Origin of the sequence: Phytohabitans houttuyneae (assembly GCF_011764425.1) — a bacterium.
GTDB lineage: Bacteria > Actinomycetota > Actinomycetes > Mycobacteriales > Micromonosporaceae > Phytohabitans > Phytohabitans houttuyneae.
Window position 1 is genome coordinate 800,687 of the sequence record NZ_BLPF01000004.1, and the last position, 115,343, is coordinate 916,029.

General features: G+C 71.7%; 74 protein-coding genes and 4 pseudogenes (2 of these 78 running past the window's edge). 60 read left to right on the plus strand and 18 right to left on the minus strand.

Annotation, left to right across the window (positions count from 1 at the left end; translation table 11 throughout):
• The 4 genes and pseudogenes from Phou_RS54100 to Phou_RS45930 all read left to right on the plus strand — a co-directional run.
• A pseudogene (locus Phou_RS54100) lies at window positions 1-17,547 on the plus strand (SDR family NAD(P)-dependent oxidoreductase); its annotated part reaches 1,311 nt to the left of the window's first position; the annotation flags it as partial.
• Window positions 17,548-17,867: 320 nt separating this feature from the next.
• Window positions 17,868-23,252: an SDR family NAD(P)-dependent oxidoreductase gene (locus tag Phou_RS51915; protein ID WP_371872272.1), complete on the plus strand. Its 5,385-nt coding sequence runs from the start codon at window positions 17,868-17,870 to the stop codon at window positions 23,250-23,252.
• Window positions 23,253-23,486: 234 nt separating this feature from the next.
• Window positions 23,487-23,756, plus strand: a complete 270-nt coding sequence (locus Phou_RS51920) for a PH domain-containing protein (RefSeq protein ID WP_218579607.1) — start codon at window positions 23,487-23,489, stop codon at window positions 23,754-23,756.
• Window positions 23,753-25,282: a PH domain-containing protein gene (locus Phou_RS45930; RefSeq protein ID WP_173070410.1), complete on the plus strand. Its 1,530-nt coding sequence runs from the start codon at window positions 23,753-23,755 to the stop codon at window positions 25,280-25,282. The genes Phou_RS51920 and Phou_RS45930 overlap by 4 nt, the downstream gene beginning before the upstream one ends.
• 28 nt (window positions 25,283-25,310) lie before the next feature.
• Here the strand turns inward: Phou_RS45930 and Phou_RS54110 are convergent, their stop codons facing one another.
• Both Phou_RS54110 and Phou_RS45940 read right to left on the minus strand, forming a co-directional pair.
• On the minus strand, window positions 25,311-26,000 hold the full coding sequence (locus tag Phou_RS54110) for a helix-turn-helix transcriptional regulator (protein WP_173070412.1): 690 nt from the start codon (window positions 25,998-26,000) through the stop codon (window positions 25,311-25,313).
• Window positions 26,001-26,287: 287 nt separating this feature from the next.
• A complete protein-coding gene (locus Phou_RS45940; RefSeq protein ID WP_173070414.1) occupies window positions 26,288-30,292 on the minus strand; it encodes a galactose-binding domain-containing protein in 4,005 nt (1,334 codons plus the stop codon).
• 522 nt (window positions 30,293-30,814) lie between these two features.
• Between Phou_RS45940 and Phou_RS45945 the strand changes: the two genes are divergently transcribed.
• From Phou_RS45945 to Phou_RS45975, 7 genes are all read left to right on the plus strand, one after another.
• Window positions 30,815-32,449 carry a substrate-binding domain-containing protein gene (locus tag Phou_RS45945; RefSeq protein WP_173070416.1) on the plus strand — a complete coding sequence of 545 codons (1,635 nt, stop codon included), beginning with the start codon at window positions 30,815-30,817 and terminating at the stop codon, window positions 32,447-32,449.
• Between the two features lie 93 nt (window positions 32,450-32,542).
• A complete protein-coding gene (locus Phou_RS45950; RefSeq protein WP_218579608.1) occupies window positions 32,543-33,100 on the plus strand; it encodes a PadR family transcriptional regulator in 558 nt (185 codons plus the stop codon).
• Window positions 33,093-33,830 carry an ABC transporter ATP-binding protein gene (locus tag Phou_RS45955; protein WP_173070419.1) on the plus strand — a complete coding sequence of 246 codons (738 nt, stop codon included), beginning with the start codon at window positions 33,093-33,095 and terminating at the stop codon, window positions 33,828-33,830. The genes Phou_RS45950 and Phou_RS45955 overlap by 8 nt, the downstream gene beginning before the upstream one ends.
• 3 nt (window positions 33,831-33,833) lie before the next feature.
• A complete protein-coding gene (locus Phou_RS45960) occupies window positions 33,834-36,095 on the plus strand; it encodes an ABC transporter permease (RefSeq protein WP_173070421.1) in 2,262 nt (753 codons plus the stop codon).
• A gap of 72 nt (window positions 36,096-36,167) precedes the next feature.
• Window positions 36,168-36,587, plus strand: a complete 420-nt coding sequence (locus Phou_RS45965; RefSeq protein WP_173070423.1) for a hypothetical protein — start codon at window positions 36,168-36,170, stop codon at window positions 36,585-36,587.
• A 17-nt stretch (window positions 36,588-36,604) separates the two neighbouring features.
• Complete coding sequence (gene secD / locus Phou_RS45970; protein ID WP_173070425.1) at window positions 36,605-38,803, plus strand: protein translocase subunit SecD; 2,199 nt, start codon at window positions 36,605-36,607, stop codon at window positions 38,801-38,803.
• A gap of 127 nt (window positions 38,804-38,930) precedes the next feature.
• The gene (locus Phou_RS45975; RefSeq protein WP_173070427.1) at window positions 38,931-39,422 is read left to right on the plus strand and encodes a hypothetical protein; all 492 of its coding nucleotides are present in this window, start codon (window positions 38,931-38,933) and stop codon (window positions 39,420-39,422) included.
• A 9-nt stretch (window positions 39,423-39,431) separates the two neighbouring features.
• On the opposite strand, the gene Phou_RS45980 is transcribed toward Phou_RS45975, so the two are convergent.
• Together Phou_RS45980 and Phou_RS45985 are read right to left on the minus strand one after the other, a co-directional pair.
• Complete coding sequence (locus Phou_RS45980; protein ID WP_173070429.1) at window positions 39,432-40,097, minus strand: hypothetical protein; 666 nt, start codon at window positions 40,095-40,097, stop codon at window positions 39,432-39,434.
• A 26-nt stretch (window positions 40,098-40,123) separates the two neighbouring features.
• Complete coding sequence (locus Phou_RS45985) at window positions 40,124-40,594, minus strand: GNAT family N-acetyltransferase (RefSeq protein WP_173070431.1); 471 nt, start codon at window positions 40,592-40,594, stop codon at window positions 40,124-40,126.
• A 145-nt stretch (window positions 40,595-40,739) separates the two neighbouring features.
• On the opposite strand from Phou_RS45985, the gene Phou_RS45990 reads away from it, so the two are divergent.
• The 5 genes from Phou_RS45990 to Phou_RS46010 all read left to right on the plus strand — a co-directional run bounded on the left by Phou_RS45990 (window position 40,740) and on the right by Phou_RS46010 (window position 45,909).
• On the plus strand, window positions 40,740-41,093 hold the full coding sequence (locus Phou_RS45990) for a YciI family protein (RefSeq protein ID WP_246274814.1): 354 nt from the start codon (window positions 40,740-40,742) through the stop codon (window positions 41,091-41,093).
• A gap of 225 nt (window positions 41,094-41,318) precedes the next feature.
• Complete coding sequence (locus tag Phou_RS45995; protein WP_173070435.1) at window positions 41,319-41,573, plus strand: acyl carrier protein; 255 nt, start codon at window positions 41,319-41,321, stop codon at window positions 41,571-41,573.
• Window positions 41,563-42,771: a beta-ketoacyl synthase N-terminal-like domain-containing protein gene (locus Phou_RS46000; RefSeq protein WP_173070437.1), complete on the plus strand. Its 1,209-nt coding sequence runs from the start codon at window positions 41,563-41,565 to the stop codon at window positions 42,769-42,771. Before Phou_RS45995 ends, Phou_RS46000 begins: the two co-directional genes overlap by 11 nt.
• On the plus strand, window positions 42,761-43,756 hold the full coding sequence (locus Phou_RS46005; protein WP_173070439.1) for a beta-ketoacyl synthase N-terminal-like domain-containing protein: 996 nt from the start codon (window positions 42,761-42,763) through the stop codon (window positions 43,754-43,756). Before Phou_RS46000 ends, Phou_RS46005 begins: the two co-directional genes overlap by 11 nt.
• On the plus strand, window positions 43,753-45,909 hold the full coding sequence (locus tag Phou_RS46010; RefSeq protein WP_173070441.1) for an AMP-binding protein: 2,157 nt from the start codon (window positions 43,753-43,755) through the stop codon (window positions 45,907-45,909). The genes Phou_RS46005 and Phou_RS46010 overlap by 4 nt, the downstream gene beginning before the upstream one ends.
• Before the next feature lie 280 nt (window positions 45,910-46,189).
• On the opposite strand, the gene Phou_RS46015 is transcribed toward Phou_RS46010, so the two are convergent.
• Entirely contained in the window at window positions 46,190-48,295 is a 2,106-nt protein-coding gene (locus tag Phou_RS46015) for an MMPL family transporter (RefSeq protein ID WP_173070443.1), read from the minus strand.
• Between the two features lie 135 nt (window positions 48,296-48,430).
• On the opposite strand from Phou_RS46015, the gene Phou_RS46020 reads away from it, so the two are divergent.
• Both Phou_RS46020 and Phou_RS46025 read left to right on the plus strand, forming a co-directional pair.
• The gene (locus Phou_RS46020; protein WP_246274663.1) at window positions 48,431-49,732 is read left to right on the plus strand and encodes a sensor histidine kinase; all 1,302 of its coding nucleotides are present in this window, start codon (window positions 48,431-48,433) and stop codon (window positions 49,730-49,732) included.
• A pseudogene (locus tag Phou_RS46025) lies at window positions 49,684-50,327 on the plus strand (response regulator). Before Phou_RS46020 ends, Phou_RS46025 begins: the two are co-directional and overlap by 49 nt.
• On the opposite strand, the gene Phou_RS56125 reads toward Phou_RS46025, so the two are convergent.
• From Phou_RS56125 to Phou_RS46040, 4 genes and pseudogenes are all read right to left on the minus strand, one after another.
• Window positions 50,312-50,524, minus strand: a complete 213-nt coding sequence (locus Phou_RS56125; protein WP_443094379.1) for a wHTH domain-containing protein — start codon at window positions 50,522-50,524, stop codon at window positions 50,312-50,314. The pseudogene Phou_RS46025 and the gene Phou_RS56125 overlap by 16 nt on opposite strands.
• A gap of 74 nt (window positions 50,525-50,598) precedes the next feature.
• Window positions 50,599-55,143: pseudogene (locus tag Phou_RS46030) on the minus strand (wHTH domain-containing protein); the annotation flags it as partial.
• Between the two features lie 5 nt (window positions 55,144-55,148).
• A complete protein-coding gene (locus tag Phou_RS46035) occupies window positions 55,149-55,433 on the minus strand; it encodes a Pepco domain-containing protein (protein ID WP_173070449.1) in 285 nt (94 codons plus the stop codon).
• Window positions 55,434-55,603: 170 nt separating this feature from the next.
• Window positions 55,604-56,077, minus strand: coding sequence for a hypothetical protein (locus Phou_RS46040; RefSeq protein ID WP_173070451.1), 474 nt, complete (start codon window positions 56,075-56,077; stop codon window positions 55,604-55,606).
• Between the two features lie 248 nt (window positions 56,078-56,325).
• On the opposite strand from Phou_RS46040, the gene Phou_RS46045 reads away from it, so the two are divergent.
• From Phou_RS46045 to Phou_RS46060, 4 genes are all read left to right on the plus strand, one after another.
• Window positions 56,326-57,996: a purple acid phosphatase family protein gene (locus Phou_RS46045; RefSeq protein WP_173070453.1), complete on the plus strand. Its 1,671-nt coding sequence runs from the start codon at window positions 56,326-56,328 to the stop codon at window positions 57,994-57,996.
• A gap of 66 nt (window positions 57,997-58,062) precedes the next feature.
• The gene (locus tag Phou_RS46050; protein WP_173070455.1) at window positions 58,063-58,692 is read left to right on the plus strand and encodes a hypothetical protein; all 630 of its coding nucleotides are present in this window, start codon (window positions 58,063-58,065) and stop codon (window positions 58,690-58,692) included.
• The gene (locus Phou_RS46055) at window positions 58,689-59,408 is read left to right on the plus strand and encodes a nickel/cobalt transporter (RefSeq protein WP_173070457.1); all 720 of its coding nucleotides are present in this window, start codon (window positions 58,689-58,691) and stop codon (window positions 59,406-59,408) included. The genes Phou_RS46050 and Phou_RS46055 overlap by 4 nt, the downstream gene beginning before the upstream one ends.
• Before the next feature lie 59 nt (window positions 59,409-59,467).
• Window positions 59,468-59,983, plus strand: a complete 516-nt coding sequence (locus Phou_RS46060) for an FHA domain-containing protein (RefSeq protein ID WP_173070459.1) — start codon at window positions 59,468-59,470, stop codon at window positions 59,981-59,983.
• Window positions 59,984-60,841: 858 nt separating this feature from the next.
• Here Phou_RS46060 and Phou_RS54115 read toward each other — a convergent pair.
• The 4 genes from Phou_RS54115 to Phou_RS54820 form a co-directional block, all read right to left on the minus strand.
• Entirely contained in the window at window positions 60,842-61,783 is a 942-nt protein-coding gene (locus Phou_RS54115; RefSeq protein WP_246274665.1) for an esterase-like activity of phytase family protein, read from the minus strand.
• A 74-nt stretch (window positions 61,784-61,857) separates the two neighbouring features.
• Window positions 61,858-63,117, minus strand: a complete 1,260-nt coding sequence (locus tag Phou_RS54120) for an esterase-like activity of phytase family protein (protein WP_246274669.1) — start codon at window positions 63,115-63,117, stop codon at window positions 61,858-61,860.
• 86 nt (window positions 63,118-63,203) lie between these two features.
• Entirely contained in the window at window positions 63,204-64,823 is a 1,620-nt protein-coding gene (locus Phou_RS46070) for a VWA domain-containing protein (RefSeq protein WP_173070461.1), read from the minus strand.
• An 11-nt stretch (window positions 64,824-64,834) separates the two neighbouring features.
• Window positions 64,835-64,960 carry a hypothetical protein gene (locus Phou_RS54820; protein WP_281365192.1) on the minus strand — a complete coding sequence of 42 codons (126 nt, stop codon included), beginning with the start codon at window positions 64,958-64,960 and terminating at the stop codon, window positions 64,835-64,837.
• A 582-nt stretch (window positions 64,961-65,542) separates the two neighbouring features.
• Here Phou_RS54820 and Phou_RS46075 point away from each other — a divergent pair.
• The 17 genes from Phou_RS46075 to Phou_RS46155 all read left to right on the plus strand — a co-directional run bounded on the left by Phou_RS46075 (window position 65,543) and on the right by Phou_RS46155 (window position 86,980).
• On the plus strand, window positions 65,543-65,893 hold the full coding sequence (locus Phou_RS46075; protein ID WP_173070463.1) for a hypothetical protein: 351 nt from the start codon (window positions 65,543-65,545) through the stop codon (window positions 65,891-65,893).
• A 112-nt stretch (window positions 65,894-66,005) separates the two neighbouring features.
• Complete coding sequence (locus Phou_RS46080; protein ID WP_173070465.1) at window positions 66,006-67,589, plus strand: alkaline phosphatase D family protein; 1,584 nt, start codon at window positions 66,006-66,008, stop codon at window positions 67,587-67,589.
• The gene (locus tag Phou_RS46085; protein WP_173070467.1) at window positions 67,586-68,500 is read left to right on the plus strand and encodes a CHAD domain-containing protein; all 915 of its coding nucleotides are present in this window, start codon (window positions 67,586-67,588) and stop codon (window positions 68,498-68,500) included. Before Phou_RS46080 ends, Phou_RS46085 begins: the two co-directional genes overlap by 4 nt.
• 80 nt (window positions 68,501-68,580) lie before the next feature.
• Complete coding sequence (locus tag Phou_RS46090) at window positions 68,581-69,303, plus strand: hypothetical protein (protein WP_173070469.1); 723 nt, start codon at window positions 68,581-68,583, stop codon at window positions 69,301-69,303.
• Between the two features lie 188 nt (window positions 69,304-69,491).
• The gene (locus Phou_RS46095; RefSeq protein WP_173070471.1) at window positions 69,492-69,920 is read left to right on the plus strand and encodes a hypothetical protein; all 429 of its coding nucleotides are present in this window, start codon (window positions 69,492-69,494) and stop codon (window positions 69,918-69,920) included.
• Window positions 69,920-70,978: a phosphate ABC transporter permease subunit PstC gene (pstC, locus tag Phou_RS46100; protein ID WP_173070473.1), complete on the plus strand. Its 1,059-nt coding sequence runs from the start codon at window positions 69,920-69,922 to the stop codon at window positions 70,976-70,978. Before Phou_RS46095 ends, pstC begins: the two co-directional genes overlap by 1 nt.
• 4 nt (window positions 70,979-70,982) lie before the next feature.
• Window positions 70,983-72,230, plus strand: a complete 1,248-nt coding sequence (gene pstA / locus Phou_RS46105) for a phosphate ABC transporter permease PstA (protein WP_173070475.1) — start codon at window positions 70,983-70,985, stop codon at window positions 72,228-72,230.
• A gap of 4 nt (window positions 72,231-72,234) precedes the next feature.
• Window positions 72,235-73,911 (plus strand): phosphate ABC transporter substrate-binding protein PstS, encoded by a 1,677-nt coding sequence (locus Phou_RS46110; RefSeq protein ID WP_173070477.1) that lies wholly within the window; start codon window positions 72,235-72,237, stop codon window positions 73,909-73,911.
• On the plus strand, window positions 73,908-76,508 hold the full coding sequence (locus Phou_RS46115) for a hypothetical protein (RefSeq protein ID WP_173070479.1): 2,601 nt from the start codon (window positions 73,908-73,910) through the stop codon (window positions 76,506-76,508). Before Phou_RS46110 ends, Phou_RS46115 begins: the two co-directional genes overlap by 4 nt.
• Window positions 76,509-76,744: 236 nt before the next feature.
• Window positions 76,745-77,953 carry a hypothetical protein gene (locus tag Phou_RS46120; protein WP_173070481.1) on the plus strand — a complete coding sequence of 403 codons (1,209 nt, stop codon included), beginning with the start codon at window positions 76,745-76,747 and terminating at the stop codon, window positions 77,951-77,953.
• 81 nt (window positions 77,954-78,034) lie between these two features.
• Window positions 78,035-79,732, plus strand: coding sequence for an Ig-like domain-containing protein (locus tag Phou_RS46125; protein WP_173070483.1), 1,698 nt, complete (start codon window positions 78,035-78,037; stop codon window positions 79,730-79,732).
• On the plus strand, window positions 79,729-80,739 hold the full coding sequence (locus Phou_RS46130; RefSeq protein ID WP_178135023.1) for a sortase: 1,011 nt from the start codon (window positions 79,729-79,731) through the stop codon (window positions 80,737-80,739). The genes Phou_RS46125 and Phou_RS46130 overlap by 4 nt, the downstream gene beginning before the upstream one ends.
• A gap of 21 nt (window positions 80,740-80,760) precedes the next feature.
• The gene (locus tag Phou_RS46135; RefSeq protein ID WP_371872273.1) at window positions 80,761-81,621 is read left to right on the plus strand and encodes a phosphate ABC transporter ATP-binding protein; all 861 of its coding nucleotides are present in this window, start codon (window positions 80,761-80,763) and stop codon (window positions 81,619-81,621) included.
• A gap of 206 nt (window positions 81,622-81,827) precedes the next feature.
• Window positions 81,828-83,036 carry an Ig-like domain repeat protein gene (locus Phou_RS46140; RefSeq protein WP_173070485.1) on the plus strand — a complete coding sequence of 403 codons (1,209 nt, stop codon included), beginning with the start codon at window positions 81,828-81,830 and terminating at the stop codon, window positions 83,034-83,036.
• Between the two features lie 111 nt (window positions 83,037-83,147).
• Entirely contained in the window at window positions 83,148-84,548 is a 1,401-nt protein-coding gene (locus Phou_RS46145; protein ID WP_173070487.1) for a WxL protein peptidoglycan domain-containing protein, read from the plus strand.
• A gap of 68 nt (window positions 84,549-84,616) precedes the next feature.
• Window positions 84,617-86,467, plus strand: a complete 1,851-nt coding sequence (gene dnaG / locus Phou_RS46150) for a DNA primase (protein ID WP_173070489.1) — start codon at window positions 84,617-84,619, stop codon at window positions 86,465-86,467.
• A gap of 3 nt (window positions 86,468-86,470) precedes the next feature.
• A complete protein-coding gene (locus tag Phou_RS46155) occupies window positions 86,471-86,980 on the plus strand; it encodes a hypothetical protein (RefSeq protein WP_173070491.1) in 510 nt (169 codons plus the stop codon).
• A gap of 125 nt (window positions 86,981-87,105) precedes the next feature.
• Here Phou_RS46155 and Phou_RS46160 read toward each other — a convergent pair whose 3' ends face one another.
• Window positions 87,106-88,314, minus strand: a complete 1,209-nt coding sequence (locus Phou_RS46160) for an ROK family transcriptional regulator (protein ID WP_173070493.1) — start codon at window positions 88,312-88,314, stop codon at window positions 87,106-87,108.
• 114 nt (window positions 88,315-88,428) lie between these two features.
• On the opposite strand from Phou_RS46160, the gene Phou_RS46165 reads away from it, so the two are divergent.
• The 19 genes and pseudogenes from Phou_RS46165 (at window position 88,429) to Phou_RS46255 (ending at window position 111,257) form a co-directional block, all read left to right on the plus strand.
• Window positions 88,429-89,361: an ABC transporter ATP-binding protein gene (locus Phou_RS46165; protein WP_173070495.1), complete on the plus strand. Its 933-nt coding sequence runs from the start codon at window positions 88,429-88,431 to the stop codon at window positions 89,359-89,361.
• Window positions 89,361-90,110 (plus strand): ABC transporter permease, encoded by a 750-nt coding sequence (locus Phou_RS46170; RefSeq protein ID WP_173070497.1) that lies wholly within the window; start codon window positions 89,361-89,363, stop codon window positions 90,108-90,110. Before Phou_RS46165 ends, Phou_RS46170 begins: the two co-directional genes overlap by 1 nt.
• A 2-nt stretch (window positions 90,111-90,112) precedes the next feature.
• The gene (locus Phou_RS46175; protein WP_173070499.1) at window positions 90,113-90,922 is read left to right on the plus strand and encodes an ABC transporter permease; all 810 of its coding nucleotides are present in this window, start codon (window positions 90,113-90,115) and stop codon (window positions 90,920-90,922) included.
• Between the two features lie 284 nt (window positions 90,923-91,206).
• Complete coding sequence (locus tag Phou_RS46180; protein WP_218579609.1) at window positions 91,207-92,274, plus strand: sugar phosphate isomerase/epimerase family protein; 1,068 nt, start codon at window positions 91,207-91,209, stop codon at window positions 92,272-92,274.
• A 197-nt stretch (window positions 92,275-92,471) separates the two neighbouring features.
• Entirely contained in the window at window positions 92,472-93,650 is a 1,179-nt protein-coding gene (locus Phou_RS46185) for an ROK family transcriptional regulator (protein WP_173070501.1), read from the plus strand.
• Window positions 93,647-95,193, plus strand: a pseudogene (locus tag Phou_RS46190) (sugar ABC transporter ATP-binding protein). The gene Phou_RS46185 and the pseudogene Phou_RS46190 overlap by 4 nt, the downstream one beginning before the upstream one ends.
• A complete protein-coding gene (locus Phou_RS46195; RefSeq protein WP_173070503.1) occupies window positions 95,190-96,257 on the plus strand; it encodes an ABC transporter permease in 1,068 nt (355 codons plus the stop codon). The pseudogene Phou_RS46190 and the gene Phou_RS46195 overlap by 4 nt, the downstream one beginning before the upstream one ends.
• Window positions 96,258-96,354: 97 nt before the next feature.
• On the plus strand, window positions 96,355-97,413 hold the full coding sequence (locus tag Phou_RS46200) for a substrate-binding domain-containing protein (protein WP_173070505.1): 1,059 nt from the start codon (window positions 96,355-96,357) through the stop codon (window positions 97,411-97,413).
• Between the two features lie 30 nt (window positions 97,414-97,443).
• A complete protein-coding gene (locus Phou_RS46205; RefSeq protein WP_173070507.1) occupies window positions 97,444-98,637 on the plus strand; it encodes a Gfo/Idh/MocA family protein in 1,194 nt (397 codons plus the stop codon).
• A gap of 269 nt (window positions 98,638-98,906) precedes the next feature.
• On the plus strand, window positions 98,907-102,194 hold the full coding sequence (locus tag Phou_RS46210) for a ThuA domain-containing protein (protein WP_173070509.1): 3,288 nt from the start codon (window positions 98,907-98,909) through the stop codon (window positions 102,192-102,194).
• A gap of 204 nt (window positions 102,195-102,398) precedes the next feature.
• On the plus strand, window positions 102,399-103,538 hold the full coding sequence (locus Phou_RS46215; protein WP_173070511.1) for an inositol-3-phosphate synthase: 1,140 nt from the start codon (window positions 102,399-102,401) through the stop codon (window positions 103,536-103,538).
• Window positions 103,531-104,397, plus strand: coding sequence for an SCO3242 family prenyltransferase (locus Phou_RS46220; protein WP_173070513.1), 867 nt, complete (start codon window positions 103,531-103,533; stop codon window positions 104,395-104,397). Before Phou_RS46215 ends, Phou_RS46220 begins: the two co-directional genes overlap by 8 nt.
• Entirely contained in the window at window positions 104,394-105,233 is an 840-nt protein-coding gene (locus Phou_RS46225; RefSeq protein ID WP_173070515.1) for a sugar phosphate isomerase/epimerase family protein, read from the plus strand. The genes Phou_RS46220 and Phou_RS46225 overlap by 4 nt, the downstream gene beginning before the upstream one ends.
• Window positions 105,230-105,820 carry an EboA domain-containing protein gene (locus tag Phou_RS46230; RefSeq protein WP_173070517.1) on the plus strand — a complete coding sequence of 197 codons (591 nt, stop codon included), beginning with the start codon at window positions 105,230-105,232 and terminating at the stop codon, window positions 105,818-105,820. Before Phou_RS46225 ends, Phou_RS46230 begins: the two co-directional genes overlap by 4 nt.
• On the plus strand, window positions 105,820-106,671 hold the full coding sequence (locus tag Phou_RS46235) for a TatD family hydrolase (RefSeq protein WP_173070519.1): 852 nt from the start codon (window positions 105,820-105,822) through the stop codon (window positions 106,669-106,671). Before Phou_RS46230 ends, Phou_RS46235 begins: the two co-directional genes overlap by 1 nt.
• A complete protein-coding gene (gene eboE, locus Phou_RS46240) occupies window positions 106,671-107,780 on the plus strand; it encodes a metabolite traffic protein EboE (RefSeq protein WP_173070521.1) in 1,110 nt (369 codons plus the stop codon). Before Phou_RS46235 ends, eboE begins: the two co-directional genes overlap by 1 nt.
• Window positions 107,777-109,159: an alkaline phosphatase family protein gene (locus tag Phou_RS46245; protein WP_173070523.1), complete on the plus strand. Its 1,383-nt coding sequence runs from the start codon at window positions 107,777-107,779 to the stop codon at window positions 109,157-109,159. Before eboE ends, Phou_RS46245 begins: the two co-directional genes overlap by 4 nt.
• 81 nt (window positions 109,160-109,240) lie before the next feature.
• On the plus strand, window positions 109,241-110,317 hold the full coding sequence (locus tag Phou_RS46250; RefSeq protein WP_173070525.1) for a polyprenyl synthetase family protein: 1,077 nt from the start codon (window positions 109,241-109,243) through the stop codon (window positions 110,315-110,317).
• A 103-nt stretch (window positions 110,318-110,420) separates the two neighbouring features.
• Complete coding sequence (locus Phou_RS46255; RefSeq protein WP_173070527.1) at window positions 110,421-111,257, plus strand: sulfotransferase family protein; 837 nt, start codon at window positions 110,421-110,423, stop codon at window positions 111,255-111,257.
• A 36-nt stretch (window positions 111,258-111,293) separates the two neighbouring features.
• Here Phou_RS46255 and Phou_RS46260 read toward each other — a convergent pair whose 3' ends face one another.
• Entirely contained in the window at window positions 111,294-112,172 is an 879-nt protein-coding gene (locus Phou_RS46260) for a hypothetical protein (RefSeq protein WP_173070529.1), read from the minus strand.
• Between the two features lie 55 nt (window positions 112,173-112,227).
• Here Phou_RS46260 and Phou_RS46265 point away from each other — a divergent pair, with 55 nt between their 5' ends.
• Both Phou_RS46265 and Phou_RS46270 read left to right on the plus strand, forming a co-directional pair.
• Window positions 112,228-112,557, plus strand: coding sequence for a hypothetical protein (locus Phou_RS46265; RefSeq protein WP_173070531.1), 330 nt, complete (start codon window positions 112,228-112,230; stop codon window positions 112,555-112,557).
• Between the two features lie 55 nt (window positions 112,558-112,612).
• Window positions 112,613-113,404: a hypothetical protein gene (locus Phou_RS46270; RefSeq protein ID WP_246274671.1), complete on the plus strand. Its 792-nt coding sequence runs from the start codon at window positions 112,613-112,615 to the stop codon at window positions 113,402-113,404.
• A 30-nt stretch (window positions 113,405-113,434) separates the two neighbouring features.
• On the opposite strand, the gene Phou_RS46275 is transcribed toward Phou_RS46270, so the two are convergent.
• The 3 genes from Phou_RS46275 to Phou_RS46285 all read right to left on the minus strand — a co-directional run.
• The gene (locus Phou_RS46275) at window positions 113,435-113,659 is read right to left on the minus strand and encodes a hypothetical protein (RefSeq protein ID WP_173070533.1); all 225 of its coding nucleotides are present in this window, start codon (window positions 113,657-113,659) and stop codon (window positions 113,435-113,437) included.
• Window positions 113,660-113,781: 122 nt separating this feature from the next.
• A complete protein-coding gene (locus tag Phou_RS46280; protein ID WP_173070535.1) occupies window positions 113,782-114,129 on the minus strand; it encodes a hypothetical protein in 348 nt (115 codons plus the stop codon).
• Between the two features lie 574 nt (window positions 114,130-114,703).
• On the minus strand, window positions 114,704-115,343 hold the 3' portion of the coding sequence (locus Phou_RS46285) for a 5'-3' exonuclease (protein ID WP_246274673.1). 380 nt of this gene lie beyond the right edge of the window; only the last 640 of its 1,020 coding nucleotides appear in the window; its start codon lies beyond the right edge, outside the window; its stop codon occupies window positions 114,704-114,706.

The following is a 115,343-nucleotide window of genomic DNA, read 5'->3' on the forward strand; positions in this document are numbered from 1 at the left end:
CCCTGGCCGGTGTCGGCGCGGTCGGCGGCCGCACTCGACGCCCAGATCGACCAGCTCCGCGCCCTCGACATCCCGCCCGCCGACGTGGGCATCTCACTGACCGGCCGGTCGGTCTTCGAGCATCGCGCCGTGCTGGTGGCCGCCGGCGACAGCGTGATCGAGGCCGCGCGTGGCGTGGCGGTCACCGCGCCGCTCGCAATGCTCTTCTCCGGTCAGGGTTCGCAGCGGCTGGGTATGGGTCGTGAGCTGTACGCGCGTTTCCCGGTCTTCGCGTCTGCTCTGGACGAGGTGCTGTCGCAGCTGGATCCGGGTGTGCGGGATGTGATGTGGGGTGTCGACGGTGAGCTGTTGGAGCGGACGGGTTGGGCGCAGCCGGCGTTGTTCGCGGTTGAGGTGGCGCTGTTCCGGCTGATGTCGTCGTTTGGTGTCTCGCCCGATCAGGTGGCTGGTCATTCGATCGGTGAGGTGGCGGCGGCGCATGTCGCGGGTGTGCTTACGCTGGAGGACGGCTGCCGTCTGGTGTCGGCGCGTGCGTCGTTGATGCAGGCGTTGCCGGCTGGTGGGGCGATGGTGGCGTTGCGTGCCGCCGAGGCCGATGTGCTGCCGCTGCTGACCGAAGACGTGTCGATCGCCGCCGTGAACGGCCCTTCCAACGTCGTGATTGCCGGTGACGAGGGCGCCGTCACGGCGGTGGCTTCGCGGTTTGAGAAGGCGACGCGGTTGCGGGTGTCGCACGCGTTCCACTCACCGTTGATGGAGCCGATGCTCGACGATTTCCGGGCTGTGGTGTCGGGCTTGACGTTCGCGCAGCCGCGCATGCCGGTGGTGGCAGGCGGTGATGTGACTGATCCTGAGTACTGGGTCAGGCATGTGCGGGACACGGTCCGTTTCGCCGACGCGGTGGCGTCGCTGGAGGGCTCGGTCTTCCTGGAGATCGGCCCGGACGGCGTGCTGTCCGCGCTCGTCGGCGACGGCATCCCGGCTCTGCGCAAGGACCGGCCCGAAGAGGCGGCACTGCTCGCTGCCCTCGCCCAGCTCTACGTCTCCGGAGCCGGCATCGACTGGCCGGCCTACTTCGCCGGCACCGGCGCCCGCCGCGTCGACCTGCCCACGTACCCGTTCCAGCGCGAGTGGTTCTGGCCGTCCAGCCTCGCCAGCCTCGGCGATGCGGCCGCTTTCGGCCTCACGCCGGCCGGGCATCCCATGCTCGGCGGCACCGCCGAGCTCGCCGGTGGCGAGGGCGTGCTCTTCACCAGCCGGCTGTCGCTCCGCTCCCATCCGTGGCTCGCCGACCACGCGATCCTCGGTGCGGCGCTCGTGCCCGGGACAGCCCTGCTCGAACTCGCCCTCCGCGCCGGCGACGAGGTCGGCTGCGAACGGGTGGAGGAGCTGGCGCTCGCCGCGCCCCTCGTGCTGCCCGAGGCCGGTGCCGTTCAGGTACAGGTGCGGGTCGGCGGGGCCGACGCGTCCGGACGCCGGCCGCTCTCCGTCCACTCCCGACCAGACAGCGCCGAGGGCGCACCGTGGACCGCCCATGCCACCGGCTTCCTCGGCGACGGAGGCCGCCCGGTGGTGTTCGACACCGCCACGTGGCCGCCCGCCGGGGCGTCCCCGGTGCCGGTGGACGGCCTCTACGAGCGGCTCGCCGACGGTGGATTCGTGTACGGGCCGGTGTTTCAAGGGCTGCGCGCGGCATGGCAGCGCGGCGACGAGGTCTACGCCGAGGTCGCCCTCCCCGAGCGGGTACCGGACGCCACCGCGTACGGCATCCACCCGGCTCTCCTGGACGCCGCGCTGCACGCACTCGGCGCCTCGGACGTGGGGATGCCGCCCGGTGGTGTGCCGTTCGCCTGGGAGGGCGCGTCCCTCCATGCGGCAGGCTCAACCGCCCTGCGGGTCCGCCTGACGCGTACCTCCGAGGACACGGTGGCGATCGCCGCGGCAGATCCTGCCGGTGGGCTCGTCGTCTCGGTGGACGGTCTCGTGGTGCGCTCGGCCACCGCGCCGGCGGCCGGTGACGAAGCGCTGTTCCGTCCGGAGTGGACGCCCTTGGCGCTGGCGGAGGCACAGCCGCCGACAGGCGTCGAGCTTGTCGAGGTGGAGGCGCCCACCGGGCTTGACGTACCGACCGCCGTGCGCGAGCTGACCACGCGGGTGCTGCGGCTCGTCCAGGAGTTCACCGGCGCCCGGTTGGTGTTCGTGACCCGGCCGGGCGATCTGGCGGCCGCCGCCGTCTGGGGCCTGGTGCGGTCGGTGGCCGCGGAAAACCCTGGCCGGTTCGGCCTTGTCGAGCTCGACAGTGACCCGGCCTCGGCGGCGCTGCTCCCCGCGGCCGCCGCGTCCGACGAGCTGGAGCTGTCGATCCGCGCGGGCCAGGTGTACGCCAAGCGGCTGTCGCGGGTGCCTGCCTCGTCGCCGGACGCACCCGTGTGGGGTCCGGACAGCGCGGTGCTCATCACCGGCGGCACCGGCGGGTTGGGCGCGATTGTGGCGCGGCACCTCGTCAGCCACCACGGGGTGCGGCGGCTGGTGCTGGCCAGCCGTCGCGGTGGCGGCGACGACCTGGTGGCGGAGCTGGACGCCGAGGTGACCGTAGTGGCGTGCGACGTCGCGGACCGGGAGGCGCTGGCCGAGCTGCTGGCGCGGCACCCGGTGACCGCCGTCGTGCACGCGGCCGGGGTGCTCGACGACGGTGTTGTCGAGTCGTTGACGCCGGAACGCTTCGACACCGTGCTGCGGCCGAAGGTGGACGCCGCCTGGTACCTGCACGAGCTGGCACGTGACGTGGAGACGTTCGTGCTGTTTTCGTCCGCGGCCGGTGTCTTCGGCGGTGCGGGTCAGGCCAACTACGCGGCTGGCAACGCGTTCCTTGACGCGCTGGCGGCACACCGCAGAGCGGAAGGGCTCCCGGCGGCGTCGCTGGCGTGGGGCCCGTGGACCGAAGGCATGGCCGTCGACGCCGAACTGGCGGCCCGCGCGGGAATGCCACCGCTCACCGCCGAGCAGGGCGTGGCGCTCCTCGACGCGGCGCTGGCGACCGGTGAGCCCGTCGTCGCGCCGATCCGGCTGGATCTGCCGGCGATCCGTGCGGCCGGTGAGATCCCGCCGATCCTGCGCGGCCTCATCCGCACGCCGGTCCGCCGGGCCAGGGCCTCGGAGGCTTCGCGCGGCCTGGCACAGCGCCTCGCCGGGCTGGACGAGGCCGAGCGGCGTGACACCGTACTCGAACTTGTGCGCGGGCAGGTCGCCGCCGTCCTCGGTCACGCCGGCGCGGAGCGGGTCGATCCGGCGAAGGCGTTCCAGGAGCTGGGCTTCGACTCGCTCACCTCCGTGGAGTTGCGCAACCGCCTCGGCACTGCAACGGGACTGCGGCTGCCCGCCACGCTCGTCTTCGACTACCCGACGCCGCGCTCGCTCGCCGGGTACCTGCTGGAGGAGCTTTTCGGGACGGAGGACGCGGAGCCGGCGGCAGCCCGTACCGCTCTCGCCCTCACCGACGACCCGATCGTGATCGTTGGCATGGCCTGCCGCTACCCGGGTGGCGTCGCCTCGCCCGACGACCTCTGGCAGCTGGTGAGCGAGGGTGCCGACGCCATCACCGAGTTTCCGACCAACCGTGGCTGGGACGTCGACGGCCTGTACGCGGCCGACCCCGACCAGGCCGGCACCACCTACACCCGCTCGGGCGGCTTCCTGCACGACGCGGGAAAGTTCGACGCCGGATTCTTCGGGATGTCCCCGCGGGAGGCGCTCGCGACGGACTCGCAGCAGCGGCTGCTGCTGGAGGTCTCGTGGGAGGCGGTCGAGCGGGCGGGCATCGACCCGACGTCGCTGCGCGGCAGCCAGACCGGGGTATTCGCCGGCGTCATGTACAACGACTACAGCGCGCTCCTCGACGGCGGCGAGCACGAGGGGTACCAGGGGCAGGGGAGCGCGGGCAGCATCGCCTCCGGCCGCGTGGCGTACACGCTCGGGCTCGAAGGGCCGGCGGTCACTGTGGACACCGCCTGCTCCTCGTCGCTCGTCGCCATGCACTGGGCGATGCAGGCGCTGCGCTCCGGGGAGTGCTCACTCGCGCTGGCCGGCGGCGTCACTGTCATTTCGACGCCGCACACGTTCGTGGAGTTTTCCCGGCAGCGGGGCCTGTCGCCGGACGGCCGGTGCCGCGCCTTCGCGGACAGCGCCGACGGGGTCGGCTGGTCCGAGGGCGTGGGCATGCTGGTGCTGGAGCGGCAGTCGGACGCGGTGCGCAACGGTCACCCGATCCTGGCGGTGGTGCGTGGCAGTGCGGTCAATCAGGATGGTGCCTCCAACGGCCTGACGGCGCCGAACGGTCCGTCGCAGCAGCGGGTGATCCGCCAGGCGTTGGCCAGTGGTGGCCTGTCGCCGGCCGATGTGGATGTCGTGGAGGGGCACGGTACGGGCACGACGCTGGGTGATCCGATCGAGGCGCAGGCGCTGCTGGCCACGTATGGCCGGGATCGTGAGCGTCCGCTGTTGCTTGGCTCGGTCAAGTCGAACCTTGGCCACACCCAGGCGGCCGCGGGTGTGGCGGGTGTGATCAAGATGGTGCAGGCGATGCGGCACGGCGTGGTGCCGAAGACGCTGCATGTGGATGCGCCGTCGTCGCATGTGGACTGGACTGAGGGTGCGGTCGAGCTGCTGACTGAGCAGGCAGTGTGGCCGGAGGTGGACCGTCCGCGTCGGGCGGCGGTGTCGTCGTTCGGGATCAGCGGCACCAACGCCCACGTCATCCTCGAACACGTCCCGGCCGCCCAGCCGCGGGACGAGTCTTCCGAACCCGTCACCGTCCCCTGGGCCGTCTCCGCGAGGTCGGCTGCCGCGCTGGACGCCCAGATCGAGCAGCTGCGCAGCCTTAATCATTTGCCTGCCGACGTGGCGCACTCCCTGAGCAGCCGGTCAGTCTTCGAGCATCGCGCGGTCCTACTCGCTGGTGCCGATGGCGACGCCGTCGAGGTCGCCCGTGGTGTCGCCCAGCCGGGCAGCCTGGCAGTGTTGTTCTCCGGGCAGGGGTCGCAGCGGCTAGGCATGGGCCGTGACCTGTATGCCCGGTTCCCGGTGTTCGCGGACGTATTGGACGCGGTGCTGGCGCATCTGGACCCGAGCTTGCGGGATGTGATGTGGGGTGAGGACGCCGAGACGCTCGATCTGACCGGGTGGGCGCAGCCGGCGCTGTTTGCGGTGGAGGTCGCGCTCTACCGGCTTGTCGAGTCCTTCGGTGTGAAACCGGATCGCCTGGCCGGTCATTCGATTGGTGAGATCGCGGCCGCGCACGTGGCCGGGGTGCTGTCGCTGGAAGACGCCTGCCGGCTGGTGTCGGCGCGGGCGAGCCTGATGCAGGCCCTGCCCGCCGGTGGGGCGATGGTCGCGCTCCAGGCCAGCGAGGCTGAGGTCGCGCCTTTGTTGACGGCGGGTGTGTCGATCGCCGCCGTGAATGGCCCTTCCAGCGTGGTGGTCGCCGGTGTCGAGGACGAGGTAGCAGCGGTGGCGGCCCGGTTTGCGAAGGTGACCCGGTTGCGGGTGTCGCATGCGTTCCATTCGCCGTTGATGGAGCCGATGCTGGATGGCTTCCGTGCTGTGGTCACCGGGCTCGCTTTCAGCCCACCGCGGATCCCGATCGCGACCACCGGAGATGTGACCGATCCTGAGTATTGGGTCAGGCACGTGCGGGAGACCGTCCGGTTCGCCGACAACATCGCCAGCCTGGACGGGGCCACATTGCTGGAGCTGGGACCCGACGGGGTGCTGTCGGCGATGACCGGCACCGGCATCCCCACCCTGCGCAAAGACCGGGACGAGCCCACCACCCTGCTGACCGCGCTGGCCCGGCTGCACACCACCGGCACCACCATCGACTGGGCGCCTGCCCTCACCGGCGGCAAGCGGGTCGACCTTCCCACCTACCCCTTCCAGCACGAATGGTTCTGGCCAGCCACCGTCCCGAACCGACCCGGTGACATGCGCGCCGCGGGCCTGGGCGCCGCCGACCACCCCTTGCTGGGCGCCGCCGTCGAGCTCGCGGACGGCGACGGACTGATCCTGACCGGCCGGCTCTCGCTCGCCTCCCACCCGTGGCTCGCCGACCACACCGTCATGGGCTCTGTTCTCGTGCCCGGCACCGCGTTCGTCGAGCTCGCGATCCGGGCCGGCGACGAGGTGGGCTGCGACCGGATCGAAGAGCTGACGATCGCCGCGCCGATGGCGCTTCCCGAGGAGGGTGCGCTCCGGGTGCAGGTCCGCGCCGGCGTGGCCGACGAGGCGGCACGGCGAACCGTCACCATTCACAGCCGCCCGGACGGTGACGACGACGCGCCCTGGGTGGAAAACGCCTCCGGCGTCATCGCGCCCGGTGCGGTGGAGTCCACATTCGACGCGAGCGCATGGCCGCCGGCCGGCGCCGAGCCGCTCGACGTGACCGGCTTCTACGACGAGCGCGCCGCCGAAGGTTTCGTCTACGGGCCGGTGTTTCAGGGCCTGCGGGCCGCCTGGCGCCACGGCGAGGAAACCTACGCCGAGGTCGAGCTGCCGGACGGGAGCGGCGGTGGCTTCGGCATCCACCCGGCGCTGCTCGACGCCAGCCTGCACGCCGCCGGCTTCGCCGGGCCCGCCGAGGAGCGGGCGGTGCCGTTTTCGTGGACCGACGTCTCGCTGCACGCGGCCGGCGCCACCGCCGTGCGCGTACGGCTGACCCGCGACTCAGCGGGCGCGCTCGCCGTCGACCTGGCCGACGCCGGCGGCGCGCCGGTCGCGACAGTGCGCTCCCTCGTCGTCCGCCCGCTCGCCGAGCGGGAACAGCCGGCCCACAGGGACGCGCTCTTCGGGCTCGGCTGGACTCCGGTGCCGGCCGGCACGCCGGTCGACCCCGCCCGGCTCGCGATCCTCGGACCCGACCCGCTCGGACTGGCCGATGCGCTGCCGGTCAAGGCATACCCGGACCTCGCCGCCATCGCCGAGCCACCCGCCGTGGTACTCGTCCCGACCGCCACGGCACCTGGTGCCGATCCGGTGCTTGGCGCGCACGAGCTGGCCACCCGGGTGCTCCGGCTCCTGCAGGAGTGGCTGGCGGAGGAGCGCTTCGCCGGCTCGCGCCTCGCGATCGTCACCCGCGGCGCCGTGGACGGCGAGGACGTGGCGGCCTCCGCCGTCTGGGGCCTGGTGCGCTCGGCGCAGTCCGAGCACCCCGACCGGTTCGTCCTCATCGACCTCGACGCCACGGCGGCCGCCGTGCTGCCGGCGGCGATTGGCGTGGACGAGCCCCAGTTGGCCATCCGCGACGGCGTACCGCGCGCCGCACGGCTGGCACGCGTACAGTCCGAGCAGCCGCCGATCGCGTGGCGTCCAGAAGGGACGGTGCTCGTCACCGGCGGCACCGGCGGCCTCGGCGCGGTCATCGCGCGGCATCTCGTGGTGACGCACGGCGTACGCCACCTGGTCCTCGCCAGCCGCCGCGGCGGCGCCGCCGATCTTGTCGCCGAGCTGGCGGAGCTGGGAGCCGACGCCACCGTCGCCGCCTGCGACGTCGCGGACCGGGCCGCGCTGGCGACCCTGCTGGAGCAGCACCCCATCACCGCCGTGGTGCACGCGGCCGGCGTGCTCGACGACGGCGTCATCGGCTCGCTCACCCCGGAACGCCTCGCGGCGGTGCTGTGGCCCAAGGTGGACGCCGCCTGGCACCTGCACGACCTGACCCGCGACCGCGACCTTGACGCGTTCGTTCTCTTCTCATCAGCGGCCGGCGTCTTCGGCGGCGCGGGGCAGGCCAACTACGCCGCTGGCAACGCCTTCCTCGACGCGCTGGCCCAACACCGCCGCGCCGAAGGGCTCCCGGCCGCGTCGCTCGCGTGGGGTCCGTGGACCCAGGGCATGGTGACCGACACTGAACGGATGGCGCGCGCCGGCATGCCGCCGCTCACGATCGAGCAGGGCGTGGCCCTCTTCGACGCCGCGCTGGCGGCGGGCGAGGCGGCGGTGGTACCGGTCCGGCTCGACCTGGCCGCGATCCGCGCCGCCGGCGAGGTGGCACCGCTCCTGCGTGGACTTGTCCGCGGTCGCTCCCGCCGGTCGGCCGCCGCCCGTTCCGAAAAGGCCGCCGGCCTCGTCGCCCGCCTGGCCGGCCTCGGCGAGGCCGAGCGCCGCGTCGAGCTTGTCGATCTGGTACGCGGCCAGGTCGCCACGGTGCTCGGGCACGCCGGCGCCGAGCACGTGGACCCGGCGCGCGCGTTCCAGGAGCTGGGCTTCGACTCCCTCACCGCCGTCGAGCTGCGCAACCGCCTCAACGCCGGCACCGGGCTGCGACTGCCCGCGACGGCCGTCTTCGACTACCCGACGGTGACGGCGCTGGCCGGCTACGTGTACGACGAGCTGTTCGATGTGGACGGTGCGGCAGCCGTGCCCGCCTCCACTCTGCCCAAGGTGGACGACGACCCGATCGTCATCGTCGGGATGGCCTGCCGCTACCCGGGCGGGGTCGCGTCACCCGACGACCTGTGGCGTCTGGTCAGCGACGGGGTCGACGCCACCACCGAGTTTCCGGACTATCGTGGCTGGGACCTCGACGCCCTCTACGACGCCGACCCGGACCACCCGGGCACCTCGTACACGCGGTACGGCGGGTTCCTGCGCGAGGCGGCCGAGTTCGATCCGGCGTTCTTCGGCATGAGCCCGCGCGAAGCGCTCACGACCGACTCGCAGCAGCGGCTGCTGCTGGAGGTGACGTGGGAGGCGGTCGAGCGCGCCGGCATCGACCCCGTTTCACTGCGAGGCAGCCGGACCGGCGTCTACGCCGGCGTCATGTACAGCGACTACAGCGCGCTCCTCGACGGCGCCGAGCACGAGGGGTACCAGGGACACGGCAGCTCCGGAAGCATCGCCTCGGGGCGGGTGTCGTACACGTTCGGGTTTGAAGGGCCGGCGGTCACCGTCGACACCGCCTGCTCGTCGTCGCTCGTCGCGCTGCACCTGGCGGCCCAGGCGCTGCGCAGTGGGGAGTGCAGCCTGGCGCTCGCCGGCGGTGTGGCCGTGATGTCCACGCCGGGCGCGTTCGTGGAGTTTTCCCGGCAGCGCGGCCTGTCGCCGGACGGGCGGTGCAAGGCATTCAGCGACACGGCGGACGGGGTGGGCTGGTCCGAGGGCGTCGGGATGCTCGTGCTGGAGCGGCTCTCGGACGCGCGGCGGCACGGCCACGAGGTACTCGCCGTCGTGCGGGGCAGCGCGATCAACCAGGACGGCGCGTCCAACGGCCTCACCGCACCCAACGGCCCGTCGCAGCAGCGGGTGATCCGCCAGGCGTTGGCTAGTGGTGGCCTCTCGCTATCTGACGTAGACGTCGTCGAGGGGCACGGCACCGGCACGACGCTGGGTGACCCGATCGAGGCGCAGGCCCTGCTGGCCACCTACGGGCAGGATCGGGAGCGGCCTCTTCTGCTCGGCTCGGTGAAGTCGAACCTCGGTCACACCCAGGCGGCCGCGGGTGTGGCGGGTGTGATCAAGATGGTGCAGGCGATGCGGCATGGTGTGGTGCCGAAGACGCTGCATGTGGATGTGCCGTCGTCGCATGTGGACTGGACTGAGGGTGCGGTCGAGCTGCTGACTGAGCAGACAGTGTGGCCGGAGGTGGACCGTCCGCGTCGGGCGGCGGTGTCGTCGTTCGGGATCAGCGGCACCAACGCCCACGTCATCCTCGAACACGTCCCGGCCGCCCAGCCGCGGGACGAGTCTTCCGAACCCGTCACCGTCCCCTGGGCCGTCTCCGCGAGGTCGGCTGCCGCGCTGGACGCCCAGATCGAGCAGCTGCGCGGCCTTAATCATTTGCCTGCCGACGTGGCGCACTCCCTGAGCAGCCGGTCAGTCTTTGACCAGCGTGCGGTGCTGTTGGCCGGTGATGGCGATCCCGTCGAGGTGGCCAGGGGTGTCGCCCGTCCAGGAAGCCTCGCAGTCCTCTTCTCCGGGCAGGGGTCGCAGCGTCTGGGCATGGGCCGTGACCTGTATGCCCGGTTCCCGGTCTTCGCGGACGTGCTGGACGCGGTGCTGGCGCATCTGGACCCCGGGTTGCGGGACGTGATGTGGGGTGAGGACGCCGAGAGGCTCGATCAGACGGGGTGGGCGCAGCCGGCGCTGTTTGCGGTGGAGGTAGCGCTCTACCGGCTTGTCGAGTCGTTCGGTGTGAAACCGGATCGTCTGGCCGGTCATTCGATTGGTGAGATCGCGGCCGCGCATGTGGCCGGGGTGTTGTCGCTGGATGACGTCTGCCGTCTGGTGTCGGCGCGGGCGAGCCTGATGCAGGCCCTGCCCGCTGGTGGGGCGATGGTCGCGCTCCGGGCCAGCGAGGCTGAGGTTGCGCCTTTGTTGACGGCGGGTGTGTCGATCGCCGCGGTCAACGGTCCGGACGCCGTCGTGATTGCGGGTGTCGAGGACGAGGTAGCAGCGGTGGCGGGCCGGTTTGCGAAGGCGACCCGGTTGCGGGTGTCGCATGCGTTCCATTCGCCGTTGATGGAGCCGATGCTGGATGGCTTCCGTGCTGTGGTCACCGGGCTCGCTTTCAGCCCACCGCGGATCCCGATCGCGACCGGTGGGGATGTGACCGATCCTGAGTATTGGGTCAGGCACGTGCGGGAGACCGTCCGGTTCGCCGACAACATCGCCGGTCTGGACGGGGCCACGTTGCTGGAAGTCGGGCCCGACGGGGTGCTGTCCGCGTTGACCGGTACCGGCATCCCCACGCTGCGCAAAGACCGGGACGAGCCCACCAGCCTGCTGACCGCGCTGGCCCGGCTGCACACCACCGGCACCACCATCGACTGGCGGCCCGCCCTCACCGGCGGCAAGCGGGTCGACCTGCCCACCTACCCCTTCCAGCACGGCTGGTTCTGGCCCGCGGCATCCGCGTTCACGGGCGACGCCGCGGGGCTCGGGCAGGCGCCCGCCGGGCACCCGCTGCTCGGTGCGGCCGTAGAACTCGCTGGCGGTGAGGAGGTCGTGTTCACCGGCCGCCTCGCATTGACCACCCACCCGTGGCTTGCCGACCACCGCGTCGGCGGGCTGGTGCTTTTCCCCGGCACCGGCCTCCTGGAGCTGGCGATCCGGGCCGGCGACGAAGTCGGCTGCGACCGCGTAGAAGAGCTGACGCTGGCCGCCCCGCTCGTGCTGCCCGAGCGGGGTGCGACCCACGTGCAGGTCCGGGTCGCCGCTCCAGACACGAACGGCCGGCGGCCGATCACCGTCCACTCCCGACCGGCGGGTGCGGACGAGCCCTGGGTCGAGCACGCGAGCGGGCTGCTCGGTGCCGGCGCGCGGCCGACCGGGTTCGATGTGGACACCTGGCCGCCGGCGGGAGCCGAGCCGATCGACATCACCGGCTGCTACGACGGCTTCGCCGAGGCCGGGCTCGCGTACGGGCCGGTGTTTCAGGGCCTGCGGGCCGCCTGGCGCCACGGCGAGGAAACCTACGCCGAGGTCGAGCTGCCGGACGGGAGCGGCAGCGGCTTCGGCATCCACCCGGCGCTGCTCGACGCCGCGCTGCACGCCGCAATGGCCGCCATCGAAGGATCCACCGGCCCGGCCGGCCTGCCCTTCGCGTGGGAAGGTGCCGCGCTGCACGCGTCCGGCGCGACCGCCGTGCGGGTACGCCTCACGCCTGCGCCCGGCGGCGCGCTCGCCATCGCCGCCGTCGCGCCGGACGGTACGCCGGTCGCCACGGTGGAGCGTCTCGTCACCCGCCCCGTCGCCGTCGACAAGCCCGGCATCGAACGGGAGGCGCTCTTCGCGCTCGACTGGGTCACCGTTGCCATGGACGCCGCCGTCGAAGGACCGATCGCTGTCCTCGGCCCCAACCCCTTCGGGGTGGCCGCGCCCGAAGTGGACACCCCGCCGGACAGCGGCATCGCCGTCGTCTCGCTCACCGGAGCGGGCGGCGCCGGCACACTCACCGCGGTCCACGAGCTGACCAACCGGACCCTTGCGCTCCTCCAGCAGTGGCTCGCCGAGGACCGCGAGTCGCGGCTGGTGATCCTGACTCGCGGCGCGGTCTCCGGCGACGACCTCGCCGCCGCGGCGGTGTGGGGTCTGGTCCGCTCGGCCCAGGCGGAAAACCCCGGGCGTTTCGTCCTCGTCGACGCGGACGAGGCGTCGATCAGCCTGCTTCCACGGGCCGTCGCGACCGGTGAACCCCAGCTGTTGCTCCGCGATGGCGAGACGCTCGCCGGCCGCCTCGGCCGCCTCGCGGCGCCCGACGGCCGGATCGGCTGGGACCCCGACGGGCTCGTGCTCATCACCGGAGGGACCGGCGGCCTCGGCGCCGTCGTGGCCAAACACCTCGCCGGACAAGGGGTACGCCGCCTGCTGCTCACCAGCCGGCGCGGCGCCAAGAGCGAAGGTGTGGCGGCGCTGCGTGCCGAACTCACCGCGCTGGGCGCCAAGGCGACCGTGGCCGCCTGCGACGTCGCCGACCGCGACGCGCTCGCCAAGCTGCTCTCCCGGCATCGCGTGTCGGCGGTCGTACACGCGGCCGGCCTCCTCGACGACGGGGTCGTCGCCTCCCTCACGCCCGAGCGCGTCGACGCCGTCCTGCGGCCCAAGGTGGACGGCGCGTGGCACCTGCACGAGCTCGCCGGCGACGTGCGGGCGTTCGTGCTGTTCTCTTCCGCCGCCGGGACGTTCGGCGGTGCGGGGCAGGCCAACTACGCGGCCGGCAACGCTTTCCTCGACGCCCTGGCCGCCCGCCGCCGCGCTCAGGGGCTCACAGCTGTGTCGCTGGCGTGGGGACCGTGGACTCAGGGGATGGCCTCCGATTCCGAGCGCATGACCCGTTCCGGCATGCCGCCGCTGGCGGCCGAGGAAGGGCTGGCGCTCTTCGACGCCGCGCTCGCCACCGGCCGTGGCACGGTCGTCCCGGTCCGGCTGGACCTGGGCGCGCTGCGCCGCCTGGACGAGGTGCCCGCGCTACTGCGCGGCCTGGTCCGCGGACGGCCGCGACGGGCATCGGCCGCCGCGTCCGCGGTCGCCGCCGATCTGGTACGGAGCCTGGACGGGCTGGACGAGGCCGGCCGCCGGGACGCGCTGCTCGACCTCGTCCGCGCGCAGGCCGCACAGGTGCTCGGCCACGCCAGCGAGTCCGATGTAGACGCCGATCGGGCGTTCCGCGATCTGGGCTTCGACTCGCTGACCTCGGTCGAGCTGCGCAACCGCCTGAACACCGCGACCGGGCTTCGGCTGCCCGCCACGCTCGCGTTCGACTATCCGACACCGGTCGCCCTTGCCGCGCACGTACACGACGAGCTGTTTGGTGTGGACGCCGAAAATGCCGTGCCGGCGCGAGCCCTGCCAGCGGTGAGCGACGATCCGATCGTGGTCGTCGGCATGGCCTGCCGCTACCCCGGCGGCGTAGCGTCACCCGAAGACCTGTGGCGCCTCGTCGCCGGGGGAGTGGACGCGATCACGCCGTTCCCAGCCGACCGTGGCTGGGACGTCGACGCGCTCTACCATCCCGACCCCGACCACCCGGGCACCTCGTACACCCGAGAGGGTGGCTTCCTGCACGACGCGGGCGACTTCGACCCGGCCTTCTTCGGGATGAGCCCGCGGGAGGCGCTGGCCACCGACTCGCAGCAGCGACTGCTGCTGGAGGTGACGTGGGAGGCGGTCGAGCGGGCCGGGATCGACCCCACCTCGCTGCGCGGAAGCCAGACGGGTGTCTTCGCCGGCGCGATGTACAACGACTACAGCGCACTCCTCAGCGGTGGTGACTACGAGGGCCATCAGGGCAGCGGCACGTCGCTGAGCGTCGCGTCCGGCCGCGTGGCGTACACGTTCGGCTTCGAAGGGCCGGCGGTCACCGTGGACACGGCCTGCTCCTCGTCGCTCGTCGCCATGCACTGGGCGATGCAGGCGCTGCGCAGTGGTGAGTGCACCCTCGCCGTGGCCGGTGGCGTGACGGTGATGTCGACACCCGGCGCGTTCGTCGACTTCTCACGGCAGCGCGGGTTGGCGGCGGATGGCCGGTGCAAGGCGTTCGCGGACGCGGCGGACGGGGTGGCCTGGTCCGAGGGCGTGGGCATGCTGGTGCTGGAGCGGCAGTCGGACGCGGTGCGCAACGGTCACCCGATCCTGGCGGTGGTGCGTGGCTCTGCGGTCAACCAGGACGGTGCCTCCAACGGCCTCACCGCACCCAACGGCCCGTCGCAGCAGCGGGTGATCCGGCAGGCCCTGGCCAGCGGCGGGCTGCGACCGTCCGATGTGGATGTAGTTGAGGGGCATGGCACCGGCACGACGCTGGGTGACCCGATCGAGGCGCAGGCCCTGCTGGCCACCTACGGGCAGGATCGGGAGCGGCCTCTTCTGCTCGGCTCGGTCAAGTCGAACCTCGGTCACACCCAGGCGGCCGCCGGTGTGGCGGGTGTGATCAAGATGGTGCAGGCGATGCGGCACGGTGTGGTGCCGAAGACGCTGCATGTGGATGCGCCGTCGTCGCATGTGGACTGGACTGAGGGTGCGGTCGAGCTGCTGACTGAGCAGGCAGTGTGGCCGGAGGTGGACCGTCCGCGTCGGGCGGCGGTGTCGTCGTTCGGGATCAGCGGCACCAACGCTCACGTGATCCTGGAACAGCCGGCACCGGTCGTGAGCCCTGCAGTCCACGAACCCGTCATGGTGCCGTTGCCGCTGGCTGCCAAGTCCGAGGCGGCGTTGGACGCGCTCATCGAGCGGGTGCGCAGCCTCGATCACCCACCCGCCGACATCGCGCATTCCCTGAGCACCCGGTCAGTCTTCGAGCATCGTGCTGTGCTGCTGGCCGCCGACGGCGATGCCGTCGAGGTCGCCCGCGGTGTCGCCCGTCCGAGCAGCCTCGCTGTCCTCTTCACCGGCCAGGGGTCGCAGCGTCTGGGCATGGGTCGTGACCTTTATGTCCGGTTCCCGGTGTTCGCGGACGCGCTGGACACGGTGCTGGCCCATCTGAACCCCGGCTTGCGGGACGTGATGTGGGGTGAGGACGCCGAGACGCTCGATCAGACCGGCTGGGCGCAGCCCGCGCTGTTTGCGGTGGAGGTAGCTCTCTTCCGACTGGTGGAGGCGTTCGGTGTCAAGCCCAACCAGCTGGCCGGTCACTCGATTGGTGAGATCGCGGCCGCGCATGTGGCCGGGGTGCTGTCGCTGGAAGACGCATGCCGCCTGGTGTCGGCACGGGCCAGCCTGATGCAGGCCCTGCCCGCTGGTGGGGCGATGGTCGCCCTGCGAGCCACCGAGGAGCAGGTGACACCTCTGTTGACGGCCGGTGTGTCGATCGCCGCCGTCAACGGCCCGGACGCCGTCGTGGTCGCGGGTGTCGAGGATGAGGTGGAGGCGGTCGCGGGCCGGTTTGCGAAGGCGACCCGGTTGCGGGTCTCGCACGCGTTCCACTCCCCGCTGATGGAGCCCATACTGGATGACTTCCGCGCTGTGGTCACCGGGCTCGCTTTCAGCCCACCGCGGATCCCGATCGCGACCGGCGGGGACGTGACCGATCCTGAGTATTGGGTCAGGCACGTGCGGGAGACCGTCCGGTTCGCCGACAACATCGCCGGTCTGGACGGGGCCACGTTGCTGGAGCTGGGACCGGACGGGGTGCTGTCGGCGATGACCGGCACCGGCATCCCCACCCTGCGCAAAAACCGGGACGAGCCCACCAGCCTGCTGACCGCGCTGGCCCGGCTGCACACCACCGGCACCACCATCGACTGGCGGCCCGCCCTCACCGGCGGCAAGCGGGTCGACCTTCCCACCTACCCCTTCCAGCACGAGCGGTACTGGCCGGCCGCCCCCACCTACACCGGGGACGCGGCCGGGCTCGGGCAGACCCCCGCCGGGCACCCGCTGCTCGGCGCCGCCGTCGAGCTGGCCGGCGACGACGGTCTCATCCTCACCGGCCGGCTCGCGCTCGCCGCCCACCCGTGGCTTGCCGACCACCGCGTCGGTGGGGCGGTGCTCTTCCCCGGTACCGGCTTCGTCGAGCTGGCCATCCGCGCCGGCGACGAGGTGGGCTGCGACCGGATCGAAGAGCTGACCATCGCCGCGCCGCTGGTGCTGCCCGAGTCCGGCGCCGTCCAGGTGCAGGTGCGCGTCGGCCCGCCCGACGAGACCGGCCGGCGCCCGCTGGCCGTGCACACGAGGTCCGGAGTGGACGATCCGTGGCTGGAGAATGCCAGCGGCGTCCTCGCCTCAGGCGGACCGGCACCGGAGTTCGCCGTGGACACGTGGCCGCCGGCCGGGGCCACACCCGTCGATCTCGAAGACTTCTACGCCGGCCGGGCCGCCGCCGGGCTCGAATACGGACCCGCGTTCCAGGGCCTGCGAGCGGCGTGGCGGCGCGACGGCGAGGTGTTCGCAGAGGTCTCGCTGCCGGAGCAGCTTCACGGGGCGGGATCCTTCGGCATCCACCCCGCGCTGCTCGACGCGAGCCTCCACGCGGCCGCCTTTGCCGGCACGGCCGAGGAAGGGCCGGGCGGCCTAGCCGTGCCGTTCGCGTGGTCCGGCGTCCGGCTGCACGCCGCCGGTGCCACGACCCTCCGGATGCGACTGTCCCAGGTGGCCGGTGACACGCTCCGGCTCGACCTGGCCGACCCGTCCGGCGCACCGGTGGCATCGGTCCACTCGCTGGTGGTACGCGCGTTGCCGGAAGTGCGGGGGCCGGTCGAGCGGGACGCGCTGTACGGCCTCGAATGGGTCGCGGTGGACACTCCCACCGAGCCATTCGAGGGCACGGAGATCGTGACGGCAGAGGGGACAGGCGCGGTCGTCGAGGCCACCCACGCCCTCACGGCCCGTGTGCTCGGCGTCATCCAGGCGTGGCTGGCAGACGAGCGGGCCACCGGCTCCCGCCTGGCGATCGTCACCCGGGGCGCGGTGGCCGGCGACGACCTGGCGGCGGCGTCCGTGTGGGGCCTCGTGCGGTCGGCGCAGTCGGAGCACCCAGACCGGTTCGTGCTCGTGGACACGGACGGCACCGTCGACGTGGAGCTGGCGCTCGCGACCGGCGAGCCACAGATCCTTGTCCGCGATGGCGTGGTCCATGTGGCTCGGCTGGGTCGTGGCTCGGCTGGTGAGGTGGTGGTGTGGGATCCGGATGGTTTGGTGCTGGTCACTGGCGGTGGTGGTGGGTTGGGTGCGGTCGTGGCGAGGCATCTGGTCGAGCGTCACGGGGTGCGGCGGTTGTTGCTGGTCAGCCGTAGTGGCAGGGCCCCGGATCTTGCGGATCTTGGTGTCGAGGTGGCGGTCGAGGCGTGTGATGTGGCCGATCGTGGTCAGGTTGAGGCGTTGTTGAGTAGGCATCGGGTGACCTCGGTGGTGCACGCGGCTGGTGTGCTTGATGACGGAGTGGTCAGTCAGCTCACGCCGGAGCGGTTGGCGGCGGTGTTGCGGCCGAAGGTGGACGCCGCGTGGCATCTGCATGAGCTGGCCGGTGATGTGGACGCGTTCGTGTTGTTCTCGTCGGCTGCTGGCGTGTTCGGTGGTGCGGGGCAGGCCAACTATGCGGCCGGTAACGCGTTCCTGGATGCGTTGGCGGTGCGTCGGCGGGGCGAGGGTAAGGCGGCGGTGTCGCTGGCTTGGGGTCCGTGGGAGCAGGGCATGGCTGCGGACAGTGAGCGGATGGCTCGTTCCGGTATGCCGCCGCTGACCACTGAGCAGGGCCTGGCGCTGTTCGACGCGGTGGCCGGCTCAGCTACGCCGAGCGTGGTGCCGGTGCGGCTGGATCTGGCGGCGATTCGCAAGGCGGGCGAGGTACCCCGCTGCTGCGCGGCCTCATCCGCGGCCCGGTCCGGCGCGGCCAGGCTTCCGACACCGCCCGTGGACTCGTCAACCGCCTCGCCAGCCTCGCGGAGGTGGAGCGCCGGGCAGAGCTCGTCGAGCTGGTGCGCGGGCAGGTCGCCGGCGTCCTCGGCCACGCCAGCGCCACGCAGGTCGACCAGGGCCGCGCGTTTCAGGAGCTGGGCTTCGACTCTCTCACCGCCGTCGAGCTGCGAAACCGGCTGGGCGGTACCACCGGGCTGCGGCTGCCCGCCACGCTCGTCTTCGACTATCCGACGGTGACGGCGCTGGCCGGTTACCTACACGACGAGCTGTTCGATGTGGACAGTGTGGCCGCCACACCCGCCGCCGCCCTGCCGAGCGTGGCGGTCGACCCGATCGTGATCGTCGGCATGGCCTGCCGCTACCCGGGCGGCGTCGCCTCGCCGGACGACCTGTGGCGCCTCGTCCGCGACGGCGTGGACGCGATCAGCGAGTTTCCGACCGACCGCGGCTGGGACCTCGAAGGGCTCTACGACCCGGATCCCGAGCACCTCGGCACTTCGTACACCCGCCAGGGCGGCTTCCTGACCGAACCCGGCGCGTTCGACCCGGCGTTCTTCGGCATGAGCCCGCGCGAGGCCCTCGCCACCGACTCGCAGCAACGGCTCCTGCTCGAAGTGACGTGGGAGGCGGTCGAACGGGCCGGCATCGACCCCGTGACGCTGCGCGGCAGCCAGACGGGCGTGTACGCGGGCGTCATGTACAACGACTACGGCGCTCTCCTCGACGGCGGCGAACACGAGGGCCTGCAAGGGCAGGGCAGCTCGGGGAGCGTGGCGTCGGGCCGCGTGTCGTACACGTTCGGCTTCGAAGGTCCCGCGGTCAGCGTCGACACCGCCTGCTCCTCCTCGCTCGTGGCGCTGCACCTCGCCGCCCAGGCGCTGCGGGCCGGGGAGTGCACGCTCGCGGTCGCCGGTGGCGTGACGGTGATGTCCACGCCGACCGCGTTCGTCGAGTTTTCCCGGCAGCGCGGCCTCGCCCCGGACGGGCGCAGCAAGGCATACGCGGACGCGGCGGACGGGGTGGCCTGGTCCGAGGGCGTGGGCATGCTGGTGCTGGAGCGGCTCTCGGACGCCGAGCGCAACGGCCATCCGATCCTCGCCGTCGTGCGGGGCAGTGCGGTGAACCAGGATGGTGCCTCCAACGGCCTGACGGCTCCGAATGGCCCGTCGCAGCAGCGGGTGATCCGTCAGGCTTTGGCCAGTGGTGGCCTGTCGCCGGCCGATGTGGATGTGGTGGAGGGCCATGGGACCGGCACGACGCTGGGTGACCCGATCGAGGCGCAGGCGCTGCTGGCCACGTACGGCCGTGACCGGCAGCGGCCGCTGCTGCTCGGCTCGGTGAAGTCGAACCTCGGCCACACCCAGGCGGCCGCCGGCGTCGCGGGTGTGATCAAGATGGTGATGGCGATGCGGCACGGCACCGTCCCACGCACCCTGCATGTCGACGCGCCGTCGTCGCATGTGGACTGGTCTGCGGGTGCGGTCGAGTTGCTGACTGAGCAGGCAGTGTGGCCGGAAGTCGATCGTCCGCGTCGGGCGGGTGTGTCGTCGTTCGGGATCAGCGGCACGAACGCTCATGTGATCTTGGAGCAGCCGGCCCCGGCCGCGAGTGTTGTGGTGCCGGATCCGGTGGTGGTGCCGTGGCCGGTCTCGGCCAAGTCCGAGGTCGCCCTCGATGTTCAGGTCGAACGGCTGCACACTCTCGACGGGTCGCGGGCCGCGGTCGGTCGGGCGTTGGTAGGCCGGTCGGTGTTCGAGCATCGGGCGGTGCTGCTGGCCAGCGGTGATGGTGTGTCCGAGGTGGCCCGCGGCCACGCCCAGCCGGGGCGGCTGGCGGTGCTCTTCTCCGGTCAGGGCTCGCAGCGGCTGGGGATGGGTCGTGACCTGTATGCCCGCTATCCGGTGTTCGCGACCGCGTTGGATGAGGTGTTGGCGCGTCTTGATCCGGGGTTGCGGGAGGTGATGTGGGGTGATGACCCGGAGGCGTTGAACCAGACCGGTAACACCCAGCCGGCACTGTTCGCGGTCGAGGTCGCCCTCTACCGGCTTGTCGAGTCGTTCGGCGTCACCCCCGACCAGGTGGCCGGCCACTCCATCGGCGAGGTCACCGCCGCCCACATCGCCGGTGTCCTCACCCTGGCCGACGCCTGCCACCTCGTCACCGCCCGCGCCCAGCTGATGCAGCAGCTCCCCACCGGCGGCGCCATGATCGCCATCCACGCCACCGAAGCCGACATCACACCACTGCTGACCGCACGCGTCTCGATCGCCGCGGTCAACGGCCCCACCGCCATCGTCATCGCCGGCCACGAGGACGAGGTCGAGGCGGTCGCGGCCCAGTTCACACGGACTACCAGGCTGCGGGTCTCGCACGCCTTCCACTCCCCACTCATGGACCCCATGCTCGACACCTTCCAGACGGCCATCACCGACCTCACCTTCCACCAGCCGCGGATCCCGATCGCCGCCAGCGGCGACGTCACCGACCCGAACTACTGGGTCCGCCACGTCAGGGACACCGTCCGCTTCGCCGACAACGTCGCCACCCTCGACGGGGCCACCCTGCTGGAGATCGGACCCGACGGCGTCCTGGCCGCGATGACCGGCACCGCCATCCCCACCCTGCGCAAAGACCGCGACGAACAAACAGCCTTCCTGACCGCCCTGGCCCGACTACACACCACCGGCACCACCATCGACTGGACACCCACACTCACCGGCACCGACAAAGCCGACCTACCCACCTACCCCTTCCAACACGAACGCTACTGGCCCGCTCCGGCCGCGGCGCGCACCGGCGACGTTCGCGCCGCCGGGCTGGAGGCCACCGACCACCCGCTGCTCGGCGCCGCCGTCGGGCTCGCCGACTCCGGCGGCATGCTCTTCACGAGCACGCTCTCGCTGCGTACCCACCCGTGGCTCGCGGACCACCGCGTCGGCGGCGTGCCGCTCTTCCCCGGCACCGGATTCGTCGAGCTGGCGATCCGGGCCGGTGACGAGGTGGGCTGCGACCGGATCGAGGAGCTGACGCTCGCCGCCCCGCTGGTACTGCCCGAGCACGGCACCGTCCGCCTGCAGGTCTCGGTGTCCGAACCGGACGGTGACGGCCGCCGCCGCATTGCCGTCTACTCCGCCGAGGCCGGCGCCCCGTGGACCCAGCACGCTACCGGCGTGCTCGGGTCCGGCGGCCCACGCGTCGAGCCGGGTGGGGAGTCCTGGCCGCCCGCCGGTGCCCAGCCGGTCGACGTGGACGGCTGCTACGACGCCTTCGCCGACGCGGGCTTCACGTACGGGCCGCTCTTCCAGGGCCTGCGGGCGGCCTGGCGGCGCGGTGACGAGACCTTCGCCGAGGTCGAGCTTCCCGGTGGTACCGCCAATGGCTTCGGCATCCACCCGGCCCTGCTCGACGCGGCCCTGCACGCGGCGATGCTGCCCGGCGAGGGCGGCGCCGGCGACGCCGGTGGCCTGCCGTTCTCCTGGGAGGGCGTCACGCTGCACGCGGCCGGCGCCACCTCCCTGCGGGTACGGCTCGCACCGTCCGGCCATGGTGGACTGTCCATTGCGGTCACCGGCGCCGGCGGCGCACCGGTCGCCACGGTCGAGTCGCTCGTCACCCGGCCGGTGACCGCCACTGCGAAGCCGATCGAGCAGGACGCCCTCTTCACCCTCGACTGGGTGCCGGCCACCGCGGCCGGCGAGCAGGGCCTGGGGACCGTCGCGGTGCTCGGACCCGACCCGTTCGGCCTCGCGCCGGCCCTGGGCGCCACGGCCTACTCCGGCCTCGCCGCGATCACCGACCCGCCGTCGACCGTCCTGGTCACCGCGCAGGGCAGCGGAGGACCGGTCGAGGCCGCACACGCCCTGACCGCCCGCATGCTGGAACTCATCCAGGAGTGGCTCGCCGACGAGCGGTTCGCCGAGTCCCGCCTCACCGTCGTGACGCGCGGCGCCACCAGCGGAGCTGACCCGGCGGCGGCCGCGGTCTGGGGCCTGGTCCGGTCGGCGCAGTCGGAAAACCCGGACCGCTTCGCGCTCGTCGACACCGACCAGGCCGAGGTCACGCCGGCACTGCTCGCCGCCGAACCGCAGGTCGTGCTCCGCGATGGCGTGGTCCATGTGGCTCGGCTGGGTCGTGGCTCGGCTGGTGAGGTGGTGGTGTGGGATCCGGATGGTTTGGTGCTGGTCACTGGCGGTGGTGGTGGGTTGGGTGCGGTCGTGGCGAGGCATCTGGTCGAGCGTCACGGGGTGCGGCGGTTGTTGCTGGTCAGCCGTAGTGGCAGGGCCCCGGATCTTGCGGATCTTGGTGTCGAGGTGGCGGTCGAGGCGTGTGATGTGGCCGATCGTGGTCAGGTTGAGGGGTTGTTGAGTAGGCATCGGGTGACCTCGGTGGTGCACGCGGCTGGTGTGCTTGATGACGGAGTGGTCAGTCAGCTCACGCCGGAGCGGTTGGCGGCGGTGTTGCGGCCGAAGGTGGACGCCGCGTGGCATCTGCATGAGCTGGCCGGTGATGTGGACGCGTTCGTGTTGTTCTCGTCGGCTGCTGGCGTGTTCGGTGGTGCGGGGCAGGCCAACTATGCGGCCGGTAACGCGTTCCTGGATGCGTTGGCGGTGCGCCGGCGGGTCGAAGGTAAGCCCGCGGTGTCGCTGGCTTGGGGTCCGTGGGAGCAGGGCATGGCTGCGGACAGTGAGCGGATGGCTCGTTCCGGTATGCCGCCGCTGACCACTGAGCAGGGCCTGGCGCTGTTCGACGCGGTGGCCGGCTCAGCTACGCCGAGCGTGGTTCCGGTGCGGCTGGATCTGGCGGCGATTCGCAAGGCGGGCGAGGTACCCCCGCTGCTGCGCGGCCTCATCCGCGGCCCGGTCCGGCGAGGCCAGGTGGCGGACGGCGGGCATCGGCTCGCCCAACGCCTCGCCACCGCGAGCGACGCCGAGCGGCGCGAGGTGCTGCTGGAGCTGGTGCTCGACCAGGTCGCGGCGGTGCTCGGGCATGGCGGGCGGTCCGACGTGGAGCCGGAGCGGCAGTTCCAGGACCTCGGGTTCGACTCGCTGACCGCGGTCGAGCTGCGCAACCGGATGAACGCGGTGACCGGGCTCCGCCTGCCCGCCACGCTCCTGTTCGACCACCCGACGCCGGCCGCGCTCGTCGAGTACCTGCACGGCGAGCTGGCACCGGACGCCGCGGCCGAGATCAACGGCCTCCTTGCCGCGCTCGACTCGCTGGAGAAGGCGCTCGCCGGCACCACAGTGGACCCGAAGGCGCACCAGCAGATCGAGGGCCGCCTCGAGGTGCTCCGGGCCAGGTGGGCCGGCACGCGCAACGAGCAGGAGCCGCGCGCGGAGATCAACCTGGACGACGCCTCGGACGAGGAGATGTTCGCGCTCCTCGACGAGGAACTCAGCCAGCAGGGAGACTGATCGCGTGACCGAGACGCGCACCGTGCGACTCCGCCCGCCCCGCAACCCCGTCGAGCGCCGCGCCGTCACCTGGTGGGCGGTCCGCGCCGCCGCCGTGACCGGTGCGGCCGCGGTCGTCCTCGCCGTGCTCGCCCTGCTCATCGGCCCACTCCGGCCTTGGCTGCTGGCGGCCCTCGTGCTGGTCGTCCTCGGCGGCGCGGCGTACGCGGTCGTGGTGCCCGCATCCGGTACCAGGTGCACCGCTGGGAGGTCACGCTCGACGCGGTGTATGCCCGCCGCGGCTGGTTTCTCCAGCAGTGGCGGATCGCGCCGATGTCCCGCATCCAGACCGTCGACACCGTGCGCGGACCCCTTGAGCAGCGCTTCCGCCTCGCCACCGTCACGGTGACGACCGCTTCCGCCAAGGGGCCGGTGCGGATCGACGGGCTCGACCACGAGCGCGCGGAGGAGCTGGTCCGCAAGCTCACCGCCGTGACACAGGCCACCGACGGGGACGCGACGTGACCGGGGAGTGGCAGCGGCTCCATCGGCGTACCCTCTGGCTCACCGCCCTCTACCTGCTCGGCTTCGCCGTCGTCGCGGGCGTGCCCACCGCGCTGCTGCTGCTTCAGGGTGGTGTCGACGCCTGGCTGGTGTCCCTTGTGGTGGGTGGCGGAGCGGTAGTGCTTGTCTCGCACGGCGTGCTCATCGACTGGGTCCGCTGGTGGTACACCGAGTACCGGATCACCGAGGAGCGGGTGGAGCGGCGATTCACGTTCGTCTTCCGTACGCACAAGTCGGTGCCGCGCGAGCGGGTGCGCACCGTCGACGTCAACGCCACCATCGTGCACCGCCTGCTCGGCCTGGCCAGCGTGCGGATCGGCACCGGCCAGCAGGACATGTTCGGCAAGGTCTCCGTCACGTTCGACCCGCTCGGCCGCGAGCTGGCCGATGCCCTGCGCGCGGAGCTTCTCCACAAGGGACACGAAGGCCCCGAGGTCGAGCTGGCCCGCTTCGACAGGGCGTGGATCCGGTACGCGCCACTGTCCGTCACCACGCTGGCACTCGGTGCTGGCGCGTTCGGTCTCGTGATGCAGGTGACCGACTGGTTCAACCTGCAGGTCGCGGTCGTCGACTTCGTCCGTGACCTCTTCCGCGAGCTGCCGCTGATCCCGCTCCTCGGCGTCATCCTGGCGATCGGGCTGGTGCTCGGCGTCATCGGCTCCCTCGGCCTCTGGGTCGAGCTGTGGTGGGACTTCCGACTGACCCGGCAGTCAGGCAACCTGCTCGTGCGGCGGGGCCTGCTGACCCGCCGCTCGCTCACATTGGAGGAACGCCGGCTGCGCGGCATCGAGGTGATCGAGCCGCTCGGCGCCCGGCTGGCCGGCGGTGCCCGCCTTGACGCGGTGGCGAGCGGCTTCACGGTGAGCATCGACGAGCGGCGCAACGACCCGCGCACGCTGCTGCCGGTCGTGCCCCGGCAGCTCGCGCTCCGAGTGGCGGCCGACATCCTGGGCGAGCCGGTGGTACCGACCGAGGCGGCGAGCCTCACCCCGCACCCGCCAGCCGCCCGGCGCCGCCGCCTCCTCTGGGCGGTCGGTGCCGCGGTAGGGGTCGCGCTGGTGCTTGCCGCGCTCGGGCTGCTGCTGGTCGAGGCGCTGCTGCACCTGGCCTGGATCAGCGCGGTCGTGCTGGTGCCGGCCGCCGTCTGGATCGGGCTGGACGCCTACCGCGCGCTCGGGCACGGCCTCGCCGGCGAGTACCTGGTGTCCCGTCGCGGAAGTGTGCGGCGGAGCACGGTCGCCCTCCGGCGCGACGGGGTGATCGGCTGGGTGGTGTCCAGCTCACCGCTGCAGCGCCGGGCCGGCCTCGTGACGCTGACCGCCACGACGGCCGCCAACCACGGCGGCTACAAGATCCCCGACGCGGGGCAGGCCCAGGCTCTCACGTTCGCCGACGAGGCGGTGCCGGATCTGATCGCGCCGTTTCTGGAGACGGAACAGGGAGTTGGCGCGGCGCCTCGCCGACCGGCCCGCCAGCCAACTCCCTGACCACACATCGAGCAACCCTGATAGGGGGTTACTTGATGAATTCTTGCGCTACCACCGGGGGCCACATGCCCGCGGACAGCACACCGGTCGCGTACGCCCGAGAGACCAGCGCCGCCCGGTTTGGCGCCTTGAGCTTCTTCATCATGGTCGCGACGTGGTATTCCACGCCCTGCCTGCTCAGGTAGAGCTTGGCGGCCAGGTTGACAGTGGACATTCCCATCGCGACACCCTGCAGGATGCGGGCGTCCAGGTCGGTGAGCACCTTGTGACGGGCGGTACGGGTGGCGGTGTCGGCGGCGGCCTCGTCCCACTGGACCATGACCAGGATGCTCGACACCAATGGCGAACGGTCCCGGATGGACACTGCGGTCAGCTGGGCGGGCATGAGGCACTCCTCGGAGCGAAAGCCCAGCACCCGCTCGGTGATTCGCTCGCAACGCCCCTCGATGAGGCGTACGAACTGGCGGCGGAGCGTGGTCTGGGTGCTCACCCGGAGAAAGTCGAAAAGCTCGCGCCCGATGGCGTCGGTGGTCCCGCCGAGCTCCCGGCGGAACGGCTCGTTCGCCTCCTGGACCCGCAGCGCGAGGTCGACGGAGGCCATACAGATGCCGGAGCGCTCGAAGAGCGACCGGTATGCGTCCGCGTGCCGGTGTGCCGGTGAGGGGCCGGCCGGGTAGCGAAGCTCCTGGTATGTGGGCTCGGCAAGTGCTTGCGTCACGAATCCTCCCCGCGAGATCCCACCGGGGGCCATGGAGAGTCGGTGGGGGTCGGTCTCGGCTTACGAGAGCCATGTTGTCCGGCGCCCGACGTGGGGGATACCCGTAAAGAACCCCTATAGCGGCCCGCCCGCAGCACGCTGGAAACAACCCGCGACCTGGAGAAACAACGAAACAGGGCCCCGCCGAAGCGAGGCCCTGTCCCGGTGGGGGAACTATAGGTCGGCCTGATGGTGCAGCTCAGAGCGTTGGGCCATCACTGAGTCCAATGGTTCGCTCGCAAGCTCGCTCACGTGACGTTGATGGTGAACGTTGTCGTCGTGTTCCGGATGTTCTGGAAGTTGTTGCTGAACCGCAGGTTGTTGAAGGTTACGGAGCCGCGCGCCGGGCCCTGGCCGGGCTCGGGCATCTCGTTGGCCCAGATGCCGAAGCCGGACTTGGCGTCGTATGCGTCACCACTTCGTTGCGCTCCGGATATGGAGACGTTGGTGAAGATGGTGTCCGCCACCGGGAAGAGCGGCTGGCCGCCGACGTAACCGGTTTGGAACATGATGCCGTGGTACGTCGGGTCCACAATGTCCACATTGCTGACGCGGATGCCCTGGAAGACCTTGCTCGCGGAGAACACCCATATGCCGGGGAAGGTTTGCGCGCCCCAGAAATGACCACCGGCCCGCACGATCGAGAGCCCGTCGAAGACGGTCGGCGGCGTGGCACCGAAGCCGTCCATCGGGATGCCGAAGTCGAGAGAGCTGATGGTGATACCGGAGTACACCAGGGTGTCCGCCACGTAGATGTTGCGGAACGTGTTGGCCAACCCGCCGTAGACAGCGACGCCGGCGGCGCGCCAGGTCAGGATCGACGTCAGGTTTTCGAACACGTTGTCCCGCTGCGCCCCGCCGCCGCCGTCGGTGGCCGCGAAGAGGGCGAAGCTGTCGTCGCCCGACGCCCGGGACTCGTTGTTGCTGACCAGGTTGCCCGTGCTGCCGTTCGTCATGTTGATGGCGTCGGCGAACAGGTTGCGCGAGCGGGTGTTCCGGATGGTGGTGTTGTCGGTGTTGAGGCCCCAGAACAGGCACATCTGGTGCTCGGCCCAGATGCCGTCGATGGTGATTCCGGAGACGTTCTGCAGATCGAAGACCTTGCCCGGGCCATCGTTGCGCTGGGTGTAGTTGCCGAAGTACGAGAACCCGGTGAAGAGCGAGCCGCCCGCCGCGCCTTCCACGCGGAAGCCGACATCGGTGTTCTCCTGGTTCTGCGGTGCGACGAAGCGGGTGTACCAGGCGCCGGCGCCGACCACGCGCACGGCCTTGCCGTACACCTGGAACTTGCTGGACGTCGGGTACTCGCCGGCCGGCAGGTAGACACCGATGAGGTTGCCGGTGGTGTCCATGCGTACCCGGTCGAGTGCGTTCTGTACATCCTGGTGGGTGAAGCCGGTCGGCGTGGTGTACCGGGCCGGGTCCGGGTTGCCCACCTGCGACACCTGCTCGGTGCTGACGAAGTCGATGGCGAACGTGCCGCTGTTCGCCGCGTCCTTCTGCAGCTTGATGCGGCTGCCGGCGGGCACGGTGGAGTTGAGGAAGATGTTCGCCTCGTCGTAGATGTGCCGCGGGCTGCCCGCACCCGGCGAGTTGCCGGGGCCCGCCTCCGCGCCGTACAGCCACGCGTACTTCGAGGTGAGCGGGATCGCCTTGTGGAACACGTCGTCGACGTACACGTTGAGCGTGCTGCTCGTGCCGCCGCCACCCGCGGAGTCCGGGATGGAGAAGCGGGTGACCAGCGTGTTGGTGCTGGCCCTGGTGGTGAACTGCACGAACGCGCCGTTCTGGTTGAGCGTGACGGCCCGGCGCCCGGACGCCTCACCGGCGAGGTCACCGATCGTCCGGTTGGGACCGATCACGCTGGCTCCGCCACCGACGGCGCCGTCCTCCGCCTCGAGGATGTCGAACGGCATGTTCGCACCGCGGCCCACGAACAGCGGCCGCTCGCTGGTGTTGTTCGCCTGCTTGACCGGCAGCTCGTTGGCGTCGTTGGCGAGCACCACCCGGACCGTGTACCGGCCGTTGGTGGCGGGCCACGTGCCGAGGCTGATGACCGGCGTGGTGGCGCCGGCCGCGATGGCACCGGTGTGCGAGCCGGTGAGCGTCCGCACGACGGCACCCGAGTCGTTGAGCACCGTCAGCGTGATGCCGTGCGCGCCCGCGGCCGAGGCGATGTTGCCCTGGTTGCGGATGGACGCGCTGAACGTGACCGTGTTGCCGGCACCGGGGTTGTTCGGCGTCCAGCCCACGGCCGCGGCCACCAGGTCCGAACTGGACACCGCGGTGACCACAAGGGACGTCGGGCTGGTGAAGGCGTTGTTCGTGTCGTTCTGCTCGATGACGTCGTTGTCCTCGTCGACCTTCGCGGTCACCTGGTAGGTGCCGGCGTCGCGCGGGCCGATGTTCGCCGAGACGGTGGTGGAGGCGCCGGCGGCGAGCCCGCCGACGGCGGCGGTGCCGACGAGCGCGGTACCAAGGTAGAAGTTGACGTCCGTGGCCCCGGAGGCCGCGTTGCCCGCGTTGCGCACGGTGGCGGAGAGGGTGATCGCGCTTGTCTCCACCGGTGCGGCCGGGCTGGACGTGATGCCGGTGACGGTGAGGTCCGGGTTGGGCGCCGGCGTACCGATCACCTGGAACTCCGCGACCTGACCGCCGGGCGCCCCCGAGTTGGCCGTGAAGCGCAACTGCACGTCAGCGACGTTCGCGGTGACCGGAATCGTGACGGTGTTGCTGGACGCGGGGTTGAACGTGTACGTCTGCGACGACACAAGGTTGGTGAAGCCTGACGCGCTCTGCTCCCGGCCGAGCACCTGGAGCGTCTGCGTGCGGGTGCCCCAGATCGGGTCGGGGTTGAGCCGCAGCACGACCGAGTTGATGCTCGCGTTCGCGCCGAGCTGCACGGTCAGCGTGCCGGGGAAGCCGTTGGACTCCCAGTAGGTACCCACGTTGTTGTCGTTGGCGTTGGTCGCGACGAACGTGTGGATGTGCCCGGACTCGGTGATGGGCTTGCCGAGGGCGAGGTTGGTGCCGCCGGTGGGCGCGCCCGGGCGGGTGACCGTGTTGCTGTTGCCCGACTGGTTTCCGGCCGCGTCCTTGGCCCGCACGTAGTACGAGACCGAGGTGCCGTCCGGCTGGTTGTCGGTGTAGGTGGTGACGTTGCCGGCCACGCTCGTGCGCAGCGTGTTGTTGGCGTAGATGTCGTACCCGGTGACGCCGACGTTGTCGGTCGACGCGTTCCAGGTGAGCCGGATCTGGCCGGTGGCCGGCTGGGTGTATGCGAGGTTGCCGGGCACGCTCGGCGCCTCGTTGTCACCCGTCGCCGGGCCGTAGACCTCCAGTTCGGAGAGCTGCCCGGCCGGCCAGCCGGTGTTCGCGGTGATGTTCAGCCGCACGTACCGCGTGGTGGTGGCGGTGAAGTCGATCGTCACGGTGTTGCCGCTGGCCGGGTTGAAGACGTACCCGGCGGAGGCGACCAGCGTGCTGAACGACGAGCCGCTCGTGCTCGACTGCACGGTCAGCGTCTGGGTGCGGGTGCCCCAGCCGGCCGGCAGCTTGAGCACGACCTGGTTGACGCTCACCGACGAGCCGAGGTCCACCTGGATCCACTGTGGAAACGCGTTGTTGGCGCTCTCCCAGTAGGAGCCCTGGTTGGCGTCGTTGGCGTTGCCGCCGGGGTAGCCGCCCTGGGTGCTGCTGACCTGGATGGCCTTGCCCGTGGCGAGGTTGGGCCCGGCCGCGGCGACCGCGAAGACGTCGAGCGCGGAGAGCTGGGCCGCCGAGGTCGCGGTGTTGCCGGTGACGTTGACCCGGACGTACCGCGCGCTCGTGGCGCCGAAGTTGATCGTGACGGTGTTGCCGTTGCCGGGCGCGAACGTGTACGCGGCCGAGGACACGATCGTGGCGAACGTGCTGCCGTTCGGGCTGCCCTGCACGGAGAGGGTCTGCGTGCGCTGGCTCCAGCCCGCCGGGACCTTGAGCTGCACGCGGTCGATCTTCCGGCTGCTGCCGAGGTCGACCTGCGCCCACTGCGGGAAGGCGCCGGAGCCCTGCCAGATGGTGGCCTGGTCGCCGTCGGTGAGGTTGGCGATGGGGTACGCGCCGTTGCTGGCGCTGGCTGCCGCGGTGCGACCGGACGCGAGGCTGGGACCGCCGGCGGCGGCCTCGGCTGGCGTCGCGATGGCGACCGGCGCCAGCGTGACGGCGGCGGCGAGGGCTAGCGCCCTCTTGAGTCTGGATCGAGCGGGGGACATGGCGGTGCGGCACCTACTTCCGTGGGCTGTGCCGCGGTCGGCGGGCGTGGGTGCCCGCTGGCGCGGCAGAAGGGCCATACCGGTGACGTCGCCACGCCCGGGCGCGTGGGGCGTACCGCCGTGCGATGTGTTTCGTGGCGATGACGATACAAATTCAGACTGATCAACGCAAGAAGCTGATCCATATCCGCAAGAACTCAACTTGCTCTACGGTGTACGGCGTTTTCGGGCTTGGTGGTCATCCATCGTCTTCGACACGACCTTCAGCGCCTTCGGGTCGCGTAGGGCCGTCGTGGAGAGCTGACCCACCCCTGCTCGCCCGCGCGGTCCGACCTCGTGCCCGAGATGCCTCCGCCGCATGCCCGTCCGTCAGCGCGACGGCGCCGATCCGCCAGTTGTCCCTTCTCGGAAGGGCGCCACCCGCTGGTCGGTGCCATGCTGAGCGGCACGTTGATCGCGCGACGAGGGCGGTGGGGACGCCGTCGGGGGCCGTCGGGAGGTCCGTGGCGGCCGGGGGTACCGATGGGAAAACATTCGACGGGCGACGCCGTGCGGGGCAGACCGGCGCTCGCCGTCGCCGCGTGCGGTGTGGTGGCGGTGCTGGTCGCCGCCGGGGTTTACGTCCGCGCGCGGGACGAGCCGAGCGGTGTGGCCGAGGCCGCCTGCCCGCACACCGTACGCGTGGTGACGGCGTCCTCCTTCGCTCCGGTGCTGGAGGCGCTGGCGCCCCGGACGAGTGCGGACGAGAGCTGTGTCAACCTGCAGTTCACCGTCGCCGATGGGCGGGCGGCGCCGGGCGCGGTCGAGCGGATCGACGCCGACGTGTGGATACCCGACGACTCCTCGTGGATGGCCACCGCGGCCGGTGGGCTGCTCGCGGCCAAGGACGTGGCCGGCTCCGGTGCGGTGGTGGCGGAGACGCCGATCTACATGGTCACCGACGCGGCGACGGCGGACCGGATCCGCGCGGCCGGCGGCTCATGGCTGGCACTGGCAAACCTCGTCGCCTCCCGCTCGGGCGTACGCCTCGCGGTGCGGGACCCGGGCGGCTCGGGCGACGGGATGGTGGGCGCGGGTGGCGTCGCCGAGGCGGTGTGGCTGGCGAAAGGCATGGACGCCTCGGCTCTGGCGCTGGCACGTGCCCTGCCCGTGACCCGCACGGTGACCGGCGGCGACCCCGCACTGCCGAAGCAGGCCGGCGAGGTCGGGCTGGTACCCGAGTACGCGCTCCTGCCCCGGCTCGGCGCGACGGCACCGGCGATCCTGTCCGGCAGCGACTACGCGGTCATGCTGCGCTACACCTGGCTGCCTACCACGGCCGCCGTGAAAGACCTGTCCCGCGTGGCCGCGCTGGAGCGGTTGCGAAACGCGCTGACCGGCGTACCCGGCGCCGCTGCCCTGGGCGAAGCGCGGCTGCGCGGGCCGGGCGTGGACCGGCCGCCAGCGGGCGCCGACGTCGAGCTGCCCGCGCTGGCCCGCGTCCGCATGGGCGTGCTTGGCGCGCACCACGTCGACCACGTCCTCGCCACCTGGTATCCACCGGATCGGCGGACCAACCTGCTGGCCGTCGTCGACGTGTCCGGCTCGATGGGTGAGCAGGCGCCCGGCTCCGGCGCCAAGCTGATCGACCTCGTGCGGGAGGGCTGCCGGGCACTGGGCGGGCTGCTGCCGGACGACAGCCGGGTGGGCATCTGGGAGTTCGGCATTGGGCTGGATCCGCCGCGTGACCACCGGGTCTTGCTGCCCACCGCCGCGCTGTCGGCGCCCCATCGCGCCGCTATGGACGCGGCCGTCGGCCGGCTGGCGGCGCGCAAGACCGGCACCGGCCTCTACGACACGATCCTCGCGGCCTACACCGCGGGCCGGGACGCCTATGAACCGGGCATCTCCACCCAGGTGCTGGTCTTCACCGACGGGCGCAACGAAGGCGATCCGCAGGGCATCACGCTGGCACAGCTGACCGCCGGACTCCAGCGTGCGAAGGACCCGGCCCGCCCGGTGCAACTCAGCGTGGTCGCCTTCGGGCAGCGACAGGAGGCCAAACTGCTGGCCGGTGCGGTCGAGGCGGTGGACGGGTACGTCGCCGACCTGACCACCGCCGAAGAGGTGACGGCGGTCTTCATCCACACCGCGGCCGGCGGCCTCCACGGCGACTGATCCCGGCGACTTGCGTATCTGCTCAGGTGAGGGGCTGTTGACAGTCAATACCTAACAGTTAAACTCTAGCCGTTAGGTATTGGAGGGGCGTCCATGAAACACGTCGTGCTCGGCCTGCTTGCGGCGGGTCCTGCCCACGGCTACGAGGTGCGGCGGCGCTACGACGAGCTCTTCGCCGGCGCCGGCGTCGAGGTCAACGTCGGGCAGATCTACGTCACGCTCGGTCGCCTCGAAAAGGACGGCCTCGTCACCCACACACCCGCGTCAGGCGGCGACAAGCGGGACCGCAAGGTCTACCGGCTCACCGACACCGGCGCCAAGGCGCTGCGCGAGTGGTTCGCCGAGCGCCCCGACACCCCGATCGTCAAGCCGGACGTCCTGCTCCGGCTGGTCACGGCCAGGCTCGCCGCGGACGTGATCCCGGGCATCGACCCGCGCGCGATCATCACCGACCACCGCCAGCGCTGCTTCGAAGCGCTGCGCGACCTCGACCGCCAGGCCGGGCAGACCACCCCGGGCAGCGTGAGCGGGCTGCTGGTGCAGGCCACCGCGCTGCACCTGCAGGCGGAGCTGCGCTGGCTGGAGGCGTGCGAGCAGCAGCTCACCCAGATCCTTCCGCACCCGAAGCCAAACGGAGACAGCCATGACTGAGCCCTTGCTGCGCGCCAGCGCGCTCACGCGGACCTACCGCGGCGGCGCGCGGGAGCACGCCGCCCTGCGAGACGTTTCCCTGACCGTGGCGCCCGGCGACTGGGTGGCCATCACCGGCCCGAGCGGGTGCGGCAAGTCGACGCTGCTGCACCTGCTGGGTGGTCTGGACAGACCGGACAGCGGCGAGGTCTGGCTCGCCGGCAAGCGGCTGGACGACCGCGACGAGAGCGGGCGGGCGCTGCTGCGCCGCCGGCACGTCGGGTTCGTGTTCCAGTTCCTCAACCTGGTGCCGACGATGACCGTGATCGGAAACGTCGAGCTGCCCCTGGTGCTACAGGGCGTCGGCCGGCGGGAGGCGCGCAGCCGATCACTCGCGGTCCTGGAGGAGCTGGGCGTGGGTGACGCCGCCGACGCCGCGCCCGCCGAGCTCTCCGGCGGCCAGCAGCAGCGGGTGGCGCTGGCCCGCGCGGTCGTGCACAAGCCCGACGTGCTGCTCGCCGACGAGCCGACCGGCGCGCTCGACTCCGCCTCCGCCGAGGTCGTCCTCGGCCTGCTGCGCCGGCGCCACGACAGCGGCCAGAGCATCGTGCTGGTGACCCACGACCACCGGGTCGCGGCCGCGGCCGACCGGGTGGTGACCATGCTCGACGGCGAGATCGTCGACGAGCGCGACCTGACCGGGGCCGGTCAGCGCCCCACGTATGCCAACCTGATCAACCTGGAGGGCTGAGCAATGTCCGCCACCCTTCGCCTGGCCCTGTCCGGGCTGCGCGGGCGGAGCAAGGTCGCCGCCGGCGCCACCGCGCTGGTCGCCGCCCTCGCCGCGGCCGCCGTGGTCGCCGGGCTCTCCGTGCAAAGCCAGGGCGGCCCGCAGGTCGACGAGATCTACCGCGACTCCGGCCGTCCCGACCTGGTGGTCTACGGCGAGCCGGGCGCGCTGGAAGGGCTGCGTGGCGACGCCGCGTTCGCCGCCACCGGTGCGGTCACCCCGTTCGTCACCGGCGATGTCGAGCTCGGCGACGGGTCCGTCGAGGCGCGCGTCACGCCGACCCCGCCGGCGTCCGCGGTGGGCGCGCCCCAGCTGCGCACCGGGCGTTGGCCGGCGGCAGTGGGCGAGGTCGTGTTCGACCGGGCCGCCGCCGTCGAGGCCGGCGTCCGGGACGGCGATGAGGTACGGATCAATGTGGCCGGCCGCCCGTTGACCCTCACCGTGGTCGGCACCGCTGTCGACCTCACCGACTGCTTCTACCCCGACTGCGACCCGATCCGGCTCTTCGTCGACCCCGCCGGCCTCCAGGCGCTCGCACCGGACGGGGTGGAGCGGGGCGCGCTGCTGATCGCGCGGCTCACCCACCCGGACGCCGCCGACGCGGCCGCCGCGCGGCTCGGCACCAGCCCCGGTGTCGACGGCGTGCAGCCGTGGCCGGACACCCGCGACGACATCCTGGTCCGGGAGCTCATCTTCGGCGCCTCGCTCGCCGGCTTCGGAGTGTTCGTCCTGCTCGCGGCCGCCTTCGTCGTGGCCGGCGCGGCCGCGGCCCGGCTCCTGGCCCGCCGCCGCGAGATCGCGATGCTCCAGGCGGTCGGATACACCAACCGGCAGATCATCGGCGGCCTGCTCGGCGAGACGCTGATCCTGGGCGTGGCCGGCGCGGTCCTCGGCTGGGTCGCGGGGACGCTGATCGCACCGTTCCTCCAGGTCGGTCTCTCCGCGGCGATGGGCCGCAGCGGCCTGCGGGTGGGCGCGACGTCGCTGCTGGTCGCGGTCGGGTTCGTCGGCCTGATCCTCACCGTGGCCACCGTGCTCCCCGCCCGCCGGGCCGCCCGGCAGCCGGTGACCGACGTGCTGCGCGACGCACCCCCGCGCTCGGCCAACCCGGCCCGGCTGGCCCGGCTGCTGGAGGCGCTGCGGCTGGCCCCGGCGGCCCGTTTCGGCCTCGGCACCGTGCTGGCCCGCCCGGCGCGTTCGGCGCTGACCGCCGCCGCGCTCGCGGTCGCCGTGGCCGCGGTCGTGGTCGCCGCCGGCTTCATGTCCACAATGGACAAGATGGTGAACGACCCGGCCCGCTCCGGCGACCCGTACGACGCGGTCGTGGCCGGCGACGGCACCGACGGCGCCGCGACGGCAGCCGCGCTCTCCACGATGTCCCAGGTCGCCGGCTGGTACACGCAGACCGACCGGCGGGCGACGCTCGGCGAGGAGACGTTTCTGGCCCGGGCGATCGGGGGCGACCCGGCTCAGGCGAGGTTCATGGTGCGCGAGGGCGAGCCGCTGCGGGAGGCGGGCGAGGCGGTCGCCGGATACGGGTTCCTGCAGCGCTTCGGCGTCGACGTTGGCGACACGGTGAGCATCCGGGCCGGCGAGGCTCCGATCACGTTGAAGATCGTCGGCTGGTACAGCGAGACCGAGGACACCGGTGAGGTGCTCATGTACCGCGCCGAGATGCTCCCCGGTGCCACCCCGGATGCCTTCCTGGTCAACGGCCGCGGCGAGTCGCCCGAGGCGCTGGCGACCGCGCTGCGCGAAAGGCTCGGCACCGCCGCTGCGGTGCGGGCGCGCGAGTCCGACCCCGACGAGCTCGGCGTCTTCACGGTCGCGCTCCAGGTGATGGCCGCGCTGGTACTCGTCGTCAGCCTCGCCAACCTGGCCGCCGCGCTGCTCAGCGGTGCCCGGGAGCGGGCGCGGGTGCTGGGCGTGCTGCGCACGGTCGGCTTCACGGTGCGCCAGACGCTCGCCCAGTCGGCGACCGGCGGGGCCGCGCTCGGGTTCGCCGCGGGCATCGTGGGCCTGCCGGCCGGCCTGCTCGCCTTCAAGCTGCTCGCCGACCAGGTGACCACCGGCATCGGCGCCGGCCCCGGCCTGACCCAGAGTCCTTCGTGGCTGCTGCTCGTCGTGACCGTGCCCGCCGCGGCCCTTGTCGGTGCGGTGGCCGGCGCGGCCGTGACGCGGCGCCTGGCCGGCACTCCCGCGTCCACGCTGGTCCGCTGGGAGTGAGCCACCGGCGTTGAGATGGGGGCGGCCAAACGGACGCCCCCATCCGGTGTGCCGGCTGATAGATTCACGAGCGTGACAACACCGGCGCATCGCCGGCCGGCCGCCGCACTTCCGTTGCTGCTGGCCCTCTTCGTCACGCTCCTGGTCCCGCCGCCCACCACTCGGCCCTCGGCGCCCGCGCCGGCGGCATCCGTTGCGGGTGCCGGGCCGGCGGGACACGTCGCCGCGACGTCCGCCTGGCCGAGCGCCTTCGCGGTCATCGCCGCGATCGGTTCGGCGGCCGCGGCCTCGCCCGCGCCAGGAGCCGTCGCGGTCGCCGCGACGCAGCCCCCCACACTGCCCGCCACCTGGTCGATCCGGCTCCGCTCCACAGTGGACCGACCGGCCGGTGCGACACTCCTCGCCTTCCGGGCCGGGCTCCGCCTGCCTGACGGCACGCGTTCGAGCCATTCCCCGTCACCCCGGCCGCCCACGGCCGGGCTCCATCCTTGAGAAGCGAGGAGAACACCGTGTCGCGCGCTACTGCCGCGCGCGCCGCTCTCGCCCTTGTCGTCATCGTCGTGTCCGGATGGCTCATCGCCGTCCGGCCGGCGCGGCTCGGGCTGGACCTGCGCGGCGGCACCCAGATAGTGCTGGAAACGTCAGACGGCGAGCTGGCCGAGGCCAACGCCGAAACCACCGACGAGGCGGTCGAGGTGCTCCGCCGCCGCGTCGACGCGCTCGGACTGTCCGAGCCCACCCTTGCCCGCGCCGGCGAACGGCGCATCATCGTCGAGCTGCCCGGCGTCGACGATCCGCGGCAGGCGACCGAGGTGATCGGCCGTACCGCCCAACTCTCCTTCCGCCCGGTGCTCGGCACCGCGTCCACTGTGGAGGAGCCGGATACGCTGCCGGACGAGCGGGGCCAGCCGCTGCGGCTCGGGCCGGCCGCGCTCACCGGCGACCAGGTCGAGAGCGCGTCCGCCGCGCGCGGGCAGGTCGGCGGCTGGGAGATACTCCTGGACTTCCGCGACGCGGGCCGGGACGCGTGGGCGCGGCTGACCGGTACGGCCGCGTGCGCCGCGCCGGGCGATCCCACCCGGCGCGTGGCCGTGGTGCTGGACGAGCGGGTGCTCGTCTCGGCCGAGGTGGACGGCGCCACCCCGTGCGGGGCCGGAAACGGCAGCGGCCGGGCGCGGATCACCGGTACGTACACCGCGGCCGAGGCGCGCGAGCTCGCGCTGCTGATCCGGGCCGGCGCGCTGCCGGTACCCGTCGAGATCATCGAGCAGCGCACGGTCGGGCCGACGCTGGGCCAGGAGGCGATTGAGGCGTCGGCGCGGGCGGCGGTCATCGGGGTGCTCGCCACCGCGCTGTTCGTCATCGCGGCGTACCGCCTCGCCGGCTTCCTGGCCGCGCTGGCCCTCGGCGCGTACGGGCTGATCTCCTACGCCGCCCTGCTCGCCTTCGGCGCCACGCTCACGCTGCCGGGGCTCGCCGGCTTCGTACTGGCGATCGGCATGGCCATCGACGCCAACGTGCTCGTGTTCGAACGGGCCCGCGAGGAGTACGCCACCGGCCGGCGAACACCGCGCACCGCGCTGCGTACCGGATTCGCGCGGGCCTGGTCGGCGATCGCCGACGCCAACGTCACCACGCTGCTCGCGGCCGGTCTGCTCTTCTTCCTCGCCGCCGGGCCGGTGCGCGGCTTCGGCGTCACGCTCACGGTGGGCGTCGTCGTCTCGATGTTCACCGCGCTGGTGCTGGCCCGCGCGCTCACCGAGGGCGCGCTGTCGATGCCCTCGGTGGCGCGGCGGCCGCGCTGGACCGGGCTGGCGCACACCGGGTGGGTGCGGCGCGCGCTGGCCCGCCGCGAGCCGGACATCATGGGCCGGCGGCGGCGCTGGTTGGCGGTCGCGGCGCTCGCCGTCGCGGTGGCGGCCACCGGGATCGCGGTGCGGGGACTCAACCTCGGTGTCGAGTTCACCGGCGGCCGCGCGGTCTCGTACACGATGAGTGCCCCGCTGGGTCCGGAGGCCGCGCGGGCCGCGGTGGCCGGCGCGGGACTGCCTCGGGCGGTCGTCAACGCGCAAGGCCCGACCGGGGTGAGCGTCCGCGCGGGGTCGTTCGACGACGCGACCGAGGCGCGGGTGCGGCAGGAGCTGTCCGAGGCCGGGGGCGGCGACGTGCGCCGCGACCGGGACGAGCGGATCGGCCCCAGCCTCGGCGCGGAGCTGCGGCGCAAGGCCGTCATCGCGCTGGTGGTGGCGCTCGGCGCGCAGCTGGCGTACCTCGCGATCCGCTTCCACTGGCGCTGGGGGCTGTCCGCGGTGGCGGCGATGGGCCACGACGTGCTGGTGCTGCTCGGCGTGTTCGCGTGGCTGGGCCGCCCGGTCGACGGCGTGTTCCTCGCCGCGCTGCTGACCGTCATCGGCTACTCGGTCAACGACTCGGTCGTGGTCTTCGACCGGGTCCGGGAGCTGACCCGGAGCGGGCGGCGGGCCAGGAGGCGGGAGCCGTTCGCGACGCTCGCCAACCGGGCCTGCCTGCAGACGGTGCCACGCACGGTGAGCACCGGGCTGGGCGCGATGTTTGTGCTGGTGGCGCTCGTGGCGCTGGGCGGCGACTCGCTGTTCGACTTCGCGCTCGCGCTGCTGATCGGCGTGGGCGTGGGCACCTATTCATCGGTGTTCGTGGCCACGCCGCTGGCCGTGGAGCTGGAGCGGTAGGGGGCGCCTGCGGTCGCGGCGGGGCGGGAGCCCCGCCGCGACGGTGTTAGTGTGCGGCTTCGACGGCCTGGACCGCCGCGGCGGCGGTCGGCATGCGAGCCCGCAGTCGTAAACGAAAGGCAGCACAGTGACCGCTGACGTGCACCTCGTCGCCCAGCCGCGCATCGACACCGTCGTGACGGAGTTTCACACCGAGAGCCGGCGGCTGCGCAGCGACTTCGCCGGAATGGCCTGGATCGGCGACGAGCCGGACGGCGAGAGCGGCATGATGGGCCCCGACTACCGGCGGCGCCCTGTCGAGTCGCAGCTCTTCCTGCCCGACACCCACTGGTACGACGTGGATTCCCTCGACGACGTCGAGGTGCAGCTCGCGGTCGGCCTCGTGCAGGTGCCCGGCACCGACCGGGGCACGCAGGGCCTCGTGGGCGCGATCGCCGAGCCCGAGGTCGACTTCTTCGAGCACCCGGACGGCCTCGACGGGGTCGGCCTGTGCCTGAGCCTGCGCGGAGAGATCTGGTCGAACGTCGGCCTCTCGTACCGGGTCACGGTGCTCTGCCGCCCCGAGGCGCTGGTGCGCAAGGGCGAGCTGCCGCAGTCCGACGACGAAGACGAGTCGTAGCGGACCCGGCTAACGCGTGCGCACCGCCGATCGGCTCACCGTCGCGGCCGGCTGAGCCGCCGTCACGTCGTCGATCGCGCCGGCGAGGAGCGCGCGCAGCGTCTCGTCCGGGTCGGGGATGCACGCCTTGGCGATGCCCTGCACCGCGAACTCCACGGTGCGCGGCGCGCCGTGCCGCTGGTACATCTTCCGGGAGACCGACACGTCGTACGTAAACCGGTGTGCCCACCGTGCCGCGAGTGGCGCCCGCAGCAGGGCAGCCCGGCTGTCCGGGCGCAACGTGTCCGGCGGGCGGCCGTCGAGGCCGGCGATCAGGCGGTTGCCGCTGAGCACGGAGACCGCCATCGCGTTTTGCATCTCGGCCGAGACGACCGGCAGGGCGGTCTCCGCGGCGCGCAGCGCGATCAGCGCGTCCCAGCGGACGTCGTCGCTGGTCAGGCCGATGACCGACGGGATCAGCTCGGCGAGCCGCTGGCGGCCGGGGTCGGTGGTGTGGTCGTTGACGAGGCGGGCGAGCGAGGCGAGCAGCGGGTGCGTGCAGGCGGGATGGTCACTCCACCGCTCACCGGCGAGGTAGGACGCCATCTCCATGAAGCAGGCGCCCTTGCGCGGGTTGCGGTGGCGGCCGCGGGACAGCACCGGCATGGCGTCGGGCAGCCGAAGGTCGATCGTCATGGGCACCTCCAGGCAACAGGTGCGGTTCAGACTCCTCCCAGTTTCCCCCACCTGGCCGCTCTAGTCACGGGCATTACTGTCGACCGGGACGAGGGACGAACCCATCGTGACCAGGACGAATCAGGCATATAGCCGGCATTGCGGTACAGCTCGTGAGCGCCGGGGTTGCCGTCGTCGACCATCGCGTCCGAACGCCGCCCGCCGAGCGCGACGAACCGGGCCTCGGCGGCGGCCAGCAGCTCCCGGCCGATGCCGCGGCGGCGGTGGTCCGGCGAGACCGCGAGCCGGTAGATGTGGCAGCGCCACCCGCCCCAACCCGCGATCACCGTGCCCACGACCACGCCGTCCACCTCGGCGACCAGGACCGACTCGCTGTCGTGGCGCAGCAGCCGGGCCACGCCGGCCAGGTCGTCGCTCACGCTGCGGCCGTGTGCCGCGGCCGACCAGAAAGCGAGCAGTCGCTCGGCGTCGTCACGCCGACCAGTGCGGATCTTCATCGCTACACTCTCCCGGCAGGGACCGTGCCGCGAGCGTGACCTGCATCTCAGGGGCGATGTCGAGGGCGGGTCGGCGGCTCCGACCTACCTGTGCGAGGCGCCCGACCGGGACGCCGATTCCACGAGGGGTGACGTCGTGAAGTACATGATGTTGATCTACCAGAACACCGCCGCCGCCGAGGCCCTGTCCGAGGAGGAGATGAGCGCCCTGCAGAACGAGGCGGGCGACATCTGGCAGGACCTGGTCAAGAGCGGCGAGTGGGTAAGCGGCGCCGGGCTCGCCAGCCCGACCCAGGCCAAGGCCATCCGGGTCCGCGACGGGGTCGCGGCGGTCACCGACGGGCCGTTCAGCGAGGCGAAGGAGCAGCTGGCCGGCGTCTGCGTCTTCGACGTCGAGTCGGAGGAGCGGGCGGTCGAGATCGCCGGGCGCTGGCCGGACGCGCGCTTCTGGGGTGTCGAGCTCCGCGAGATCGTCGGCGAGGCCGAGGCGGAGGGCTGAGCAGGTTCCCTCCCATCAGGGCGTCCCGTTCGCGGGGCGCCCTGATCGCGTCTGCGCCCGCAAAACGACGCACGCGGTGTGCGACCGCGCGCGGTGGGCCCGGTGTCTGATCCCCGGGGTTGATCGTTCCGGCGGAACCCTCGCCGCTCCCGAAGACGGTCGGCCTCAGCACCGGGCCTGGGGAGGCAGTACGCGGCAAGCAGTACGCGGGTAAGGGGAGAGAGCATGCCACACGAGACGTCCGCAACGCGGCTGCGCGCGCTGGCGGCCGAGGTGTTCGACGTGCCGGCGGAGGAGATCACCGACGGCGCGGCTTTCTACGAGGATCTCGGCGTCGACTCGTTGCAGAAGGTCGACTTCGTCGTGCGCATGGAGCGGCAGCTCGGTCTGAAGCTCACCGACGACGAGGCGGCCGGCATGCGGGACCTCGGCGGTGCGATCGCGGTACTGCGCAGCCGGGGACTCCGCGTTGGACCGTGACAGTGTCGCGGTGTCCGGCGTGGGCGCGGTCTCACCCGCCGGGCTGGGCGTGCACGCGCTGTGGCGCGCCATCGAGGACCGCAGGGTGCTCACCGGGCCGGTGACGCGCTACGACCTGTCCAGGTACCCCACCCAGCGGGCCGCCGAGGTGCCACCCGGCGCGGTGGCGGCGCTCGACTCGCTGGTACCGCCGCACGAGTCGCTCGCCGCCCGCTACCTGGCCGCGGCGACGCTGGAGGCGCTCGGCGACGCGGGCCTGCCGGCGCACCGGCGGCGCGGGCGGCTGGGCCTCTTCGTGGGCACGGTGATGGGCACCCGGCCCGTGCTCGACCGCGCGATCGGGCGCGGGCCGCTCGGCGTGCCCGACCGCACCTTTGCCCGCCCCGAAGAACTGCTCACGGCCGTCCGGCGGGTGGTCACAGTGGACGGTCCCGCCGTGCTCCTCGCGCCCGGCTGCTCGGCCGGCAACGAGGCCATCGCCGCCGGCGCCGCCGCGGTCGCGTCCGGCGAGGTCGACGTCGCGGTCTGCGGCGGCGCGGACGAGCTGTCGCTGGAGGTGTTCGCGTTCTTCACGTCGATGCGCGCGCTCGCCGCCGACACGATCCGGCCGTTCGACGCCGGGCGCAAGGGCACGATGCCCGGCGAGGGCGCGGCCGTGCTCGTGCTCGAACGGGCGGAGCGGATCGCCGGCCGCGGCCGCGCGCCGCTGGCCCACGTGCTTTCCACCGCGTCCGCCGCCGACGCGCACAACCTGACCCAGCCGCACCCGGACGGCGCCGGCCTTATCGCGACCATCCAGACCTGCCTCGACCGCGCCCGCGTCGAGCCGGACGACGTCGACTGGGTGTGCGCGCACGGCACCGGAACGCCGGCCAACGACGGGGTCGAGGCCCGCGCGGTCGCCAAGGCCCTGGGCGGCCGCCGGCGGCCGGTGCTCTCCTCGGTCAAGGGACAGCTGGGCCACGCGGAGGGTGCGGCCGCCGTGCTCGAGGCGGTCATCGGGGTACGCGCCATCGCGCACGGCCTCGTGCCCGGAAACGTGACGCTCGCCGACCCGGATCCGGAGTGCGGCGGCGTCGACCTGGTGGAGCCGGCCGGCCGGCGAGGGCCGGTGGGCCGCGTGCTGAGCCAGGCGTACGGCTTCGGCGGCGCGGTCTGCACAGTACTGCTGGGGAAGGGGGCACCCGATGCCCGCTAGCGTCGCCGTGCGCGGCGCCGGCCTGCGCCTGTCCGAAGTGGACGACCTGGCGTCCCTGGCCCGCCGCCTGACCGGTGCGCCGGTGGCCGGTCCGGTACGCCGGTTCACCGTGCCGGACACGCTGCTGGCGCCGGTGGAGCGGGCCGTGTACGGGCCCGTCGAGCCCCGCGTGCCCGCCCGCGCCGGCACGCGCGGGCTGCGCAGCGTTCCGCACGAGTCGCTGCTGGCTCTCGCGTCCGCCGCGGACACACCGGCCCGCCCGGACGGTGGCGTGCCGGACGACACGACGGCCGTGGTGTGGGCAAGCTCCACGGCGGGGCTGCCGGAGTACGCCACGGTCTGCACCGAGGCGTCCACACTGGATCCCGGGTTCGTCGCGCCGGCGCTCGGCCCCGCCTCGGCGTACAACGGGCCGGCCGCCACCGTCTCCATCCGGCTCGGCCTCGCCGGACCGAACCTCATGCTCACCGGCGGAGCCACGGCCGGCATCTCGGCGATCGCGGAGGCGATGCGGCTCATCGCGGCCGGCGACGCGAGCGCCGCGCTGGTCGGCGCCTCCGCCACCGTCACGCGGTGGAGCCTCACCGCCGCACCGGATCACCTCACGCCCGCCGAAGGGTCCGCCTGCCTCGCACTGGACCCGACCGGCGGGCCGGGCATCTCATTGCGCGACTGCCAACGCACCGACCTCGTCCGCGCGACCGCCCGCGTGATCCAGGCGGCCGCGCGGCCGGAGACCCGCCCCGACGCCCTCGTGATATCCACATTGGACACCGGGCTCGTCGGCGCGCTCGCCTCCGGCCAACCCTGTCCCGTCTGGCACGTCGAGCGAGCGCTCGGCGACCTCGGCGCGGCGGGCGGGTTTTTCGCGGTGGTGTGTGCCGCCGCGCTCTGCGCCACGGCTCCTACAGCCCCCACGAAGGTCCTCGCCCTCGCGGTCGAGCCGTGCGGGAGCACGGCCAGCTTGGAGGTTTCGTCATCGTGAACAACAACATCGTCGAGCACCTGCTCTCCGCCGGTAAGCCCGACGCGACCGCGTACGTGGACGCCGGCGGGCAGGTCACGTACGCCGAGCTGGCCCGGGCGGTGCACGCCTACGCCGCGCGGCTGGACGGCTCCGCGTTCCGCCCGGGCAGCAACGCGCTCATCGTCGCCGACGACTCGATCGCGGCCGTCGTGGCGATCCTCGGCGTGTGGTGGGCCGGTGGCGTACCGGTACCGGTCAGCCCGATGCTCACCCCGGCCGAGATCGAGTTCATCGCGTCCGACTGCCGCGCCACGTACCTGCACGTGGACGAGCGCGCCGACGCCCAACTGCCCGCGAAGGGCGCGCTCGACCTGCCCCGCGGCCGGGCCGACCGGATGGCGCCGTACGACGGTGAGATCCCGGCCCCCGCGCACCAGGGCGAGGGCGACGTGGTGCTGATCCAGTACACGTCCGGCAGCACCGGCCAGCCCAAGGGCGTGCTGCACACCCGTGGCGGCATCGACAGCGTGCTGAGCGGGTTCGGCCGGATCCTCGCGCTCTCGCCGGCCGACACAGTGCTGTCCACGGCCAAGCTCTCCTTCGGGTACGGCTTCGGCAACTCGCTGCTGTTCCCGCTCGCCGCCGGCGCCCGTACCGTGCTCAGCGCCGGGCCGCCGGACGTCTTCCGGGTCGCGGCAACGCTCGCCGCGCACCGCCCGACCGTGCTGTGCTCGGTGCCCCGGGTGTACGCGGCGCTGCTGGAGCGCATCCGCCACGGCGAGGCCCTCGCGCTCGGCTCGCTGCGCTTGGCCGTCTCGGCGGGCGAGCACCTGCCCGCGCCGATGTGCGGCGAGTTCGCCAAGGTGTGCAGCGCGCCGCTGGTCAACGGGCTCGGCGCGACCGAGGTGCTGCACATCGTGGTGGCCACGAACGGCAGCCGGCCCGGCTCCACCGGCATCCCTGTGCCGGGCGTGCGGATCACGGTCCGCGACGACGAGGGCCGGCCCGTGCCGGACGGCGTCGAGGGTCGGCTGCACGTGGCCGGCGGCTCGGTCGCGGCCGGCTACCTGGACCGGGCCGAGGCCACCGCGCGCACGTTCGCGGACGGCGGCGCGTACACCGGCGACATCGTGCGCCGCGCCGCGGACGGCGACCTCGAGTACGTGTGCCGCCGCGACGACCTGATCAACGTGGGCGGCTTCAAGGTGTCGCCGTTCGAGGTGGAGGCCGCCGCCCGCGAGGTGGACGGGCTTTCCCAGGTCGCGGTCGTGGGCGCCCGGGACGCCACCGGCCTGGAGCAGGCGGTCGCGTACCTGGTGCCGGAGAACGGCGTGGACCGCGCGGTGCTGCGCCAGGCCGCCCGCCAGGCCTTCCGCGACCAGCTGCCGGTCTTCAAGCGGCCGGCCGTGATCGAGGTCGTCGACCAGCTGCCGGTCACCTCGACCGGCAAGCTCGCCCGGTTCAAGCTGCGTACCGGCGAGGTCGAGGTGACGATGCGGGTGCTGCGCGAGGGGCGTGGCATACACAGCCGGACGCTGGTGTGCCTGCCGTACGCGGGCGGCTCGGCCGGCTCGTACACGCGGCTGGCCAAGCACGTGCCCGAGTCGTGGCGGGTGGTGGCCGGCGAGGCCACCCTGCGCGGCCCGGTAACCATCGCCGATGTGGCCGACGCGTGGTGGAAGGCGATCACGCCGTACCTGTCTTCCGGCACCATCCTCTTCGGACACAGCCTGGGCGCGCTCGTCGCCGCCGAGATCGCGGGCCGCGCGGGCGCCGGGCTCGAACCGGGCCACGTGGTGCTCTCCGCCCCGCCGCTGTCCGGCGCGACCGCGAAGAGCATCCGCGGGCAGGACGACGCGGAGCTTGTCGCCGAGCTGACCCGCAGCGGGCTGATGCCGCCGACCACACTCACGGCGGACGAGGTCGGGCGGCTGCTGCTGCCCCGCTTCCGGCGCGACCTCTCACTCGTGCCCGACGAGTGGACGTCGTCGCTGGAGACGCCGGTCCACGTGCTGGTCGGTGCCGAGGACACGATCTGCACGCTGCCCGGCGTCGCCGCCCGGATGCGCCCGTCAATGGTCGCCAGCACGCACCTCGTGGACGGCGGTCACTACTTTGTGGTGACCAACCCGGTCCAGACCGCGGCCGTGCTGGCCGGCCTCTACCCGTAGGCGACGGGACGGGCAGAGGCCCCCGCCCGCCCGCCGTTGCCGCGGCGGGCGGGCGGGACCCGCTCTGTGCCTATCTTGTCCGCGTCTGAGCGCGTCCGGAAGCCCGGATTTGGGGACCGTGGGCGAGGGCCCGTGGCGTGGTCTCGCCCACGGTCGCCGCCGGCCGCTCCCGACGGGAAGCCCTGACGTAGCGACTGGCCCCTCGAACATTGCACCCTGAAACCCGGAACGCCTCGTACGAACGGTCGACCAGTTACGCCTGCGGATCAGGTAAGGCCCGTCAGACCCTCGTCAGCACCGGCTCGCTGGCTGGCTGAGCGGGCTCGCGGGCCGGACGGCCGGGCCACCAGACCTTCGGGCCCAGGTGCACCGCCAGCGCCGGGATCAGCAGGCTCCGGACCACGAAGGTGTCCAGGAGCACGCCGGCCGCGACGATCACGCCGATCTGCACCGATGGCACGAGCGGCAGGATGCCCAGCGCCGCGAACGTCGCCGCGAGCACCAGGCCGGCGCTCGTGATCACGCCGCCGGTAACGGTCAGGGCGTGCAGGACACCGCGGCGGTGGCCCAGCTGCCCGACCTCCTCGCGGGCCCGGGTCATCAGGAAGATCGTGTAGTCGACGCCGAGCGCCACCAGGAACAGGAACGTCTGCAGCGGGGCGCCGAAGAACAGCTTGGTGTAGCCCATCGCGTGCAGCACGAACCCGGCGACGCCGAGGGCGGCCGCGTACGAGAGCACCACGCTGCCGATCAGCAGCAGTGGGGCCACCAGCGCCCGCAGCAGCACCATCAGGATCACGAACACCACGGCGAGGATCAGCGGGATGACCACGCGCTCGTCCCGGCTGGACGCGGTGTCGGTGTCCAGGTCGATCGCCGTCTGGCCGCCGACCAGGGCCTCCGCGCCGGGTACCGCGTGCACCGCGTCCCGCATCCGCTCGACCGTGGCCTTGGCAGCGTCGCTGTCGGGCTCCGCGTCCAGCACCGCGCGGATCATCACCCACTGGCCGTCGGCCGAGGTCTGCGGTTCGGCGACCGTAGCCACCCCGTCGACGCCGCGCAGCGTGGTCGCCACCGGGTCGGCAGCGCTCGCCCGTGCCACGACCTCGGCCGGCAGCGCCGAGCCCTCCGGGAAGTGCGCGGCGATGATGCGCTGGCCGGTCACCGAGCCGACCTCCTTGGTGAACGTCTCCGCGCCCGGCAGGCCCACGCTCAGGTTGCCGATCCCGATGGTCAGCAGGCCGAGCACCGCGGCGGTGCCGATCCAGACGCCGCGCGGCCGCCGCCCGACGAACGCGGACACCCGGGCCCACATGCCGTGGTCCGCGGCCACGTCGTGGCCGACCGCGTCCGGGCTGTAGCGGGGCACGAACGGCCAGAACAGCCACCGTCCGAACAGGACCAGCACGGCCGGGAGTAGCAAGGTCATCACCAGGAACGCCGCGGCGATGCCGACCGCGCCGACCGGGCCGAGGCTGCGGGTGGAGTTGAGCTCGGCGGCGAGCAGGCAGAGCAGGCTGATCGCGACGGTCGCCGCCGAGGCCAGGATGGCGGGGAACGAGCGGCGCAGCGCGACCCGCATCGCGTCGTGCCGGTCGCGGTGCCGGCGCAGCTCCTCGCGGTACCGGGCGATCAGCAGCAGCGCGTAGTCGACGCCGACGCCGAAGACAAGCACGGTGAGCACGCTCTGGCCCTGGAAGTCGACGGTGAGCCCGGCGTGTTTGGCCAGCAGGTACACGACCGCGCTCGCCACCTGGCTGGCCACACCGACGCAGATCAGTGGCACCAGCCACAGCACCGGGCTGCGGTACGTGAACAGCAGCAGCAGCGCCACCACGCCGGCGGTGACCAGCACGAGCGTGATGTCCATGCCGCCGAACGCGTCGAACAGGTCGTCGGTGGCGCCGGCCGAACCGGTCAGCCCCGTCTGCAGCCCGGCCGGCGGCGCGTTCGCCAGCTGGTCACGGACCTCGCCGGTCGACTCGACCTGCTGGTCATCGTCCCCGGCGAGCGGGAAGGAGAGCAGCAGCGCCTTGCCGTCCTCGCTCGCGATCGCCGGCGGCACCTGGCCACCCTCGGCGTACCGCGCGAACGCCGCCCGGTCCGCCTCGGCCTTGGCCCGGTCGGCGTCGGTCAGCCCGGCGTCACGGGCGTAGACCGCGACCGCGACGAGCCGGTCGGAGCCCGGGAAGGCCGCCTCCGCCCGCTCGAACGCCTGGGTGGCCTCGGCGGTGCGCGGCAGCCACGCCACGGCGTCGTCGGTGACCACGTCGGCGAGCTTGACGGCGAGCGGCCCGACCGCGGACGCGATGACGAGCCACAGCGCGATGGCCAGAAACTTGGTACGCCTGCCCGACGGCAGTCTGGTGATCCAGTGCCAAGACATCTCGGGTTCCTCCCTCGGAAACTGTCACTTCCGATCCTTCGGGCGTCGCCGGAAACGGACACTGGTCGCAGGCCCCCAAGGGGGGTGGGGTTAGCCCTACCGGCAATCACCGGCAGGTCGGCCAGAATGGGTGGCGTGAACGAGGAGCTGATCCGCTTTGTGACCCGCGGCCTGGCCGCGAGCGTGCGGAGCTTCGTCATCGGCCTGGTTTTCTACGTGTGCGGCATCGTGCTGCTCGTTCTGTCAATCGTCTCGATCTCGTTTCTGGCGCTCTTCGGCGTCGGCATCTTCCTCGTGCCGCTCGTGATGGTCGCGGTCCGCGCGCTGGCCAACGAGCGGCGCAAGCTGGCCGGCCAGTGGTCCGGCGTGGAGATCCCGATGCCGTACAAGCCGCGCCCGCCGATGGAGTCCTTCGGCGTGATCGGCGCCTGGCAGCGCTGCCGGTGGATGCTCGGCGACCCGGCGACCTGGCGCGACCTGCTGTGGCTGCTCTGCTCACCGCTCACGCTGGCGCTCGGCATCCTGCCTGCCGCCCTGGTGGGGTATGGCGTCGAGGGCATCCTGGTCATGCCGACAGTGCTCCAGTTCGTCGACGGATACCACTACGGCCCCGGCTGGCTCATCGACATCCCGTTCGAGGGCATCGCCGCGATCCCGCAGGGCGTGCTGATCCTCGCGCTCGGCCTGGCCGCCTCGCCGCCGCTGCTGCGGCTGCACGACCGGGCCACCAAGCTGCTGCTCGGCCCCACCCGCCAAGCGGTGCTCGACCAGCGGGTGCGGGTGCTGACCCGCACCCGGGCGGAGACCGTCGACGCGCAGGCGGCCGAACTGCGCCGGATCGAGCGCGACCTGCACGACGGCGCGCAGGCCCGGCTTGTGTCGCTGGGCATGAGCCTCGGCCTGGCCGAGGACCTGGTCACCCGGGACCCGGCCGCCGCGCAGAAGCTGCTCGCCGAGGCCCGCGACGCCAGCGACCTGGCCCTGGCCGAGCTGCGCGACCTGGTCCGCGGCATCCATCCGCCGGTACTGGCCGAGCGCGGGATCGACGGCGCGGTGCGCGCGCTCGCGCTCACCCTGCCGATCCCGGTCGAGGTGGACATCGAGCTCCGCGGCCGGCCGCAGGCCCCGGTCGAGTCCGCCGGCTACTTCGCCATCGCCGAGGCCCTGGCCAATGTGGTCAAGCACAGCCACGCCACCCGCGCCTGGGTGCTGGTCCGGCACGACGGGCGCAGCCTCGGCATCACGGTCAGCGACGACGGGGTCGGCGGCGCCAACCCCGCCGGGGGCACCGGGCTGCGGGGGATGGAGCGGCGCCTGGCAGCATTCGATGGAACGGTCGCCGTGAGCAGCCCGCCCGGCGGCCCGACCGTCGTGACCATGGAGCTGCCGTGCGAGTTGTCATCGCCGAAGACCTTGCCCTCCTCCGGGACGGGCTGATCCGGCTGCTCAACGCGTACGACTTCGAGGTCGTCGAGGCCGTCGACAACGGGCCTTCGCTGCTGCCCGCGCTGCTCAAGCACCGCCCGGACGTGGCGGTGGTCGACGTGCGCCTGCCGCCCACCTTCACCGACGAGGGCCTGCAGGCCGCCATCGCCGCCCGCGAGCAGGTGCCGGGCCTGCCGGTGCTCGTGCTGTCCCAGCACGTCGAGCAGCTGTACGCCCGCGAGCTGCTCTCCGACCGCACCGGCGGCGTCGGCTACCTGCTGAAGGACCGCGTGTCGCACGTGAGCCAGTTCATCGACGCGGTCAAGCGCGTGGCCGCCGGCGGTACCGCCCTCGACCCCGAGGTGGTCGGCCAGCTGCTGGCCCGCCGCTCGGCCGAGGAGCCGCTGAAGGCACTCACCCCCGCGAGCGCGAGGTGCTGGGCCTGATGGCCGAGGGCCGCTCCAACAACGCGATCGCGAGCCGCCTCTTCGTCACCGACAAGGCGGTCGGCAAGCACATCAACAACATTTTCACCAAGCTCGGCCTCCCGCCGTCCGACGACGACAACCGCCGCGTGCTCGCGGTCCTCACCTACCTGAACGGCTGAGCCGGCTGATGAGGACCGGGGCGTAGCCGTGGCAGGCGGCCGTCCTCCTCGATCTGGCCGTAGCCCAGGACGGTCAGGCGCTCGTGGACCTCTTCCGGTGCAATACCCAGGTGATAGGCGGCCTGGAGCACGTGCATCCTCGGCACCAGCTGCCGCGGGTCGAGCCAGCCGGACCGGGTGCTGAGGTCGGCGCGCATGATCGCGCAGTCGCGGGGCCGGGGTGGCCCTTGCCGACCGGGGAGAGGTCGGTCGGTACCAGGTAGCCGAGCTCGGCCAGCCTCCCCGTCACGTCCGCGATCTCCCGGTGGGTGCCCCAGGCCGCGTGGATCATGTCGGCGAGCGTCAACGGGATGTGCGGATCGAGCATCGTGCGGTCCCGCACCTTCGCCGAGATCAGGTACTCGTCGTCCGGCTCCACGGCGGTGGCGGTGATCCGGTCCGGGGCGAACGGAACCGGGTAGCCCATGCGCGAGAGCTGGTCCGCCGCGTCGGCGACGCGGAAGCCGGCGCGCCGGGCGGCGGTCAGCAGGTGGATGACGGAAACCGGCTCGTTGGTCGGAATCCAGGGCTGCCGGCCGTCGCAGTGCTGGCTCGCGAGCACCAGGTCTTCGTGGCGTGGCGCGCCGGCGCCGATGACGTCCGCGTACCCGGAGAGGGTGTACCCAAGTGTGGTCAGGCGGGCGGCGACCTGCGCGTTTGTGAGTGCGTTGTCGGCCGCGGTCGTGGCGATGTGTGCGGCCTTGACCGGCGCGGTGAGGTCGAGCCACCTGCGCAGCTGGCCCGCGGAGTCGACGACAATTTCCTGGGAGATGGTCACGTCGACCGGGTCGAACGAGTCGGCTGTCAGGTCGCCGGCCTCGAAGCCGGGCCGGTACCCGTGCCGCACGAGGGCGGCGTGCAGGTCTGCCACCGCACGGCCGGTCGACTGTGCCAGGTGGAGCAGCTGCGCCGGGTGGAGCTCGTCGGTCAGGTAGGTGTGTGCCTCGTCGACGGGCAGCTCGGCGAGCGCCGCCCACACGTCGTCGTCGACGCTGACAAGCCCGTCCGGGACCTGGTAGCCCAGCGGCCGCAGGCGAGCGGCGACCTCCTCGCTCGGCAGCTCCAACCGCTCGGCTGCCCGGTGGATGTGCAGCGCCGGGACCGGCTCACGGCCGCTGAGCCACGGCGACCTGCCGTCGAGGTCGCGGCTGACGACGATGCGGTCCGTCGGGTCGGCACTCGTCACGGTCACGGCGGCCGGGTCGATGTCCAGCTCGTACCCGAGCTCGGCGAGCCGCTGGCCGACCTCGGCGACGCTGCGCCTCGTCCAGCTGGCGGCGTCCAGGAGGTGCGGGACGCGCACCGGCTCGCCGTAGCTCAACCACCGCCCCACCGAGCCGAGCGCGGTCGCCATGATCGTGAGGTCGAACGAGTCGGGCACCTCGGGATCGGGCTCCGGCCATGCGCCGCGATAGCCCAGCTCCTGGAGCCTGGCGCGCACGTCGGCCACCGAAGCGCCGAGATCCTGTGCGCACTGGATCACCGCGCCGAGGGGCACGTATCCGTCGCGTCCGGTGCTGGCCACCTCCAGGAGCCTGAGGTCGGAAGGGCGCCCCACGGTCACGTCCAGCCAGCTCTGGTCGACCTTCGTCATGCCCGGACAGAGGCCGGCCGCGAGTAGCGCGGTGACACGCCAGTCCTCGACGTCCTCTTTGGACGATCCGCAGTCCAGGAACGTGCGCACGATGCCGTCTTCGGTCGTCATCGTCTGCACGAGGTCGCCGTCGCCAAGGTGGCATCCGGCAAGGGCCAGGTCGATCCGCTGCCCGCCGATCTCCCAGTCGAACCCACCTTTTTCGAGGGCGGCGGCGAGTATCGCGTCGGCCACCAACGGTCGGGACCGCCCGAACCCGGCCAGCCACGCCCGCGTCAGCACCAGCGTCTGGCTGTTGATCAGCGCGGGCACCGCCGCCAGCATGTCCTGACCGATCAACGCGTCGTCGTAGGAGATCACCTTGGTCCGGTTGACCGACAGGATCGGTGCCCGGTCTCGACGCAGGTTGACGACCGCGCCCGTGAAGGAGTGGTCGAGCGCGAGACCGTCGCTGAGAAGCTGACCTTCGTTGCACCACCACAGGTTGCCGCCGGGCACCGGGACGACAGGTCCGCGGTACCGCCCGGAGCGCTCCGCCGTGGTCTCGGCACTGGGCGACAGCGTGTCCGGGTCCCACTCGCACCGCTCGGAGCCGTAGGTGGCTTCGGTCCGGAACTCCGCGACGACCAGCTCACGCTGGAGGAACTGGACGCACGAGGGCGCCGCGACGCCTTGGCGCAGGTGCAGGCGCACCCGGGTGCCGGGCTCCTGGCCCGGGCCGAGCGGCTGGATGCGAAACAGCGTGCCGGGGCCGGCGATGGAGACCCTCAGCCGCTCACCCGGGCGGCCGTCGCGGCCCATGCGGCAGGTCTCCAGCGTGATCTCGTCGGCGAGCATGAAGTAGCTGAGTACACCGATGCCGAAGCGGCTGTTCGGGTACAGCGTGACGGGGTCGTCGAGCGCCGCCCACTCCGCCTGCTCCTCGAGGAACTCCGGCAGGTCGGAGAAGCGGGTGCCGGCCTCGGCGAAGACGGCCTCGAGCTCGCGGATGCCCATGCCGACGCCGTTGTCCTCGCAGTCGATGTACGGGCGCCCGTCCTCCTCGCCCTGCGTGAACCTGATGCGACCCCGCCAGCTCGGCACCGGCTGGTGGGTCCGGTGCAGGTACGTCAGCCGGGCCTCGCGGTACCGGCAGGCGTCCAGCGCGTTCTGGTACAGCTCGCGGATCGCCAGGTCGGGGTCGCCGTAGAGCTGCTTGCCCATCAGCAGCTCCTGGATGCGCTCGTCGGCCAGGCGGAAACGGATCCCGGCCGACCGCTGCGCGTAGCTGATCTTTGCCGGGCTGGGCAGCACGTAGTCCGCGGACACCTTCACCGGCAGCGCCTGCAGGGGTGCCATGGCGGCCTCGGTGTTCGCCGCGCGGTGCACCTCGGCGAGCAGTTCGTTGACCCTGTCCACGTGACCGCGCAGGCCTAGCTCCAGGGCCGGGTGCGGGCACGACGCGCGCAGGATGCGGGAGCTGCCGAGGCGGTCCCACACCGCCTCGTGTACCGCTTGGCGCAGCTCGGCCAGCGAGATCCCGTCGTTGGTGCCGACGTGCTCGACGACGACCTCGGGCAGCCGGATGATATCGATCGCCATGGCCTGTGCGACCGCGAGCATGTAGAGGACCAGGCGCTGGCGCAGCGGCTGCTCCTGGTCCGTCCCCGGTGCGAGCACCGTCTCGCCGCCGGGGATGCGGGCCTGGTCCTCCAGCGCCAGAAAGCCCGGATCCGCGCGCAGGTACGCCAGGAACGCGGCGACCCTCTCCAGCGACAGCGTCTCGGCGGTCGGCTGCCTGCGTACCGGTGGTTCGGAAAGCGTCATCGCCATCGCGAAGGAGGCGGGGTCGTAGATGTCGCCACGACGCAGGAGCCACCGGTGGCGCACCCATGAGCGGATGTGTCCTTCGACGGCGTGCTGTCCGGCCTGATGAAGCACGTCCATCCGGCGGTCGAGCCGGCCGAGCCGCTCCTGGTAGAGCCGGAGGCTGGCGGCTGCGGCACTGCTGGCCGGAACGATGTCGTTTACGGGTGACTCTGGCAGCTCACCGGTCTCGACGAGGGCGGCCTGCATCGCGAGCCGGTGGAAGAGGTGGTGGATGAACGGCATCGCGACGAGCAGCGCCGCCTCGGGGGCCGAGAGCGGGAGGTCGCCGAGCAGAAACAGCAACAGCTTGGTGCGCTCGACCGTCCGGTCGACAAACTGCTCCTCCATCCAGGACCAGCCGAGCGTGGACCGCCACAGGTCGTCGGGATCCACGCCCTCCTCGACCACGTCGGGCGCGTGAACCTGGACCGCCTGGGCCACCTCCTCGGACCACACCGCCAGGTCGGTGGCGTACTCCGCCACCAAGGCGGTGATGTCCTCGCGGAGGATGTCGCGGGCCGGCGATGGCTCGACGTGCTGCCAGGCGCGATGGCTCCGCGCGAGCTGCACCCACCGGTGCTCTCCCATGCGCTGGACGTCGGTGGCGGGCAGCACCACAAAGGAGTCCCGGACGTGGCGACCCTTGAGGCTGACGTCCTGTGTGGAGGCGCCGTTGGCGGCGGCAAGGCTGGCGCAGCGGTGCTGCACCATCCGCCGAAACTGGGCCAGGGTGAGCGGTGCCGGTGCCTCTTCGAGCACGAGCTGCACGGCGCGCGCGAAGGCGCTGTAGGTCTCGCTCTCGTCACTGAAGAACCGGGAGACCTGTCCGGGCCCGCAGCCGAAGAGGAAGGCCGCGTTCGGGTGGCTGTGGACACTGATCCTGCCCTGGCTCCACCAGATCCTGGACGTGACGTCCACATTGGAGTCGACGAGCCCTTCGCGGCAGGCGTCCACCAGAAACAGGACGCTCCCGGCGCGCGTGCGGTCGATGTCTTCGGACCAGGAGTCCAGTGACACGCAGTGGTCTGTCCACGGTGACCAGCGCAGGTCGACATCGGACGGCACGAGGTAGTCGGTGCCCTGGTGGTTGAGCCCGTGCCCGCTCAGGAGGATGAGCAGCGAGTCGCCGGGCGCCGCGCTGTGGAGAAAGTCGCGCACGTCCGCCTTGACGGTCGACATGGAGTAACGCTGGCCGGCGTCCTGATGCGCGATCTCGTAGCCGCGCGCGCTGAGTGTCGCGGCCATCCTGCGCACATCGCCGGCGACGAACGGCAATGGGCGGATCCTGCTGTCGCTGTACTCCGAAATGCCGATCAGGAGCGCGCGAAATGCCACGGGCGCTAGCTCCGGAAGACGAGAGTTATCGCACCCTTGGCGCCGACCTGTGAAGTGCCGATCAGCTGGACGCCGCCGCTCGCCGTCACCTCGAAGGCAAGGTGTGCCTCCGCAAGCTTGAGGTCACCGACCGGCGCGATCGCGTCGGAGAGCACCTCGCGGAGCTGGGTGACGGTCTCGCGGAGACTCGCACGCAGCGCGGCTGTGGGCACCCATCGCAACGCCACCTCCCGCCCGACCATCGGAATGATGCCCATCGTGTCGCCATCTGCCGGGTCGTCAATCGCCACGAGAAAGGGAAGCCTAGAACCGTCTGTCGTGTCGTCCAGATTCATGCGCGTCCTCGTCGATGGTGGAATGGCAAATGCTACGGGAAACCGGCGCACGTCAACGCCGCCCGTTCCGGCGGCAATCAATGCCCACTCCGTCACCTCATCGAGGCAGGCGGTCGCGCGTGCCCTCAGCGGGTGTCGGCTGGGGAGAGGCGGCCGGTCGGGCGGTAGCGCACGCACATCACCGTGCGGTCGCCGTCGGCCCAGGTCTCCGGCGTGGGGAGCACCGGGTACAGGGCGACGCCCGGATCGCCGGCCGGCCAGCGGCGGGACTGTGCGCGGCGGCAGCCGTCCCACGCGTACGTCCGCAGTGCCGCTTCGTCCCACTCTCCGTCGGGCACCTGGACAAAGCCGTACGACTGGTTCTGCGCGCCCTCGGCACACGGGCGGTACACCACGATGACGTCGGCGAACGTGACGTCGTAGGCCGGGTCGTCGAAGCACTCGCCGGCCTCGATGTTGAGGACGCCCGGCGTCTCGGCGTCGAGGAAGCTGTCGTCCTTGACCACTGTGTCCGGTCGGGACGCGGCGGTGACAAGGCCGCCGAGCAGCGCCGTGGAGAGCAGCGCGCCCGCGACCCGCGTGCCGAGTGAAGTGACCATCGCGAACGGCATCCTAGAAATCGATCAACGAACCTGGCCCTGCCGCCCGACGGCGCGCCGCTCGACGCCGGATGAACAGTACCGGAAAATCGTGCGAATGGTGCAAATAGGCCAGCGTATTCGATCATGAGTTCACCGATCGGCCAGCCGCCGGTCGTGGAGCCGTTGGCTGTCGCTGGCTGAATGCCCGTCGAGCCACCGCTTGCCGGCGGTGGCGGCTGTCCTCTACCCCGAGGGGTGAACCAGCATTGTCTGACCTCAGAAGACCGTGGTCGACCGGGCCGCGGCGCGCCGTGCTCGCCGGTATCGGCGCCGCCGCGCTGCTCGCGGGCGGTTTCGCCGCCGGCCCGGCGGCCTTCGGCGAGGCGGCTCCCGGCAAGCACCCGGCCGCGGAGATCCACAAGCCGTCGCCGGTGCCGGACCGCATCGTTCTCACACCGACCGACACGCCGGCGACCTCGCAGCGGGTCACCTGGCGCGCCGAGGCCACCGCCGAGTGGGCACAGGCGGAGATCCTCGAGGCGCCGAAGGCGCTCGGCCAGGTGGCACCTCCCACCGGGGCGGTGACCAACGTCAAGGCGCTCGCCACGACGCCGGTCAACACCTCGCTGGGGTACGCCTCGACGTACCACACCGTCGAGTTCACCAACCTGAAGCCGGACACGCGGTACACGTACCGCGTGGGCGACGGCACCAACTGGAGCGAGTGGATCGACTTCACCACCGCGGCAGCCGGCTTCCAGCCCTTCTCGTTCATCTACTACGGCGACGCGCAGAACTACATCGACACCGCGGTGCCGCGCGTGTTCCGCCAGGCGTTCGCCGACCGCCCGCGGGCCAAGGCGATCGTCAATGCCGGCGACCTCATCGACTCCGCCAACAGCGAAGAGCAGTGGGGTCAGTGGTTCAAGGCCGGCAGCTTCATCGACGGCCAGATCAACAACATCTCGGTCACGGGCAACCACGAGTACAGCGGCAGCACGCTGTCCTCGTTCTGGGCGCCGCAGTTCCCGTACCCGAAGAACGGACCGGCGTGGGGTGACAACCCGGCGCTGGACCGCACCGCGTACTACGTCGACTACCAGGGCGTGCGCTTCATCGGGCTGAACAGCAACGTGCAGAGCATCCCCGAGGTCATGGCCGCGCAGACCGCGTGGCTTTCGGGCGTGCTGGCGACGAACCCGCACAAGTGGACGGTCGTCACGTTCCACCACCCGGTGTACTCGACCGCCTCCGGCCGCAACAACCCGATCGTGCGGGCGCAGTGGGGCCCGCTGTTCGAGAAGTACGGCGTCGACCTGGTCCTGCAGGGTCACGACCACACGTACGGCCGGGGCAGCACCGCGGCCTCCCGCAAGTCGGTGACCGTGCACGACAGCACCGTGTACGCGGTCTCCGTCTCCGGCGGCAAGATGTATGACGTCGACGGCTCGGTGTGGACCGGCAACGGCGCGGACATCATGAGCAAGAGCCAGGACACCCAGCTCTACCAGCTCATCGACGTCACCGAGGACACGATCCGCTACGAGGCGCGCTACGCCAACGGCCAGCACCACGACGGCGTGCTCATCCGAAAGAACAACGAGGGTGAGCGCACGGTCAACGAGATCCGTACCCCGCAGAACACCGTCGGCGAGCAGGTCGTGGTCAACAAGACCACCGTCGAGACGCAGGGCCGGCTCAAGGTCACCGCTTACGGGTACGACCCGGGCGAGAAGGTGACCGTGTACCTGCGCAACACCAAGTCCGAGGAAGGCAGGAAGGGCGTCTTCATCGGCTACAAGACGGCCGACGAGCTGGGCCGGCTCGAGTACACGTTCGAGCTGCCGCCGAGCGCCAAGAAGGACAGCACCCACGTGGTCTACCTGGACAGCCCCAACCAGCAGATCACCAGCCCGGTCATCACCGTAACGAAGTGACGGCCGAGGGCCCGCCGCCGGCGTGCGGCGGCGGGCCCAGGTTCGTCCATCATGGACGGAGATTCGGTGAGGCTTCCCCTTGTCGCCGCCGCGGTCGTGGCGGCGGTCGTGCTCCCCGCCGCGCCCGCGGGCGCGCACCCCTTCGGCCCGCCCTCGACCGCGCGGGTCAGTGCCGACGGTTCGACGGTCGCCCTGTCGTGGCAGGCAGCCGAGGACGACTGGGTGGCGCTCGGCCGCCATGTCGGCGCCTTCGACCGCGCGAGCCCGGACGTGACCGGTGCCGAGCTGCTGCGCCGCTCCCCGGCCGTGCGCGACTACCTGCTCGACCGCATCGTGGTAAACCAGGGCGGCCGCCGCTGCACCGGCGACCTGGCCGCGCTGGACGACGTGCTGGCCGAGGGGGCGCGACTCACCTTCGAGTGCCCCGCGCCGGTCGCCGACGTCGACGTGACGGTGACCGCGCTGACCGACGTCAACGACGCCTACCGCACGGTGCTGCGCGCCGACCCGCCCGCGACGCCGGACCAGGCGCTGTTCACCGCCGCCGCGCCGACGCGGCACATCACCTTCGGCGGCTCGGGCGGCAGTGCCGTGCGCCGGTCGGTGGTCACCGTGGCGGTCGGCGCCGCCGCGGCTCTCGTGCTCGTGCTCCTGGTGACGCTGGCGCTGCGGCGGCGCGCGAGGGCGCGGGCATGAGCGCCTTCGACGACCGGCTCGTAGCCGCCTTCGACGGCCGGACGGTCTTCTGGCTGGCGCTGTTCACCGCCGTCGCGGTCGGTGCGGCACACGCGGTCGCACCCGGGCACGGCAAGAGCGTCACGGCCGCGTACCTGGTCGGCACCCGCGGCAGGTACCGCGACGCGCTGCGCCTCGGCGTGATCGTGGCGGTGATGCACACGTTTTCGGTGCTCGTGCTGGCGCTGGTGTGGGTCGGCCTGTCCAGCGCGGCCAGCCTCGGCACGGAGACGGTCACCGCCTGGATGCAGGTGGCCGCGGGCCTCGTGGTGATCGCGGTCGGCGCGCACCTGCTGTGGCGGCACATCCGCAAGCGCCGCCACCAGCACGATCACTCCCACCACCACCACGTGCCCGACGACCCGTGGTCCCGGCGTGGCCTTGTCGCGCTGGGGCTGTCCGGTGGCCTGCTGCCGTCGCCGTCCGCGTTCGTCGTGCTGGTGAGCGGGCTGCTCACGGGCCGGGCGCTGGGAGCGGTGGTGCTGGTAGTGGCGTTCGGCGTGGGCATGGCGGTCACGCTCACCGCGGTCGGCGTGCTCAGCCTGCGGGGGTGGGCGCTGCTGTCCGGCCGTACCCGCAAATGGTCGACGGCCTGGATCCCCGCGCTGGCCGGCGCCGGCATCTGCTTCGGTGGGGCCCTCTACCTGGCCGCCGCGGTCTCGGTCCTGGCCGCCTGAGCCCCGGCCCGTGGAAATCGGGTCTGGGCGTGGCAGAGGGCAGCGTCGATAATGGGGCGATGGCGGCCGACCCCAAACAGGCGCGCGTCTCGCACCGCGAGCGGCTGCGCGCCGCCCGCGCGCTGCGGGACAGCGCACGCGAAGGGCGCCTTTCGGACGTCACGTTCCTGCACCGGCTACGCGTGGTGATCGACGCCCGCCGCCGCCGCGACCTGGACGCCGCGGTCGGCGACCTGCCCCCGGCCGGGTGGTGGGCGAGGGCCGAGGTGGCGTTCCAGGGCTGGTGGGAGCGCACGTTCGGCCCGCGGCAGGCCGCCCAGCTCGACCTGCGGCTGCCGCCCGCGCCCGGCCGCTACGTGATCGGCCGCGACTTCGAGTGCGACCTGCGGCTGACCCACGACTCGGTCTCCCGCCGGCACGCCATGCTCACCTCCGTCGGCGGCCAGTGGATGGTGGTCGACCTAGGCTCGACCAACGGCACGCGGATCAACGGCTGGCGCCTGCAGGTGCAGACCCCACTGCGCCCCGGCGACCTGCTCGACCTGGGCATGCAGCGCCTCCGCGTCGTCGCCTGAAGCACGCCAGACGGCTTTGGCCCCGCGAGCGTAGGCCCGCCAGCTCGTCGCGCGGCGGCCCTGAAGCCCACGCCGGCGAAGGTGCGATCCTGGCGGCCCAGAAGATCCAGCCCGAAGCAGACGCGAGCTACCGCGACGCCCGTCGTGGTCCAGACCATCGCTCCCGCGGCCTCACCCTCCGCGGTGGGCCGGCTCCGGCGGTGTCGCTCTTCGTGGTGGGCGGGCGCCCGTGGTCTTGCTCTTCGTGGTGGGCCGGCTCCCGCGGTCTCGTCCTTCGCGGTGGCTCGGCGTCCGCGAGGGGCCGTTGATCACCGCGGAGGTGACAGCGACAGCCCGCCCCGATGCGCGAGTTCGCCGCGAGGCAGGCGCAGCCGCCCGCTGTCCGTGACTGTCGATCGGGCGCCCGCGGCGTGAGGCTTCGAGCTCGAAGAGGGGCGCGAGTCCGTCCACGACGCGGCACCGCCGTCGCGGTCCGTGACTGTCGATCAAGCTGCAGGAGGCCTCGCGGCAAACTCTCTGGGCGAAACCGCAGCTCAGGTTACCTGCGGTGAGGCTGCCTGGCTTTCTTGGAGATTGCGCTGACCGGGCAAGACGCAAGATCTACGAGCGCGACCTGCTCCACCTGCTTGTCCACGCGGCCAAGCTTGCGAAAGTCGAGGCGTCGATACGGCGCACAAGGTTCCCAAGGTGGCTGCTGATCGTGTTGGATCCCTGGCCGCGTTGGCGCTACGCGTCCTGGACCGGTTCGCGCCCGCGTCGCCATCCGGATGCGCTGCCGGAGTGTCCAGAGCTGGGCGCATTGCTGCGCCCAGCTCCGGAGCCTCCGACACCCCACAGGGGGTGCCAACCGTCCGCCGACTAGCGGAGGCCGGGCACGTTCAGGACGATCAGCTCGGTGTCGTCCGCGCGGCCCGGAATACGGCCGTCATTGCCGGGGAAGTTGTTGTCGTTGGCCACGAGCACGCGGTCGCCGCCGAGTGGGAGCACCGACTCGACGGACTGGAGCGGAAAGCTGAAGAGCTTGCCCACGCCGTACTCGTTGGGCCGCGCCGGGGTGGAGACGCCGTGCGGGTCGGCCACGCGCATCAGGTCGACCGCGGTGCGGCGGCCCAGGTAACCGTCGGCGCCCACCTCGTCCAGGTCGGTGACCACGAGGCGCTTGACCACCGACTGCGGGCCCATCGCGTTGTCCCGCTCGATCAGCACGAGCCGGCGGCCGTTGAGCACGCCCGCGTCACCGACCACGAGGGACGGATCGGCGACCCGGAACCACCACGTGCGGCCGGTGTACTGGTTGGCGCGCACGTCGAACTCGTACACGATGCGGCGGCGCTGGTCGGCGTCGTCGGCCTTGGCGCCCTCCAGGATGGGGTACAGCCACTTGCCGTCCCGGCTCACCGCCATCGCCTCGAAGCCGCGGCTGGCCGGCACCGTCGGCGTCTCGCCCGGCGCCAGGTCGGGCGACTGCGGCGACTTGGCACCGTCCGGCAGCGGGATCGGGGCCTGGAGCACCTTGCCGGTCTTGTCCACGCGGATCAGGTACGGGCCGAACTCGTCGCCCAGCCACAGGTCGCCCCGGTAGTCCCGGGCCAGCGACTCGATGTCGAAGTCGGCGCCGGTCAGCAGCCGCTCCGGGGTGTTTTCGTTGGTGATCGGAAACGGTACCTTGCGGCCGGGGTCGCGGAAGCTGATGAAGCCCTTTACCGCCACCCCGTGCTCACGCCAGTCGGGCTCCACGTAGTAGGCCCGCAGCAGGAAGTCGGCCGAGTTGTTCTTCGCGCCGAAGCCGTTGTCGGGCATCGCGAGCAGGCGGTCGCCCGGCGCCGTGCTGGCTGCGCTCCTCGGACCGGACCCCGCGGGCCCCGGCGCCTGGATCACCGCCGAGAAGCCGGGGATCGGCTGGCCCGGGAAGGGCGGCGTGATCCCGTTGACCGGGGTGGGCGCGAGCTGGGTGCCGGAGACAGGACCCGGCTGATAAGCCGTCGCGGACAGGATCGCGCGGCTCTTGAGCACCGGCTGGGGCGCAGCTTCACGGAGAGCGCGTACACCCGGGTGGTCTGTGTGGCGCTGCCGTTGTCGTCGGAGAGCAGCCACAGCAGGCGGCGGCCGCCCGGCAGCGTCTCGCCGAGCGCCATCGCCTCTATGTTGTCCAGCAGCGGGTTGGGCTGCGGCTGCTTGGCCACCGCACCCGAGGGCGGGCAGTCGGCGATGTCGACGAGCAGCTCCTTGCCCAGCCACGCGCGGGTGTCGGTGAGCGAGGTGAGCGAGGCGACGCCGGTCAGGTCCGGCGCGCCGGTCGCGGTGACCTGGTACACCCGGACGGTGTTGCCCACGCCCGCGGTGAAGCCGCGCTCCAGCGCCAGCAGCTGATCGTCGCCGAGCGCGACGAGCTCGACGAGGCCGAGGTTGGGGTCGGTCTTGTAGGCGAGCTGGGAGACCGGGGTGTACGAGGTGCCGTTCCAGCTGCGGTACTCGATGATGCGCTGCAGGCCACGGCCCTGGGCGTTGCGGCCGTCCGCGGACAGCGGCCCCTCCATGCCGGCGTAGAGCGTGCGGCGGTCGGGGGTGGCGGTGAGCGACTCGAAGGTCTGGTTGACCGCGGCCTCACCGGCCGGCGTGACCTGGAAGCGCGCCGGCACCGGCAGGCTGGCCAGCTCGCGGCCGTCGGAGAGGCGGAAGCGCCGGATCGACGGCTCCCGCTCGGAGCTGGCCAGCACCGTCTTGCCACCGCGCTCGACGACAAGGCCCTCGCCGTCGAAGTCGCCGCCGTTGTACGGCGTGCCGTCCGCTCGCGTGAGCACTGTGACACCGCGCACCTCGGCGGAGACGCCACGCTTGCCGGCGTCGAGGTCCACGTCGTACACCCGGGCAGGAGTGGTGCCGATGTTGTCGACCAGCGCGAACCCGCGCGACGAGCCGGTCAGCGCGAGGGCGGAGAGGCCGGACACCGCGGTGCCAGCGAAGGTGGTCTTGTCGAGGGCGTCGGAGAAACCGACCAGGGACGCGTCGGGAGCGCAGGCCGCACCGCTGGGCGGCGGCCACCCCGCCGAGGCGGAGGACGCGGGGAGCGCCGGGAGCACCGCGGCCGTGGCCACCGCGACGGCGGCGGCACGTACGCGCTTCGAGGAGGTCATCACCGCCTGATGCAAACCCCTGCCGGGCGCCGAGGTGGAACACCGGGCCGAACGGCACGTGAACTCTGGAGATCCGTCGGGGTCTGTTATTGGTATCCGCGGATCTGTTTGAACACGCCGGCCAGCGAGCCGCTGCGGGCGTCGAAGGTGCGGCCGCCGCTGATGCGGGCGACCTCGGTCATCTCTTGGACGTTGCCCTCGCCGAAGAGCAGCGTGAAGATCGGCACCGCCTTGAGCTTCGCGGGGAGCTTGGCGTGGTAGCTCTTGAAGGCGGGGAGCTTGGCGCCCACCGTCCGTTCGCCGTCGGTGAGCAGCACCACCGACGTGAAGCGGTTGGGTTCGGCGGCGTCGAGCTGCCTGGCCAGCTCCAGCGCGCGGCTGAGCGCGTCGTAGATGGCGGTGTCGCCGGCGGCGGCGAGGCCGCGCACGTAGCCGCGGATCTGGTTGGTGACCGGCTGCCGGTTGGCGGTGGGCAGGTCGAAGCGGCGCGGTGACTTCGGCGCGGTGCTGAACGCCAGCATGATGACCTGCTCGCGCCCGTTGAAGCGGGTCAGCTCCCCGGACAGCGAGATGTCCGCGCCGGAGAGGCCGAGCAGCGCGGCCTGCAGTCCCTTGATGCGGGCGCCCTTCATCGAGCCGGAGACGTCGAGCACGTAGATGGTGCGTGCCGGCTTGCGCAGGGTGTCGCCGAAGCCGGTGAGCAGCGCGGTGGCGTCGTCGTACCGGGCCGGGAACGGCAGCTCGACAAGGCCGCCGCTGGCGGGGCCGAAGGATGCGGCCAGCTCGATGCCGGGCACGGCCGGCCGCCGGTGCGTGGTCTCCATGATCTTGCGTTGGGTAGAGGGGCGGCGCAGGTAGTCCGCGACCGCGGCGTAGTTGGTGCGGGCCTGCTCAGAGGTGCCGGCCAGCAGCGTGAGCGGGTAGTCGGCGGTGACGACGCCGTCGGCCGGGTAGACGACGGTCAGCGGCTCCTTGAGCGCGCCGGCGGCGTTCAGCGAGAGCAGTACCGACTCGTAGTTGACCAGGCCGTCGACGGGAGCGCCGCCGGACTGCCGCTGCACATACGCGTCGGCGAGCCAGCCGGACGACCCGGCGGTCAGCGACTGACCGGCGAAGAAGGACTGCAGCCGCGGCGTGAGCGCGGAGATCTCGCCACTGGTCAGGGCCCGCCCGGTCCCGGCGAGCGCGGCGGCGACGCCGACCAGGGCGGAGTAGCCGGAGTTGGAGGCCGCGGGGTTGGTCATGCCGTAGGTGAACCTGCCCGCGCCGGCCGCCTCCGCGATCTCGCTCCACGTTGGACGGTGCTGGTCCCAGCCGAGCTCCTTTGCCTTGCCGGCACGCAGTCCGAGCACGACGGGGGAGTTGGCCACCTTGGTGCTGACGTCGATGCGGCCGGACGCCTGCGGGTGCAGCTCGAGGTAGCGGTTGTTGGAGAACCAGATGGCGTCCTGGTCGCGCACGGCGGTGCCGGCGGCGACCTTCTCCATCCCGTCGAGCGTGCCGATCTCGGAGAGCTTGACCGTCACGCCGGTGGCGGACTTGACGTCGTCGAGGATCGGCTGGAGGTCGTTCAGCTCGCTGCCGGCGAGCACGCGCAAGGTGCCGGAGCCCTTCTTGAACGGGCCTTCGGATGCCTGCGGTGTGGGCGTGTCGCAAGCGGCGGCAAGTAGCAGCGCGGCGAGCGGAAGTGCCAGGGAACGTCGCACGGTTGTCCTTGTCATGGTCGGAGGCGCTGGTCGAGCGTCGTGAGGAGGGAGTCGACGACCTCGGGCGCGGGCGCGGGGACGATGTCGGTGAGCTTGGCGGGCAGCGCCGCGCCGCCGGCCGGCACGCGGGCCAGCACCGCGGCGACGGAGGCCTCGTCGGGGTACGGAAGCCGTGCTCGGCGGCGAGCCGCAGCAGCGCCGGGTCGGTGGTGAGCAGGCGCCCCACCTCGTCGCCGGCCTCGTCGAACGCGACGACCGTGTGCCCGCTCGGCGTGGTGGGCGCCAGGTAGAGCAGCGTCGCGTTGCCCGGCAGGTTTCCGGCCTGCGCCGCGTCGACGTACTGGGCTTCGTAGACGAGCACCAGCGGCGTGTAGTTGAGGCCCTGGGCGAGGTACTTCTCGAACGGCTCCTCCGTGGACCGCTCCAGCCCGCCCTGGTCCGTGAAGAGCTCGACCACCTCGTCAAGCGCCGCGGCGCCGCCGCCCAGCTGCTGCAGCGCCAGCCACGCGTACACGCCGGCGGAGTTGGAGTCGCCAGGGTGGGTGGTGGTCACCAGCACGTCCCGCCGGGCCGGGTACGCCACGTTGCCCTTGAGCTGGTCCCAGCGGACGTCCCGCTTCGCCAGGTCGAGGTACTTGCCGAGGTCGAGCACCCAGTACCCCTCGGGCGCGCGGTGTACCACCCCCTGCGTGGCGAGCAGGTCGGCGATCGGTGTGAACGTGGCTACGGAAAGCGGCGACCAGAACGGCGTGAAGGTGCCGGTGGACGCGCGTGCCTGCTCGACCCGCCGGGCCGCCTGCTCGCTGCCCGGAAACGCGAAGTCGTACCTGTCGAGGGGGACCGTGGTGGCCATCTCCCGCGAACCGCGCGAATCGGTCTCGACCCGCAGGCCGTGGCTGGCGAACGCGTCTTTCACCCGCTGGTCGGCGAAGAAGAGCGCCTTCTCGGATCCGACCACACCGCGCACCGTGTCCAGGCGGTCGACGCCGAGGTGCCAGCCGACGCCGGCACCCACGCTGGCCAGCACGACCACTGTCGCGATGATGATCCAATGGCGCTTCACGGCCTGATGGTGGGTGCGGTGGGAATCCGCGACAGTTGACAGTTGGTGAATTCCCGGTGAATGGATAATTGGGGTCGCCTTGGTTGTGCTGGCCCATTTCCACTCGCGATATTGGCGCAATGGATCTTACAGCCAACCGGCGCCAGGTGCTGGCGGGCGCGGTCGCAGCGGTGGGTGCCTCCACCCTCGCGACCGGCTCGGCCCGCCCCGCGTCGGCGCATGGTTCAGACACGGCCACGCCGTTTCCGCTGGGCGTGGCGAGCGGTGATCCGCTTCCGGACGCCGTGGTCCTGTGGACACGACTGATCCGCGACCGGCGCTCGTCCCGCCCGGTCCAGGTGGGTTGGCAGGTGGCCAAGGACGAGCGGTTCCGGCGCGTGGTCCGCTCCGGCTCCGCGTGGGCGCGCCCCGAGCTGGCTCATTCGGTACACGTGGACGCGCGCGGCCTCGAGCCCGGCCGCGAGTACTTCTACCGCTTCAAGGCCGAGGGGCACCTGAGCCCCGTCGGCCGTACCCGGACCGCGCCGCACCGCTTCGCCCGGCCGGACCACCTGCGCTTCGGCGTGGCCAGCTGCCAGGACCTGCAGAACGGCTACTGGCCGGCGTACTGGGGCCTTGCCGACGAGGACTTCGACGTCGTGTTCCACCTCGGCGACTACATCTACGAGTACGACCCGGACAGCCGCTTCGCGGACCGGCGGCACACCACGCCGCAGACCCTCGGGCTGGATCAACTGCGCACATTGGACGACTACCGCAACCGGCACGCGCAGTACAAGGGTGACCCCGCCCTGCGCGCCGCCCACGCCGCCGGTGCCTGGGTGGTGACGTGGGACGACCACGAGACCGAAAACAACTACGCCGACCTTGTCGACGAGCTCGACTCGGGCGCGGCGCACCAGACGCCGCAGGAGTTCTCCCGGCAGCGGGCCGCGGCGTACCAGGCGTACTACGAGCACATGCCGATCCGTGCCCACCTGCGGCCCGGCAGGGACGGGATGCGGATCTACCGGCGCTTCGACTTCGGGCTGCTGGCCCGGGTCAACGTGCTGGACACCCGGCAGTACCGCACCGACCAGCCAGGGCCGGGCGACCTCGGCCCCGAGCCCTTCGGCGCCGGCAACACCGCGGGCTCGCTGACCGGTGACGAGCAGGAGCGGTGGCTGGCGCGCGGCCTGCTGCACTCGCCGGCCCGCTGGAACGTCATCGCCCAGCAGGTCATGATGAGCCGCACCCGCTTTCCCAACCCGACCGGGCAGCCACCGCCCACGGTGGTCAACCTCGACCAGTGGGACGGGTACATGCCGCAGCGCGAGCGACTGCTGCGGCTGCTCGCGGACGAGAGGGTGGACAACCCGGTGGTCCTCGCCGGCGACATCCACTCCACCTGGATCAGCGACCTCAAGCTGGACTTCGACGACCCGGCCTCGCCGGTGGTCGCGGCCGAGTTCGTCGGTACCTCGATCAGCTCGGACTTTCCGGTCGCCTTCGACGCACCGCTAAAGCAGGCCAACCCGCTGCTCAACCCCCACGTGCGCTACTTCGACGGCCTGAAGCGGGGCTACCTGCGCTGCGACGTGACGCGGGAGTCGTGGCGAACCGACGTCCGGGTGGTGGACACGATCGACGTGCCCCAGGCGCCGGTCCGCACCTCGGCGTCGTTCGCCGTCGAGGCGGGCCGCCCGGGAGTGGTTTCCGCTTGATCGGCTGGGGTGTGGCGGACGTGCCGCTCGGGTACCACGTCGACATGACCGCCACACCCTCCGGTGCCGCCGGCGCCGTCGTGGCCTACCTGCGCGCCCAGCGCCGCGCCATCGCCGAAAACGAGGCCGGGGTACGCGCCGGTGACGAAGACGCCGTACATGACATGCGGGTGGCGATCCGGCGCACCCGGAGCACGCTGAGGTCGTTTCGGGGCATGTGGGACCGCGAGCGGGTGGACGCGCTGCGCGGTGAGCTCAAGTGGCTCGCCGACCGCCTCGGGCCGGTGCGCGACGGCCAGGTGATGGTCGCCCGGCTCGCCGAGGCGGTGCGGGCCGAGCCGCGCCAGCTCGTCGTCGGCCCGGTCGAGGCGCGCATCCACCAGCACCTCGGCCACGACACCTCGGACGCGCTGGAGCGGGTCCGCGGTGCGCTCGACGGTGACCGGTACCCCGCGATGCTGGCCGAGTTCGACGCGGTCGTCGAAGCCGCCGAGGACCAGGGCGACGGGTGGGTGCGCAAGCGGGTCCGCAAGGCGGTGCGCCGCGCCGACCGCATGCTGGACGGCGCGGACGCGCCGGAGCACCACGAGCGGGACATCCAGCTGCACGAGGCGCGTAAGGCGTACAAACGGGCGCGCTACGCGGCTGAGCCGTTCGACCGCAAACCCGCCCGAAGGTTGGCCAAGAGCCTCAAGGCGCTGCAGGACGTGCTCGGTGTGCACCAGGACACCGTGGTCACCCGCGCGGTGCTGCGGGAGCTTGGCATGCGGTCGTTCCGGGAGGGTGGCAACTCGTTCACCTACGGGCTGTTGCACGCCCGCCAGCAGGCCGCGGGCGAAGAGGCGCTGACCGACCTGCCCAGCGCGACCAAGCGGGCGCGCCGCAAGAAGCTGCGCGGCTGGCTCGGGTGACCGGTCCCGTTCACCTGTTGTGTGTCTGGCGCGCGGCTCGCATTGACGCGGCGGTCGCGCGGGCTGAATAGACCCTCGGTGTGACCCGAGCCCGTGCCAGCCTCGCCGTCCTGTCCGCTCTCGCCGTCGCCGCGCTGACCGCGGTCGCGTTTCCGGCGCCCGCCCAGGCGGCCCCGCTCGGCAGCGTGCGGCTCTCCGCGAGCAAAGGCACCGTCGACCAGACGCCGATCTTTGCCACCGCCTCCGCCGCCAAGCCGTGCCCGTCCGGGTTCGGCCAGGACGCCGCGGTCCGGATCGGGCCGCCGGGTGGCCCGTACCAGAACGTCGCCACGCCCCTGCGGGACGGCGGGTACGACAAGAAGGCGGTTTCGGTCAAGCCCAACCGTTCGTTCGCCAGGGCGATCGGTGGCGCACCGGCCGCCGGCGAATGGTGGGTCGTGGTGGAGTGCTGGAGCCTGACGCAGGGCCGCCACCCCGACCTTTTCATCACTCCGCTCACCGTCACCGGCAAGGAGTGGAAACTGGGGCAGCCGGCCAGCGGTGCGTCGCTCGACTCGCCGCCGCCGCCCAGGCCGACCGTGCCGCTGACCGGTCCGAGTGGTTCGGCGGCACCCTCCACCGCATCGCCGGCCCTGGCCGATGCCACGACGCCGCCGGCGGTGCCCGACCCGGAGTTGGCCGCCAACAACCGGTCCGGCGCCGCTTCTCCGCTGGCGAGCGCGCTTTGGGTGGGCGGTGTGGTGTTGGTCGTGGCCGTGGTGGGTGCGGTGGCTCTGCTTACCCGACGGCGTCGTTCCAATTGACCGAACGGTGGATACGCCCTTACCCGCTGTTCACCTCTTGCATGTCCGGCGTGAGTCTTCGCCTGCGAACGCGGACATCGTCCGTGTCGAGGCTGATCTCACTGGTCGGGCACGTTGGGGAGCGCGGTCAGCCTTGCGTACCACGGTGCGCATTGCGGAAGGGATCAAAGGTGCAGCACTCACGGTTCGTGTTTCTCGCCGCGCCGATGCCCGAGTCGAAGGACGGCGACGGGACCGAAGGCATTCTTTGGATGCTTGTTTCGCCGAACAACCGTCCGCTCGGCCGTGGCACGACTTACCACGAGACATACAGTTCCTGCCGCCAGTCGGTCCTGGACCTCCAGGCCAACTGCGACCGGGTGAAGCCGGTCGAGACAACCGTCGAGCTGACCGGCCAATGGTCGTGGCGCATCGAGCTCGACGGTGAGTCGGTGGCTGTGTCCAGCCGCTCCTACCTACGGGCGCGGGAGTGTGCGTACAACCTCGAGCGTTTCCTCGAGGCGGTGCCCAAGGCCGAAGTCGTCGCGGGCACGCGAAGTGTCCGGCGGGGCCGCCGCCGGGCGGTCGTCGCGGAGACTCCGCCGCGGCTCGGCCGAGAGCTGCGGAACGCGGGCTGATGACCGCAACGCCCACCGACCCGCCGATCACGCACGTACCGTCCACACCGGAGGGTCCTGCGGACAGGCCGCGACGGATCCGTGAGCGGCGACCGCCGTCGGACGTGGTTTTCCGGGGTCTCGCGCGCGCCGGCGGCACGGTCGTGCTCGCGATCATGTTGCTGGTCGGCATCTTTCTCACCCGGGACGCGCTGCCCGCGTGGCGCGAGGCCGGCCTCGGCTTCCTGACCACGCAGGCGTGGGACCCGCAGGGCGGCGACTTCGGCGTCGCGGGCGTGCTCGTCGGCACGGTGCTCATCGGTTCGGTGGCGATCAGCGTCGCGGTGCCGCTGGCGCTCGGCTCGGCGCTCTACATCTCCGAGTACGCACCGGGCCGGATCAAGCCGCTGCTCGTCAACCTCGTCGACCTGATGGCCGCGGTGCCGAGCGTGGTCTACGGGATCTGGGGCCTTTTCCTGCTGCAGCCGAAGATCCTGGTCGTCGGCGAGCAGGGTGACGGCCTGCCGCGGTGGCTGGCGACGTACTTCGGATGGATCCCGCTCTTTCAGGTCGACGACTACAACCCGCGTGACCCGCTGGCGAGCCCGACGTCCCTGACCGCGTCGACGTTCGTCGCCGGACTCGTGGTGGCAATGATGGTCACCCCGATCATCGCCTCGATCATGCGCGAGGTCTTCTCGCAGGCCCCGCTCGGCGAGCGCGAGGGTGCCTTCGCCCTCGGCGCCACCAAGTGGGGGATGATCCGCTCGGTCGTCCTGCCCTTCGGGCGCGGCGGCATGATCGGCGGCACGATGCTCGGCCTCGGCCGGGCGCTCGGCGAGACCATCGGCGTGTACCTCGTCATCTCGGTGGTCTTCGTGATCCAACCGCACATCCTGCAGAACGGCGGCGGCTCGATCTCGGCGCTCATCGCGCTGCGGTACGCGGAGGACGTCGGCGTCGGCTTCGCCGCGCTCATGGCCGCCGGTCTCGTGCTCTTCGCCGTGACGCTGATCGTCAACTTCGGCGCCGGCATCATCATCAGCCGCAGCCGCTCGGGCGCGGCGAGCGAGGTGTAGGGCGATGACGACACAGGTGCGGTCCGCGCCCGCGGCCGACCCGCTGGCCGCGGAGACGACCCTGCCACGCACCTCCGACGAGCCGGCCGGCCCGGAAGTGCGCCGCTCGACCAGAACGACCCGACGCACCGATATCTTCGCGCTGCTCGGTGCGGCGGCGTCCGCCGTGTGCCTGGCCGCGGTGGTCTTCACTCAGGTGGCGCCGTTCGACGGGGTGCTCGGCTTCGCCGTCCTGTCGTACGGGCTGTTTCTCGGCGTCTACGCGCTGCTGGTCTCGCTCGACGAGTCGGGACCGGCCGTGCGCGACAGGCTCGCCGCGGCGGTGATCCACAGCCTCGCCCTCCTCATGCTGCTCGCGCTCGTGGTGGTCGTGGTCTTCACGCTCGTACGCGGTCGGCACGCGCTGGCACACCTCAACTTCTACTACGAGGACATGCGCTCGGCCGGGCCGCTGCAGCCGCTCGACGTGGGCGGCGTACGCCACGCGATGATCGGCACGCTGGAGCAGATCAGCATCGCGCTGGCGATCACGATGCCGCTCGGCGTGATCGGCGCGGTGTTCCTCAGCGAGCTGCCCGGGTCGTACAGCCGTTTCGTGCGCACGATCGTGGAGGCGATGACGGCATTGCCGTCCATTGTGGCCGGTCTGTTCGTGTACGGCACGATCATCCTCACGCTGGGAATGCCGCTGTCCGGGCTGGCCGGCGCGATCGCGTTGAGCGTGATGATGTTGCCGATCATCATCCGCGCGGCCGACGTCGTGATCCGGCTGGTGCCCGGGTCGCTGCGCGAGGCGTCGCTCGCGCTCGGCGCCTCGCAGTGGCGCACGATCTGGCACGTGGTCCTGCCGACCGCGCGGTCCGGAATCACCACCGCGGTCATCCTGGGTACGGCGCGCGGCATCGGCGAGACGTCACCCGTCCTGCTCACCGTCGGCGCGACCGCGGTCACCAACCTCGATCCGACCGGCAACCCGCAGATGTCCCTGCCGCTGCTGACATTCCAGCTGGTGCGGACGCCGTCCGACACCATGATTTCGCGCGGTTTCGGCGCCGCGGCCGTGCTGATGACGCTCGTGCTGTTTCTCTTCGTGCTCGCCCGCCTCATCGGTGGCCGGGTCCCGGGCCAGCTCAGCCGCGGCCAGCGGCGCCGCCGGGTCCGCGCCTCCCGCCGTGACGCGGTGCGGTTCGCCGCGCGCGAACGTGCCCGCCTCGGGCGGGCCGCTTTGGACCAACCGACAGTAGGGAACTGAGCGAATGACCAGACAGTGGACCGGCGCGACCCACCGCCTGGCCCGCGCCGTCGCCGCCACCTTCGCGGTGATGCTGGTGTTTTCGGCGGCACCGCCCGCACCGGCGTCGGCCGCGCCGAGAAAAGTGCCCATCAACGGGGCGGGCTCGACGTGGAGCTCCAACGCGATCGACAACTGGCGGCGCAACGTCGCGCGCAGCATCACGGTCAACTACAACGCGAGCGGCTCGACCGACGGCCGCAACCGGTACAAGCAAGGCACTGTCGACTTCGGAGTGTCCGAGATCCCGTACGGAATGGCGGACCGGTTCGCCGGCACCGACCCGGCGCCGACGCGCAGCTACGCCTACATGCCGATCGTCGCCGGCGGCACGGCGTTCATGTACAACCTGCGGATCGGCGGCCGGCGCGTGACGAACCTCCGGCTGTCCGGCGATGTGATCGCGAAGATCTTCACCGGCGTCATCAAGCGGTGGAACGATCCGGCGATCGTGGCGGACAACCCGGGGCTCACCATGCCGGCGCGTTCGATCGTGCCGGTCGTACGCCAGGACGGCTCGGGTACGAGCGCGCAGTTCACGCTCTGGATGAGCAAGGAACACGGCTCGGTCTGGGACGCGTACTGCCGCAAGTTCAACAAGCCGTCCCCGTGCGGCCTCACCTCGCAGTACCCGTACCGGTCGAACGAGGGCTTCATCGGGCAGACGGGTTCGAACGGTGTCTCGGGCTACGTCTCGCAGGGCAACGCGGAAGGCTCGATCACGTACGTCGAATACTCGTACGCCAAGAACGCGCGCTTTCCGGTGGTCAAGGTGTTGAACCAGGCCGGTTACTACACCGAGCCGACCGCGTCCAACGTGGCGGTCGCGCTGACCAAGGCCCGGATCAACACCAACCAGAGCAGCGCGAGCTACCTGACGCAGATCCTCGACGACGTGTACGACTTCAACGACCCGCGGACCTACCCGCTGTCGTCGTACTCCTACATGATCATCCCGGTCGGTGCGATCGACGTCGACACCATGACCCTGGACAAGGGGTACACGCTCAGCCTCTTCGCCTACTACTTCCTCTGCGAGGGCCAGCAGCAGGCGGACACGCTCGGCTACTCACCGCTGCCGAGAAACCTCGTCGACGCCGGGGTCAGGCAGGTGCACCGCATACCCGGCGCGGAAAAGCGCAACCTCGACGCGGCCGGCTGCAACAACCCCACGTTCCGCGGCGGCCGAAACGTCCTGCTCGACAACGCGCCGCGGCCGCTCGCGTGCGACAAGAAAGGCTCGACACAGAACCCGGCCGGCACGGCCGGCGCGCCCGAGCAGACCCCGGTCAAGGCGTCGGCCCGGTGCACCACCTCGGGCTCCGGCAGCGGCAACGGCAACAACAACGGTGGCGCGAATGCCACCACCGGTCCGACTCCAACGGCGACCGGCGGTCCCGGCGCCACGACCGGGCCGATCGACCCGGACACCGGTCTTCCGGCCGGTAACGGCGATGGCGGCGGCGCCGGTGACGGCGAGCAGGTCGCGGCGGTACCCGTGTCGCTCGACGGCGAGGGTGGCTGGCGCCTGCGGCACACCGTGATGGTCATCGCCGGACTCGTCTTCCTGGGGCTGATCCTCGGCCCTCCGCTGCTCGCCAACGCGCTGCGCGGGCGCCGGAACGACGGGGGACCGGTGTGAGCCGGCGGACGGTCGCCTCGATCCTTGTGGCGCTCGTCGCCGCGGGCGGGCTCTTCGTCATCGAGCCGGCGCCGGAGCCGGCGAAGGGTGCTCCGGAGGCCGGCGGCAGCGGCGGCTCGTCGGTGATCGTCACCGGCCGGAAGCAGGGCTTCGAAGACTTCACGAACCTCGCCCTCACGGTGTCGAAGACGCGAAACCTCACAAACGAGGCGATCGCGATCACCTGGACCGGTGCCACGCCCACACCCCGCACCTCGCAGCTGGCCACCGACTTCCTCCAGTTCATGCAGTGCTGGGGCAACCCGGAGGCGAAGGACTTCCGGGAGACGTGCGCTTTCGGCATGGACCTCGACAAGCCGGCGCTCATCGGCTCGGGTGGTTTCGAGTCGACGGCACAGGCCGGCCGGCGCGCCATCTACAAGGGCGACGGGCAGGTCTACCCCATCCGCGACCCGGACGAGACACCGGAGAAGACAGGTGTGCGGGCCGACGCGAGGATGGTGCCCTTCAAGACGGTGACCGGTGAACGGTCCCGGGACGGGAGCGCGGCCGAGCCGTACGGCACGGTCTTCGACCCGAGCGCCGGTACGCGCCCGGAAGAAGACTTCGACGTCATGGGCAGGTTTCTGGCCAAGGAAACCACAAACGAGTACCCGTACGCGCTGACCGCTGCCGACGGCACGGGTCGGGTCATCTTCGAGGTGCAGAACGACCGCCTCGCGCCGAACCTCGGTTGTGGCGCGCCGTACCCGGCGCCGAGCGGCCAGCAGGAGCCGCGCCCGTGCTACCTCGTGATCGTCCCAAGAGGACACCACAACCCGTACAACGGGGAGAACGTCAGCCCCCGGCAGGCTGCGGTGCACGGGTCGCCGTTCACGCCGGCGCTGTGGCAGCACCGGATCGTCGTGCCGCTCCAGTTCGCACCGGTCGAGGGTGGGTGCTCGCTGGACAAGGCGGAGCGGCGCACGGCCGGTACCGAGGCCGTCGCCGAGGCGGTGACCTCCTGGCAGCCGGTGCTCTGCGCCAACGACGGCCCGGTCTTCGGCTACTCCGCCATCAGCGACTTCGAGGCGGCACAGCAGGTCACCAGCCCGTCCGGGAGCGCGCCCGGCCTCGTATACAGCGCAGACCCGGTCCCCTCCAGCAACCCGCCACTGGTGCACGCCCCGGCGACGCTGAGCAGCACGGTCGTCGCCATCAACATCGACTACAACATCATCAACCCGCTGCACGTCAGCGGCCAGCCGCCGCCGGACGAAGTCCAACGGCGGCACGGGCTGGCGGTGACCGACCTGAAGCTGACGCCGCGGCTCCTGGCCAAGCTGCTGACCCAGAGCTACCAGAACGACACGTTGACCCCGCTGGCGGCCGCGCCGCACAGCATCCGGTACGACGAGGAGTTTCTGGACCTCAACCCGGACTTCCGGTACTGGGGCCGGGAGCGCAGCGCCACGCTCGCCGGCCTGATCGTCTCGGTCGGCAACTCCGCGGCCGCCCGCGACCTCTGGCGCTGGATCCTCAGCGATCCGGACGCCAAGGCGTGGGTGCAGGGCCAGCGCGACGACGGGCAGGGCATGTGGGTCAACCCGGCGTACAAGGACCTGTTCGCGACTCCACAAGAGACATTCCCGAAGTCCGACCCCGGCTGCTACCGGGAGACGCGCTTCGAACCCATCCAGGGGCGCAACGTCGAGTTTCCGCTCTGCACGCTAGACAAGTGGCCCTACATGGGGTCGATGAGCGAGGCGGCGCTGCAGACGCTGCGCGCGGCGACGAAGGGCAAGGAGCAGCCGCTGCGGCCGGATCCCAACAACCCCGGCGACGCCACCCCGTGCTGCCGCTACGCGGACATGGCGCGAAAGTCACCGGGATCGCGGTTCGTCATGTCGATTACCGACTCGGCATCCGCCGCGAAGTACGGCCTTTTCACCGCACAGCTCTGCAAGACCAAGCGGGACAGCGCCGGCAACTATGTCGCGGACGACTGCCGGGCGCCCACGCGCGAGGCGGTGACGGCCGCGGCCGCGACGGCGGTGGCGAGCGAGGTGCGGGGCGCCAGCGTCATCGACCCGGTGAAGGCGTGGGCCACGCCGGGCGCGTATCCGCTGACCTCCGTCTCCTACGCGGTCGCGGACACCAGCGAGCCCGCGGCGGCCCGGAAGGAGTACGCCAGGCTGATGCGGTACGCCGCCGGCGCCGGCCAGGACCCGGGCGAGGCGTGGGGCCAGCTGCCGGAAGGCTACGTCCCGCTGCCCGCGGCCCTGCGTGAACAGGCGATGGTGTCGGCCAGCCAGCTGGAAAACTGGGTATCGCCGACAACGCCGGCGCCCACCGGCGGCGATCCGGGATCCGGCGACCCGAGCCCGGGAGCGACGCCGCCGGCGCCGGCCGGCGTGCCCAGCGGCGGGCTGACCCCGTCGGCCGCCACGCCCGCACCCGGCACACCGCCGGTGGCCGCCCCCGCCGCGCAGGCGACGCAGGGCAGTCCACTGGGGATCATCCGGTTCATTCTGATCGCCGCGTTGTTGATGGGTCTCGTCGGCGGAATCGCCGGCCCGATCCTGCAGCGATTCGCCGTTCGGACGGGGCGCAAATGACCGTTCGACCGGCGAGGAGAGAGTTCGCCAGCCGCTGTTCATCCGGCCTACGTGTTGGCGAGAGACATACGCGCGAAACGTTTGTCTGGCATCGGTTTCGACGGCCAGTGCCCCGACGCGACGATGGCTCCGGCTCGTCGGGCATGGAGGCGAGTCTGAGTGTCTTGCCCGGAGGGTCTGGCTCAACGGCTCAGCCCGCCAGCCAGACCTCTGAGTCCCGCAGAAAGGGAGCACACATGAAGGTCAAGACCATCGGCAGAGTGGCGGTGGCCGGCCTGGGTGCCGCTGTCGCTCTGGTCGTGGCGGCCAGTCCGGCCGTCGCCGACCCGGACCCCGCCACGGAGTTCCGCCAGCTCGCCGGTGTCGGCTCGGACACCACGCAGGACCTCGGCAACGGCCTCGGTGAGGCGCTCGGTGCCGGTGACCTTGTCGCGTCGTGGGACGCCCGTCCGCCGGCCGGCGGTACGACGACCATCAAGACGAAGTCGACCGGCTGCTCGTTCCAGCGGCCCAACGGCTCGGGTCAGGGCCGCCAGGCGCTGCGCGCGTCGCAGGGCGAGGACCTCGACGGTGCCGGCCCCGGCACGGCGGGCCAGTTTCCGGCGGCGACCGGCGTCAACATCCAGGGCTGTGTCGACTTCGCCCGCTCTTCCAGCTACGGCGGCGGCAGCACCCCGTCGAACACCGGTGCCTACACCTACATCCCCGCGGGTGTCGACGCCGTGACGCTGGCCGTGCACCAGGACGGCGATCTGCCGTTCGGTTGGTCGTTCGCCCAGATCCAGCGCGTCTACAAGTGCTTCGACACGCGGGTCGCCGGCAACACCGTGGTGCCGCGGATGATCCAGACCGGCTCCGGCACCTGGGAGTTCTGGATCCAGCCGGCCCGTATGGCGATCACCGAAAACGAGATCAACGCCGGTGACTACCCCTGCATGGCGGTGGACCACGACAACAACATCTCCACCCCGGCGGTCCCGGTGCACCCGCGGGTGCAGGAGCACGACGGCACGGTGCTCACCGGCAACCTGACCCACGTGATTCCGTTCTCCATCGGCCAGTTCGTGGCCCAGGGCAACCACGCGGCGATCGAGGCGGCACTCCCGCCGGTGGTCGTCGCCGACCGTCGCGGTCCGACCCAGCCGGTCGCGATGAGCACCACCACGCAGGCCACCACGCAGCCGGTCGTCGGCGGCGTGCTGAACGTCAACTTCCCGGTGCCCTTCCGCCGGGACGTGTACAACGTGGTGCCCACGGCCAACCTCACCAACCCGCTCGTCCAGAGCACGTTCGTCGGCACCGGTTCGCAGGTCTGCAGCGACACGGTGACCGTCAACGGCCAGCAGCGTCGGGTCGTCGAGCTGTTCGGCTTCGGCTACCGCGGGACGCTCAACAGCCCGCTCGAGGCCAACTGCGGCTACACCGACCTGCGGTTCAACAGCTGACCAAGCGGCAGCACTGAGGTCCGGGTGGCCCGCCGAGGCCGCCCGGACCGCTCGGCGTCCCTCAACCGGAGGAAATGAGCGATGAGAAGGCAACGGCGTCGCAACTGGTTCGCGCTCGCGTTGGCGGCACTCCTGTCCAGCGGCGTGCTGGCGACCGGCGTCGTCCTCACGCTCGCCGCGCCGGCGCAGGCAGCGTCCCTCGGCGCGATCACGATCACCCCGACCAGCGGCAGCGTCACCGGCAGCCCCATGTTCGCCAGCGCGGCGTCCTCGGCGCCGTGCCCGAGCGGGTACGGCGAGAACGCGGGCCTGCGGGTGGGACCGGTGAACGGTGAGTACCAGAACCTGGCCCGCGCACTGGGCGGCGGCGGATACGACCAGGCGCCCGTGACGATCGAGCCGAACCGGTCGCTCCAGGCGGCGCTCGGCGCGGCGCCGGCGGCCACCAGCTACACGATCATCATCGAGTGCTTCAGCCTGACGGCGGGCCGCCACCCCGACCAGTTCGAGCTGCCGATCATCATCTGCGGTACGACGTGGACGACCGCGCCGAGCTGTGGCGCCGCGGCACAGACGAGCACGGCGCTCGCGGTCGCGCCGACCGGCAAGATCGAGGAAGGGACGCCGGTCACGCTGACCGCCACCGTGACCCCACCCGCCGCCGCGGGGTCCGTGCAGTTCATGCGCAAGATCGGCTCGCAGGCGGCGGAGCCGGTCGGAGAGCCGGTACCGGTCGGCGCGGACGGCAAAGCCACCCTCGCGGACGCGATCCTGCCCGGTGCCGTCGCGGGGCCCACCGAAGCCGACGTCAAGTACGACGTGACCGCCGTCTTCAGCCCGGCCGACGCGAACGCCCACTTCGGCTCGACGTCGAGCGCCTCGCAGGTCACCGTCTACCGTGGACGGTACCCGATCGAGGTCACGCTGGCGTCGGACAAGACGAGCCCGCAGCCGGGCGGTACGGCGATCGTGCTGACCGCGACCACGGACCGCCCCGACATCACCGGCGAGGTCCGGTTCACCAGCCAGAAGACGGACGGCGGCAGCGCGGACGAGCAGGACATCGGCGAGCCGCAGGACGTGACGACCGGCACCGCCTCGGTCACCGCCAGCGGCCTGACCGCCGGTGTGTACGTGCTGAAAGCCACGTTCACCCCGTCGGACACCGTCGGCTTCCGCGCCCAGAACCTGCCGACGCTGCCGTTCACCATCCAGGCCGGGTCCGGCTCCGCGGAGAACACGACGACGACGTTGGCGGCCAACCCCGACTCGCAGCAGGTGGAGGGGAGCGCGGTCACGCTGACCGCCGGCGTGGCGCCGAGCGCCGCGGCGGGGACCGTCAGGTTCATGGACGGCGCCACACAGATCGGCGACGCGGTCAGCGTGGCGAACGGCACCGCGACCGTCAGCACGAGCACGCTCGCCGCCGGTAGCCACACGCTCACCGCCGTCTTCACGCCCACCGACAGCGCCGCGTACAACGCCTCCACGTCTGCACCGAAGGCGTACCAGATCACGGCCAACGGCGATGGGGACGGGGATGGTGACGGGGATGGCGATGGAGACGGGGATGGTGACGGCGATGGGGATGGTGACGGGGACGGGGACGGTGACGGTGACGGGGATGGCAACGGCTCGTTGGCCAGCACCGGCACGCCGCTCATCGCCATCGGCGCCTCGGGCCTCGCGCTGATCGGCACCGGCACCGGGTTCATGCTCCTGACCCGCCGCCGCCGGCCCGAGCCCGGACCCGTCAGCTGGCCGGAAGACCCGGAATGACCATCACGATCGAGCCGCCGCCGGCCGCGAGCCCTCCTCGCGAGCCGTCCGCGCCGAGCCCGCCACCGTCCGCGCCGTCGCCGCAGCCGCAGCCGGCTCCGTCACCGCCGCCGCGACCGGGGCCGCCCGTGGTCAGCCTCGCGCTCCAGCTGCCCGGCATCGCGCTGAGCATCCTCGCCGCGGTGGCGCTGGGCTTCGTCGTGCACCTGACGCTGCTTTCGCAGGTGCAGTACGAGCGCAACCAGCAGACGGCCTTCGCCGACTTCCGGGCCGAGCTGGCGCGGGGCACGGCGCCGGTCGGTCAGACGCGGCTGGAGTTCGCGGACGGGGCCGAAGAGGGTACCGAGCACCTCGTCAGCCCCGGCTCGGCTGTCGCGGTACTGCGAATCCCCGCCATCGGCCTGCGGACCGTCGTGTTCGAAGGCACGACCGGCGAAGTGCTGCAGCTCGGTCCCGGGCACCGCCGTGACAGCGTCCTACCTGGACAGACCGGGACGGCGGTGGTGATGGGCCGGCGGGCGGCGTACGGCGGCCCGTTCCGCGACCTGGACCTGCTCCTGCCCGGCGACCGGATCACCGTGACGACCGGACAGGGCGAGCACGAGTACCGGGTGATCGGGCTGCGCCATCCCGGCGAGCCCGCACCGCCCCCGCTGGCCGCCGGCAAGGGCCGGATGACGCTGGTGACGGCGGGCGGCGACCCGTTCATCCCGCAGGACATCCTGCGCGTCGACGCCGATCTGGTCAGCCCCACCCAGCCGACGCCGGCCCGCAAGTTCGGCGCGACGTCGCTGCCGCCCGCGGAAGCCGCACTGGCCACCGATTCGGGCGCCTGGACGCCGCTCATGCTGTGGGGTCAGGCGCTGCTGCTCGCCACGCTGGGAGTCACCTATCTGCGCGCCCGTTGGGGTGGATGGCAGGCGTGGATCGTCGGTGCTCCCGTCCTGCTCGCCCTGGGGTTGGCCATCGCCGACCAGGCCGCGCGACTGCTGCCCAACCTCCTGTAGCGGTCTAGAAAGGACAGTGCCGTGACTCAGATCGACGACGCGACAATGGTCGACCTCGGTCCGCCGGTCGCCGCGACGGCGCCCGTGCCGCGGCGGGACGCCAGCGGCCTGGCGAGCCTGGACGCGCGGTCCATCTCCGCCTGGTTCGGCGACCACAAGGTGCTCGACCGTGTGTCGCTCACCATGCCGGCGGGCAAGGTGACCGCGCTGATCGGGCCGTCGGGCTGTGGCAAGTCGACGTTCCTGCGGATCCTCAACCGGATGCACGAGCTCGTGCCGAGCGCGTCGCTCGCCGGTGAGGTTCTGCTCGACGGCCGCGACCTCTACTCGGCGGAGCGCCGCATCACCGACGCCCGCCGGCAGGTGGGCATGGTGTTTCAAAAGCCCAACCCTTTCCCGGCGATGTCGATTTACGACAACGTCGTGGCGGGGCTGAAGCTCACGGGTACCAGGGTCTCCCGCGGCGAACGGGACGACCTCGTGGAGGAGACGCTGACCAAGGCGGGCCTGTGGAAGGAGGTTCGCGACCGGCTGCGCCAGCCCGGTGGCGCGCTCTCCGGCGGGCAGCAGCAGCGGCTCTGCATCGCGCGTTCACTGGCGGTACGCCCGCGCGTGCTGCTGATGGACGAGCCGTGCTCCGCGCTGGATCCGACGTCGACGCGGCGCATCGAGGAGACCATCGCGGAGCTTGTACACGAGGTGACGATCGTGATCGTCACGCACAACATGCAGCAGGCCGCACGGGTTTCGCACCTGTGCGCGTTCTTCCTGGCGTCACAGGGCACGCCGGGGGTGATCGTGGAGCACGGGCCGACGCCGGCGATGTTCGACCACCCTCAGGACCCCCGCACCTCCGACTACGTCCATGGTCGTTTCGGCTGAGAATCGCTCGTCCATCCAGGCCCGACCGTCCGAATGGTCTTTGCGCGACGCCCTTTTTCCTGATGAACGGGCACCGAGAATTCGCCTTCCGCACGTTCGGCGGAGACATTGGCCTGCCTACCGGGACACGGCTGCTGTGGAGCCTGATTGCCGGCCGGGTCACCAGGGTCCGGCTGGGCATCATCCTCAGCGAGAGGAAGTGATTCATGAGCAAGCGCATGTTCGCTCGTGCGGGCGCGCTGCTTGGTGTGGCCGTCATGTCGGCCGGCGTACTCGTGGCGGTGGCGTCGCCGGCACAGGCGGCTTCCCTCGGCGCGATCACGGTCGCGCCGACGAACGGCACGGTCGACGCCAACCCGATGTTCACGACGGCCACCTCCCAGAACGCGTGCCCGAGCGGGTTCGGGGAGAACGCCGGTCTGCGGGTGGGTCCGGCCGGTGGTCCCTACCAGAACCTGGCGCGCGCGCTGGGTGGCGGCGGGTACGACCAGGCGCCCGTGACGATCTCGCCGAACCGTTCGCTGGCCCAGGCGCTGGGTGTCACGACGGTCGCGCCGGGCTCGTACGTGATCATCATCGAGTGCTTCAGCCTGACCGCCGGCCGGCACCCTGACGAGTTCCAGCTTCCGATCGTCGTCGAGGGCACCAACTGGCGGGTCGACAGCGGGCCGGTGGCCGAGGACACCACCACCACGCTCGCCGTCTCCCCGGCGACCATCGAGTCGGGCGACGAGGTCACGCTGACCGCGACCGTGGCGCCGTCCAACGCCGCGGGCACCGTGCAGTTCCGGCGGGGCGCCAGCACCGTGATCGGCACCGCGCCGGTCGCGAGCGGCACCGCCAGCCTCACCACCACCTCGCTGCCGATCGGGACCCACTCGATCACGGCGGTCTTCACGCCGGCCAGCCCGGCCGCGTTCAACCCCTCCACCTCCTCGCCGCAGTCGGTGACGGTCGAGCTCGGCGACGGCCCGGCGGCAGCGCAGGAGATCGTCGCGGACATCACCCCGGGCGCGTTCAGCCTGGCGGTGGCCGGCAACACGGCCGCTCTCGCGGGCGGCACCGTGGGTGGCACCGCGACCGGCGACCTCAACAAGGCCACGGTGACCGACCTGCGCGGTAGCAACGCGGGTTGGGACCTGACCGGCCAGCTTGAGGACTTCAACACCGTTCCGGCGACGACCGCGATCGGTGCCGCGAACCTGACCTGGGCGCCGACCGCGACCAAGACCAGCGGCTCGGGTTCGGTCACGGCGGGTGCCGGTGCCGACCTCGGCGCCACCCGCACCCTCTGCTCGGCGGCGCAGGCGAGCAGCGCGGGCGTGTTCGACTGCGGCGCCGGCCTGACGCTGTCCGTGCCGGACACCGCCGCGCCCGGCGCGTACGCCGCCACCCTGACCCTGACGCTGGCCTGATCATCTCGATCGAGTCCAGCCACGGGCTGACATAGGCGGAGGTGTCGTGGGTCAACGCCCGCGGCACCTCCGCCGCATGCCTGTATCCGGAGCCCACGAGGAGCCCGAGCCATGACACCCGCCCGACCCGCCCGCTCCCGGCTCGCCACGCGCGCCGGGCTTCTGTTCGCTTCGCTGGCAGTGCTCCTCGCGACCCAGCCACTGGCGCCCGCGAGTGCCGCGCCGGCCAGGGCGCCCGGCGACGACTTCAAGTGGAGCGTCGTACCGTCCAGCTCCAAGGGCCCGACCGTGCGGAGCCGGTTCGAGTACGGGCTCAAGCCGGGCGAGGAGGTGTCCGACTGGGTCGCCGTCAGCAACCTCGGCACCAAGCCGCTGAAGGTGTCGGTGTACGCCACTGACGCGTTCAACGCACCGGACGGTGGCTTCGCCCTCTTGCCGGCGAGCGAGCAGCCCAAGGACGTCGGGTCGTGGATCACCCTCCCGCGCAGGGACTACACGGTGCCGGTGGGCAAGCGGGTGGACATCCCGTTCAGGGTGAAGGTCCCCGCGAACGCCGAGCCGGGCGACCACATCGGCGGCCTTATCGCCGGTGCCACCGAGAGCACCACCAACGAGCAGGGCCAGCAGGTCAACGTCGAGCGCCGCATCGCGTCCCGCGTGTACCTGAGGGTCGACGGGCCAGCCCAGCCGGCCGCGGAGATCACCCGCGTCGACGCGGTGTACGACAACCCGCTGATCCCGTTCGGCGGCGGGGACATGACCGTCACGTACCAGGTGGCGAACACGGGCAACGTGCGCTTCAGCGGCAAGGCGCGGATCGAGGTGCGGGGACCGCTCGGCGTGCGGGTCGCCAACAGCGAGGTGATCGACATCCCGGAGCTGCTGCCGGACTCCGAGATCCGGATCACCCGTAAGCTGGCGGGCGTCTTCCCGGCCGGCCGGCTCGACGCGCAGGTCACGGTGAACCCCCAGGTCGACAACACCGCGCTCTCGTTGACCGAGTCCCGTTCGATGTGGGCCGTGCCCTGGCTCCTCGTCGCCGTACCCCTGCTGCTCGTCGGGTTGCTGCTCTTCTGGCTCCTGCGGCGGCGGCGCTTCCGGCGGCTCGCGGTGGAGGCGGAGCTCGTCGGCCGCGGCGACGCGGTGCCGTCGGCGGCCGCGTCCCGCAGCCGGGCGGTGGTGCTCGCCGCGGTGGCGCTCGCTCTCGCCGGTGCGCCGGGTGCGATGTCGGCGCAGGTACCCGGCGCCCTCGAACCGACCGCGGGCGTGGAGATCGGCGTCTCGATCGCGCCGCCCACGGTGTCACCGACCGCCTCGCCCACCGCGACGGCGTCGCCCCGCCCGTCGCCGAGCCCGACGGACGGCACCGGCGGCGGTGGCGGTGACCTGCCTCGCACCGGCCTCGCGATCGGCGCGTTCGTGGCGGTCGGCGCCGCGCTCGTCGGCGGTGGCGCGGGCCTGCGCGTCGCCGCCCGCCGCCGAGCCGTGGCCTCGTCAGCGACCGGGGAGTGATGGGCGCCGGCCGGGTGCCGCTGGGGAGGCGCGGCGGCGGCCGGGACGGGTGAGGCAGGATGTAGGACATGGCTGGCCGCATCCGGGACGAGGACATCGCGCTGGTCCGTGACCGCACGGCGATCGCCGACGTCATCTCCGAGCACGTCACGCTGAAGTCGGCGGGCGGTGGCAACCTCAAGGGCCTGTGCCCGTTCCACGACGAAAAGACCGCCTCGTTCACCGTCGCCCCCGCCCGAAACGTGTATTTCTGCCATGGCTGCGGCCAGGGCGGCGACGCGATCAAGTTCCTGATGGACATCGACCACCTTTCGTTCATCGAGGCGGTCGAGCGGCTGGCCGGGCGTTCCGGCATCCAGCTGCGCTACATCGAGGCCGGGCCGGCGCCGGTGCGCCAGCAGCAGGGGCAGCGGCAGCGCCTGGTCGCCGCGCACGTCGCCGCCGCCGAGTTCTACGCCGACCAGCTCGGCACCGGGCCCGCGCAGAAGGCGCGCGAGTTTCTCGCCGAGCGTGGCTTCGACCGGGCCACCGCCCAGCTGTACGGCTGCGGCTTCGCCCCCGACGCCTGGGACCACCTCGCCAAGCACCTGCGGCAGAAGGGGTACACGCCGCAGGAGCTGATCACCGCGGGCCTGGTGCGGGAGGCGCGCTCCGGCTCGCTCATCGACCGTTTCCGCGGCCGCCTGCTGTGGCCGATCAAAGACCTCACCGGCGACGTGATCGGCTTCGGCGCGCGCCGCCTCTTCGACCAGGACGACGGCCCGAAGTACCTCAACACCCCCGAGACGCCCATCTACAAGAAGTCGCACGTGCTCTACGGCGTCGACCTGGCCAAGCGCGAGATCGCCAAGCAGGGGCGCGTGGTGATCGTCGAGGGGTACACCGACGTCATGGCCTGCCACCTCGCCGACGTGCCCACCGCCGTGGCGACCTGCGGCACCTCGTTCGGCAGCGACCACATCGGCGTGCTGCGGCGGCTGCTGATGGACAGCGACGGCTTCACCGGCGAAATCATCTTCACCTTCGACGGCGACGCGGCCGGGCAGAAGGCGGCGCTGCGGGCGTTCGAGGAAGACCAGAAGTTCGTCGGCCGCACGTTCATCGCCATCTCGCCCGACAGCATGGACCCGTGCGAGCTGCGCCTGGCAAAGGGCGACCTCGCCGTCCGCGACCTGATCGCCCGCCGCGAGCCGCTCGTCGACTTCGCGCTGCGCCAGGTGCTCTCCCGCCACGACCTGGACACCGTCGAGGGCAGGGTCGACGCGATGCGCCGCGCCGCGCCACTCGTGGCGAAGATCAAAGACCGCGAAAAGCGCCCGGAGTACGTGCGGAAGCTCGCCGGCGACCTCGGCATGGAGATCGAGCCGGTCCAGCGCGCCGTGGCCGCCGCCACCGGCCGCGCCGAGCCGCCACCCGGCCGCCCCGCGCCAGCGGAGTCCGCTGTGGACAGTCCACAGGCGATGGTGGAGCGCGAGTGCCTCAAGCTGGCGCTGCAGATGCCCGCGCTGGCCGGCCCGATGTTCGACGCGCTGGGCGCCGAGGTCTACCGCCACCCCGTACACATCGCGGTCCGTGAGGGCATCACCACCGCGGGCGGCGCGGCTTCCGCGGTGGCGGGCGCCGTCTGGATCGAGGGGGTACGCGACGCGTGCGGCGACCTCGCCGCGAAGGCCCTCGTCGGCGAGCTGGCGGTGGAGCCGCTGCGCCTGGACAACGAGCCCGACCCCCGCTACGTCTCGGTCGCGCTCGCCCGCCTCCAGCTGGCCTCGGTGGCCTCCCGCATCCGCGACCTGAAGTCGAAGGTGCAACGCGTCAACCCGGTGACCAACAAGGACGAGTATCTGGCACTGGCCGGGGAACTTTTCTCCCTGGAGCAGCACGCGCGCGCGCTCCGCGAGCAGGCGGTCGGGGGTCTGTAGGCGATGGCGTTGTTCAAGCGCAAACCGAAGCTGCCGGCTGACCAACGCCCGGCCCTGGACCCGGATGAGCGCATCCTCGCCTGGGCACCGACCGCCGGCGAGGGCGCGGTGGTCGCGAGCAACCGCGGCCTGTGGCTGCCGGGCCTGCACCGCCTGGGCTGGCACGAAATCCACAAGGCCGTGTGGTCGGGCCGCGAGCTGGTGGTCACCCCCGCATCGGTGGTCGACGAACGCGACGGCTACACGGTGGTCGCCGACCAGCCCATCCTCTCCACGCTGCTGCTGGACCCCGGCGAGGTGCCCGACCAGGTGCGCACCCGCGTGACCCGGTCGGTCGCCTACACCGAACACCACACTCTGCCCGAGGGCGGCGGCGTGCGGGTGGTGGCGCGGCGGGTGAGCGGTGTGGACGGCCTGAGCTGGACGGTGCGCTACGACCCGGGCACGCCCGAGGACGACGCGACGGTGGGCAAGCTCGTGGCGGCGGCTCGCGCCGCCTCAACCCCGACCTGACACCCTCGCGCAGCGCTCTTCGTCGACCTGCTTGCCGGCACGACGCTGCTCGCCTTTAGAACCAACCTGAACCGGATGCGAGCTGCCGCGACGACCGTCACCGCGGACGTCGCGGTTGCCCGAATCTAAGCGGGGCGGAGAGCTGGCGTGCCCTGGTCGTGGCAGATGTGGTCGCTGATCATGCGGGCGGCGCCCACCAAGCCGGCCTCGTCGCCCATCTCGGAGAGGGCGATGGGCATGTCGCCGGTCGCGAGGGGGAGTGACGAGCGGTAGACGACCGACCGGATCTCGGCCAGCAGGGCGTGGCCGATGCCGGCCACGCCGCCACCGATCACGATCAGGCCGGGGTTGAAGAAGCTGACCAGGCCGGCGAGCACCTGGCCGACGCGGCGGGCGCCGTCGCGGACCATGCTCATCGCGAACGGGTCGCCGTCGGCCGCGGCGGTCGAGACGTCGACCGGGGTTACCGCGCCGCTCTCGCGCAGGCGGTCGGCCAGGTGGGGGGAGCGGCCGGAGCGGGCGGCGGCGAGTGCGTCGCGGGTCAGGGCGGCGCCGCCGAAGAAGGCTTCCAGGCAGCCGGTGTTTCCGCAGACGCAGACCGGGCCGTGCGGGTCGACCGACGTGTGGCCGATGTCGCCGGCGCTGCCGGTGGCGCCGCGGTAGACCTCGCCGGCCGCGACGATGCCGCAGCCGATGCCGGCGCCGATCTTCACGAAGAGGAAGTCCTCGAACGAGCGGGCGATCCCGGAGTGCATCTCGCCGAGCGCCATGATGTTGACGTCGTTGTCGACGAGGACCGGGCAGCTCAGCTCGGCAGCCAGCGTCTCCCGCACCGGAAAGCGGTGCCAGCCGGGCATGAACGGTGGCGACACGGGCATGCCCTCGCGGAAGCTGACCGGGCCGGGGATGCCCACGCCGGCGCCGGTGAAGCGGGGCGTGCCCGTCTCGACGCGGAGCTTGTTGACCATCTCCAGGGCCTGGCTGATCACCGCGGTCGGGCCCTTGCGCAGGTCGGTGCGCTCGGTGACGCGGCCGAGGACGCGCATCTCGCCGTCGGTGACGGCGAGGTCGAGGGTGGTGGCGCCGATGTCGATGCCGAGAAACCGGGTGGCCGCGGCGATCCGGATCACCGACGAACGGCGGCCACCCCGGGAGGCGGCGGGGCCGGCGGTGTCGACGAGGCCGCGGTCGATCAGGCGGTCGATCTCGACGGCCAGCTTCGACCGGGACAGTCCCACCGCGTCGACAAGCTCGGCGCGGGAGCGGGGCCCGCCGTCGCGCAGGAGGCGGAGGACCGCCGCCTGGTGCCGATTGTCGGGCCACACTCCAACCATTCGGCCAAGATAGCGCAAAGTTTGGTCGATCCCGAGAGAACTTTCTCCAGGGACATCAAAAGTCCTCGAAAAGTGGTGGGAGACGTGTCGGAGGGGCGGGTTAGGGTGCCGGGCGTGACAACAGTCCAACCACTCATCCAAGCGCGGGGGCTGGTGAAGCGGTTCGGCGACTTCACGGCCGTCGATGGCATCGACGTCGACGTGCGGCCGGGCGAGGCGTTCGGGTTCCTGGGTCCAAACGGTGCTGGCAAGAGCTCGACCATGCGCATGATCGGCTGTGTCTCGCCGCCCACCGGTGGCACGCTGCGGATCCTCGGCAAGGACCCGACCCGCGACGGCCCGGCCATCCGCGCGCGCCTCGGCGTCTGCCCGCAGCTGGACAACCTCGACCCCGAGCTGACGGTCCAGGAAAACCTGACGACCTACGCGCGGTACTTCGGCATACCCCGCCGGGTCGCGCGGGCTAGGGCGGCCGAGCTGCTCGACTTCGTGCAGCTGGCCGAGCGGGCCGGTAGCAAGGTCGAGCCGCTGTCGGGCGGCATGAAGCGGCGGCTCACGATCGCCCGCGCGCTTGTCAACGAGCCCGACATCGTGCTGCTCGACGAGCCGACGACCGGGCTCGACCCGCAGGCCCGCCACCTGGTGTGGGAGCGGCTGTTCCGGCTCAAGCGGCAAGGCGTGACGCTGGTGCTGACCACGCACTACATGGACGAGGCCGAGCAGCTGTGCGACCGCCTCGTGGTGATGGATGGCGGCCGCATCGTGGCCGAGGGCTCGCCGCGCGAGCTGATCGAGCGCCACTCCACGCGCGAGGTGGTGGAGCTGCGGTTCGCGGCCGAGTCGCAGGAAGCCTTCGCCGGCAAGCTGGGCGGCCTCGGCGAGCGGGTCGAGGTGCTGCCGGACCGCATCCTGCTGTACGTGGACGACGGCGACACCGCCGTGGCCGACGTGCACGGCCGAGGGCTCACCCCGGCCAGCGTGCTGGTGCGCCGCAGCTCGCTCGAAGACGTCTTCCTCCACCTGACCGGCCGGACGCTGGTGGACTGATGACCTCGGTGTTCGAGTACCACCTGGTGGTCTACAGGCGGGTGTGGCGGGGCAGCGCGCTGTCCACGTTCGTGCTGCCGCTGCTGACCGTGCTCGGCTTCGGCCTGGGCGTCGGGGAGTACGTGGACGGTGGCGTCGACGGCGTGCCCTACCTCGACTGGATCGTGCCCGGCCTGATCGCCTCGACGGTGATGCAGGTGGCCATCTTCGAGTCGACCTGGCCGGTGCTGAGCAGCTTCAACTGGGCGCGCACGTACGAGGGGCAGGCCGCCGCGCCGCTGCGGATCGACGACATCCTCGGCGGCAACCTGTTGTACGTGCTCTTCCGGGCGGTGACCGGCTCGGTCGCGTTCCTGGTGGTGGCCGCCGCCTTCGGTGCGCTGCACTCGTGGTGGGCCCTCGCCGTGCTGCCGATCTCGCTGCTGCTCGCGCTGGCGTTCGCGGCGCCCACGTTCGCGTACAGCTCGTCGGTCACCAGTGACAGCTACCTCGCGCTGCTGTTCCGGTTTGCGGTCATCCCGATGTCGCTGTTCGCCGGCGTCTTCTTCCCGGTCGAGTCGCTGCCGGTGGGGCTGCGCTGGCTGGCGTACGCGTCGCCGCTGTGGCACGGCGTCGACCTGTCCCGCGCCGCCACCCTCGGCGTGCCGGCCGACTGGTCGGTCACGGGGCACCTGCTCTACCTCGCCCTCTGGGCGGCCGGCGGCTACGCGATCGCACGCGTCCGGTTCAAGAAGCGGTTGGTGGTCTAGCGATGGTCACGTTGGTGCTGCCTCGGTTGGTCAGCTTCGAGGGCGCCGGTCGCCGCTCCGCGTCGGTTGCCGAGCGCAACGTCGCGGCGCTCAAGTCGGCGTACTGGGTCGTGCTCATCTCCGGCTTCTTCGAGCCGCTGCTCTACCTGCTGTCGATCGGCGTCGGGGTGGGCGGCCTGGTCGGCGACCTCACCCTGCCGAGCGGTCAGGTGGTGGAGTACGCGGCGTTCGTCGCACCCGCGATGCTCGCCTCCGCCGCGATGTCCGGCGCGCTGTCGGAAACGACGTTCAACTTCTTCGGGAAGATGAAGTTCATGAAGCTGTACGACGGGGTGCTCGCCACCCCCGTGCGGCCCTTCGAAATCGCGCTCGGCGAGCTGGCGTGGGCGATGGTGCGCGGCTCGCTCTATTCGGCCGCGTTCCTCGTCGTGATGTACGCGTTGGACCTCACGACCGGGCTCCGGGCGCTGGCCGCGTTTCCGGCGGCGGTGCTTGTCGGCTTCGCGTTCGGCGCGCTGGGCATGGCGCTTTCCACGTTCATGCGCGGGTGGCAGGACTTCGACATTGTCGGTTCGGCGCAGTTCGCACTGTTTCTCTTCTCCGGCACTTTCGTCCCGGCCGAGTCCTATCCGTCCGTCCTGCGCTGGGTCATCGAGCTGACCCCGCTGTACCGCGCCGTCGACCTGCTGCGCGGCATCAGCACCGGCTCGCTCGGCGCCTCGGGCTGGCTCGACCTGGTGTACCTGCTGGCCGTGATCGCCATCGGTCTGGCGATCGCTTCGCGCAGGATGGCGAAGTTGTTGTGCAAGTGATGGCGTAGAGAGCGCTTTCACAATCGGCGGTTCAATCTTTCGTCCGGCCGATCAAAAGTTTGTTGCTTCGGGGACTATCTTTCGGCGACCCTGCGGGCTAGCGTCTGCTCTCAGGCGTAACACGTGAGACACAAACGGCTCTGAGTCCCCTATTTCCGCAGGTCCGGCGCGTCGGCGGCGCTGGGCTGGGTCGTCCGCACCCGTTCTCCGTTCACACACGTCCTACACCTCTGCTCTCGTCGTCGACGGCGGTCCCGGCCGCCGAAGAAAGGTGGAGAAGGTACATGAGCGAGCCACAGTCCAAGAAAGCGTTGACCCGTCGCCGCCTGATTCAGGCTTCGGCCGGCGCGGCCGCCGCGCTCGGCGCAGCCGGCCTCCCGGTCCTGCAGACAAGTGCACCGGCGCTCGGTGACAAGAAGATCACCGTCGAGCCGCTGATCCCGAGCCAGAACCGCGGCATCATCCTCTACAGCGTGCGCGACCGGATCAGCGCGGCACCGGACGACAGCGGTGTCCCGTACGGCTTCGAGCGGGTGCTGGCCCGCCTGGCCGAGATCGGCTACAAGGAGATCGAGTTCGCTGGCTACAACCAGCACACCTCGATCCTTGGCCGCCAGATCACGCCGGAGGAGATCCGCAAGATCCTCGACGACAACGGGCTCGTCGCCAACGGCACGCACACCCAGATCCGTGCCGACACGTTCCAGCAGCAGCTGGACATCGCCGAGACGCTCGGCATGAAGAACATCGGCACGGGCTCGGACCCGACCAACAGCGCCTACCAGTCCGACTGGGACGCGGCCGCGGACCTCTGGAACGAGCTGGGCCGCCAGGCGAAGGAACGCGGCCTCCGGCTGTACACGCACAACCACGACGTGGCGTACAGCTTCCTGCTCGACTCGGGCCCGCTGGACGCCAACGGCCGGCCGACCGCGTCGTCCGGCGTGCGCCGCCTGGAGTACTTCTTCGCCAAGACCGACCCGAAGTACGTCTTCTTCGAGTTCGACATCTACTGGGGCTACGTGGCCCGGTTCAAGCACAAGACCTACACCAACTCCCGCGGCCAGGTGCGGACCGACCTCTTCGACCCGATCCTGAACGTGGCAAACCGGACCAAGCGCTTCCCGCTCTTCCATGCCAAGGACGGCGACCGCGCGCCCGAGCAGGCCAACGGGCACGTGATGACGCCGCTGGGCGAGGGTGACATCAACTTCCAGCAGTTCTTCGAGGTGATCGGGGAGCCGGAGTTCCACCACGCGAACTGGGAGCAGGACACCGCCCCGGGGGCACGGCCAACCCCGGTCAGTCCCTCTCGTTCGCTCAGCTCAGCTACACGAACATGTCCGACTTGACCATCTACAAGCGGTAGATGGCGTGGTGATCAGGGTGCCCCACACCGGGTGCCCTGATCACAACTTCTGCTGACTTAGAAAAAAGTTGTGTATCAGTACGAGTAAAGGTCTGGACATTGGGAGCGGAAGGCTCCTAGTGTGTCGGACACAACACGCCGACATTGCGTCGATGTGAACCGCTTCCGAGGGAGGGTTCCGTGCGTACGGCCGAACCACTGCACCTGCGGCTTCTCCGCTTGTTGCGCGACCACGGCACGATCTCCCGCGCCGAGCTCGCCGACCGGCTGGAGATCCCGCGCCCCCGTTTGCTGGGGGAGCTGGACCGGCTGGTCGCGCTCGGCTACGTGGCCGAGGCCGGCATGGCCGCCTCCCGCGGCGGCCGGCGGTCCACATTGGTCGAGCTGAACCCGGGCCTGCGCTTCGCCGCGGTCGACCTGGGCGCCAGCTCTGTCGACGTCGAGGTGACCAACGGCCGGCTGGAGCAGATCGCGGCGTACAACGAGAACGCCGACATCCGCTCCGGCCCCAAGGTGATCCTGCAGCGGGTCAACGAGCTGCTGGCAAAGGCCAAAGTGGACGGTGCGTACGAGAAGCTGGACGCCGTCGGCATCGGAGTGCCGGGGCCGGTGAGCTTCCGCGACGGCGTGCCGGTCTCGCCGCCGATCATGCCGGGCTGGGACCGCTTTCCGGTGCGCGAGCTGCTCACCCGCGAGCACGGCTGCCCCGCGGTGGTGGACAACGACGTCAACATCATGGCGATCGGTGAGCGGCACGGCGGCGTGGCCCACTCCGTCGACGACTTCCTCTTCGTAAAGATCGGCACCGGCATCGGCTGCGGCATCTACCTCAGCGGCGACGTCTACCGGGGCACCGACGGGTGTGCCGGCGACATCGGCCACATCCAGGTCGACTCGCACGGCCCGATGTGCACCTGCGGCAACGTCGGCTGTCTCGAGGCGCTCTTCAGCGGCGCGGCGCTCGCCAAGGACGCGACGCTGGCCGCGCGCAACGGCACCTCCCCGGCACTCGCCGACCGGCTCGCGGCCAACGGTGTGGTGACCGCCCGCGACGTCGCGGAGGCCGCCAGCGAGGGGGACGTCACCTGCATCCGCCTCATCCGCGACGGGGGTAGGCGGGTCGGTGGCGTGCTCGCCGGGCTCGTCAGCTTCGCCAACCCCTCGATGATCGTGATCGGCGGTGGCCTGGCGCACCTCGGCCACATCCTTCTCGCCGAGATCCGCAGCGTTGTGTACCGCCGCTCGCTCCCGCTGGCGACCGGCAACCTTCCCGTTGTCCTCTCCGAGCTGGGACCCCGGGCCGGTGTTACCGGTGCCGGCGTGCTCGCCAGCGACGTGGCATTCGAGCAGGCATCATGAGCGAAGAGCAGCAGACCGAGCAGGGCGAGGTCGTCCTCCGCCTCACCGACGTGGTCAAGACGTTCCCCGGCGTGCGCGCGCTCGACGGCGTGCAGCTGGAGGTGCGGGCCGGCGAAGTGCATTGCCTGCTCGGGCAGAACGGCGCCGGCAAGTCCACCCTCATCAAGGTGCTCGCCGGCGTGCACCGCCCGGACGAGGGGCAGATCGAGTGGCTCGGCCACGACTTCGCGCCGGCCAACCCGCAGGCCGCGATGAAGGCCGGCATCGCCACCATCTACCAGGAGCTCGACCTCGTCGAGGACCTGTCGGTCGGAGAAAACACGTTCCTCGGCCACGAGCCAAAGGTCTTCGGCTTCGTGCGGCGCGGTTACATGGCCCGCCACACCCGCGAGATCCTCGGCAAACTGGGGCACTCGGAGATCCCGTCGCGGCGCCTGGTCCGCTCGCTGCCCGCGGCCGGCAAGCAGGTGGTCAGCATGGCGCGGGCGCTGTCGCACGACGCCCGCCTGATCATCATGGACGAGCCGAGCGCGGTGCTCGCCCACGACGAGGTGGCCAACCTCTTCCGGATCATCCGTGGACTGACCGCACAGGGCATCGCGGTCATCTACATCTCGCACCGGCTCGAGGAGATCCGCGAGATCGGCGACCGGGTGACGGTGCTCAAGGACGGCCGCACCACGGCCGCCAACCTTCCGGCCCGCACCACGCCGACCCGCGACCTGGTCAGCCGCATGACCGGCCGCACGATCGAGTACGTGTTTCCGGAGCCGGCGCCCGAGGTCCAGGGCGCGCCCGAGCTGCTGCGGGTGGAAGGCCTGACCCGCGCCAACGAGTTCGCCGACATCTCACTGTCCGTCCACAGTGGTGAGATTGTTGGCATCGCCGGCCTGGTCGGCTCCGGCCGGTCCGAGCTGCTGGAGACCATCTTCGGCGCCCGCCGCTCCGAGGCCGGCACGGTCCGGATGAACGGCAAGGCGCTGCGGCCGGGGAGCGTGAGCGCGGCGGTCCGCGCCGGGCTGGGCATGGCCCCGAGGAGCGCAAGAGCCAGGCCCTGCTGCTGGGCGAGTCGATCTACCGCAACGTCACGCTCTCGACGTTCAGCGAGTACGCCCGGGTCGGCTTCACCAACGTCGGGCGCGAGGTCCAGGAGGCCAACCGCATCGCCGAGCGGCTCGACCTGCGCCCTCGCGACGTGCGCCGCGCCGTGCGGACCCTCTCCGGCGGCAACCAGCAGAAGGTCGTCGTGGGGCGCTGGCTGCTCGGTGACACCAAGCTGCTGCTGCTCGACGAGCCCACCCGGGGCGTCGACGTGGGCGCCCGGGCCGAGCTCTACAAGGTGATCCGCGACCTCGCCGCCCAGGGCGTGGGCGTCCTGCTGGTCTCCAGCGAGGTGCCGGAGGTGCTGGGCCTGGCCGACCGCGTGCTGGTCATGCGGGAGGGCCGGGTGGTCCGCGAGGCGCCGGCCGGCGAGCTTGACGAAGACACCGTGCTTGACCTCGTGATGGCGGGTTCATTGCAAGTTGAGGAGGTCACCCTATGACAGCGCAGACCGCGCCGGCGCCGGTGAAGGACCCGGAGCCGGAACGGCCGGCGGAAAAGCGGAGCTGGTGGCGCGATGACGCGACCGAGCCGATGCGCCGCAACCTCGGCCTCGTCGGCGTGCTCATCGCGCTGATCGTCGTCGGCATCATCACCAAGCCGGAGCTCTACAGCGACGGCACCTGGGTGCGCAACAACATCTTCAATATCCTCGAGCTGGCTTCCGTCATCGGCGTGGTCACGGTCGGCATGACCTTCGTGATCATCGGTGGTGGCATCGACCTCTCGGTCGGTGCGATCATCGCGCTCGCCGGGGTGTGGAGCACCACGCTCGCCACCCAGGACTACGGCGCCGGCGGCATGATCTTCTGCGCGATCGCGGTCGGCATCGGTGTGGGCGTCGTCAACGGCATCCTCATCTCGTACGGGCGGCTTGTCGCCTTCATCGCCACGCTGGCCATGCTCGTCGCGGCCCGCGGCCTGGCGGCGCAGCTGTCTGACAAGCAAACCCAGGTCTCCACCAGCGACTTCATCAACGGCATCGCGGCCAACGACTTCCTCGGCGTACCGGTGCTGGTCTACGTCCTCGCCGCGGTCGTGGCAGCCGGTTGGGTCCTGCTCAACCGCACCACCTTCGGGCGGCGCACGGTCGCTGTCGGCGGCAACGTCGAGGCGGCCCGGCTCGCCGGCATCAACGTCAAGCGGCACACCCTGCTGCTGTACGCCCTGTCCGGCCTCTGCTGCGGCATCGCGGCCATCATGCTCACCTCGCAGGCGACCTCGGCCCAGGCGGCCATGGCCAACCTGTACGAGCTCGACGCGATCGCCGCAGCGATCATCGGCGGCACGCTGCTCAGCGGCGGCCGCGGCACGATCATCGGCTCGCTCCTGGGCGTGCTGGTGTTCTCGACCATCACCAACCTGTTCGCCATCAACAACCTCTCCACCGAGGCCCAGAACATGGTCAAGGGCGGCATCATCGTCGCCGCGGTTCTGGTCCAGCAGGTTCAGTTCAAATCGCTCAGCCAGTTCCTCGCCAAAAACAACAAGATCACCACCAGCTGATCCATCAGAACCAACTGCTATCCCTGATAAACCCCTTGGTGACCGTCCGATACGAGGACGGCCGCCGGACCCCTTGCACCCATTACCGGAGGTCGTCATGAAACACGCGTCCGACCTGTCCCGTCGCCGGCTGCTGTTCGGTGGGGCCGCGCTCGGCGCGGGAGCATTGCTCACCGCGTGCACCAGCAACGAGCCGGACGAGCCGAGCGGCGGCGGCGCGCAGACGGTCGCCGCCGGCAGCAACGCCAACGCCGCGCCTGGCGAAAAGGTCACCATCGGCTTCTCCGCGCCGGCGGCCGACCACGGCTGGATCGCCGCGATCACCAAGAACGCCAAGGCCCAGGCCGACACGTACTCGGACGTCGAGTTCAAGACGGTCGAGGCCGGCGCCGACGCGGCCGCCCAGCGGTCCGCGCTCCAGACGCTCATCGCGCAGAAGCCGAGCATCATCGTGCTGCTGCCGCACGACGGCAAGGAGCTGAACGCGTTCGGTCTGGAGGCGATGAAGGCCGGCATCCCGGTCGTCAACCTGGACCGCGCATTCCCCGACCCGCTCGCCTACCGCCTGCAGATCAAGGGCGACAACTACGGCATGGGCGTGTCCGCGGCGCACTACATCATCGACCAGATGAAGGCGAAGAACGTCGCCAACCCGGTCATCGGCGAGATCGCCGGCATGGACGAGCTGGAGCTGACCCAGGAGCGGTCGAAGGGCTTCGCCGACACGCTGGCCCAGGCCGGCTTCAAGGTGCAGAACCGGCGGGCCGCGCGGTTCACCGCCGACACCGGCCGGGCGGAAGCAGCAGGCCTGCTTCAGGCGCTGCCCAAGATGGACGCGCTGTGGAACCACGACGACGACCAGGGCATCGGTGTCCTGGCCGCCATCACCCAGGCCAACCGCAGCGAGTTCATCATGGTCGGCGGTGCCGGCTCCAAAGCGGCGATCGACGCCATCCAGGCCGACAACAGCGTGCTCAAGGCAACCGTGACGTACAGCCCCTCGATGGCCTCGTCGGCGATCTCGCTCGCCCGGCTCATCGCCCAGAACAAGGGCATGTCCGACCTCGTCGAGCTGCAGGTCCCGAAGGAGATCATCCTCGCCTCCGAGACCATCACCAAGGAGAACGCGAGCAACTACGTCAAGCTCGGGTTCTGACGTAACGGGGGGAGACCCACCTTGTCCACCATGGAAAAAGAGCTGCGGGTCGGCATGGTCGGCTACGCGTTCATGGGCGCCGCGCACTCGCAGGCGTGGCGCACCGTGAACCGCGTGTACGACCTTCCGGCACGCGCCCGCATGTCCGTGATCTGCGGCCGTGACGAGTCGAAGGTGGCCGAGGCCGCCACGCGGCTCGGCTGGGAGGCGTACACGACCGACTGGCGTGAGCTGATCACCCGCGACGACGTCGACGTGATCGACGTGTGCACACCGGGCGACAGCCATGCCGAGATCGCGATCGCCGCGCTGGAGGCGGGCAAGCACGTCCTGTGCGAGAAGCCACTCGCCAACTCCGTCGAGGAAGCGCGGGCCATGGTCGCTGCGGCGGTCCAGGCCCAGGCGGCCGGCGTACGGTCCATGTGCGGGTTCAACTACCGCCGCGTGCCGGCCGTCGCGCTCATGCGCCACCTCGTCGAGAGTGGACGGCTGGGTGTGGTGCGGCACGTCCGCGCGGCGTACCTGCAGGACTGGATCGTGGATCCGCAGTTTCCGCTGGTCTGGCGGTTGCAGCGGGACAAGGCGGGCTCCGGTGCGCTCGGCGACATCGGCGCGCACATCATCGACCTGACCCAGTTCGTCACGGGTCAGCGGATCACCGGCGTCAGCGGGCTCACCGAGACCTTCATCAAGGAGCGCCCGCTGCCGTCGGAGGCCGCCGGGCTGGCCGCGTCGGCGGACGGCTCGGGGACTGGTCCGGTCACTGTGGACGACGCCGCCCTCTTCCTGGCGCGGCTCGACGGCGGCGCGGTGGGCACGTACGAGGCCACCCGCTTCGCCACCGGCCGCAAAAACGCCGTGCGCGTGGAGGTCAACGGCTCGCTCGGCTCGGTCGCGTTCGACTTCGAGCGGATGAACGAGCTGGAGTTCTACGACGCCACGGCGCCCGGCACGGAGCAGGGATTCACGAAGATCCTGGTGACCGAGTCCGACCACCCGTACCTGTCGGCCTGGTGGCCGCCGGGGCACATCATCGGGTACGAGCACACGTTCACGCACGAGATGCGCGACTTCCTGGAGGCCGTCGGCACCGGGGCGGACCCCACGCCCTCGTTCGTCGACGCGCTCCAGGTGCAGCTCGTGATGGACGCCGTGACCAGCTCGGCGGAGCAGGACTCGGCGTGGACCGAGGTGGCACCGGCTCTGGCCGAAGTCGCCGCCTGACCACACCCACCGTGGGCGCGGTGGCGCGCGCCCACCTTGACACCTCGGGCTACCCGCGAGGGTCCGGAAGCGGTTGCGCCCCGCGTCCGGATGGGTGGCTTCCGGGGCGGCCGTACGGCGCGGTTGAGCCCAGAATCAGCCGCGCCGTACGACCAGCACCACGGCGCGCTCGCAAGACCTTGGCGGGCATGGCACCGCGCCAGGGGTAGGGAACCCACACCCAGACCCCGGAGGGTTACATGGCTCCACTTGCAAGGCGGTGGCTGACAATGGCCGCCGTTTCCGCGCTGTCCATACCGCTGGTGGCCGCCGCACCAGCCAACGCCGCCCCCGAGCCGGGTACGGCCGAGAGCCTCACCGCCCAGGAGAACGGACCCGAGACGCTCCGCTCCGACGCCCGCGCACCCGAGTCGTACAAGGTGCTCGTCTTCACCAAGACCGACGGCGCCCGCCGCGCGTCCATCCAGGACGGTGTGCGGGTCATCCGCGCGCTCGGCGCGGAAAACGGCTTCACCGTCACGGTCACACAGGACGGCGGGGCGTTCACCGCGGAAAACCTTGCCGACTACCGCGCGGTGGTCTTCCTCAACACCACCGGCAACGTGCTCAACCCCACGCAGGAAGCCGCGTTCGAGGCGTACTTCCGGGCCGGTGGCGGCTACGTCGGCGTACACGCCGCGGCCGAGACCGAGCAGGACTGGACGTTCTACCGCAACGTGCTCGGCACCGGCGTCTCCGGTGTGTCCGGCGTGGACAGCGCGACGGTGAAGGTCGCCGACCGTGCGCACCCCTCCACGGAGACGGTGCCGCGCGAGCTGACGTTGAACGAGGAGTGGTACAACTACACCGCCAACGTCCGCGGCGTCTCGCACGTGCTGGCCACTGTGGACGAAAAGGGCTACACCGGTGGCTCGATGGGCTTCGACCACCCGGTGGCCTGGTGCAAGGACTACCAGGGTGGCCGCTCGTGGTACACCGGGCTGGGCCACTCGATCGAGACGTACCGCAACGGCAGCTTCAAGAAGCACCTGCTGGGCGGCATCCAGTGGTCGGCCGGCGTGGTCGAGGGTGACTGCGGCGCGACCGTGCTCGCCAACTACGAGAAGGTCACGCTCAACGACGAGCCGGGCGAGCCGATGTCGCTGTCGGTGCTCCCGGACGGCCGCGTGCTGCACAACACCCGCGGCGGCGAGATCCGGCTGTACGACCCGGCGACCGGCGCCAGCCCGGTCATCACCACCGTCCCGGTCTACACCCACGACGAGGACGGCCTGCAGACGCTGACGGTCGACCCCGACTTCGCCAACAACAAGTGGGTCTACGTCTACTACGCGCCGAAGCTGAACACTCCGGTCGACGACCCGGCCACGACCGGCGTCAACGAGGGCGACGCGCCGGCGACCAGCACCGACCCCACGGTGTGGGACAAGTTCAAGGGGTACAACCAGCTGTCCCGGTTCAAGTTCGTGGAAGAGCCGACCCCGCACCTCGACCTGTCCAGTGAGCAGCAGATCATCCGGGTGGACGTGGACCGCGGCATCTGCTGCCACGTCGCCGGCAAGGTGAAGTTCGACGGCAAGGGCAACCTGTTCCTGATCACCGGTGACGACACCAACGCCGGTGGCTCCGACGGGTACGTGCCGATCAACGAGTCGCCGACGCAGGGCCCCGGCTACGACGCGCAGCGCTCCTCGGCCAACACCAACGACCTGCGTGGCAAGGTGCTGCGGATCAAGGTCAAGGCGAACGGGACGTACTCGATCCCGAGCGGCAACCTCTTCCCCGAGACCCAGGACTACGACAACAAGACCCGTCCGGAGATCTTCCTGATGGGCCTGCGCAACCCCTTCCGGTTCGACGTCGACGCCAGCGGCATGGTGTACGTCGGCGACTACTCGCCGGACTCGCGGGTGCCGAGCGCCACGCGTGGCCCGGAGGGCACCGGTCGCTGGTTCGCCACCAAGACGGCGGGCAACTACGGCTGGCCGTACTGCTACTCGCCGAGCCTGCCGTACATCGACTTCGACTTCGTGACCCGCACCTCGGGCCAGCCGTTCAACTGCGGTGCGCCGGTGAACAACTCGCCGCGCAACACCGGCCGGACCGTGCTGCCGGCGGTGCAGCAGCCGCAGTTCTGGTACACGTACAACGCCCTCACCCCGTGCGCGGGCGCGTACCTGTCCACCCCGCCGACCGCGTGTGACTTCAAGTGGCCGGTGATCGGTACCGGCGGCGTCGGCCCGCACGGCGGCCCGATCTACAAGTACGACGCCGACCTGGACTCGGAGACGAAGCTGCCGGAGTACTACAACAACGCGGTCTTCTTCGGCGAGTTCACACGGGACAAGATGTTCGTGATGCAGACCGACGGCAAGGGCAACCTGACCGGCGTCGAGCAGTTCCTGCCCGGCTTCGTCTTCGACAACCTGATGGAGATGGAAATCGGTCCGGAAGGGAACATCTACTTCCTGGAGTACGGCGACGGCTTCTTCCGGGCCAACCCGGACGCGCAGCTCGCCATGATCCGGTACGTTAAGGGCACGCGGGCGCCGGTCGCCAAGCTTGCCGCCACGCCCACCTCCGGGCAGGCCCCGCTCACCGTGCAGTTCAGCAGCGCGGGCACCTTCGACCCCGACCCGGGCGAGTCCATCTCGTACGCCTGGGACTTCACCAGCGACGGCACGGTCGACTCCGCCGACCCGAACCCGTCGTTCACCTATACGAGCAACGGTGTCTACGTCGCCAAGCTGACCGTCACCGACTCCACCGGCAAGACGGCGGTGCTGACCCGCGAGATCGTCGTGGGTAACACGGCACCGACGGTGACGGTGACAACGCCGGTCTCCGGCACGTTCTTCAACTGGGGTGACACGATCCCGTACACGGTGACGGTCACCGATCCCGAGGACGGCACCATCGACTGCAGCCGGGTACGGGTCTCGTTCATCCTTGGCCACGACACGCACGGCCACGAGATGACGGCGACCACCGGTTGCTCGGGTACGCTGCCATCCCCGGCGGACGGAGCCGACCACGCGGGCGGCTACCTGTACGGCGGGATCAGCGCCTCGTACACGGACCTGGGCGGCAACGGCCAGCCGGCACTGACCACGGTCGGCCAGGCGGTCATCCAGGTGCGCCGGCAGCAGGCCGAGTTCGCCCAGGTGCAGCAGGGCGTGACGGTGGCCAACACCGGCGACACGGGCGGCGGCCAGCACGTGACCGGCATCGACGCGGGTGACCACATCGCGTTCGATCCGATCAACCTGGGCGGCGCCAGCACAGTCACCTTCCGCTACGCCAGCGGTGGCACCGCCACCGCCGGCACGCCGCGGGCAACGGTCGAGCTGCGGGTGGGTTCGCCCACCGGCGCGGTCGTCGCCACGGCAACGCTCAACGCGACCAGCGGTACCAACTCCTGGGCGAGCCAGAGCATCCCGGTCAGCTACGCGGCCGGCACGCAGCGGCTCTACCTGGTATTCGGTGCGGTGTCGGGCGGCCCGACCACCGGACTGGTCAACCTGAACTGGGTCGAGTTCGGCGCGCCAGCGCCGTAACCCAAAGACGTGGAGGGCGGGAACGGACGCCGACCGGTCCCGCTCGCCACAGCCCCGTCCGCCCTGCCCGCCGGGCCGCGACAGCGTCGTTGCCGCCGACTCCGGCGCCGTCACGGTGGTGCCATCCCGGCAGGCGGGTGGACGGGGCCCAAACCACCCAGCGAGGGCCAGATCGCTGGTATCTAATCAAGGTGGGAGGTCACTATGGCGACAGGTGTATGGCTCGCTGGTGGGCGCGGTTCAGTCGCCGTGACCAGCATCGTCGGTGCGTCCGCGATCAGGGCCGGCCTCGCCGATCCCACCGGTTGCGTCACCGAGCTGCCCCAGCTGCGCAGCCCCGCGCTGCCGACCATCGGCGACCTCGTCTTCGGCGGTCACGACCCGGCGTCCACCCGGCTGTGCAAGAAGGCGGAAGCGCTCGCGGCCGCGGGCGTGCTGCCCGCCCGGCTTGTCGAGGCGCTCCGCGAGGAGCTGGCCACCGTCGAGCCGGAGATCCGGCCGGTCCCGGTGGCGGCCACCCAGCTGGAGACGGCCACGCTCATCGCGGAAGACATCGCCGCGTTCCGCTTCCGGCACAGCCTGGATCGCGTGGTCGTGGTCAACGTCTCCTCGACCGAGCCGGCACCGGCCCCACACCCCGCGCACGCCGACGCGGACGTGCTGCGCCAGGCGCTGGCCGAGCCCGGAGTGGTGCTGCCGCCCAGTTCTCTGTACGCATATGCGGCTTTTCTTTCGGGCTGCTCATACATCGATTTCACCCCATCGACAGGTGCCCGCCTGCCCGCGCTCGACGCGCTCGCGCACCGCCACGCGGTCCCGTACGCCGGGCATGACGGCAAGACCGGCGAGACGCTGGTCAAGTCGGTGCTGGCGCCGATGTTCGCGATGCGAAACCTGCGGGTCCGCACCTGGTCCGGCACCAACCTGCTCGGCGGCGGCGACGGCGCCAACCTGGCCGACCCGGGCGCCAACGCGGCCAAGTCGACGAGCAAGCAGCGGGTGCTCGGCGAGACGCTCGGCTACGAGCCGCAGGGCAATACCCGCATCGAGTACGTCGACGACATCGGTGACTTCAAGACCGCCTGGGACCTCATCACGTTCAGCGGCTTCCTCGGCACGTCGATGCGGATGGAGTTCACCTGGCACGGCTGCGACTCCGCGCTCGCCGCACCGCTGGTGCTCGACCTGGCCCGGCTGACCGCCGCCGCACACAAGTGCGGGCGGAGTGGGCCACTGAGCGAGCTGGCCTTCTTCTTCAAAGATCCATTGGGTACCGTGCCGCACGCGCTGGCCGAGCAGTGGGCGCTGCTGGCCTCGTTCGTGCGAGGACTGGGCGATGCCTAGCCTGCGATCGCTCGTGGAGCTGGTCCGCGCGCCGGCCGCGCTGTCGGTACCCGGCGATGTGGTCGCGGGCGGGGCCGCCGGTGGCGCGCTCGGGCCGCGCACCGCGGGCCTCGCCGCCGCGTCGGTGTGCCTCTACTGGTCCGGCATGGCGGCCAACGACTGGGCCGACCGCGAGCTGGACGCGGTCGAGCGGCCCGAGCGACCCATCCCGTCCGGCCGCGTCACCCCGCCACAGGCGCTCGGCATCGCGGCCGGTCTCACCGCCGCCGGTGTCGCGCTCGCCGCCCTCGCCGGCGGCCGTCGCGCGCTGGCCGTCGCGCTTCCGCTGGCCGGTGCCGTGTGGGCGTACGACCTGCGGGCCAAGAACACGCCCGCAGGCCCGGCCGTCATGGCCGCGTGCCGGGGGCTCGACGTGCTGCTCGGCGCCTCACCGGGGCGGGTGGCGCGGGCGCTGCCGGCGGCGCTGACGGTCGCCGCGCACACGTACACGGTCACCGCCCTGTCCCGCCGCGAGGTCTCGGGCGCCGACCGCGCGCTGCCCGCCGCGACGCTGGCCGGCACCGCCGCCGTGGCGCTCGCCGCCGGCCTGCCCGCCGCCCGCAACGGCCGGGGCCCCGTCGCCGCGGTGCCCGGCGCCCTCGCCGCCTGGTACGCCGCCGGGTACGGCGCGGCGCAGGCCCGGGTCGCCGCCGACCCCTCCGCCGCCCGCGTGCGCGCCGCCGTCGGTGCCGGCATCACCGGCCTCCCGCCGCTGCAAGGAGCGCTCGCCGCCGCTGCCGGCGCGCCCGCCACGGGCGTCGTGGTCGCGGCCATCGCACCGCTCGCCCGCCGCCTCGCGCGGAGGGTCTCACCCACATGAGCATCCGATTCGGGTACGGGACGAACGGGTTCGCCAACCACCGGCTGACCGACGCGCTGGCGGTGATCGCCGACCTCGGGTACGACGGCGTGGCGCTCACGCTCGACCACGACCACCTCGACCCGTTCGCGCCGGACCTCGCCCGCCGCACCGACGAGCTGGCGGCCACATTGGACCGGCTCGGCCTGTCGGTGGTGGTCGAGACCGGCGCCCGCTACCTGCTCGACCCGTGGCACAAGCACGCGCCCACCCTGCTGCACGACGATCCGGCCAAGCGCCTGGAGTTTCTGCGCCGCGCGATCCGGATCGGTGCCGACCTGGACGCCGAGGCGGTCTCGTTCTGGTCCGGCATCACGCCGGCCGGTGTCACCGACCCGTGGGAGCGGCTTGTGCGCGGCTGCGCCGAGCTCGTGGGGTTTGCCGCGGACGCCGGTGTGACGCTCGGCTTCGAGCCCGAGCCCGGCATGCTCGTCGACGACATCGCCGCGTGGCGCCGGCTGCACGCCGACCTGGGCGCGCCGCCCGGCTTCGGCATCACCCTCGACATCGGACACTGCCGCTGCCTCGAGCCGCTGCCGGTGCCGGAGTGCGTGCTGGCGGTCGCCGACCACCTGGTCAACGTCCAGATCGACGACATGCGCCGGGGAGTGCACGAACACCTGGAGTTCGGCACCGGCGAGATCGACTTCCCGCCGGTGCTGCGCGCGCTGGCCGAGTCCGGCTACCGCGGCCTCGTGGCCGTCGAGCTGCCCCGTCACTCGCACGCCGCGCCCACGGTGGCGGCACACTCCATCGAGTTCCTCCGCAAGGCAGAGCGGGCTGGGGAGGCAACGTGACAACGCTGGACGAGCTGCGGGTGGCGGTACCCGCGCAGGGCTGGCTCGGCGAGGCGCTGGAGCGCGTCGCGGCCGAACCGGGCGCGATCGCGCGGCTCTTTCCGGCCGCCGGCCGGCGGGTCGGGCGGGACGCGCTCGTGGATGTGCCCGGCTGGAGCGCCGACGAGGCCGCGCGGGTGCAGCTGCTCGCCGCGCTCCCGGCCGACCGGGTCGCGGCCGAGGCGGAGGGGCTTTACCGGTACGGCGACGCCGCCGAAAAGCGGGCCGTGCTCAAGGCGCTGCCGATGCTGCCGATCGCCGACGAGGGCGTGCCGCTGCTGCGGGACGCGATCCGGACCAACGACACCCGCCTGGTGGCCGCCGCCGTCGGCCCGTACGCGCGTTACCTCGACGACGCGGCGTGGCGCCAGGCGGTACTCAAGTGCGTCTTCATGGGCATACCACTGTCCAACGTGGACGGCCTCGACGAGCGGGCCGACGCCGAGCTCGCCACGATGCTCGGCGGCCTGGTCGAGGAGCGCCGGGCGGCCGGCCGCGACATGGCCCCCGACGCGCTCGCCCTGCTCGACCGGTTGAAGGGACTCTGATGCGCATCTTCGACCCGCACATCCACATGACCTCGCGGACCACCGACGACTACGAGCGGATGGCCGCCGCGGGGATCACCGCCATCGTGGAACCGGCGTTCTGGCTGGGCCAGCCGCGCACCAGCGTGGGCTCGTTCACCGACTACTTCGACTCGCTCGTCGGCTGGGAGCCGTTTCGGGCCAGCCAGTTCGGGGTGCGCCACCACGCGACCATCGCGCTGAACCCCAAGGAGGCCAACGACCCGCGCTGCCGCGAGGTGCTCGAGCTGCTCCCTCGGTACCTGGAGAAGGACGGCGTGGTCGCGGTCGGTGAGGTCGGCTACGACTCGATGACGCCCGAGGAGGACGAGGTCTTCGCCGCCCAGCTCGCCCTCGCCGTCGAGCACGAGCTGCCCGCGCTGGTGCACACGCCGCACCGGGACAAGGCCCGCGGCACCGAGCGCACCCTCGCGGTCGTCGCCGAGTCCGGCATCGACCCGGGGCGCGTCGTCGTCGACCACCTCAACGAGGTCACCGTCGGGCTGGTCCGCGACTCAGGATGCTGGCTCGCCTTCTCCATCTACCCGGACACGAAGATGTCGCCGCCCCGAATGGTGAAGATCCTGCAGGAGTACGGGTTGGAGCGCATGCTCGTCAACTCGGCCGCCGACTGGGGCCGCTCGGACCCGCTGCTCACCCGGACCACCGCCGACGAGATGCTGGCGGCCGGGTTCAGCGCCGACGACGTGGACCGCGTGCTGTGGCGCAACCCGGTGGAGTTCTACGGCCAGTCCGGGCGCCTCGACCTGTCCGACGCGGGCGAGAAGGAGGCGACGTTCGCCGGCAACTCCATCCTGCGGGGAGGCAGCTGATGCACCTGAGCTACTGCACCAACGTTCACCCGGCGGAGGACTTCGACGGGATCGTGCGGCAGTTCGACACGTACGCCGTCGCCATCCGCCGGCACCTCGACGCCGACGTACTGGGACTCGGGCTGTGGCTGGCCGCCCCGCTCGCCGCCGAGCTGGCCGCCGACGAGGCCCTGCGCCTGCGGCTGCGCCGCGAGCTGGACGCCCGAGGGCTGGAGGTCGTGACGCTCAACGGCTTCCCGTACCAGGCGTTCCAGGCCCCGGTCGTCAAGCTCGGCGTCTACTACCCGGACTGGACCGACCGGCGGCGCCTGGACTACACATTGGACCTGGCGCGGGTGCTCGTCGACCTGCTGCCCGACGGTGCCGCCCGCGGCTCCATCTCCACGCTCCCACTGGCCTGGCGGGACCCGTGGGACAGCGGCCGCGCGGACGCCGCCGCCCGCATGCTGGACGAGCTGGCCACCGGCCTCGCCGGTGTCGCGGAGCGGTCCGGCCGTCCGGTGCGGGTCGGCTTCGAGCCCGAGCCGGGCTGTGTCGTGGAGACCACCGCGCAGGCCGCCGCCGCCCTGTCCGGTGTGGACACCGAGCGGCTCGGCATCTGCCTCGACCTGGCACACCTCGCCTGCGCCTGGGAGGAGCCGGCCGAGGCGCTGGCGCGGCTGCGGGCCGCCGGGCTGCCCATCGTCAAGGTGCAGGTCTCCGCCGCGCTGGAGGCCGCCGACCCGGTCGCGGCCGCCGCGGTGCTTCAGGGGTACGTGGAGCGGCGCTTCCTGCACCAGACCCGCTCCGCGCACGGTGACGCCGCCGACGACCTCGACGAGGCGCTGGAGCGGGAGCTGAAGGGGCCGTGGCGCGTGCACTACCACGTGCCGCTGCACGCCGAGCCGGCCGCGCCGCTCACCTCCACCGTGCCGGTGCTGCGCGCCGCCATGCGCGAACTGCTCGGCGGGCCGGCGGGTGAGCCGGCGTGTGATCACTTCGATGTGGAAACGTACACGTGGGGCGTACTCCCGGAAGAGCAGCGCCCACGCACGGACGCCGACGTGGCCGCGGGCATCGCGGCCGAGCTCGCCTTCGCCCGTGCCCTGATGAGTGAGGAGGGACGATGACCAAGCCACTGGTCGTCATCGACGTGGTGGGGCTGACGCCCCGGCTGCTGGCGCACATGCCGCGGCTCAGGGCCGTCGCCGACGCCGGCTTCCACGCCTCGCTGGGCACGGTGCTGCCGGCCGTCACCTGCACGGTGCAGTCCACGTTCCTGACCGGTGAGACGCCCGCCGGGCACGGCATCGTCGGCAACGGCTGGTACTTCCGGGACGTCGGCGAGGTGCTGCTGTGGCGCCAGCACAACGCGCTCGTCGGCGGCGAGAAGCTGTGGCACGCGGCCCGCAAGGCGCAGCCCGGCTACACGGTGGCCAACGTCTGCTGGTGGTACGCGATGGGCGCGGACGTCAACTGGACCGTCACGCCGCGCCCGATCTACTACGCGGACGGGCGCAAGGAGCCGGACTGCTACACCGACCCGCCGGAGCTGCACGACGACCTGGTCGGCGCGCTTGGCGGCTTTCCGCTGTTCACGTACTGGGGGCCGGGCGCGGGACTGCCCTCCTCGGCGTGGATCTGCAAGGCGGCCGAGAAGATCATGGCGGACCACAACCCGGACCTCACCCTCGTGTACGTGCCGCACCTCGACTACGACCTGCAGCGCTTCGGGCCCTCCTCGCCGCAGGCGGCGGCCGCCGCGACCGCGCTCGACGGGGTGCTAGGCCCGCTGCTTGACGCGGCGGCGGCGCGGGGGGCGACGGTGGTGGCGCTGTCCGAGTACGGCATCACGGACGCCCGCCGACCGGTCGACATCAACCGGATGCTGCGCAGCGAGGGCCTGCTGCGGGTGTACACACAGGACGGCATGGAGTACCTGGACCCGTGGACCTCGCGGGCGTTCGCGGTCGCCGACCACCAGGTCGCGCACGTGTACGTCAAGGATCCGGCCGACATCCCCGCCGTCGCCAAGCTCTGCTCCACCCTGGACGGTGTCGCCGAGGTGCTTGACGAGGCGGGCAAGGCCACACATGGCCTCAACCACGAGCGCTCCGGCGAGCTGGTGCTCGTGGCGGAGCCGGACGCCTGGTTCACGTACTACTACTGGCTCGACGACGCCAACGCGCCCGACTTCGCCCGGCTGGTCGAGATCCACCGCAAGCCCGGCTACGACCCGGCCGAGCTGTTCTTCGACCCGGCCGCACCGGCCGCGGCCAAGCGGCGGGCGGCCTCCGCGCTGGCCCGCAAGAAGCTCGGCATGCGGTACATGATGAGCGTCGTCGGCCTGGACGCCGGCGCGAAGGCGGTGCGCGGCACGCACGGCCGCCTGCCGGCACACCCGAACGACGCGCCCGTGCTGATCTGCTCGGACCGCTCGGCGGCCCGCCCGTACCTGGCCGCGACGGAGGTCAAGCGCTTCCTGCTCGGCCTGGCGGGGCTGAAGTGACGGCCGGGGTGGCGCCGTGAGCGAGCGATCCGTCAGGCGCCGCGCGCTTGGAGCCGCGCGGCCGCCCGCAGCGAAGCGAGGATGGCCGTGAGCGTAGAGGTCGCTCGGGAGTCGGACTTGGACGGGCTGCGGAAGCGCTTCGACGCCGAGCTAGCGGCGTTCATCGACCGGCAGGACCCGGACTGGCCGGACGGCGCGCCGCGGGGCGTACTGGCGACGCTGCGGCGGTTCGTGCTCGCGGGCGGCAAGCGACTGCGGCCGATGTTCTGTTACTGGGGCTGGCGCGGCGCGGGCGGCCCGGACCGCCAGGAGGTGGTGGTCGCGTCCGCCGCGCTTGAGCTGTTCCACGCGTTCGCCCTCATCCACGACGACATCATGGACGGCAGCGACCGCCGCCGCGGCGAGCCCTCGGTGCACAAGGTCTTCGCGGAGCTGCACACCAAGTCGATGTGGCGCGGCGACCCCGCCTCGTTCGGGCGAAACACCGCGCTGCTCTGCGGCGACCTGTGCGCGGCGTGGGCCGACCAGATGTTTCACGAGTGCGGGCTGCCGCCCGAGCAGATCCACCGCGGGTACGGGGTCTTCGCGCACATGCGCACCGAGGTGATCGCCGGCCAGTACCTCGACCTCGTCTCCGGCGTCGGCGACGGCTCGGTGGCCAGCGCGCTCACGGTGATCAGGATGAAGGCGGCCAGGTACACGGTGACCCGCCCGCTGCAGATCGGCGCCGGGCTGGCCGGGGGAGGGCGCGAGCTGCACGCCGCGTTCACCGCGTTCGGCGACCCGCTCGGCGACGCTTTCCAGCTGCGCGACGACGTGCTCGGCGTGTTCGGCGACCCCGCGCTCACCGGCAAGTCCATCCTCGACGACCTGCGCGAGGGCAAGCCGACGGTGATGATGGCGCTGGCCCGCAGCGGCGCCGACCGGGCACAGGCGGCCCGGCTGCGGGACCTGTTCGGCAACCCCAACCTGGACGGCGGCGGTGCGCAGGAGCTGCGCACGATCATCGTGGACACGGGCGCCCTGGACCGCATCGAGCAGATGATCCGGCAACGCGCCGACGCGGCCGTCGCCGCGCTCACCGACGCCCCGATCCCCGCCGACGCGCGCGACGCGCTCGTGACACTGGCCGGATCGACGATCAACCGGCAGCGTTGACGCCGCCGTATGGCAGACTCTGAGCCGTCCGCACCGGGACGGTTCGGGAGGTGGCCATGGCGCTACGGATGGTAGCGACTTGGTTTTCTCAGGGGGTCGTGTCATGAACCACCGTCCTGCCGTCGACACGGTGCGCCGGGCGGTGCGCAGCACCCGCGCCTGGGCGCGCGCGGTGGCGCCGGGCGCTCTCCCCGACTTCCTCGTCATCGGCGGGCAGCGGTGCGGCACCACGTCACTGCACCGGTACCTGGCCGAGCACCCGCAGGTGCGCGCCGCGACCGGCAAGGAGATCCAGTTCTTCAGCATCCACTATGGACGCGGGGAGCGGTGGTACCGCGGTCATTTTCCGGCGCCGATGGCGGGGCGGCTGAGCTTCGAAGCGAGCCCGTACTACCTGTTTCACCCGCGCGCCGCCGAGCGGGCGGCGGCCACGCTGCCGTACGGAAGGTTCATCGCGCTGCTGCGTGACCCGGTGGAGCGGGCCTACTCGCACTACCTGCAGACCCGGTCGTACGGAGCGGAGCCGCTGACCTTCGCCGAGGCGATCGCGGCCGAGCACGACCGGCTCGCGTGGGCGCTGCGCGCCGGCCCCGACAGCCGCGCCGCGCACACGGTGCTGCGGCGGTACTCGTACGCCGCCCGCGGGAGGTACGCCGAGCAGCTGGAGCGGTGGTTTCGGCACGTGCCGCGCGAGCGCATCATGGTCGTGCGGAGTGAGGACTTCTACGCCGACCCGGCCTCGACGTACGCGGAGCTGCTGGAGTTTCTCGATCTGGAGCCGTTTCTGCCGCCCCGGTTCGCCCAGCACACCCGGCGCGTGGAGCGCGGTGGGCCGCCGGCCGAGGTGGCGCGGGCACTGCGTGACTACTTCGTGCCGTACAACGCGCGGCTCGCGGAGCTGCTCGGGTGGGCCGACCCGTGGCCGGCGGGTCCTGGGTGAGTCCGCCGACACCCACCAGGACCCACCGGAAGTCGCCTAGCGAGTAAGCAGGTCGGTGCAGTCTTTCTCGTCCGGCAGCAGCGGGCGGAGAATGACTGTCCACTTGCGACCGTTGGAGGTCCACGGGGTCGCCGCGTTGGCCTTGTCGGCGGCGGCCAGCACCTTGGCGGTGTCCGCGCCGCTGACCGTCACGCAGCCGGTGTCGAGGCCCTTGCCGACCGAGGTGCCGGGCAGTGCGGGGCCGGGCCACGCGACGGCGGGCTGCTCCTTGCCGACGGTCGCCGCGTCGGGCGCGACGTAGGGCGAGGCGACGGCGGCCAGCGTGGTCGCCTGGTACTGCTGCTCCGATCCGGAAGTGATGCCGAGCGTGCCGTACAGATCGCTGACCGCGGTGAGAAGGTCGCGGAGCTTGTTGCGGGCCGCCACCTGGTCGGCGGTGAGACCGCCGCTGGTGTCGGCGGCCTCGTTGAGCGCGTAGACCTCGGTGCTCGCCGGGCCGCCCGCGGTCTCCACGACGAAGCGCGTGGACGGCGCGTCGGCCACCGGCGGCTGCCCCAGGTCTTTCGCGGTGCCGACGCCCGCGCTCGCCGCCCGGTCGACGAGCTTGTCAACGTCCGCGCTGGAGATCTTGATCACCTGGAGGTTGGGCAGCGACGGGCCCGGGTAGATCGCGGGCTGCGGGCCCTGGACGATCGCGCGCCCATCGCCGTAGATCGTCACGATCGGTAACCGCGCGACGCTGTCACCGGGTGTGGTGAAACCGCCCGTGTACTCAACTCGCAACGCGACCGCATCGGCGTCGCGTCCGGCCGGCGCCTCGGCCGGCAACGTGCTGGTGCCGACGTCCTGTGCGCACGCGACCAGCAAAAACAGGGATGCGGCGGCGGCCGCGCGGAAGACGGGTGCGATCGTCATCTCCTTTTGACGGCGCTTCCGCGTGTCCGGTTCCCGGCTGCGATAACGTGTATGGATGTCCGACGCCGCGCCCGCCCGCCGCGAGCGGGGTCGCCTGCGCGGACGTCTGGCAGTGGGCCTTGCCTTCCTGGCCGTGCTGGCCGTTCCGGGGTCCGCACACGCTGCGCCCCCGCCCGAGGTGTCGACGCCGGTGGGCGTCTGCGTCCAGGCGGGAGTGTCCACAGAGGTCGACGCGGTGGCCGTGGCCGAGGCCCCCGCCGCGCCGGTGCCCGTGGCGGCCGAGCCGCGGGGCGCCCAGGCGCCGGTGCCCGCTGAGCGGGCCACCGCCAAGAGCGCGGACCGGTCGGTGACGGGCCAGCGCGCCCCGCCCCAGCCCGTGCGCTGATCCCGGCACAACCTCCCTCCCGTACCCCTCCTTTTCTGTGGGTGAGGTGTATCCCGTGAAGATCGATTTCCATGGTTTCCTGCTGGACGTCCGCGGCGCCGCCCTGATCTGGCTGGTGCTGATCGCCGTGGGCGCGGCACCGTTCCTGGCGATGGCCGTGTCTGCCCGGCGCCACTGGCGCCGCAGCCGGCCGCGACCTGAGCGCCGGGTCAGGACGCGACGCGAGTCACCCGCCGTGCAGCAGGCCGAGCTGCGCCGGTACGCGGAGGAGGTGGCCGTCGCGGCTGGCCGCGCCGCGGTAACGGCGGAGCGGCGGCGCGCGGAGTGGGCCGCGGTGTCCCGCACCCAGCAGGCGGCGTGGCGCGCCTACGACGAGGCGGTCGAGGTGGCGCGGCGCGCAATCCAGGCGGAGGCTTTCGGCGTGCCGGATGCACCATCCACAATGGATGACGTATCGGCACGTCGCCGCTACCTGGAGCGCGCCGCAGCCTCAGCATATCGCCGCGGAGACCTTACGGCGGACCAGTTCGGCGATGTGCTCGCCGGGCGGGACGGGTGGGATCCGCGCCGCCACCCGTTCGAGCAGGAGACCCGGCTGCGCGTCGCCCGCCGAGACCGCCTGCGCCGCGCGTGCGAAACACTGTCCGAAGTGGAGCGCTCGGCGTGGCAGGCCGCGGAGGTGGCGGTGGCGGCCAAGCGGAGCCTCGACACCGAGGCGGTGGCGGCGGCACTGCGCGTGCGCCAGTCGGCCAGCCGGCGCCCCGCCCGCCGCCCGGCGCGCAGCGTCCGCCCGATGCCCGCGTGGAACGCCGACACCGCACCGATCCCGCGCGTCGTGCTCACCTGACCCGGCCCGTCCCGCGCGGTGCGGCACCGCTCAGCGGCGGGCGTTGCGCGGGTGGTTTTTCGCGGTGCGCTCGTTGCCGTGCCGGTACTGCCCGGTCCAGCGAGCCATGACCAGCTGCGGGTCGTCCCCCTCGACCTCGTCGAGAAACTCCGCCGCGCGGCCGCCGCGCAGGGTGGTGGCGGCCCGCCCGCGGTGCCAGATCAGGACAGAGCCGTCCGCGCGCACCGCGTACTCGAAACCGCCGGGGTCAGCCATGCCGGCATGGTCGCACCTTCGGGCGGCGACCCGCACCGGATTTTGTCGCCGTCGACCCTTTCCGCCCGGTGGGTGGGTCCCCCCGCGGGGAGTGGACGGACCCGGGGTGGCGCTGGATCGGATCAGTAGTCGGGCCAGAACTCGCCCCAGACCTCCACCGCCGGGATCGGGTCCCAGGGGTATGCGGAGGAGCGGCACTCGGCTGTGGAGAAGCGGAAGTAGTCCATCTCCTCGGCATACCCGCGGACGGTCCGCCCGTCGGAGCAGCGCGCCACCGCCACGTGCAGGCCGTGCATCCGCGTGCAGTAGGTCTGCGACGCGTAGGTGAAGCCTTGATGCGCGTAGGTGTAGAGGTAGCAGCCGTCGGGTGGGGTCGTGGTGAAGTAGGGGTCGGCCTGAGCGGGCTGCGCGACGGCCAGGGCGCCCATCGTCAGGGCGGCGGTCAGGATGGACAGGAGCTTGCGTCTCACCGGGTCTCCTTGCAGGTAGCAGAAGCTCTGGAAAGCGCTTTCCTGTCGATTGTGGCAGCTAATTCACGGAGGTCAATGGCCTCTATTTCGCGCCGACCGCCACATCCGGCGCCTTGGGTGGAGGGTTTGGTTGGGCTCAGGACCCCGGGTCAAGGTCCGCGGACGCTCGCCGGGCGGCCATTAGTTAGTCGGCAAGAACTCCGCGATGTCCGCCGTCTGGTCGAGTAGTGGATCACCGGCGCTCCCGCGACCTCCAGTTCCTGCGCGGCGACGTCCATGCCCCGTCGGCAAAACGCGGTTGCGGGCGTGGACCAGCGCGTCGACCCGCCGCGCGGGTGTTGAACTGGAGCGATCTCGGCTCGACCCACGTCGGGGCTCGCCGGCGTCACGTGCTGGTGAGCGCGGCGCACACCCGGTGGGCTTTCGGCGACCATGCGGATTCCGCACGTCGGCCATAAGTCCCCGAGGGTGAGGCCGCGGGAGCAACGGTCCGGACCACGACGGGCGTCGCGGTAGCTCGCGTCTGGTTGGGGTTGGATCTCGCGAAGGCCGCGCTGCGGCGGAGCCCTCGCGGTCAGAAGAGGGTGAGCTGGCCCGGCATCGGGCCGGGCCGGCGCGGACGCGGTGGGCGGACTGCCACGCGCACCCATGCCGGTGCTTCTGCGACCTCGTCCGGGGAGACGCCGCCGGTCAGTGCCCACAGCGACGGGCCGAGCAGGATGCCCCGCTCGGCGAGTGCGCGTCGCATCCTGGAGAGCTCGAGCGGGAGCCTGATGCCGTCGAGATCGGGCACCGGGAGGTCTGTGCGCATCCGCATCAGCCGGCGGTTGCGCACCACTACCTCGCGCGCGGCCGGTTCGGCCAATCGCTCGGTTGCTCGGGCGCCCACGGCCGCGCTCACCTCGGCCGTCCTCCCGCCGTCCAGTGCTGCCCACGCGGCGTCGACCGTTCCGAACGTGGCGAGCAGGTCGGCGGCGGTCGCCGGTCCGAAGCCGGGCACCCCGGGCAGGTTGTCGGACGGGTCGCCGCGCAGTGCGGCGAAGTCGTGGTACTGCCACGCCTCGACGCCGCACACGTCGGGCAGGGTGGCGGCCTTCACCAGCACTGCGGCGTCGCGGCCACCGTTGCGGATGCGCAATACCGAGGTGCTCGCGTCGAGCAGTGCGAAGGCGTCGCGGTCGCTGGTGACCAGGACGGTGCGCCAGCCGGTGTCC

Excerpts from the sequence above, each read along its gene's own strand:
- Phou_RS46180 (WP_218579609.1), top strand. The coding sequence starts at position 91,207 with ATGAGCGAGCCACAGTCCAAGAAAGCGTTGACCCGTCGCCGCCTGATT.
- Phou_RS45940 (WP_173070414.1), bottom strand. The coding sequence starts at position 30,292 with ATGTCCCCCGCTCGATCCAGACTCAAGAGGGCGCTAGCCCTCGCCGCC.
- Phou_RS46255 (WP_173070527.1), top strand. The coding sequence starts at position 110,421 with ATGAACCACCGTCCTGCCGTCGACACGGTGCGCCGGGCGGTGCGCAGC.
- Phou_RS46250 (WP_173070525.1), top strand. The coding sequence starts at position 109,241 with ATGGCCGTGAGCGTAGAGGTCGCTCGGGAGTCGGACTTGGACGGGCTG.
- Phou_RS45990 (WP_246274814.1), top strand. The coding sequence starts at position 40,740 with ATGATGTTGATCTACCAGAACACCGCCGCCGCCGAGGCCCTGTCCGAG.
- Phou_RS45955 (WP_173070419.1), top strand. The coding sequence starts at position 33,093 with ATGACTGAGCCCTTGCTGCGCGCCAGCGCGCTCACGCGGACCTACCGC.
- Phou_RS45985 (WP_173070431.1), bottom strand. The coding sequence starts at position 40,594 with ATGAAGATCCGCACTGGTCGGCGTGACGACGCCGAGCGACTGCTCGCT.
- Phou_RS45960 (WP_173070421.1), top strand. The coding sequence starts at position 33,834 with ATGTCCGCCACCCTTCGCCTGGCCCTGTCCGGGCTGCGCGGGCGGAGC.
- Phou_RS46060 (WP_173070459.1), top strand. The coding sequence starts at position 59,468 with ATGGCGGCCGACCCCAAACAGGCGCGCGTCTCGCACCGCGAGCGGCTG.
- Phou_RS54120 (WP_246274669.1), bottom strand. The coding sequence starts at position 63,117 with ATGACCTCCTCGAAGCGCGTACGTGCCGCCGCCGTCGCGGTGGCCACG.
- Phou_RS46160 (WP_173070493.1), bottom strand. The coding sequence starts at position 88,314 with ATGGTTGGAGTGTGGCCCGACAATCGGCACCAGGCGGCGGTCCTCCGC.
- Phou_RS46040 (WP_173070451.1), bottom strand. The coding sequence starts at position 56,077 with ATGGTCACTTCACTCGGCACGCGGGTCGCGGGCGCGCTGCTCTCCACG.
- Phou_RS46080 (WP_173070465.1), top strand. The coding sequence starts at position 66,006 with ATGGATCTTACAGCCAACCGGCGCCAGGTGCTGGCGGGCGCGGTCGCA.
- Phou_RS46170 (WP_173070497.1), top strand. The coding sequence starts at position 89,361 with ATGACCTCGGTGTTCGAGTACCACCTGGTGGTCTACAGGCGGGTGTGG.
- Phou_RS46005 (WP_173070439.1), top strand. The coding sequence starts at position 42,761 with ATGCCCGCTAGCGTCGCCGTGCGCGGCGCCGGCCTGCGCCTGTCCGAA.
- Phou_RS46275 (WP_173070533.1), bottom strand. The coding sequence starts at position 113,659 with ATGGCTGACCCCGGCGGTTTCGAGTACGCGGTGCGCGCGGACGGCTCT.
- Phou_RS46245 (WP_173070523.1), top strand. The coding sequence starts at position 107,777 with ATGACCAAGCCACTGGTCGTCATCGACGTGGTGGGGCTGACGCCCCGG.
- Phou_RS46235 (WP_173070519.1), top strand. The coding sequence starts at position 105,820 with ATGCGCATCTTCGACCCGCACATCCACATGACCTCGCGGACCACCGAC.
- Phou_RS46155 (WP_173070491.1), top strand. The coding sequence starts at position 86,471 with ATGGCGTTGTTCAAGCGCAAACCGAAGCTGCCGGCTGACCAACGCCCG.
- Phou_RS46110 (WP_173070477.1), top strand. The coding sequence starts at position 72,235 with ATGACCAGACAGTGGACCGGCGCGACCCACCGCCTGGCCCGCGCCGTC.
- Phou_RS46260 (WP_173070529.1), bottom strand. The coding sequence starts at position 112,172 with ATGACGATCGCACCCGTCTTCCGCGCGGCCGCCGCCGCATCCCTGTTT.
- Phou_RS46120 (WP_173070481.1), top strand. The coding sequence starts at position 76,745 with ATGAAGGTCAAGACCATCGGCAGAGTGGCGGTGGCCGGCCTGGGTGCC.
- Phou_RS45950 (WP_218579608.1), top strand. The coding sequence starts at position 32,543 with ATGAAACACGTCGTGCTCGGCCTGCTTGCGGCGGGTCCTGCCCACGGC.
- dnaG (WP_173070489.1), top strand. The coding sequence starts at position 84,617 with ATGGCTGGCCGCATCCGGGACGAGGACATCGCGCTGGTCCGTGACCGC.
- Phou_RS46200 (WP_173070505.1), top strand. The coding sequence starts at position 96,355 with ATGAAACACGCGTCCGACCTGTCCCGTCGCCGGCTGCTGTTCGGTGGG.
- pstC (WP_173070473.1), top strand. The coding sequence starts at position 69,920 with ATGACCGCAACGCCCACCGACCCGCCGATCACGCACGTACCGTCCACA.
- Phou_RS45995 (WP_173070435.1), top strand. The coding sequence starts at position 41,319 with ATGCCACACGAGACGTCCGCAACGCGGCTGCGCGCGCTGGCGGCCGAG.
- Phou_RS46205 (WP_173070507.1), top strand. The coding sequence starts at position 97,444 with ATGGAAAAAGAGCTGCGGGTCGGCATGGTCGGCTACGCGTTCATGGGC.
- Phou_RS46145 (WP_173070487.1), top strand. The coding sequence starts at position 83,148 with ATGACACCCGCCCGACCCGCCCGCTCCCGGCTCGCCACGCGCGCCGGG.
- Phou_RS46125 (WP_173070483.1), top strand. The coding sequence starts at position 78,035 with ATGAGAAGGCAACGGCGTCGCAACTGGTTCGCGCTCGCGTTGGCGGCA.
- Phou_RS46055 (WP_173070457.1), top strand. The coding sequence starts at position 58,689 with ATGAGCGCCTTCGACGACCGGCTCGTAGCCGCCTTCGACGGCCGGACG.
- Phou_RS46210 (WP_173070509.1), top strand. The coding sequence starts at position 98,907 with ATGGCCGCCGTTTCCGCGCTGTCCATACCGCTGGTGGCCGCCGCACCA.
- Phou_RS45945 (WP_173070416.1), top strand. The coding sequence starts at position 30,815 with ATGGGAAAACATTCGACGGGCGACGCCGTGCGGGGCAGACCGGCGCTC.
- Phou_RS46220 (WP_173070513.1), top strand. The coding sequence starts at position 103,531 with ATGCCTAGCCTGCGATCGCTCGTGGAGCTGGTCCGCGCGCCGGCCGCG.
- Phou_RS46265 (WP_173070531.1), top strand. The coding sequence starts at position 112,228 with ATGTCCGACGCCGCGCCCGCCCGCCGCGAGCGGGGTCGCCTGCGCGGA.
- Phou_RS56125 (WP_443094379.1), bottom strand. The coding sequence starts at position 50,524 with ATGCGCGCCGACCTCAGCACCCGGTCCGGCTGGCTCGACCCGCGGCAG.
- Phou_RS46195 (WP_173070503.1), top strand. The coding sequence starts at position 95,190 with ATGACAGCGCAGACCGCGCCGGCGCCGGTGAAGGACCCGGAGCCGGAA.
- Phou_RS46130 (WP_178135023.1), top strand. The coding sequence starts at position 79,729 with ATGACCATCACGATCGAGCCGCCGCCGGCCGCGAGCCCTCCTCGCGAG.
- Phou_RS46015 (WP_173070443.1), bottom strand. The coding sequence starts at position 48,295 with ATGTCTTGGCACTGGATCACCAGACTGCCGTCGGGCAGGCGTACCAAG.
- Phou_RS46175 (WP_173070499.1), top strand. The coding sequence starts at position 90,113 with ATGGTCACGTTGGTGCTGCCTCGGTTGGTCAGCTTCGAGGGCGCCGGT.
- Phou_RS46140 (WP_173070485.1), top strand. The coding sequence starts at position 81,828 with ATGAGCAAGCGCATGTTCGCTCGTGCGGGCGCGCTGCTTGGTGTGGCC.
- Phou_RS54115 (WP_246274665.1), bottom strand. The coding sequence starts at position 61,783 with ATGCCCGACAACGGCTTCGGCGCGAAGAACAACTCGGCCGACTTCCTG.
- Phou_RS46215 (WP_173070511.1), top strand. The coding sequence starts at position 102,399 with ATGGCGACAGGTGTATGGCTCGCTGGTGGGCGCGGTTCAGTCGCCGTG.
- Phou_RS46225 (WP_173070515.1), top strand. The coding sequence starts at position 104,394 with ATGAGCATCCGATTCGGGTACGGGACGAACGGGTTCGCCAACCACCGG.
- pstA (WP_173070475.1), top strand. The coding sequence starts at position 70,983 with ATGACGACACAGGTGCGGTCCGCGCCCGCGGCCGACCCGCTGGCCGCG.
- eboE (WP_173070521.1), top strand. The coding sequence starts at position 106,671 with ATGCACCTGAGCTACTGCACCAACGTTCACCCGGCGGAGGACTTCGAC.
- Phou_RS45980 (WP_173070429.1), bottom strand. The coding sequence starts at position 40,097 with ATGACGATCGACCTTCGGCTGCCCGACGCCATGCCGGTGCTGTCCCGC.